Here is a 115,343-nt window from a genome sequence, read left to right as displayed (position 1 = left end):
GCTGAGCGTGCTGTCCTTCATCCGCGTGCAGACGCTCTGAAAGCCACCGCGGGCGAAGTTGACCTGCACCGCCTTTCGCATTTCCAGTAACACGCTCTGCACGTTGACCGAATGACCGGGCTGCAGCTGCGTCTGGGTCAGCTCGACCACCATCGCCGGATCACCGTTCTGATCGTTTTTAACCGCACGCTGTCGTATTTGCACGGCGGGCTGACCTTCGCTCGCCGGCGGCTGGGGCAGCGCTTCAACTTCCCAGCCTTCGGGCCAAATGATCATGGCGTCTGCCGAAAAGGCGACACCCGGAATCATCAGCACGAAACAGAAAGCAACGCGGGCGCATGAGCGCAATGAAAAATGCATGGGCGGTACCTGAATGTCGAGCCGCGAAGTGTGAGCCGGTCATCCCCTGCCCACAAGCCGAAAGCCAGGCTTTATGCGCCACCGGTTTGGCGCGTCGGCCATGAGCCCGTATCATTACGCAACATTTTAGCGTTAACCCGGAGACAACCATGAGTCTGCACGATCTGAACACCTTCCCCGGCGTCACGGCCACCCCGGACGCCTCGACCGCACAATTCGTGTTCAACCACACCATGTTGCGGGTCAAGGACGCCACCGCTTCCCTGGACTTCTATACCCGCGTGCTGGGCTTCAGCCTGGTGGAAAAGCGCCACTTCGCGGAAGCGGAATTCAGCCTTTACTTCCTGGCGCTGGTGGATAAAGCGCAGATCCCGCAGGACGACGCGGCGCGCAACGTCTGGATGAAAGGCATCCCCGGCGTGCTCGAACTGACCCACAACCACGGCACCGAAAACGACCCTGAGTTTTCCTACCACAGCGGCAACGCCGACCCGCGCGGCTTCGGTCACATCTGCATCTCGGTGCCGGACGTGCATGCCGCCTGTGCGCGCTTCGAAGAACTGGGCGTGGACTTCCAGAAACGCCTGACCGACGGCCGCATGAAAAGCCTGGCCTTCATCAAGGATCCCGATGGCTACTGGGTCGAAATCATCCAGCCGACGCCGGTAAAGGGCGAGTAATAGCGCTTGATCGGTAGGACCAGCCTTGATCGGGGCACGGCGGTGGCCTCGACTGTGGGACGGTCCTTACCTCAACTGCGGGACTGGCCTCGACTGTGGGAGGTCCCTACCTCAACTGCGGGACTGGCCTCGACTGTGGGACCGGCTTTAGCCGGGAAAGCGTCAGGCGTCACACCGCAAGATTGGGGGTGGTCACACCAGCCTCTTCCCGGCTAAAGCCGGTCCCACTAAAAGCAGCGCATGCATCCAGAGGGACTGGCTGCGACCTCGACTGTAGGACGGTCCTTACCTCAACTGCGGGACTGGCCTCGACTGTGGGACCGGCTTTAGCCGGGAAAGCGTCAGCGTCACGCTGCTTCTATTACCGGATTCATATCAATCTCACCCACCAGATCATCCTCCAGACGCCCGCTGACAACCTCGGCAATGAACGTCAACGCGATGTTCTGGCACTGCTGCTTGAGCTGTTGCAGCTTCAGCGGCCGGCTAAGGAAATAGCCCTGGGCTTCTTCGCAGCCGAACTCACGCACCAGGCTCATGCAGCGAAAGGTTTCGACGCCTTCCGCGACGGTGCGATAACCCAGCTCGCTGGCCAGGTGCAGCACGGAGCGGGCGATGATGCGGTTGCGCGGGTTGCTCTCAAGGTCGGTGACCAGGGATTTGTCCAGCTTGAGGATGTTGGCCGGGATCTCGTGCAGGTAGGCAAAGTTGCTGTAGCCCGCGCCGAAGTCGTCAATCGCCACGTCAACGCCCAGCTCGCGGATGCAGGTGAGCTGGGCGATGACCCGCTTGTCCGCTCGAATCCACTCGCCTTCGGTGATCTCGACCTCGATCCGTGCGGGTTGAACACCGTGTCTGTCGCAGGCGCTCTGCAGCGTCAGCGCAATGTCCAGATCGGCAAAGTCCAGCGGTGACAGGTTGAGCGACAGCCGCACGTCTTCGTCGATCCAGCCGCTGAGGTCGGTCAGCGCGCGGTCGATGACCCAGCGGGTCACGGTACTGATTCTGCCGGCGCTCTCGATCAACGGAATGAATTCGCTAGGCCAGATCTTGCCGAGCATCGGGTGGGTCCAGCGAATCAGCGCTTCGACGCTGAGCAGCCGCCCATCCTGGAGACTGAAACGCGGCTGGTACTCCAGATAGATGTCGCCACTGGTCAATGACTCGGCGAGTTCGTTGAGCAGGGTCAGCGCGCGACGCTGGGCGCAATCCTCTGCTTCGTCGTAGGCCGCCCAGGGCACTTGCCGATAAACGGCCCTCCCCGCCGCGTGGGTCGCTTTGCCCATGAGCGCAGCGGCGGAGTTCAGACCGTCGTCACAGCACGCCAGCCCCACCACGACCTGCTGATGGGTGAAAGGCTCGGTGATCAGCGCCAAGACCATGCGGACCAGGTCGTCCCGTTGAGACCGGTCGCAGGTCATCTGCAGACAGAAATCCTGATCGCTCACGTGATACAGCTCAGCGATGCCATCCAGACGGCGGCTCAGGCAGTGGGCCATGTCACGACGCGTCTGCTGCTCATCCAGGTTGCTGCTCACGCTGACATTCGCAGCGCTCGCCATCGGCTGGGTGCGGATCACCACCATCAGCCGCACCTGGCTCCCGCTCACTGCAACGCCCTCGGTGTCCAGCAAAAACTGCTGCAAATTGGGCAAGCGGCTGACCGGGTGGCGGTAGCGCATAACCTGGCATTGTTCGACCTGGCCCATGACCAGTTGCGCGAAATCTTCGAGGACAGTGACTTCGTCGGGTTGCAGCGTGCGGGGGACTGTGTCGATCAGGCAAAAACTGCCGAGCACATCGCCGTGCTGATTACACAAAGGGGCCCCGGCATAGAACCGGATGCCATTAGGTCGGGTCACCAGCGCGTTATCGGCAAAACGCGGATCCAGATGGGCGTCGTTGACGACCATAACCCCGGAATTCTGGATGGTGTAGCGGCAGAATGACTGTTCGATGGGCGTCTGGCTCGCCTCGAAGCCCACCCGCCCGGGAAACCACTGGCGGTCTTTTTCCACCAGCGAGACCAGCACCGTCGGCACACGAAAGTGCGCAGCGGCAAGCCGACACAGGCGGTCGAAATCCTCGCTGTGTGCGGTTTCGAGCCATTGCAAAGCGTGAACCGCGGACAGGCGCTTCTGCTCAATTTCCAGCGAACAGTTCATGGCGTGCGCCCTCCATTATAAAAATGCGGATTAGATGATATCTCATGGCCACTACTGTCCGCTCGGGATCATGACGGATGGTCGACAGGCTTCGACCACAGGCAAAAGTAGAGTTCGGCCGAGCTGAGAAAAGTGATATCAGAAAGACATCAACTAAACGTTTCAGTTCCGAAACTGTACAAATATATTCTGTTGTACAACTTTTTATAAAGTTAATACGATTCCGGCCGACAGATGGATCAGAGCGACACGCAATTAACCCTAGCGTCTCCTCCCTGAGACGCCGTCACCGCACTCTAACCCGAGAAAAAGGACCGTTCTCACCGACAACAATCCAAGCGCCCCACTTAAGGGGCTGTGAGAACTGCATGAATATTCTTGCCCCTGCCGTGTACCTGACCAACCGCCTGCGCTTTCCCGCCAAGTTCGCGCTGCTCGCCATTATTGTTTTGCTTCCTTTGACCCTGCTGGGCGCGCGCTTGCTGAATCAGCTCAACGCCAGCATCGATAACATCCATTCCGAACAAGTCGGCCAGCGCTATCTGATGGACGTTACCCCCGTACTTCGCCTGTCGATGCTGCAACGGGCATTGACCAACCGCCTGCTCAGCGGCGATCAAACAGCCCAGCCTGACCTCGCGGCCAACCAGTCCAAATTGCAGGACGCCTTGACCAAACTGGAAGCCACTGACCGACAGTTTACCGTCGCACTGGAAACAGGCGATCGCGTGCAGCGCTTGCGCTCTGGCGCAGAAGGGTTGATCAGCCAGACCAAAGCCGGGGCCGATCAGACGAACATGTTTGATCAATGGAGCGACCAGCTCACCCAGACCCTGAATTTCATCTACTTCGTGTCCGCCACTTCCGGGATGGTCCTCGACGAAGACTACGCCTCACTGTTCCTCATCGATCAAAGCACCCTGCGACTGCCGCGCCAGATCAACGTGGTCGGGCAATTGCGCGGTCTGTCCAGCGGTCTGCACGAAGGCCAGCCGCTGACCGACGCCGCGCGTAGCACGTTCAAGTCGCTGCTCAAGCAAGAAACCCAGATTCGTCAGGAATTGCTGCAGAGCCTCAACCTGCTGCGCCGTCAAGAACCGGCCCTCGCCGATCGCATCCAGTCCCCCGTCACCAGCGGGTTGGCGAGCCTGGACAGCTTTCGCAGTGACCTGGACACCTTAATCGCCTCACCGCAAACCACCATCACCGCCACCCAGGGCCTGCCGGCAAAAGGCAATGCCGTGGTCGCCGAGCTGTATAAGGCCCAGGACGCCTTGCAGGCAGCACTGTCCGCAGAACTTGAGCGACGCGTTCAGGACAAGTCGGTTGACCGCGCCGCCATGCTGGCCATGTTCGCCATCGCCGGCCTGCTGCTGATTTACGCCTTCAGCGGGATTTACAGCGCCATGCGCCAGGCCATGGAAGCGATGTTGAGCGCCACCCGCCGCATCGCCCAGGGCGACCTCACCGCACGCGTCAACGTGGCGGGCAAGGACGAAATGGCCGACATCGGCACCGGCTTGAACCACATGGTCCAGGCCTTCGGTGAATCCCTGGCTCAGGTCGAGCGCAGTTCGAGCTCGGTGTCCGACGCCGCCACCCGCCTGAGTGCCTCCATCGACCGCGCCAAAGTGTCGATGAACGCCCAGCAAGGCGAAACCGAGCAGGTCGCCACCGCCATCAACGAAATGACCGCCAGTGTCGCCGACGTCGCCCAGAACACCGAAGGTGCGGCGCGTGCAGCGGAACAGGCCAGCCAGGCATCGGGCAAAGGACTCGGCGTGATGCAGCAGACCCGCCAGACCATCGAAGCGCTGGCTGGCGAAGTCGACATCAGCGCGCAAAAGGTCGCTGCTCTCGCGCTGCACAGTCAGGAAATCGGTGGCGTCATTGAAGTGATCCGCAACATCGCCGACCAGACCAACCTGCTCGCCCTTAACGCCGCCATCGAAGCCGCCCGCGCGGGTGAGCAAGGTCGTGGCTTTGCCGTGGTCGCGGACGAAGTGAGAACCCTGGCTTCCCGTACGCAGAACTCCACCGCAGAAATCCAGCGGATCATCCAGCAATTGCAACTGGCGACCAACGCCGCCGTGGACCAGATGAAAGCGGGCAAAGACCGGGCGCAGGATTGCCTGACCTCGGCCGATCAGACGTCCTCAAGCCTGAGCGCAATCAACGAAGGCGTAGAGTCGATCGTCGGCATGAACACCCAGATCGCCAGCGCTGCCGTGCAGCAGCACGCCGTGTCCGAGGACATCAACCGCAACGTCACCGAGATCCGCAACAGCACTTTCGTGTTGATGGAAGGCATCGAGGACAACGCGGTAACAGCGGACGAGCTGTCGCTGCTGGCCGGCGAACTGCGCACCGTGGTCGGTCGCTTCAAACTCTGAAGAACCGGCGCGCGGCGCAACACGCCGCGCGCCATAGAGCCATCCCTCAAGGCACCTGGGCCCCCGCCACCGCCACGTACACCGAATACAGCGATGTGTTGGCGGTGATGAACAGGCGGTTGCGGCGGGGGCCGCCGAAGGTCAGATTGGCGACCTTCTCCGGCAGGCGAATCTTGCCCAGCAAGGTACCGTCGGCGGCGAAGCACTGAACGCCGTCGCCGGCGCTGGTCCAGACATTGCCCTGCACATCCACGCGCATGCCGTCCGGCACGCCCGGCTCAATCACCGCAAAGACCCGCGACTGCCCCAGCTCCCGCCCATTGATCACCTCGAACGCGCGGATGTGGTGGGGACCGTCCGGATCGTGGGAGCGACCGGAATCGGCGATGTACAAGGTCTGCCCGTCAGGGGAGAACGCCAGGCCGTTGGGTTGCACGAAATCATTGGCCATGCAGGCAACCTCACCGCTGTCCGGGTCGATCCGGTAAACATGGCGTCCCGGCTGCTCTTCCTCGGCCTGATAGCCCTCGTAATCGGTGAGGATGCCGTAGCTGGGATCGGTGAACCACACCGCGCCATCACGGTGCACCACCACGTCATTTGGCGAGTTCAGGCGTTTACCTTCGAATCGCTCGGCCAGTACGGTGATCGACCCGTCCGGTTCGGTGCGTGTGACGCTGCGGGTGCCGTGCTCGCAGGTGATCAGCCTGCCCAGCAGGTCGCGGGTGTTGCCGTTGGAAAAATTCGACGGGGTGCGAAACGTCGACACGCCCTGCTCCGGGGTCCAGCGCAACATGCGCTGGTTGGGAATGTCGCTCCACAGCAGATACCCGCCGTCGTTGAACCACACCGGCCCTTCGGCCCAGCGGCACTGATCGTACAAGTGCTCGAGCTGGGTGTTGGGCAGGATCAGGCGGTGGAAACGCTTGTCATGGCATTCGTAGAGGTCGTCGGACACAGGTTCGATCCTTGCTTCAGGCGCGGGCATTTTTGCGTCCGCTGACAGCGGTAATCACCGCGATGATGATCAGGCCGGTGAGGATCAGCCGCACCCCGGCACTGGCGCCGAAGGTGTTGAGCATGCTCACCAGCAGGTAGAGAAACAGCGACGCGCCCCAGATGCCCGGCACGTTGGAAAATCCGCCGGCCACCGAGGTGCCGCCGATCACCACGACGGCGATGGACGCCAGCAGGTATTCCTCGCCCATGCCCAGGGACGCACCGCCGGAAAACCCGGCCAGGGTCAGGCCGCACAGGCTGCCGAACACCGCGCAGAGCACGTAGGTGGCGAAGCGCATGCGGCCGACCCTGATGCCGGCCAGTTCGGCGGCGCGGGCGTTCTGCCCGATGGCCAGAACCGAACGGCCGTAGCGGGTGCGGGTCAGCACATAACCCATGAGCACTGCCACGGCGATGACCACGATCGCGAGGTACGGCACGCCGAATACGCGACCGGTGGCGAAGGTGTAGAACGCCTCCGGCGGCGGCACCCGCACGCTGCGACCGTAGGCGATCGCCAGGGATTGCAGAATGAAGCTCGCCGACAGGGTCGCGATGATCGGTGGAATGCGCAGCAGGCGGATCAGCGCGAAATTGCCGCAACCCACCAGCACGCCGATGCCCAGCACGCCGATCACGCCCAGCCAGATGTTCGCGTCCTGGCCGTCCATGAGCTTCATACCCAGCGCGCCGCTGAGGGCAATGTTGGCCGGGATCGACAGGTCGATGTTGCCAGGCCCGGTGCTGATGACGAACATCTGGCCGATGCCGACAATCGCGAAGAACGTCGAGAACGCCAGCGCGCCAGACAGCAACGCGCCTGCACCCTGCCCGCCGGTGAACACCAGGGTCGCCACCCAGATCAATAAGGCGGCGAGGAATGACCACAGCCACGGCTTGCCGCGCAGCGCTGCAACAGGTGAAGTGCTCATAGCGGACGTACCTCCAGACGATTGACCGCCGCACGCAGCGCCAGCACGAAAATCAGAATCGCGCCCTGGGCGCCGATCTGCCAGTCAGGCGAGATGCGGATGAACGACAGCAGCGAACCGGCCAGCACCAGGGTCAGCGCGCCGAGCACCGCACCCATGGGCGACACGCGGCCGCCGACGAATTCGCCGCCGCCGAGAATCACCCCGGCGATGGACAACAGGGTGTAACGCAGTGCGACGTTGGCGTCGGCCGACGTGGTCAGCCCCACCAGAAACAGCCCGGACAACACGCCGAAGCCCCCGGCCATGGCGTACATCGCCACTTTGATGCGCAGCAGCGACCAGCCGGCCTTGGCGATCGCCAATGGATTGCCGCCAGCACCGCGCAACACCACGCCGACGGTGGAGCGCATCAGGAAAAAGTGCATCGCCAGCCCGAGCACGACGCAGACGATGATCGCCAGCGGAATCAGCGGCGGCTTGATCCGCACCAAGGCTTGCAGCCACTGCGGCGCCGTGCCGCCGGGCGACGGCAACAGCAGAATCGCGCCGCCGACCCAGATGAACGACATGCCTAGGGTGACGACAATCGATGGCAGGTTGCGGCTGTGAATCAGCGCGCCGAGCAGCGCATACACGCCCACGCAACCGGCCAGCGCCAGCCAGCCGAGGAACGGGTGTTGATCCAGCAGCGTCACGGCGACGCAGGCGACGAAACTGATGAAGCTGCCCATGGACAGATCGAGGTCGTTGACGCTGATGATCAGCATCTGCGCGATGGTCGCCAGGGCAATCGGCACTGCCAGGTTGAGCATCAGGTTCAGGCCCATGTAGCTCATGGCCCGGGGTTGCATGATGAAGATGGTCGCCAGCAACACCACCAGCGACACCGCCGGCAAGGCCGCGCGGAGCATGCGGGCACGGCGCGCGGCGTTGTTGCGCGTGGCGACGGGTGCGCGGGCAACGGAGTTCAACGGGGCATTCATGGGGTTTCCTCGGCGAAGGAGCTGCGCAGGATGCGCTCCTCGCTCAATTCGCTGCGCGGCATGTCGAGCACGGCTTGGCCGTCGCGGAAGACATACACGTGATCGCAATAGGTCAGCTCTTCAAGCTCGGTGGTGTACCAGATGAACGTGCGGCCGCGCGCCGCCTCTTCCATCAGAATCGAATAGACCTCGCGCTTGGTGCCGACGTCGACGCCACGCATGGGGTCGTCCATCAGGATGATCTGGCTGTCGGACGCCAGTGCCCGGGCAAACAGGGCTTTTTGCTGGTTGCCGCCGGACAGCGACAGGATCGGATTGCGCATGTCCGGGGTGCGGATACTCATGCGCTTCATCCAGTCATCGGCCATGCGCTGCTCGGCGACGGGGTCCAGCAGCACGCCGCGCTTGAGCTGGTTGAGGGAGCCGATGGTGATGTTTTCGCCGATGGACCACAGCGAAAATACCCCGTCGGTCTGGCGGTCGCCGGCGACGAAACTGGCGCCGGTGCCGTGCTTGACGCAATCGCGCAGCACTTGGGTCAGTAACTGGCTCTGGCCATGCCCGGCAAGCCCGGACAGCCCGACGATCTCGCCGGCAAACGCCTGCACCGAACGGCCATCCGTCTGACGCGCCGGGCGCTGTTGCACGCGCGCGCTGCCATGCTCACGGCGGGAGGCGAAAGCCTGTGTCCCCTGCTGCTGTTCACGTGCAGTGCCGCCCATGACTTCCACCAGCGAATCGTGGGTGAATTCCCGCGCGGCGCGAGTCTCGACGATTCTGCCGTCACGCATCACCGCGATGCGGTCACAGGTGCCGAGCATTTCGCCGAGGATGTGGCTGATCAGCACGATGCTGCCGCCGCCCTCGACGAAACGCCGTACGTGGCGCAACAGTTGCTCGGCGACACGGGCGTCAAGGGATGAGGTCGGTTCGTCGAGGATGATCAGATCGAGGCGCTCGTCGACGTTGATGAACGCCCGGGCGATTTCCACCATCTGCCGCTTGCCGATGGACAGGTCAGCGACAATGTCATCGGCTTCGATGCCGTGGCCGGGAAAAATCTGCTCCAGCATCGTTTCGATCAGCTCGCCGGCCCGACGCCGCCAGCCGAAACCGCGCAGGGCCGGTGACATCAGCCGGGTGTTCTCGGCCACGTTGAGGTTCGGGCACAGCGACAGCTCCTGAAACACACAGCGAATGCCGTGCTGCCGCGCCACTTGCACCGAATAGCCGTCGCGCAGGTCGCGGCCTTCGATCAGCAGCTGGCCGCAGTCGGCAGCCAGGGTGCCGGCGAGCACTTGCATCAGCGTCGATTTGCCCGCGCCGTTGTGGCCGATCAGGCCCAGGCACTCGCCGGCGCGCACGCTCAGGTCGACGTCACTCAATGCGCGGACGGCGCCGAACGATTTGCCGGCACCCGCGAAGGCCACCCGCACAGGTCCATTTGCGTTCATGGTCAGAATTCCTTGGCGGGCCGCAGGCTGCGCGGCCTGCTTTGCTTACATGGACAGGCTCACAGGGAGAAGCTCACAGGGAAGCGGCGGGCTTGAGCCTGGCGACGTCGTCGACGCTGTAGGTTTCGCTGACGATCCCGCCTTTGGGCAGGTCCTTCAGGCTGGCGTCGAGGGTCTGCTGGGTGACGGTGACCGCAGGTGACAGCAGGTCATGGGGCATTTTTTTGCCGTCGAGCAACTGCTGCGCGACATAGAACGCCAGGCTGGAAATGCTCGGTCCGCTGCTGATCGAGAAGCTCTGATAGCCCTGGGTGTCGCTTTGCTTCTTCCACCAGCTCAGCTCTTCTTCGCGGTTGCCGAAGATGATCGACGGCAGTGGACGGCCGGCCGCCACAAAGGCCTGGGCAATGCCCACGCCTTCGCCGCCCTGGGTCACCACGGCGTCTACTTTAGGCAGGCTGGGCAGCACGCCGGACACGGCTTTCTGCGCCACGGTCGGTGACCAGTTGCCGTTCACTTCGCCGACCACTTTCAGGTTCGGGTGTTTCAGCGCACCGGCAGTGATGCCCGAGTGAATGCGCTCGTCCACCGACACGCCGGCCAGCCCGCGCACTTCCAGCACATTGGCACCCTGGGGGAAGCGCCCGGCCAGGTAGTCCATCTGCTCGATGCCGGTCTGCTTGAAGTCCATGGAGATGCGGTACGCGCAGGGTTCGGAGACGGTGCCGTCGAAGGACACGACGATGATGCCGGCGTCGCAGGCCTGTTTCACCGCGCCGTTGAGCGCTGTCGGCGACGAGGCATTGATGACAATGGCGTCATAGCCTTGAAGGATCAGGTTCTGGATTTGCGCGGCCTGCTCGGTGGCCTGGTTTTCCGCGGTGGTGAAGCTGTCGGCCGACGCGATCAGGCCATCCTTGACGGCTTTGTCGGTGGTCTGCTGCCAGCTGGCGAGCATCAGTTGGCGCCAGGAGTTGCCGGCGTAATTGTTGGAGAGCGCGATCTTCTTGTCGGCTGTATCGGCGTGGGAAGCGACGGGCAGAGCCATCAGGGGCGCCACGGCCAGTGCGGCACAGAGCAACGAACGGCGTAGCGGATGACGACGACTTTTCATAGTTGAACCCTTGTTATTTTTATGGGGGCTGCAGGGTGGCCGACGGCGTCGGTCGCACCTTATTACGAACAGTACGCGGCGAGTCTGCACTGGCCGGTGCAGAGCGTCAGTGGTCAATCGTGCAGACCTGATGCGGGATCCCGCAAGCGACCTGCAGGAACGTGCGTTCTTTTTACCGCGCAGAGGCCATAATGACCGGGCTGCATCCCGTGCAGTTTCAAAAACTGTTCAGTTCCTGAAAGTGTTCCATTCCAAAAATAAAAAACAGGTTGGAGCCCATGGCACAGCGACCGCACACCCTTGCCGAAGACGTGCTGCATCATTTTCTCGGTATCTCCCGCGCCCTCGCCGGCCAGCTGGATTTCCAGTCAATGATCGATGCCGTCTCCCGGGAAATCAGCCCGATCCTGCCCCACGACCACCTTGACGTGTGCCTGTTTGTCCTCGACGGCCGCGAGCACATCACCTATGAAAGCGGCGTGCACACGCTATGGGGCGACGTGGCCCAGCCGATGCCGGTGCACACCAGCCCCATCCGCACCGTGCTGCTTGGCGAGCAGGCGTTTCTGCTGACCCACGACGCCATGAACGACGCACGCTTCGCCTTCCCTGGCGCCATCAACCACCCGATTTTCGACGCCCGCTTGCGCAGCCGCCTGCACGTGCCCTTGCGCGCGCGGGGCGAAATCATCGGCGCGCTGAGCTGCTCGAAACACACTGAACATTTCTACACGCTGGACGATGTGCGTCACACCCAGCACGTCGCCGACCTGCTGGCTTCCTATGTGTACGCCCTGCGGCAGACCGAGCAGGCCAAACAACTGGCCATCGCCGAAGCGCAAGTGCGTGCGCGGGAGGAAGGCTTGCGCCAGGGCGCGTTGCGCCTGACCGAGGAACTGGAGCGCGAGCGACAGCGGGTGGGCATGGACTTGCATGACCAGACCCTTGCCGACATGACCCGCCTGCACCGGCGCATCGCTCGGCTGCAAACCCTGCCCAGCGTACCGGGCGAGGATTTGCGCGAGATCGCCCGCTCCCTCAAGGACAGCATGCAGGAGCTGCGGCAGCTCATTGATGCGGTCAAGCCGACGGTGCTGCAGTTGTTCGGCTTCGAAGAAGGCGTTGAAGACCTGTTGCGCCGCAGCGTACGCGACAGCGGCCTGAGCATTGAAACGCGTCTGCAGGACAACACCGACGGCATGGGTGATCGCTTGCCGGAGTCGGTCAAGGTCGCGGTGTTCCGCATCGTCCAGGAAGCGGTGAACAACGCGATCAAGCACGCGATGCCGGACAGCATCGTCATCCACATCAGCCACACGGGCGGCCTGCTGCAACTGACGATTGACGACGACGGCGTTGGGCTGGACGTCGGCCACGGGTTCAACAGCGGCGGCATTCAGAACATGCAAGTGCGCGCGCAACTGATGGCGGCGCAGTTGTATATCGAGCGCGGTCCCCACGCGCGAGGCACGCGGGTAAGGGTGTGCCTGCCGCTGGCTGCTCTCGCCCTGGTTGATGAGGCGGCAGCTGTTTTTGAGCCTGCGCTTTTAACGGAGACGCCATGCAAGTCCTGCTGATTGAAGACGACCCGGTGCATCGGGCGTTCCTGCGCGAAGTCATCGAAGTGGCGCTCCCGGAATGCACGCGCTTGCTGGAGGCCGAAGACGGCCAGATTGGCGAGCAGATGTTCAGCCAGAGCCCGGTGGATGCGGTGGTGATGGACCTGCAGATGCCCTGCCGCACTGGTGTCGAAGCGGCCAAGACGATTTGGCGGCAGCAGCCGGACACGTCGATTCTGTTCTGGTCGAATTACTCGGACGAGGCCTACGTGCGCGGCATCGCGCGTATCGTGCCCCAGGGTGCCGCCTACGGTTACATCCTCAAGACCGCCTCGGAGGAGCGTTTGCGTCTGGCGTTGCGGGGCTTGTTCATCGAGCAGCAGTGCGTGATCGACCGCGAGATTCGCGGCGTGCAGCTCAAAGCCCACGATCAGTTGTCCGGACTGAGTGATGGCGAATACGAAGTGCTGCAAGACATCGCCCTCGGCCTCACCGACCGCACCATCGCTACCCGCCGCAACCTGTCGCTGCGCAGCGTGCAAAACCGGCTGCAGCAGCTGTACGAAAAGCTCGGCGTCTATCAACCGGACGCGGCCGGCGAGCGCAGCACCGCCTTCAACCTCCGCGCCCGCGCCGTCAACGTCGCCCTGCTCCGCCGCCTGCTCAACCGCACCGCGCTGGAACAGGCCGAAGCCGAACTGCAACTGTGGCTGAAAAATCCGGCTCGGCATCGGGTTGGGGGGGACTGAAGGGAGATCAAGAGCGTCTGCCTGGGGGCAGACTGTTTCGCCTTCGGCGACTTACTTTTGAAAAGCACCAAAAGTAAGCAAAAGTGCCTGCTCTCGGTTGGGCCCGACTTCGTCGGGTTCCCTCACTCCGACGACGCTCCGTGGGCCCGCGCCGAACGGACATCCATGTCCTGACGGCGCTCTCGCCGCATCCATGCGGCTCGGCCCACTCCGCGTCGTCTGCGTTCGGCCTGCACCCAAGTCGCGTTTTGCGGTGACTGGACTTTTTGTGTACGAAGATCAAAAGCAGATCAAAGGCTTCCCGGCTAAAGCCGGTCCCACTAAAAGCACCGCGTACACTGTGGGACCGGCTTCAGCCGGGAAGCTTTTGATCCACCTAAACGCGCTTTTGATCTTGATTTTGATCGTTCCCACGATCCGCGTGGGAATGCATCCTGTGACGCTCCGCGTCACCTCCCCAGATCTGAATGCGCGTCGTCTTCGGGACGCGGAGCGTCCGGGGCTGGGTTACCACGCGGAGCGTGGGAACGATCATGTCGGCGCATGAGCTGGCCTCTTCCCGGCTGAAGCCGGTCCCACTAAAAAGCCGCGTGCAGTCTGTAAAATGCGTGTTGATCAAACCGGCCTCTTCCCGGCTAAAGCCAGTCCTACAGTGGCCGCGATAGGTCTGTAGAACCGGCTTCAGCCGGGAAGCTTTTGATCTTGATTTTCATACGCAGAAAGCTCAGACACCGCCAATCGCGACTTGGGTGCAGGCTGAACGCAGGTCTCGCTCCGTGGGCCGAGCGGCATGGATGCCGCGAGAGCCGCCCCCCGCCATGGATGGCGGATGGCGGCGGGCCCACGGAGCGGGACCGGAGTGAAGGAACCCTGACGAAGGAAGGGCCAAACCGGGAGCAGGCACTTTTGCTTACTTTTGGTGCTTTTCAAAAGTAAGTCGCCGAAGGCGAAACAGTCTGCCCCCAGGCAGACGCTCTTGACCTTCATACGCCACCGGGGAACGCCGCACCATCCGCGCTTGTCGATTAAAACGAGACCGCGACGCGTCGCTCAACTGAACGATGTCACTCAGGAGCATTGCCCATGTGCAGGAACCACACGCGTAACCCCATTCATTGCCTCATCCCGCCCTACCTGCTGGACCAGATTGCGCGCAACGGCAACAAAGCCCAGCGCGAAGCGGCCCTGCGCACCCGCGCCAAGGACAACACCTTTCGCTCCCTGCGCCTCAGCGCGCAACCCGACCGTCGTCTCGTGCACCTGGCGGCCGCGCCACTCACCGGCAAACGCCGTTCGATCTACAGCGCCGACGGCGGCGAAACCCTGCCCGGCACCCTCGTCCGCGGCGAAGGCCAGCCCGCCAGCGGCGACATCGCCGTCGACGAAGCCTACGACGGCCTCGGCGCCACCTTCGATTTCTTCTTCGACGTCTTCGACCGCAACTCCATCGACGATGCCGGCATGGCCCTCGACGCCACCGTGCACTTCGGCAAGGGCTACAACAACGCCTTCTGGAACTCCGCGCAGATGGTCTTCGGCGACGGCGATCAATCGCTCTTCAACCGCTTCACCATCGCCCTCGACGTCATCGGCCACGAACTCGCCCACGGCGTCACCGAAGACGAAGCAGGCCTCGTCTACTTCAACCAGGCCGGCGCGCTCAACGAATCGATGTCTGACGTGTTCGGCTCGCTGATCAAACAGTACGCCCTGAAAGAAACCGCCGAGCAGGCCAGCTGGCTGATCGGTGAAGGGCTGTTCACCGACAAGATCAGCGGCAGCGCCTTGCGCTCGATGAAAGCCCCCGGCACCGCCTTCGACGACAAAGTGCTGGGCAAGGACCCACAACCCGGTCATATGGACGACTTCGTCCACACCTACGACGACAACGGCGGCGTGCACATCAACTCGGGCATCCCCAACCATGCGTTTTACCAAGTGGCGACGCGGATCGGCGGTCATGCCTGGGAAAAGGCCGGGCGCATCTGGTACGACGCGCTGCGCGATTCGCGCCTGCGCCCCAATGCCGGGTTCGTAAGGTTTGCGCGGATCACCCATGACGTGGCCGGCCGGCTGTACGGTGTAGGCGAGCAAGCCCAAATCGCGGTACAAGAAGGCTGGGCGGCCGTGGGCATCAACGCGCAATGATCCCCCATGACCATCCGCTATGACCAGGCGCCACTGCGAGGAGCCACGAACATGCGAATCTCATTCAGCGAAAGCGGCGGGCTCGCCTATTTCCCCGGGTTGAACAAGCCCAACACCATTGAAGTGGACGCCCTGCCGGAGGGCGACCAGAAGGAACTGCGGCAACTGGTTGACGCGTCCGAGTTCTTTGCATTGCCGGAAGGTCGGCGCCCGGCCCGCGCAGTGCGCGGCATGCAGCATTACACGCTGACCATCAGCGAAGGCGATCGGGAGCGCACCGTCTGCGTCCCCGCGCCGGTTGAATCCGGCCCGCTGCAGGGCCTGATGCAGTGCGTCAGGCGCCACGTGTCCGGCTAGCCCCACGATCGTGCGCCGGGCAAATCACCTGCTCGGCGCCTCACTCCCTGCCTTTCAGGAATCCCGTGCCCAACCTTTTCTCGCGCTTGCTCTGTCGATCCACATGCAAGACCGTCACACCCTCGCCGTCACAGGATAGGGATCAATGATGCCCGTCCGCCGTCTGTGCCTGGTCCTCGGCGATCAGTTGTCCTTCGACCTGGCCTCCCTCGCCGAACTCGATCCCGGGCGCGACGCCGTGCTGATGGTCGAGGTCATGGAGGAAGCCACCCACGTCCCCCATCACCCGCAGAAAATCGCCCTGATCTTCAGCGCCATGCGCCATTTCGCCCAAGCGCTGCAGGAGCGCGGCATCATCGTCCAGTACGTGACGCTGGACGACCCGCTGAACACCGGCTCGGTGCCCACCGAGTTGCAGCGATGGGACGCGTTGTTACAGGCCGACGAAGTCCACGCCACCGAGTGCGGTGACTGGCGTCTGGAGCACTCGATCAGGGAATGCGGCCTGCCACTGGTCTGGCACAGCGACACGCGTTTTCTCTGCTCCCGCGAAGGGTTCGCCACGTGGGCCAGCGGCAAGGTTCAGCTGCGCATGGAGTTTTTCTACCGCGAAATGCGCCGCAAGCAACGGCTGCTGCTCAATAGCGACGGCACGCCGGTGGGCGGTGCCTGGAACTTCGACGCGGAAAACCGCAAGGCGCTGCCCAAGAAGGTCTCCGCACCCTACCCCGCGCGCTTCGCCCCGGACGCCATCACCCGCGACGTGCTGGACCTGGTGCGTGAGCGTTTCTCCGGCCATTACGGCTCGCTGGACGGTTTCGACTACCCGGTGACCCACGCCGACGCCCAGGCCCTGTGGCAGTACTTCCTCGATTACGGACTGGCGGCCTTCGGCGACTACCAGGACGCCATGGCCATCGACGAGCCCTACCTCTTCCACGCGCGCATCAGCGCCGCGTTGAACATCGGCTTGCTCGACCTGCGCCAATTGTGCAGCGACGTAGAGTCGGCGTACTGGTCGGGCGGCGTCGCACTGAACGCCGCCGAGGGCTTCATCCGCCAACTGATCGGCTGGCGGGAATATGTGCGCGGCGTCTACTGGCTGAAGATGCCTGAATACGCCGAAGGCAACGCATTCGGCAACACCCGCGCGCTGCCGGCGTTCTACTGGAACGGGCAGACCAAAATGAACTGCATGAGCCAGGCCATTGGCCAGAGCCTTGAGCACGCCTACGCCCATCACATTCAGCGGCTGATGGTCACCGGCAATTTCGCCCTGCTGGCCGGCATCGCGCCCAAGGAGATTTGCGAGTGGTACCTGGCGATCTACATGGACGCCTTCGAATGGGTCGAGTTGCCCAACACTCTGGGTATGGTCATGCACGCCGACGGCGGTTACCTCGGTTCCAAGCCTTACTGCGCCAGCGGTCAGTACATCAAGCGCATGTCAGACTACTGCGGCAGCTGCGCCTACAAGGTCAAGGAAAGCACGACGGAGGACGCCTGCCCGTTTAACGCGCTGTACTGGCATTTCGTGATGCGCCACAGCAACCTGCTGCGGGCCAATCAACGGATGGGCATGGTCTACAAGAACCTCGACCGGATGACCGAGGCCAAACAGGACGCGCTGTTGCAAAGGGGCGAGTCGCTGCTGGGCAAACTCGACGCCGGGGAGGCGATTTGAAAAAGAGCGAGCTGCCGGTGAAAACCTGCGTGGTGTGCGGCCTGCCGTTTACCTGGCGGAAAAAATGGGCGCGCTGCTGGGATGAGGTGCGTTACTGCTCGGAGCGTTGCCGAAGGGGCAAGCGCTCCGAGCCGTAACAGGCCCCGCCGTCAGATATGGGGCCCTGCCGTCAAATTATCGCAGAGGCGCAGGTCGCCTGACCGGTCAGGGTCAATAAACCTGGGCGCGACTGGCTCTGCCGATCAGCCTGATCAATAACTGCAGCTTGGGGCCTGCGGTGGTCTCGCGTGCCACCTTGATCAAAAATTCCTGGGGAATGAGCCCGCCCGCTTCAGCCAGCGCTTCATAGATGGCAAACAGCCGCGACTCAATCTTCGTCTCCTGGGCGCATTCGATCAGATAGGCGATTCCTGGATTGGCACGTTCGTTCATAGTGGATCCTCCTTGTATGGCAGTTACTTCAAGGGAGAGACAAGCACGGCGGGAGTTCCCACTTTCTGGACAGGGCTCATCCGAACGGTGGCCCCGCCTGCCGGCAGTCCTGAATATCAGTTTTTGCTTGCCAAAACCCCGTTGCGCCCTTAAACAGGGCGTGCCGTTTCAGCACCCGCGACGAGTTGCCGCCCCAGCACTTCCGTTGCGTCTTCGCAATGCGGCCCTGCGCCAGGCCGGCCGAAACGCCCAGACACCTGCAAATCATGGAGACGCCAGGTAAACCCGATGACAGGAAATACGTCAGACACACTCCCCCGCACCCGTCGTGCACCCAAGGGTGAGAAGCGCCGCGAGGAACTGCTCGACGCCGCGCTGCAATTGTTTTCGCTGGAGGGCTACAGCGGTTCCTCCATTGCCCGCATCGCCGACCTCGTCGGCATCTCGGTGGCGGGCGTGCTGCACCACTTTCCGAACAAGGTCGCCCTGCTGATGGGTGTGCTCGCGCGCCGCGACGAGGTCAATCACAAGGTGATCAGCAGCTTGCACAGCGAGCCGACACTACAGGGCTTCGTCAGCGGCCTGCGGCAGATCAATCGTTCCAACGCGACGGCGCCCGGCGTGATTCGCGCGTTCAGCATGCTGAACGCCGAAAGCCTGGTGGACAGTCATCCGGGATGGGAGTGGTTTCAGTCCCGCTACCTGACGATTCACGGGCGCATGCGGGCACGGCTCGACCATCTGGTGGCCACCGGCGAAGTGCGTGGGGATCTGGATCTGGACGCGCTCATTCACCAGATACTGGCGATGATGGACGGGCTGCAGCTGCAGTGGCTGCGGTTCCCGGAGACAGTGGATCTGGTGGAGCGGTTCGACAGTTACATGGCGCAGGTCGAGCGCGATATCCGCGCATAAAAAATGAGGCGATCCGGGCTGGCCGGATCGCCTCATTCTCTGTCACTCAAGCTCAGAGTGTCACTCGGGTTCCGGGCTTGGCCAGCGCCGGGATCAGCTCCCGACGCCAGCCTGCTGCTCAGCCCTCTCCCGTTGCGATCAATCAGTACTCGGTGTTGCCGTCGTAGTCCGTGTTGCCATTGGCTGCGTCGGTGTCTTCGCTCTGATCAAGCACACCGCCGGTCTTCACCGCTGGCAGGGTCACTTTGACCGAGTTCAGCGCCGAACGTGGCAGCGGGTTGCTGGTGGTGGTCGACAGTTCCTGACGGAACGAGTTGACCAGCTTGGCATTCAGACGGATGTCGTCCGAGGCCGCGCCCAGGCTGATGTTGAAGGTGTCGGCATCAATCACCCACTGCTTGCTCGCCTCGTCGAAGTACGCCAGCGAACGGTCGTTGAGTTCGATGGTGACGTGACGGGTTTCGCCCGGCTGCAGGAAGACCTTCTTGTAGCCTTTCAGCTCTTTGACGGCGCGCTCGACGGTCGGGTTCTGCTGACCGACGTACAGCTCGGCGACTTCGGAACCGGCACGCTTGCCGCTGTTGGTCAGGTCGAACGAGACCTTGATCGGCGTGTTGCCCACTGCAACGCCCGGAGTGACCGTGATGTTGTTGTAGGTGAACTGGGTGTACGACAGGCCGTGACCGAACGCGAACAGCGGTTTGGTGTTGGTCTTGTCGTAGCCACGGTAGCCGAGCATGGTCAGGTCGTTGGCGTAGCTGATTTCCTTGACCTTGGTGCGGGTGTTATCGAAGTTCGGGAAATCCTTGTACAGCGGATTGTCTTCGATGTTGCGCTCGATACTGATCGGCAGCTTGCCCGACGGGTTGACCTTGCCGAACAGGATCTCGGCCAGGGCCTGACCACCGTTCTGACCCGGGTAGAACGCGTGCAGCGCAGCCGGAACCTGGTCGATCCAGTCGCTCATTTTCAGCGCGGTACCGCCGTGCATGGTCACCACGGTGTTCGGGTTGGCCTTGGCGATGTTCTGGATCAGCTCGTTCTGGTACTCAGGCAGATCGAAGCTGTGGTCGAAACCTTCACCTTCGTATTCAGCGCTGTTACCCACGGCAACCACGACCGCGTCGTATTGCGACAGGTCAGAAGGTGCGGTCAGCGAAGCGGTCGACATCTGCACGCCCACCAGGCCGCCCATGGTCGACAGGTAACCGTCACGGCGCGAGTACTCAAGCTTCACGTCGTAAGCCTTGCCGGCTTCCAGCTTGATCTTGCCGGAAACAGGGATGGTCGGCGGAATGCTCTTGTTGGTGATGTTCTCACCGTCGCCGTTGTCGATGACCTTCTCGCCGTTGACCCACAGACGCACAGCGCCGTCGGCACGGACTTTGAAGACCTGGTCGCCGCTGATGGTCGGGGTGACCTGACCGCTCCAGCGAATCGAGGTGTTGGCGGTGTCGCCATTGCTCGGCACGGTGTCGGTGGACCAGTCCAGATTGACATAGGTGTCGATCTGGGTGGCCGATGGATCGCCGGACCAGGTGGCGTTGTTGAAGTACTCGGTCTTCATGCCAGCGACGCTGTTGCCTTTGCTGTCGGTGGTGGTCCAGTGCATCGCTGTCGGGTCGAGGGACAGGGTGTCGAGGAACTCGACCTTGGCGCCCGGGGCGATCTGGCGCAGGCCGCTCAGTTCGCTGATGTAACGGGTAGCGTCAACGTGAGCACTGCCGAAACCGGTCGGCGGCGCGTACTTGGCCAGGTCGCCAACGACGGCGATGCGCTTGACCTTGTTCTTGTCCAGTGGCAGCACGTCGCCCTGGTTTTTCAGCAGCACGATGCCTTCGCGAGCGATGTTCAGAGCGACCTTGTTGCTGGTGGCGCTGTTCATGTTGTGCGTGGTCAGCGGTGCAAACTTGTCGAACTGGTACAGGTAGATGTTCTTCAGGATGCGGCGGACCTTGTCGTCGATGGTCGCCATGTCCAGCTCGCCGCTGTCCAAGTAAGGCTTGAGCACGCGGCTGTTCATCTGGCCGCCCATCATGTCCAGGTCGGTGCCGGCTTGTGCCGCTGGCAGACCGTGGACGACGGCGTTGTAGTCGCTCTGCACCAGACCCTTGAAGCCCCACTCCTTCTTCAGGATGTCGGCGATCAGGTGCTTGTTCTCGCAAGCGTATTCACCGTTCACTTTCTGGAACGAGCACATCATCATCGCTACGGCGCTGTTCTTGGTAGCAGATTCGAACGGCGGCAGAGTCATCTCGCGCAGGACGCGCTCAGGCATCACCTGATTGAGGATGAAGCGGTTGGTTTCCTGGTCGTTACCGGCGTAGTGCTTGGCTTCGGCCCAGACGCGACGCTGCTGGATACCGTTGATGACCGCAGGGCCAAGGCTGGCGCCCAGGAACGGATCTTCACCGGAGAGGTATTCGAACGCACGGCCGCTCCACGGCATGCGGTACAGGTTCATGCCTGGGCCGGTGACGAACTGGTAGCCGCCGCTGGCGGTGTCGTAACCGAGGGCGCGACCGAAATCGATGGCGCGGCGCGGGTTGAAGGTGGCTGCCAGGTTCGGGCCGGACGGATAGACCACGCCCGGATCGTTGCCTTCGCTGGTGTAACGGATGCCTGCGCCGCCGTCAGCGCCGTGGATCTGTGGCACGCCGTACTGGCTGAGCGGTTTGACGTCCCAGCCGCCGATGCCGCCGATGTAGGCCAGCTTTTCTTCCTGAGTCATCTTAGCCAGGGTTTTTTCTGCTGCTTTGTCAGCGCGCAGTTCCTTGGCCGCCAGTTGCTCTTGGGTCGTGGTGTCTGCTGCGTTGGCGTGGCAGATGGCCAGGCTCAACAGAGCCAGTGCCGAGTGGGCACCGAAAGATTTACGTTTTTGCATAGGTGACGCTCTCCAAGTATCGCCCGCGCTCTTTTGTCGCAGTTGACACGCCGCAGGCCTTTATTTCAGGCACTACTCAGCTTTTACCGAAGTTTCTCGAAAGAACATCGGCAAGCGGAAAGGGGCGTAACAACAACACGAAAAGTGTGGGCGATATAATCTTCTGTAACTAACGTTAATGGCGATGGGCCACCGAACTGCACGAGCATTGCCCGAGACCTTTAAATTAAGGCAATTGTTTTCAAGTGATGTCAAACAAAAAAATCAATCTTTAACGAACTCGACATTTTTTGATACATCCCCTGAACTCTTGCTAAACCTACAGGTCTGTAGGTTTAGCAATTTTCACGGATCGCCGCCAGAACCCCCGAAAATACTGGGGCTTAGCTCTAAGAAAGACGGCGAACCTGCGCTGAAGCCCAGCGTTGCGATCATTTCAAACATATGACAAACATTGGAGAAACATCACATGAAATTGCCAGTACTGGGCGCTATCGCCGCACTGACCCTGTCGTTTGCAACTGCAACAATGGCCGCTGATTCCGATACTCAGGAAACTGTTTCCGGCGCAGCAGATTCTACCGTCATGACCCAGACCCAAGATGCAAAAGCGGTGAAGAAAGCCACTAAGCAGAATCAGGCTGATGAAAACAAGCGTGGCCGTCCGACTGCTAAAACTTCATCTGCGACAAACTAACGCACTGTCGTTCAGTCGCGGTTAAGCAGCATACTGTTATATGCAATATTTTTTCACACCCCAGAGGTCTCGTCAGAGGCCTCTCTTATTTGAACCGGTGCTGTGTCCATTCATCCGTCTCCTATAGATAGCCAACAGCTCACCGCCCACTCGGCCGAAGCGCTGTGTGCCTGGCTGTTGGCCAATGCCGGGCTCAAGACAGGTGATCTGGAACGGGCGCAGCGACTGGCTCAGGAATCCGAAGGCAGTTCGCTGACTGAATTGCTGACTCGCCTGGGGCTGGTCTCGGAACTGGATCTGGCCCGGGCGTGGGCCTCGACACTGCAGGCGCCGCTGCTGCTGGCGGAAAACGTGACGCTGTCGGGCGAGCCTTTGCCGGAGTTGAGCGAACGCTTCCTGCGCCACTATCGCCTGCTGCCCATCGGCGCCCACGCCGATGGCGTGCACGTGCTGGCCGCCAACCCGGGCAATGCCTATGGGCTGGACGCCGTGGCCTACGCCTGCCAGGCGCCGGTGTACGTGTCGGTCGGCGCTGGCAGCGAGGTCGACGGGCTGATCGAGCGTTATTACGGCCAGGGCCGCTCAGCGATGGGCTCGCTGATCGAAACCCTTGACGACACCAGCGGCTCGCCGGAAGACATCGAGCATTTGAAAGACCTCGCCTCGGAAGCGCCGGTGATCCGGCTGGTCAACCTGATCCTGCAGCGGGCTGTCGAGCAACGCGCCTCGGACATTCATATAGAGCCCTTTGAAAGCCAGCTTAAAGTGCGCTATCGCATCGACGGCGTGCTCCACGAAGCCGAAGCACCGCCCTCCAGCTCTTCAGCCGCCATTATTTCGCGACTGAAGATCATGGCGCGGCTGGACATCGCCGAGCGTCGTCTGCCCCAGGACGGCCGCATCATGTTGCGCATCCAGGGTAAAGAGCTGGACCTGCGGGTGAGCACGGTGCCTACCAGCTTTGGTGAGTCGGTGGTGATGCGACTGCTGGATCGGCAGACCGTCAGCTTCGACTTCCCCAGCCTGGGCATGGACGGCGAACGCCTGCAGAACTTCCTCGACGTGCTGGAAAACCCCCACGGCATTCTGCTGGTCACCGGCCCCACCGGTTCCGGCAAAACCACCACGCTGTACACCGCGCTGTCACGGCTCAACACCGCCGAGCGCAAGATCATCACCGTGGAAGACCCGGTCGAGTATCAGCTTGAGGGCATCAACCAGATTCAGGTCAAGCCGTCCATTGGCCTGGATTTCGCCGGCGCCCTGCGCTCCATCGTCCGGCAAGACCCGGACGTCATCATGATCGGCGAGATGCGTGACCTGGAAACCTGCCGCATCGCCATTCAATCGTCCCTGACCGGTCACCTGGTGCTTTCGACCCTGCACACCAACAGTGCCGCCGCAAGTATCACCCGGCTGCTGGACATGGGCGTCGAAAGCTATCTCATCGCCTCTACCGTCAAAGGCATTCTGGCCCAGCGGCTGGTGCGCAGGCTCGATCCGCTCACGCGCATCGCCTTCGAAGCACCGCCGGAACTGGTCGCCGAGCACGGCCTGGACCGCTTCACCGATCAGCGTCCCATCATGCTTTATCGTCCGGCCAGCGAATTGCCCGGCGGCGGTTACCACGGCCGCAGCGCGATCACCGAACTGCTGGTGATGAACGAAGAACTGCGCGGCCTGCTGATGCGTCAGGCCGATGCCTCGACGCTGGAACAGGCCGCCCGCCGTGGTGGCCTGCGCACCTTATATGAAGAGGGTCTGCGCCAGGCCGTGGCCGGTGTGACGTCCCTTGAAGAGGTGCTGCGCGTTACGCGTGGCGACTGACCATGGCCCATTTCAAATACCGCGCACTGGATGCCGACGGCGTTGCCCAACAGGGCACCCTCGAAGCCGCCGATCAGAACGCGGCGACAGCCGTGCTGCACAAGCGCGGTCTGCTGCTGCTCAGTCTTGAGGCCAGCGCCAACAGCGGCCTGCGCGCAGCCATGCGCCGGGGTGCAATGAACGGCGCGGCGCTGGTGAGTTTCACCCAGCAACTGGCGACCCTGCTCGGTGCCGGCCAGCCGCTGGAACGCGCTTTGACCATCCTGCTCAAGCAGACCCACGAGCCCAAGCGCCAGGCGCTCCTAGAACGCATTCGCGAACAGGTCAAGGCCGGTAAACCCTTGAGCCAGGCGCTGGAAGAAGAACACGGCCAGTTTTCCAGCCTGTACATCAGCATGGTCCGCGCGGGTGAAGCCGGCGGCTCCCTGGAAAACACCCTGCGTCAACTCAGCGAGTACCTGGAACGCAGCCAGATGCTGCGCGGCGAAGTCATCAATGCGCTGATCTACCCGATCTTTCTGGTGGTCGGCGTGCTCGGCTCGCTGGCCCTGCTGCTGGCCTACGTGGTGCCACAGTTCGTGCCGATCTTTCGTGATCTTGGCGTGCCGATTCCCTTCATTACCCAGGCGATTCTGTGGCTGGGGGAATTCCTCAGCGCTTACGGATTGCTATTGCTCGGAGCGATCGTCGGCCTGATCTGGACCGTTGCCGTGTTGCGCCGCGATCCTCAGCGCCGCCAGCGGCATGACCGACGCCTGCTGTTTATCAAAGTCATCGGCCCGCTGTTGCAGCGGATCGAAGCCGCGCGTCTGGCGCGAACCCTCGGCACGCTGCTGAGCAACGGCGTCGCGCTGTTACAGGCGATGACCATCGTCCGTCAGGTCTGCGGCAACTACGCCCTGCGCGCCCAGGTCGAGCAAGCCACCGAGTGGGTCAAGGGTGGCGGCACGCTGGCCCAGGCCTTCGGCGAACAACCGCTGCTGCCGGAACTGGCCCTGCAGATGATTGAAGTCGGCGAGCAGGCCGGCAATCTCGACGGCATGCTGCTCAAAGTCGCCGACGTGTTCGACGTCGAGGCCAAGCGCGGCATCGACCGTCTGCTCGCCGCGCTGGTGCCGAGCCTGACCGTTGTCATGGCAGTGATGGTGGCGGTGATCATGCTCGCCATCATGCTGCCGCTGATGAGCCTTACCAGTAACATTTGAGGAAATACACATGTCCCGATTCAACGCTGCCCAAGGCCGTCGCCAGGGCGGTTTCACCCTGCTGGAAATGCTCGCGGTCATCGTGCTGCTGGGCATCGTCGCCACCATCGTCGTGCGTCAGGTCGGCGGCAACGTCGACAAGGGCAAATACGGCGCAGGCAAGGCGCAACTCGCCAGCCTCGGCATGAAAGTCGAAAGCTACGGCCTGGACGTCGGCACGCCGCCGGCCAATCTGCAGCAACTGGTGACCAAGCCGGCCAACGCCACCGGCTGGGCCGGCCCGTACGCCAAGCCTTCGGACCTGAAAGACCCGTTCGGCCATGCGTTCGGCTACCGCTACCCGGGCGAGCACGGCAGCTTCGACCTGATCTTCTTCGGTCAGGACGGTCAGCCTGGCGGTGACGGCTACAAGGCCGACATCGGCAACTGGGAATAATATGCACGCCCTGCCCCGCGCCCGCGGCTTCACCCTGTTCGAATTGCTGGTGGTGATCGTTCTGATCGGCATCAGTGTCGGCCTGGTGAGCTTTGGCGTGGGTCGGGGTTTGCACGCGGCCAGTGAACGTCGCGCGTTGAGCGAAGTGGTGCAGTCCCTGCGCGCGGCGCGGGTGCAGGCGATCGTCAGCGGGCAACCGGCGCAGACGCGCTTTGACCTGCGCAACGGGCGCCTTCAGGGCCCCCACCTCAAGCCGGTGCAACTGCCCACCGATATGCGCGTGCAATTGCAGACCGCCGACGGCCTGGGCCCGGCGTTCGAGTTCTACCCGGACGGCGGTTCCAGCGGCGGCCATCTGCTGCTGGCCCGGGGCGACAAACACTGGCGCGTGGATATCAACTGGCTGACCGGCAACGTTCAGTTGCGCACGCTCAATTGACGCGTCAGCGCGGTTTTACATTGCTGGAAATGCTCGCTGCCCTGGCGGTGCTGGCGGTGTGCAGCAGCGTGCTGGTGGTGGCGTTCGGGCAGAGCGCGCGGGCCTTGCAGCAGGCCCAGCGCAGTGATCGGCTGAGCCTGGCCGCGCGTTCGTTGATGGATGAAGCCAGCGCCGGTCGCTTGCAGCCGGGTCGGACCGAAGGCAAGTGGAGCGGCGTGACCTGGCAGATGGAGGTCAGCGCGCTGCCCCGCGGCAACGCGCCGGCGACCGCCTGGCGGTTGGACCTTGAGGTCAGCGACGGCGCCCGCCGCGCCCGTTACAGCACCCTGCAAGTGCGCAGCGTCGGTTCTGGAGCCGGGCAATGAAGCGCAGTGCTCGGGGTTTTACCCTGCTCGAAGTGTTGGTCGTATTGAGCCTGCTCGGCGTGCTGCTGACCATGGTTGGCGCGGCCATCACCGGGGCCAACCGCGCCATGGCCAAGGCCGAGCGTTACAGCACGCGGCTCGATGAAATACGTTCGACACAGAATTTCTTGCGCAACGCCATCGGCCAGTCGCTGCCACTGGCGGCCGGAGGATCCGAGCCCGGCCAGGCACCGGTGTTCGAGGGCGACGCCCAGGCCATGAGCTTTTATGCGCCGCTGCCCGCCACATTGGGCGGCGGTTTGTACCGGCACAGCGTGACGCTGGCAGCCGGTCAGCGTTTACAGGTCAGCCTGGAGCGCCTGCGCGGTCAGACGTTGTTGCCGGCCGAAGAGCCCCAGGTGCTGTTGCATGACGTGCGCTCGCTGCAACTGAGTTATCGCGGCGTGACGCCCACCGGTGAATCCACGGCGTGGCTCGACCACTGGCCCTGGCCAGGACGCCTGCCGATCAGCGTGCGCATCGACGCGCAACTGGCCGGTCCTGTGCCCTGGCCGTTACAGAGCATCAATCTGCGCCTGGACCTGTCCGGCGAGGCGCACACGTTATGAACGGCCGTCGGCAAACAGGCGTGGCATTGCTGCTGGTGTTGTGGGTGCTGGCGCTGCTGAGTACCCTGCTGGCCGGTTTGCTCGGCTGGGTGCATTTGCAGAACCGCCAGGCGCTGTGGCAACGCCAGCACACCCAAGGTGTACTCGCAGCGGAAGCCGGGATCGGCATGGCGGTGCTGGCGCAGCTGGACCGCGACCCGGTACGCCACTGGAAAGCCGACGGTCAGCCCCACGGGTTGCGCTTCGATCAGGCCGCCCTGGCGGTGAGTCTGGGCAGCGAGACCGGCAAGCTCGACCTTAACGCAGCGCCAGCCGAATCCTTCACCCGCCTGCTGGTGGCGTGCGGTGCGAATCCGGACATGGCCCGGCAAGTGGCCCAAGGCCTGGAGCAGCGTCGCGGCGGTGGTCGGGCACCGCTGCGGATGGTCGAGGAAGTGCGCGAGCTGCCGGGCATCGGCCAGCCGCTGTATCAGTGCGCCAGCCCGCACGTGACGTTATGGAGCGGCCTGGCCGCGCCCGATCCGCGCATGGCGTCGCCCTGGCTGCGGCAAGCGCTGGGTCTGCCGCAAGCGGGCCCCGCGACAGAAGACGCAGGACCGGTCATCAATATTCGAAGCCAGGCGACATTGCCCGGCGGTTACACCACGACGCTCAACGTCACGTTGTTATTGAACCCATCGAAGGAGGGAGCGCGACCGTATCGCGTTCTGCGTTGGCAAGAATGAAGCAATCACTTTTACAGCAGCTGGCGCCCTTGCAGGCCCGGGTTCGCAGCCAGTGGCGCGACAGCCCGGCGCAGCATCTGTGGCAGGCCTGGCTGGACGAGTTGCAGGCGCTGCTGCCCGCCGGCGTCCGCGCACGGCTGATGCCCCAGGTGCGCGAGCGGCTGATCGACTGGCCGCTGCCCGAGCACATTGCACACGAGACCGGCGAGCGGCTGATCCTGATGCTCCCCGCCGGCATGGTGCTGGCCCAGCCGCTGCAACTGCCGCTGGCAGCGCTGCGCGATCTGCACAGCGTGGTCGGTTTCGAACTGGACAAGTACACGCCTTACCCCCGCGAGCAGATGCATTACGTCGCGCGCGTCACCGCCAAGGGTAAAACCCTCGCGCAGGTGCTGCTGGTGGCGGTGCTGCGCGAGCGTTTGCAGCCGATCATCGACACTTGCAAAGAACGCGGCCTGTCGTTGTATGCCGTGGATGCGCGCAACGGGAAAGGCGACCGGCTGAATGTCGATCTGCTGCCCGCCGAGCTGAAGCCGGCCGTTGCAGGTTCCGCAAGCTTGCCGCGTTTCCTCGCCGTGGTCTGCGGCGCCTTGCTGCTGACCTGCATGGTGCTCTGGCTGGACGCACGCACGGCCCAGGTCGAAGCGATGCAACAGCACGTCGACGAGCAACGCAGCCAGGTGCAAGCCGTGCAGAACCTGCGCCGCGAATTGATCAATACCCAAGGCGCCGCGCGCTATCTGGCCCAGCAAAAGGCCGCGCAGCCGACCACTGCCAGTGTGCTCGCCGACCTCACCGGCTGCCTGGGCGCCGACACCTGGGTCGAGCAGCTGGAAATCGCTGACGGCGGCAGTGTCTCGATCACCGGCCAGAGCGCCAAGGCCAGCGCCCTCATCAGCCGCATGAAAGACTGCCGCAGCCTCACCGACGCGCAGTTCCAGGGGATCATTCAGCCCGATGCGCAGACCGGCAAGGAGCGCTTTTCCCTGCGCGCCCAGTTGCGCAAGGAGACTGCCGATGCGCCGTGAACTGACCCCACGTGAACGTCGCGGCGCCGCGCTCATCGCTCTGGCCCTGGTGCTGTGGGCGGCGTGGTGGCTGCTGGTGCAAAGCTGGTTTCTCGACCCGTTGAGCGACCTGCAGGAACAGGCAGACACCTTACGCCAACAGGAACAACGCTATGCCGGTGCGCTCGCTCAGCGCGACAGCCTTGAGCAGCAGTTGCAGGCCGCCCGCCGCGACCCATCGAGCCGCAGCAGCCTGTTGCCCGGCGAAGACCCGAGCGCCGTGGCGGCCGATCTGATGCAACGCAGTCTCGATCTGGTCAAGGCCCACGCCGATCAGGGCCCCGGTTGCCAGGTCACCCAGCGCATGCCGATCACCCCCGAGCGCGACAGTGCCGAGCCGTACCGGCAGGTCAAGGTCAGCCTGACTCTGGACTGCGCCATGGAGCCGCTGGTGGGTTTGCTGCACGAGCTGGAATACGGCCAGCCGTTTCTGTTTGTCGACAACCTGAGCATTCGCCGCGCCACCTCGGCGCCTGCCAGCGGTGGCGCCGGACGCCTGCAAGTGCATCTGCTGTTACGCGGTTATTTGCAACAGGCCACGCCGCACAAGGCGCAGCCGTCCAAAGCCCCCGCCGCCGGGCCCGAGACCGAATCCCGGCAGCAGCCTGATCCCGCTGAGCAAGCCGATCTCGATGATCAACCCCAACCACTGACACCGTCCGAGGAGCCTGACGCATGAAGTTCGACTCCCTTACCCTCGCGCTCGGCGCTGTCACGGTCGCCCTCGCCGCCGTTGCCGTCAGCCTGAGCATGGGCGCCGGTCAGGAGATCGACTGGTTGCCGGCCGGCGAAGCCCGTGAAACCGCACCTACCGCAGGGCCTGCGGCATTGCCCTCCCTACCGGCTCAAGCGCTCACGCTGACCTGGCAGCAGTCGATGTTCAGCCCCGACCGCAAGCCTGATCTGGTCACCGGCAAATCCCAGGCCTCGTCCCTGGATGGCATCAGCCTGAGCGCCGTGATCATCGACGGCGCTTCGCGCTGGGTGCTCCTGCAACTGCCACAGAAGCGCCGTCTCAAGCTGGCCGTCGGCAGCACGCTGGACAATGGCTGGACCCTGGATTCGGTCACGCCGCAAAACGCCACTTTCAGCCATCAGGGCCAGACCCGCGAACTGCGCCTGCCCCTGCTGCGCCTTCCGCCGCCGTCGAAAGTCCCCCCTATTACTCTTCCAAACGTACCCACACCATGAACAGTCGCACCCCTGAGTTTTCTCGTCTGCGCAGCCCCTTGTTGTGCCTAGCCACCGCCGTGGCCCTGGCCGGATGCGCGTCCACCCCGGAACGTTTCGAAAACGATCCGGCCCTGATGCAGGAAGCACTCAATGGCACCGGCTCGCAGCGAGGCCCGGTCAGCGATCCGGTCGAAACGCCGAGCCCGAACAACCCCGGCGCCCGGCCTGCTCCGGCGCGCCAGCAGATCATTCGTGGCAACCAGACGTTTGTGCGCGGTGCGGGCCCGGCCCAGACCGGCGCGGGGGGGAAAGGCGCGTCGGCAGCGGCGGGTGACATCACGTTCAACTTCGCCAACCAGCCCATCGAAGCGGTGATCAACACCGTTCTCGGCGATTTTCTGCACGAGAACTACAGCATCAATCAGGGTGTGAAAGGCGACGTCAGCTTCTCCACCTCGCAACCGGTGAACAAGCAGCAGGCGCTGTCGATTCTCGAGACGCTGCTGTCGTGGACCGACAACGCGATGATCCGCCAGGGCGACCGCTACGTGATCCTCCCGGCCAACCAGGCCGTCGCGGGCAAACTGGTGCCGGAAATGCCGGTTGCGCGACCGTCCACCGGGTTGTCGGCGCGACTGTTCCCGCTGCACTTTATCTCGGCCACCGAGATGCAGAAGCTGCTCAAGCCTTTTGCCCGTGACAACGCATTCTTGCTGGTCGATCCGGCGCGCAACGTGTTGAGCCTCGCCGGTACGCCGGATGAACTGGCCAACTACCAGGACACCATCGACACCTTCGACGTCGACTGGCTCAAGGGCATGTCTATCGCCGTGTATGGCCTGCAGCGCGCCAGCGTCAGCGAGCTGATGCCCGAGCTGCAGAAGATGTTCGGCCCGGACAGCGGCATGCCGTTGGCCGGCATGGTCAAGTTTCTGCCCATCGAGCGGACCAATTCGGTGGTGGCGATTTCCTCGCAGCCCCGTTACCTGAGCGAAGTCGGTGACTGGATTCACACCATCGACGAAGGCGGCGGCAACGAACCGCAGATGTACGTCTACGACGTGCGCAACATGAAAGCCTCGGACCTGGCCAAATACCTGCGGCAGATCTACGGCAACGGCCAGATCAAGGATGACAGCGCGGCCAAGGTCGCGCCGGGCCTGCGCACCCGCTCGCTGTCATCGCTGAACGGCAGTGGCACCGGCAGCAGCGGCGGCTTGAGCGGCAGTGGTCAGGGCCTGAGCGGCAGCTCCGGGATGGGCGGCGGCCTGGGCTCGGGCATGGGTGGCGCCAATGGCGGTTTGCAGAACGGCACTCAGCAAGGTGAGGAAGAGCAGGACGGTGAAACCTCCGAAGACAGCGCCGACAGCAGCGGACAGAGCGACAGTTCGGACGCCGCATCGAGTGGCTCGGGGGCCAGCAAGCGTCTGGACGACAGCACGCGCATCACCGCGCAGCAGAGCAGTAACCAACTGCTGATCCGCACGCGGCCGGCCCAGTGGGCGGAGATCGAGTCGGCCATAAAGCGACTGGATAACGCGCCGATGCAGGTGCAGATCGAGACGCGAATTCTGGAAGTGAATCTGACCGGCGAGCTGGACCTCGGCGTGCAATGGTACCTCGGCCGGCTGGCCGGCAATTCCACCAGCACTACCGTGGCGAACACCCCTGGCAGTCAGGGCGCTCTGGGCGGTGGCGGCGCAAGCCTTGGTGCCGAGTCGCTGTTTTATTCGTTTGTCAGCAACAACCTGCAGGTCGCCCTTCACGCCCTGGAAACCAGCGGCCGCACGCAGGTGCTGTCGGCGCCGTCGCTGGTGGTGATGAACAACCAGCAGGCGCAGATTCAGGTCGGCGACAACATCCCGATCAGCCAGACCACGGTCAACACTTCGGCCACCACCGCCACCCTGAGCAGCGTTGAATACGTGCAGACCGGGGTCATCCTCGACGTCACGCCGCGCATCAATCCGGGCGGTCTGGTGTACATGGACATTCAGCAGCAGGTCAGTGACGCCAACGACAACGCCACAGACGCCAACGGCAACCCGCGGATCTCGACGCGTTCCGTCTCAACCCAAGTGGCGGTGCAAAGTGGCCAGACGGTGTTGCTGGGCGGCCTGATCAAACAGGACAACGCCGACACCGTGTCCGCCGTGCCGTATCTGGGCAGCATCCCGGGTTTGCGCTGGCTGTTCGGCAACACCGTCAAGAGCAAGAAACGCACCGAACTGGTCGTGCTGATCACCCCACGGGTCATCACCAGCAACAGCCAGGCGCGGCAAGTGACCGATGACTATCGCCAGCAGTTGCAGTTGATCAAGCCGACGCCGCCGATGAGCAACCGTTAAGTCGGCTGTTTGATCGTTCCCGCGCCCCGCGTGGGAATGCCGCCCCGGACGCTCCGCGTCCCCAGATCTCACTCGGTAACGGGATTGCGGGCAAGAAGACGCGGAGCGTCTCGGGATGCATACCCACGCAGAGCGTGGGCACGATCAGATCGTGTGTGTTACCGGGGTCATTGCAGGAGCGCGCTGGCCCGCGAAAGCATCGTGCCTGCGACGACTCGATTGCCTGACACACCGCCTTCGCGGGCAAGCGCGCTCCTACAGGTGCGTGGCGGGCGTCAACCTGTTGTGGTCACGGGATTGAAACTCTCGGCCTTGGGCGAAGACCAAGTCAGTACCCATGACTGGCGGGTATGAGCCCGAGAGAGCGCACGCAATTGGACAGCAACCACGGTTTGCATTTTGACGAGGACGAACTGGCGCAGGCGCGACGGTTCAACAAGAAACTGGCCTGGCTGCCGCGGTTTCGTATCCGCAACCGCTTCACGCCCCTTTTGATTCAGTCGCTGCTGCGCGTTGGCCAGCTTAATGGCGCGGCCAAGTTGGCACGGTATGGCCTGCACGCTGAAAGCACCACGGCGAGTGTCGACGGTCATCGCGTGCCGGTGCGGATCATCCGGCCCAGGGGCAAGGCCAATGGTGTGGTGCTGGACATTCATGGCGGCGGCTGGGTGATCGGCAACGCGCAGATGAACGACGACCTCAACATGGCCATGGTGCGGGCGTGCGATGTGGCGGTGGTCTCGGTTGACTACCGGCTCGCCGGTTCTACGCCGGTGGAAGGGCTGATGGAGGATTGCCTGATCGCGGCGCGCTGGTTGCTGGGTGACGGTTGCCCGGAATTCGCCGGGCTGCCGGTGATCGTCGTCGGCGAATCCGCCGGCGCGCATCTTGCCGGGGCGACGCTGTTGCAGCTCAAGGCCTGGCCCGAGCTGTTCAAGCGGGTGTGCGGCGCCCTGCTCTATTACGGCGTTTACGACCTGACCGGCACGCCGAGCGTGCGCACGGCAGGCCCCGACACCCTGGTGCTGGACGGCCCTGGGATGGTCGACGCCCTGCGCATGCTGACGCCCGACATCAGCGAAGCGCAGCGTCAGGCGCCGCCGCTGTCGCCGCTGTATGGCGATTTCACAGGCTTCCCGCCCGCGTTGATGTGGGTCGGTGAACTGGACCCGCTGCGGGACGACACCCTGCAACTGGCCGATCGCTGGGCGAAAAACGCCGGTGTCGAAGTGCATCTGTTGCCGGAAGCGCCCCATGGCTTCATCCATTTCCCCACCATGATGGCGGACCGCGTGCTGGAGCACAGCCGCGCCTGGGTTCGTCAGCGCATTCAATCTGCGGCGGATTGACCGCGTGGGTTTTAGTGGGACCGGCTTTAGCCGGGAAGGCGCTGGCAGCCATACCGCATAATGATCGTCCCCACGCTCCGCGTGGGGATGCCGCCCGGGACGCTCCGCGTCCATCGCTTCGACGCGGAGCGTCGGCGGATGCATTACCACGCGGAGCGTGGGAACGATCACGGTGTATGCACCGGCCTCTTCCCGGCTGAAGCCGGTCCCACTGAAAGCATCGCGTGCATTCAGTGGAATCTGGCCGTGACGCGGACCTGTGGGACCGGGTTCAGCCGGGAAGGCTTCAGCAGCCACACCGCATAATGATCGTCCCCACGCTCCGCGTGGGGATGCCGCCCCGGACGCTCCGCGTCCATCGCCTTGACGCGGAGCGTCGGCGGATGCATTACCACGCGGAGCGTGGGAACGATCACGGTGTATGCACCGGCCTGTTCCCGGCTGAAGCCGGTCCCACTAAAAGCATCGCGTGCATTCAGTTAAATCTGGCCGTAGCGCGGACCTGTGGGACCGGCTTTAGCCGGGAAAGCGTCATCAGCCATACCGCCTAATGATCGTCCCCACGCTCCGCGTGGGGATGCCGCCCCGGACGCTCCGCGTCCATCGCTTTGACGCCGAGCGTCGGCGGATGCATTACCACGCGGAGCGTGGGAACGATCACGGTGTATGCACCGGCCTCTTCCCGGCTGAAGCCGGTCCCACTAAAAGCATCGCGTGCATTCAGTTAAATCTGGCCGTAGCTCGGACCTGTGGGACCGGCTTTAGCCGGGAAAGCGTCAGCAGCCATACCGCCTAATGATCGTCCCCACGCTCCGCGTGGGGATGCCGCCCCGGACGCTCCGCGTCCATCGCTTTGACGCCGAGCGTCGGCGAATGCATTACCACGCGGAGCGTGGGAACGATCACGGTGTATGCACCGGCCTCTTCCCGGCTGAAGCCGGTCCCACTGAAAAGCGTCGCGTGCAGCGGTTGGGATTCCCGGTGGTGCCGGTCCTGCAAAAAGCAACCCGATCGAACCCCTCGCGCGCTCCCGGGTCTGCTGATCTATTGCTTAACCGGAGAACCTTCGATGTCGCCGCACCACACCCTTGTCCTGCTCGCCCGATCGGGTTACGCCGCCCGCGGCGTTCTGTACCTGATCATCGGCATTTTTGCCCTGCTCGCCGCCCGCGATTCATCCCGCCCCAAAGACAGTCACAGCAGCCTCGAGGCCCTGTTCAGCCAGCCGTTCGGCCACTTTCTGGTCGGGCTGGTGGTCGCCGGTCTGCTGGCGTTCGCCGCCTGGCGGGTGTTGCAAGCCACCCGCGATGTTGACCATCACGGCACCGAACTCAAGGGGCTGGTCATTCGCGGCGGGTTGCTCGCGGGCGGGCTGGTCAACGGTGCGCTGGCGTTCTTTGCCCTGGGCCTGCTGATCGACGGCCTGCGCAGTTCCGGCGGTGGCGGCGGTCAGACCCAAGACCTGCTCGCCACCCTGCTGTCGTGGAAATACTCCAATCTGGTGGTCTACCTGGTCGCACTGGTGCCACTGGGCGTCGGCATCGCGCATTTCTTCAAAGGCTGGAAAGCCTCGTTCGAGAAGTATTTCGAGGCCGACGAGGACGTCATGAGATACGTGACCCCCGTGTCCCGCTTCGGCTTGATCGCGCGCGGGGTGGCGTTCGTTGAAATAAGCGTGCTGCTGGCCATCAGTGGTTCGAGCTATCAGGCAATGCATCCGCCCGGGTTGAAAGATGCGCTCAACGCGCTGCAAAACCTGCCGGCCGGTGGCGTGGTGTTGATGGTCATGGCGCTGGGTCTGATCGCGTTTTCGGTGTACAGCTTTGCCGAAGCCGCCTGGCGACGGATCAACATGGACGTGCCCGGCATGTCCCACGCCTAGGTCTCAATTCACAGCGCCCGTTCAGGGCGCTGCTGGCGAACCGGCAGTTCGATGCGAAAGGTGGTGCCAACCCCTTCCAGGCTACGCACGCTGATCGTGCCGCCATGCTTTTGCACAATCCCGTAGGACAACGACAGCCCCAGCCCCGTCCCCTGGCCCACCGGTTTGGTGGTGAAGAACGGGTCGAAAATCTTCGGCAGCACCTCCGGCGCAATGCCTGTCCCGGTGTCGCTGATCTCCAGCCACACGCTGTCCCCCTGCACGCCGTTGCGCAGCGTAATGGTGCCGCGGTCCGGGCCGATGGCCTGGGCGGCATTCACCACCAGATTCATGATCACCTGATTAAGCTGCGCCGGCAGGCATTCGATGTCCGGCAATGGCACATAGTGCTTGACGATGTCGGCCTTGTACTTGACCGCGTTGGCGGCGATGTTCAGCGTCGAATCAATACCGCGTTGCAGGCTCGCCCACTGCCACTGAGGGTTGGTGTCGGCCCGGGAGAACTCTCTGAGGTCCTTGATGATTTGCGCAGCGCGGGCCACGCCGTCCCGGGATTCCTGAATCAGCAACGGGACTTCCGCCTCGATGAAGGCCAGGTCCAGACGCGTTTTCACGCCTTCCAGCACCTCAAGACATTCAGGCGACCCCAACTGATGCTCGGCGGCTTTGTAGGCCTCGAGCACTTCCTGGATCTTGCCGAAATAGACCGCCAGCGTGCCCAGGTTCGACGAGATGAAACCAATGGGGTTGTTGATCTCGTGGGCGATGCCTGCGGCCATCTGCCCCAGCGAGGCCAGCTTTTCAGCGCCGATCAACTGGCTTTCCAGCTGCTTGCGCTCGTCGATCTCGACCTGTAACGCGTGACTGGCCTGTTTGAACGCCCGGGTGCGCTCCTCGACGCGGCGCTCCAGGCTTTCGTTGGCGGCCTGCAGGTCCTCGTTGACCCGGTTGATCACCTGATAGCTGTGCAGCAGCCAGCGACCCAGCAGCATCAGCAGGCAGACGGAAATGATCGAGAATATCTGCAGGAGCAACATGATCGACCGAGTGCCTCACTCCATGGACTTATGCCTTTGTGTCGGCGCGCCGAAGGTGAAGTTGAGGGGGCGATTTATATTGCTCGAACCACGCGAGTTCTTGCCAAACCTCAACTAATCTTGCGGCATCCAGCCGTCCGTGTCGGTCCACAAGACGGGACACGGGCACGATGTCGGTACGAGTGAGGGTCAATCATGGAAGCCTCAGCCAGTGTTTCGGTGCAGTCACGCCCCACCCTCCTCTTGGTGGACGACGAAGAATCGATTCTGAACAGCCTGCGCCGCCTGCTTCGCGAGCAACCCTACGACGTGTTGCTGGCCACCAGTGGCGAACAGGCCCTGAAGATCATGGCCGAACAACCGGTCGACCTGATCGTCAGCGACGCGCGCATGCCGGGCATGGACGGCGCGGCGCTGCTGGCGCGCGTCTACAACCTGTACCCGGACACCACGCGCATCCTGCTGACCGGTTACGTCGACCTCGAAACCATCGTCAAAGCCATCAACCAGGGCCATGTGCATCGCTACATCGCCAAACCCTGGACCGACGAAGAACTGGTGCTGACCCTGCGCCAGTCCCTGGCGTTCCAGTTTTCCGAGCGTGAAAGACAGCGCCTCGAGCAGCTCACCCAGCGGCAGAACGACGAGCTGAAAAGCCTCAACGCCACCCTCGAAAAACGCGTGCTGGCGCGCACCGCCGAGTTGCAGCAGACCGCCGACATGCTCGACCTGGCCTACGAAGAGCTCAAGCACAGCTACGCCACCGGTACCGAAGTGTTTTCGATGCTGGTCAATCAGCGCCTGCCCGCGGACAAGCAGACCAACCGCGAAGTCATCGACCTGATCAATGCATGCAGCAACCACCTCAATCTGGACGAGTCCACGCGCCGCGACCTGTGCATGGCCGCCGCGCTGTACAACATCGGCAAACTGGGCTGGAGCGACGCGTTGATCAACATCCCGTCGGACATGGTCAGCCATGCCGACCGCGACACCTGGCGCAGTTACCCACAGCAGAGCGAATCGTTGCTGATGACCCTCGAACCGATTCAGGACGCAGCCAGCCTGATCCTGCACCATCAGGAACGCTGGGACGGCAGCGGCTTTCCCGCGCATCTCAAGGGTGAAGCAATCCCCTACGGCGCACGGCTGCTCAAGCTGGCCGTGGACTTCATCGAACTGCAGCGCGGGCTGATTCTGGAACGGCACCTGAGCAGCGGCGAGGCCTTGCTGTTCATCCGCCGCTACGCCGGCAAGCTTTACGACCCCGGCTTGATCGAGGACTTCGCCAAGGCCTGCGCCGCGTACCTGGACGACGCGGTGCTCAACGACCCTACCGTCAAGGCCGTCACCACCCGAGAGCTGGTGCCGGGCATGACGCTGGTGCGCAACTTGAATGCGGACAACGGCATGCTGCTGCTCAATGCGGGCAAAGTGGTCAACGCCGCGCTGATCGAAAAACTGGCGGCCTTCGAAGCCATCGACAACAAGGCCCACTACAGCATTTTCGTGCGCCTGCCCGAACACGTCCCCGGTTCAGAGCCGCCGAAGAACCACTGGACTCAGGTCGGGTGACGCCCCGGTACGGATCACCGCGTCAAAGCCCTCGGCGGGTCTGAAACGAAGATGTCGGCTGACACCACGCATTCGCGGGCAAGCGCGCTCCCACAATGGACCGCGGCAACGCACGTAATCGTCGGCGCACACAATATCTGTAGCAACCAGCTTGCTGCGGGCTCCGGCGAAGAGCAGCGTGTTCATCCAGTCCGTTCCACCACAGATTCCATGCAGCGAGGGACTGGCGGTGGAACACCATTGTAGGACCGGCTTTAGCCGGGAAGGCGTTGGTTGTTACGCCACAACACTGATGGCGAGCGGAAGTCTGTGGGAGCCGGCTTGCTGGCGAACCCGGGGGGGTTGAAACGAAGATGTCGGCTGACACAACGCATTCGCGGGCAAGCGCGCTCCTACAGTGGATCTCGACAACGCACGTAATCGCGCTGCGAAATTTTGGGTGAATGCACTGGCCTCTTCCCGGCTGAAGCCGGTCCTAGCCTGCTTCATGTTCAGCTGCGATTAAGTATGCGGGCGCTAACGTTAAGGGAGCGGCCATGAAAGAGCGCGGACCCGCCCTTTGTAAACGCAGGCCTTTGCGAACACATTCGCGAAATCCCGATAGGTAGACGACCTTGAAAAATACACATCCATTGGAAGCAGAGGGTAATTGCTGCGTGCGTCACTACATATTAATGGAGGACTTAGTGTTGTTCCCGGCATGGACGGTGTTGAATCCGCTCAAACTTGAATAAACAGCTTATTGAACAGATGCTGTCTGCCATCGAAATAACAGCGGCCCCACTGTTGATAAACAGGCTTAAATATGAACCGCACGAACAATTGTCACAACAAGCTGGTACGCCCGAGATCATTGACCCTGACAGCAAAATTCCAAGACAGAATACCTACACTCCACACACATTATTTTCATATTTGAGCGACTAACCTGCGATTCAATGATCCGCCAGAACATGTTTAAGCGACGCTCTTGACCGGCGTTATCCGGCGAAGCTCACATTGCTGATACACCTTGAGCGCTTATAAAAACTGACGATCCGCGCACACCTGTGTCTGCGGCTTCGCATCGCTACATATCGGACTTCACTGGGACGTTCTAATTATGAATGAGGCTTTTCTTCCTTTTTCCCGCCCCAGTATCGGCGATGAAGAAGTGGCAGCGGTTACCCGCGTGCTGCGGTCCGGCTGGATCACCACGGGCCCGGAGTGTCAGCAGCTCGAAGCGCAGTTTGCCGAGCGGGTCGGTGCACGGTACGCGGTGGCGGTTTCGTCCGCGACAGGCGCCATGCACATCGCCCTGCTCGCGCTGGGCGTCGGCCCCGGCGATGAAGTGATCACGCCCTCGCAAACCTGGGTCTCGACCGCCAACATGATCTGCCTGCTGGGCGCCACCCCGGTGTTTGTCGACGTCGACCGGGACACCTTGATGACCGACGCCGAGCTGATCGAACAGGCCATTACCCCGCGTACAAAAGCCATTGTTCCGGTGCATTACGCCGGCGCCGCCTGCGACCTCGACCCGATTTACGCGCTGGCCGACCGCCACGGCATCGCGGTCATCGAAGACGCCGCCCACGCGGCAGGCACGGGCTACAAGGGCCAGCCGGTGGGCAGCCGCGGCACGGCGATCTTTTCCTTCCATGCCATTAAAAACATGACCTGCGCAGAAGGCGCGATGTTCGTCACCGATCACGCCGTGCTGGCCGACCGGGTGCGCCAGCTGAAATTCCACGGCCTCGGCGTCGATGCCTACGATCGCCTGACCCTGGGCCGCAAACCCCAGGCTGAAGTCATCGAGCCCGGCTTCAAATACAACCTGGCGGACATCAACGCCAGCATCGCCCTCGTGCAATTGCACCGGCTGGATCACATCAACGAGAAGCGCCGTCGGCTGGCCAGCCACTACCTGGACCGACTGGCCGGCAGCCCGGTGATACCGCTCTCTCAGCCCGTGTACCCGCAGCACCACGCCTGGCACCTCTTCATTTTGCGCATCGACCCCGAGCGCTGCGGGCTCGACCGCGACGGTTTCATGAAAGCGCTGCAAGAGCAGCGCATCGGCACCGGCATTCACTTCATCGCCACGCACCTGCACCGCTATTACCGACAGCGTTTCCCGGGCGTGCATTTGCCGAACACCGAGTGGAATTCGTCGCGGCTGTGTTCGATTCCGCTGTTCCCCGACATGACCCGCGACGATGTCGAGCGGGTGGTCGGGGCCATTGAATCCATTGTGGGAGCGCCGCGTTGAAAGCCTTTGCCGTCAATTGCGTGTCCATCGTCATCCCGGTCTACAACGAGCAAGAGAGCCTGCCCGAATTGCTGCGCCGTACGGAAGCCGCCTGCGCCCTGCTCGGCCACGCCTTTGAAATCGTGCTGGTGGACGATGGCAGCCGGGATGACTCGGCCGAACTGCTTCAGCAGGCGGCGGAGCGTGAGGGCAGCCATGTGGTGGCGGTCATTCTCAACCGCAATTACGGCCAGCACGCCGCGATCATGGCCGGCTTCGAGCAGTGCAAGGGCGACGTGGTGATCACCCTGGACGCCGACCTGCAGAACCCGCCCGAAGAAATCCCGCGTCTGGTGCGCCTCGCCGAACAGGGTTACGACGTGGTCGGCACGGTGCGCAATCATCGGCAGGACTCCGCCTGGCGGCGCTGGCCGTCAAAACTCATCAACCTGGCCGTGCAGCGCTCCACCGGCGTGGCGATGAATGACTACGGCTGCATGCTCCGCGCGTACCGGCGCAACATCGTCGACGCCATGCTCGCCTGCAGGGAACGCAGCACCTTCATCCCGATCCTGGCCAACAGCTTCGCCCGGCACACCACGGAAATCCTGGTCGAGCACGCCGAGCGCGAGCATGGCGACTCCAAGTACAGCCCCATGCGCCTGATCAACCTGATGTTCGACCTGATCACCTGCATGACCACTACGCCCCTGCGTCTGCTGAGCATCGTCGGTGTCGGCATGGCCATCCTGGGCGTGCTGTTCGCCCTCGCGCTGGTTGTCCTGCGTCTGATCTTCGGCGCGCCGTGGGCCGGGCACGGCACCTTCGTCCTGTTTGCGGTGCTGTTCGTGTTCACCGGCGGCCAGTTCATCGGCATGGGCCTGCTCGGCGAATACCTCGGCCGCATGTACAGCGACGTGCGCGCACGGCCGCGTTTTTTCATTGAAAAGGTCGTGCGCGGCTCCCCCTTAACAACGCTCGATACCGCCCAGTCTGCTGCCCCCTCTTCTGCCGCCGCTTACGCCCACAAGGTCGCACCATGAACAAGAAAGCTGTCGTTTTTGCTTACCACGATATTGGCTGCGTTGGCTTGCAGGCACTGCTCGACGCCGGTTATGAGATCGTCGCGGTGTTCACCCACGCCGACGACCCGAAGGAGAAAACCTTTTTCGGCTCGGTGGCGCAGCTGTGCGCCCAGCACGGGATTCCCGTCCACGCGCCGGAAGACCCCAATCACCCGCTGTGGCTTGAGCGCATCGCCCGGCTCGAACCCGATTTCATCTTCTCGTTCTACTACCGCCAACTGCTCGGTGAACCGCTGCTGGCCTGCGCGAAAGACGGCGCGTTCAACCTGCATGGCTCGCTGCTGCCCAAATACCGTGGCCGGGCACCGGCCAACTGGGTGCTGGTGAACGGCGAAAGCGAAACCGGCGTGACCTTGCACCAGATGGTCAAGCGCGCCGACGCAGGGCCGATCGTGGCGCAACAGCGGATCTCGATCAGTCCGTCTGAAACGGCCCTGACCCTGCACGGCAAGTTACGTGAAACCGCCGCGGAACTGCTCTCGGAAACCCTGCCGTTGCTCGCTCAAGGCCGGTTGTCGGGCACACCCCAGGATGAATCTGCCGCCACCTGTTACGGCCGGCGCACCGCCGCCGACGGCTTGATCGACTGGTCACTGCCGGCAACCCGGCTGGGCAATCTGGTTCGGGCAGTGACCCAGCCCTATCCCGGCGCATTCTGCCCGGTGGGTGAGCACAAACTGATTGTCTGGGCCGCCCGCCCAGAGACCGGCTACACCGGCGAAGCGCCTGGCACGGTGCTCGGTTGCGAGCCGTTGCGCATTGCCTGCGGCGAAGGCTCGCTGGTAATCCATGCCGGCCAGCGTGGCGACGACGGTCTTTACCTGAGCGGCGCGCAACTGGCCCGAGAGTTCGGTCTGGTGGAGGGCTCGCGCTTGCAGGGCATGGACCCGCGCCGCTCGGTCCGACGCACCCGCGTACTGATCCTCGGGGTCAACGGCTTCATCGGCAATCACTTGTCCGAACGTTTGCTGCAAGACGACCGCTATGAAATCTATGGCATGGACATCGGCTCGGACGCTATCGAACGCCTGCGCGCCAGGCCGAACTTCCACTTCATCGAAGGCGACATCAGCATCCACTCCGAATGGATCGAGTACCACATCAAGAAGTGCGACGTGGTGCTGCCGCTGGTGGCGATCGCGACGCCCATCGAATACACGCGCAACCCGCTGCGGGTGTTCGAGCTGGACTTCGAAGAAAACCTGAAAATCGTCCGCTACTGCGTCAAGTACAACAAGCGCGTGATCTTCCCGTCGACCTCTGAGGTGTATGGCATGTGCCAGGACGCCAGCTTCGACGAAGACACCTCGAATCTGGTGGTCGGGCCGATCAACAAACAACGCTGGATCTATTCGGTGTCCAAGCAGTTGCTGGACCGGGTGATCTGGGCCTACGGGCAGAAGGGTTTGCAGTTCACCCTGTTTCGCCCGTTCAACTGGATGGGGCCACGGCTGGACCGCCTGGACTCCGCGCGCATCGGCAGCTCCCGGGCCATCACTCAGCTGATTCTGCACCTGGTCGAGGGCACGCCGATTCGACTGGTGGACGGCGGCGCGCAGAAGCGCTGCTTCACCGACGTCGTCGACGGCATCGAAGCCCTGGCGCGGATCATCGAAAACAAGGGCGGGCTCTGCAACGGCCAGATCATCAACATCGGCAACCCCGACAACGAAGCCAGCATTCGCCAACTGGGTACCGAGTTGCTGCGTCAGTTCGAAGCCCACCCGCTGCGCCACAACTTCCCGCCCTTCGCCGGTTTCCGTGAAGTCGAGAGCCAGTCGTTTTACGGCAAGGGCTATCAGGACGTCAGCCATCGCAAGCCGAGCATCGACAACGCAAAACGGCTGATCGGCTGGACGCCGACCATCGAACTGAGTGAAACCATCTGCAAGACCCTGGACTTTTTCCTCCGCGAAGCCATGGCCGAGAAGGCGGAACTGAGCGTGACTACCGGCGCACGCAACTGATGAAGGCCGGACTGCGCATCGACGTCGACACCTGGCGCGGCACCCGCGACGGCGTGCCGCGCTTGCTGGACCTGCTCGACGAAGCGCAGGTCAAGGCGACGTTTTTCTTCAGCGTCGGCCCGGACAACATGGGTCGCCATCTGTGGCGTCTCGCACGGCCGCAGTTCCTCTGGAAAATGCTGCGCTCGCGAGCGGCGAGCCTGTACGGCTGGGACATTCTCCTGGCGGGCACCGCATGGCCCGGCAAACCCATCGGTCGCGATCTCGGGCCGCTGATGCGCCGGGCCCGGGACGCCGGTCATGAAGTGGGCTTGCACGCCTGGGATCACCACGGCTGGCAGGCCAATGCCGGGCGCTGGAGCGAGGCGGAGCTGACCGGTCAGATCCGGCGCGGCGTTGACGTGTTGAACGACATCCTCGGCCACCCGGTAACCTGCTCCGCCGCCGCCGGCTGGCGCGCCGATGAGCGCGTGGTGCAGGCGAAAGAGGCATTCAGTTTTCGCTACAACAGCGACTGCCGGGGCACGTCGATATTCCGGCCGGTGCTGGCCGATGGCGCGCTGGGCACGCCGCAGATTCCGGTGGACCTGCCGACTTACGACGAACTGGTTTCGCCACAGCTTGACGCCAAAGCCTTCAACGACGACATCCTCGGGCGGTTCGCGGCCTGGAAGCTGAACGTCTACACCGTTCATGCCGAGGTCGAAGGCATTGTCATGGCCCCTGGGTTCCGCGCGCTGTTGAGCGAGGCGAAAAACCAGGGCATCCAGTTTCAGCCCCTCGGCGCGCTGCTGCCGAACAGGCTGGATCAACTGCCTGCAGGCCACTTGATGCGTGGCGCGCTGCGCGGTCGCGAAGGCTGGCTGGGGGTGCAGCGATGATCAAAGCAGAACATCGCCACATCGTTCTGTTGGTGCTGGCCTTCGCCGCGTTCTATCTGCTGCCGTTGGGGTCCCACGGATTGTGGATTCCCGATGAAACCCGCTACGCGCAGATCAGTCAGGAAATGCTGCAAAGCGGTCACTGGGCGGCGCCGCATTTCATGGGCCTGCGTTATTTCGAGAAACCCGCTGCGGGCTATTGGCTGATTGCCGTGGGGCAAGCCATCTTTGGTGAAAACCTGTTTGGCGTGCGCATCGTCTCAGCGCTGAGCACCGGTCTGAGTGTGATGCTCGCTTACTGGCTGGCTGCGCGGATGTGGAACGACCCGCGCAAGAGTTTCGCCAGTGCGCTGCTGTTCATGAGCTTCGCGTTTATTGCCGGGCAAGCCGGTTACGCCAACCTCGATCCTCAGTTCACCTTGTGGGCGAACCTGACGCTGGTGGGGTTCTGGTGCGCCATTCACAGCAGCGGGCGTGCGCGACTGGGTGCCTGGGCGCTGATCGGTCTGGCCTGCGGCATGGGCTTCATGACCAAGGGATTTCTGGCCTGGGCGCTGCCGGTGATGGTCGCCCTGCCCTACATGCTCTGGCAGCGGCGTCTGGGTGAACTGCTTCGCTACGGCCCGCTGGCGGTGTTGATTGCCATCCTGGTGAGCCTGCCGTGGGTGCTCGCGGTGCATGGGCAGGAACCCGACTTCTGGCGGTTCTTCTTCTGGCACGAGCACATCCGGCGCTTTGCAGGCAACGATGCCCAACACGCCGAACCCTGGTGGTTTTACCTGCCACTGCTGGTGGTGTCCTGCCTGCCATGGGCCGCCTTGCTGCCGGCCACGTTCCGCCAGGCCTGGCAGCGCAAGCGTCGCCCTGAAACCGGCTTTCTGCTCATCTGGCTGCTGGTGCCGCTGGCGTTTCTCAGCCTCAGCAACGGCAAGCTGCCGACCTACATCCTGCCGTGTCTGCTGCCGGTGGCGCTGTTGATGGCCGACGCGCTTATCGAGCGCCTGAATAAGGCCCAGCTCACCGCCTTGCGCGTCAATGGCTGGCTGAACGCTACGGCCGGGTTGATCGGGCTGCTGGTGCTGGTGTACCTGCAACTCAAGCATCCGGTGTATGACCACGAGCCGGTGAGCCTGCTGCTGGCGATCATCGTGCTGGGCGGCTGGTGTGCGAGCAATGCCCTGCAAGGCATTCGCCCGATGAAGTATTGGGCCGCACCGGCACTGGGCAGCTGGCTGCTGGTGGCGTTGTTGCCAGCTGCCCTGCCCTATGACGTGGTGCATAACAAGACGCCTGACCAGTTTGTGCTTGCCCATCAAGCGCAACTGGCGGCCAGCACGCACTTGCTGAGCAATGATCTGGGCGCGGCGTCGGCACTGGCGTGGCGCCTGAACAGAACCGACGTGTCGTTTTTCAACACCTGGAACGAACTGGATTACGGCCTGGCGTATCCCGACGCGACAGGCCGCGAAGTGACCCTGAAAAGGATCAACACCTGGATGACCAAAGCCCGCAGCGAGGGTCAGGTCGGGGTGGTCATGCGCGGCAGAACCGACGAGGAACTGCGCGAACTCGAGTTGCTGCCCAAGGACGCCGAGCGCTACGACGAGGGCAACCTGATCATCCTCATTTACGGGAAGTCAGCGCCATGACCTGGCTGCTGCTGTTGGCCACCTGCGGGCTGACGTGCCTGGGCCAGGTCGCGCAGAAGTGCGCGGTGGAGCGCTGGCGCGGCACGTTTCCCGGCGTGTTCGTTGCGGCGCGCTCGTTCTGGTTGTGGCTGGCCGTGGGTTGTCTGGGATTGGGCCTCATCGGATGGCTGCTGGTGTTGCAGCGTCTGGACGTCGGCATCGCTTACCCGATGCTGGGCCTGAACGTGGTGCTGATCACCCTGGCCAGCCGCTTTGTTTTCAAGGAGTCCACCGACGCCGTCCATTGGTTGGGCGTCGCGTTGATTCTGGCGGGCGTCGTGCTGCTGGGGCGTCAGGCATGAGCCGCTCAGACATGAGGCGCGGGGCAACGGCGTGGGCGATGTGCAGCGTGGCGCTGGTCAGCGCAGCGCAGTTGGGTATGCGCTGGGGCATGAGCCGTCTGCCCTCGCCAGCGTTGTGGCTGGACCCGGCAGTGCCGGTGCAGATAGCGCTTGGCGCGGTGCTGGTGATTGCTGCCGCGATCATTGCGTATGGCCTGTCGATGCTCGCCTGGCTGCTGGCACTGCGCGATCTGCCCCTCAGTCGCGCCTACTCCCTGCTCAGCGTCAGCTACGGGCTGGTGTATGCCCTCGCCGCGGCGCTGCCATTTTTCCATGAGACGTTCACGGTATCGAAAACTTTGGGCGTCATCCTGATCGTGATGGGCGTGCTGACCATCAACCTTCGGCGCATCTCCAGCACACCTTCACAGGGCTTTCCTCAATGAAAATCAGCGTTTTCGGTAGCGGGTATGTCGGTCTGGTGCAAGCAACCGTGCTTGCTGAAGTGGGTCACGACGTGGTCTGCATGGACATCGATCAGGCCAAGGTCGAGCAGTTGCGGCAGGGTCAGGTGCATATTTTCGAACCGGGGCTGGCCGGCCTGGTGCGCGAGAACCTGGAGAACAAGCGCCTGCAGTTCACCACTGACACACAACGCGCGGTCGAGCACGCCGAGGTGCTGTTCATCGCCGTCGGCACGCCGTCCCGCGATGACGGCTCGGCAGACCTGACGGGGTTTTTCGCCGTCGGTGATGCCATCGCGACGTACCGTTCGGAGCCTCTGATCATCGTCGAGAAGTCAACGGTGCCGGTGGGCAGTGGCGACGCGTTGCGCGGTCATATCGACAAGGCGCTGCGCCAGGCCGGTCGCTTGCTGCAGTTCGATATCGTCTCCAATCCCGAGTTTCTCAAAGAGGGTTCAGCGGTCAACGACTGCCGGCGCCCGGACCGGATCGTCATCGGCTGCGACAGCGATGCCGTGCGCAAAGTGATGCGCGAGTTGTACGCGCCGTTCAACCGCAACCATGACCGGATCATGTTCATGGACCTGCGCAGCGCCGAGCTGACCAAGTACGCGGCCAACTGCATGCTGGCCACCAAGATCAGCTTCATCAACCAGATCGCCGAACTGGCCGAGCATCTGGGCGCCGACGTGGAGTCGGTCCGGCTGGGCATCGGCGCAGATTCACGGATCGGTTACGACTTCATCTATCCCGGCTGCGGTTATGGCGGCTCGTGTTTCGGCAAGGACATTCGCGCCTTGATCCACAGCGCCCGGGAAGCCCATTGCTCCAACGACCTGCTGGCGGTGGTCGAGGCGATCAACGAGCGGCAGAAGAACAAACTGTTCGAGCGGGTCAAGGCGTTCTACGAGGGTGATCTGCGCGGCAAGACATTCGCGCTGTGGGGCCTGGCGTTCAAGCCGAACACCGACGACATGCGCGACGCGCCGAGCCGGGTGCTGATGGAAGCATTGTGGGACGCCGGCGCCACGGTGCGAGCGTTTGACCCCGAGGCCATGCAGGAGACGCAGCGTCTTTACGGCAACCGCAGGGATTTGATTTTGATGGGTACGCCGGAGTCGACGTTGAACGACGCGGACGCGCTGATCATCTGCACCGAATGGCAACAGTTCAAGGCCCCGGATTTCGAGCTGATCCAGCAACGCCTCGCCGCGCCGGTGATCTTCGACGGCCGCAACCTGTACGACACAGAACGCCTGGCCCAGAACGGATTTCACTACTTCCCGATCGGGCGCGGGGAATCCTGTGAGTTGCCGATCCCCCAGAAGCAGTGGTTGCCGTACAAAAGCGTGGCGGGTGGGGTGATGGTGTAGCGGCCGACGCCTTCCCGGCTAAAGCCGGTCCCACAGTAGGGCCCGGCGGCGGACCCACTGAACGCACGCGATGCTTTTGGTGGGACCGGCTTCAGCCGGGAAGAGGCCGGTTTGGACACCCCAAAATTTGCAGTGTGACGCCTGACGCCTTCCCGGCTAAAGCCGGTCCCACAAGGGTCCAGTGCCAGTCCCATTGGATGCACGCGATGCTCTTGGTAGGAGCGGCTTCAGCCGGGAAGAGGCCGGTTTGGACACCCCAAAATTTGCAGTGTGACGCCTGACGCCTTCCCGGCTAAAGCCGGTCCCACAAGGGTCCAGTGCCAGTCCCACAATTGGGTCCGGCGCCGGTCACACTATTGAGTCCGGCGCGAAACCCACGAGTTCTTCACACCCCCCAAACCAATTTTTGACAATCGCGGCCCTACTATCCCGCCACTGTCGCGAGGGTGGAATCACTAATATGCTGGTTGTTGAAGATCTGGTGCTGGATACCGGGAAATACCGGGCATTCCGCGCGGACACACACCTCAAACTCAACCCGACCAACATCGACATCCTGGCGCTGCTGATGCTAAGAAGTCCGGCGATTGTCAGCAAGGAAGAGATCGCCAAAATGCTCTGGGGCGAACAAGGCACTCACAAGAGCACCGGCCTCGGCACTCGCGTGCATCAAATCAGAAAAGTGGTCGATGACGGTTTTGCGTATCCGCTGGTTCATACGGTGTACGGCGTCGGCTATCAACTTTGTAAATAGCCGCACACCTCGGCTTAATTACTACCCTTTATCGCCAACTGCTTCCAGTCCTCGGGATTAAGCACGCCTCGGATAACAGGCCGACTGCGCTTATCCAGCGATATAAACACCGCACTGTCGTATTCGCTTATTTCGGCGTGGGGATACCCCTGCTGGCTTTCTATCTGGCCGATACAACCGCTGTGGGTCACCACCACCAGATTACGGTCGTCTGCCTTGTGCGCCATGACTTGACCCAGGTTCATCTTCTCGCAATCAAACAACCAGTCCTGAGACGCGACGGGATGGCCAAACAGGGCCGCGGCGGTCTGCGCCGTGCGTGTGGACGGGCTGGTGAGGATATCGGTCTGCGCCAACCCCAACTGACTGAGCGAACGCCCCACTTCTGCCGACACCTGGCTGCCATTGCGGGTGATGCCGTCCTTCGGGCCAAGACACTCATTGTCTGAACGGTCGCAGCGCTCGCCATGGCGGACCAGCACCACCACCTCGCCTTTCTTCCAGCTGTCATAAAGCCCCGCTCTGTTCATGTTCTCACCGCTGGCGAGAGCAATGGGCGAACGCGGCCAGTAGGTGTAACCCGTCAACAACAGCAGCGACACGACAATCGCACCAGCGGTTAATAGAACACGGTATTTTTTGGCGTTTTTGAATAAATTACCCGCCCTGTGTACGGGCGGGACATTGACGTGTTCGCGCATAGTGTTGCTCCGACTGTTCAGTCCATCGGCAGATGGAAGTCTGCGTCATTGAATGGCAACAAGCGTAAACAGCGATGCATGACTGTTTGGTTAACGGCACGTGAAAAAAACAGTGATTATTAAACGTCGTGGATTGTCCACAAGCGGCCAGGAAACGCGGATAAAAAGTATGCGGTTAAACGCATGACACACACCGCGCCATCTCATGATTGAAAGTCCCGAAAAAGCTGTATGCAATGAATGCAGTTTTCACATTGTCTTCACTGCCGATTGACCTGCCAGCGCGTAAGTTCAGTCAGCGCCGGGCAATACCCCGGGGAAGTTTATGAACCACACTCATCGGGACAGTAAGCGTGCCAAACGAACGATCAAAGTTTTACGCGTGGAACCTGGGTTTGCCGATCGCCATCGCCCTGGCGATATTCGTGGTCTTCGACCTCACCTCCCTGGACGAGGTCATCAGCAACTGGCTGTATTACCCCAACCACGAATTCCCGTTTGGCCATAATCGCCTGTTCGAAAACCTGACCCACCGTTGGCCGCGGATCATTCCCGACCTCACGGGTGAAGCGGCCATCATCGGGTCGATCCTGTCGTTCATCTGGCCGCTATTAAAACCGGGACGGGACGACCGGCTACTGACTGCGCTTGAGAGGTTGCGTATCGCCCCGCTGCTGCGTTTCACCGCTCGCCACCGCCGGGACTTCCTGTTCATCGTCGTGTCGTTCGCCGTCATCACCGGCATGATCCATTTCTTCAAAAGCCACACCAGCATCTATTGCCCGGTCGAAACCACGCTGTACGGCGGGGCCATGGAGAAAAAGGAATGGTTCGAGAATTTCCGCCTGTTCCATGAAGCCGGCCCCGGTCGCTGCTGGCCGGGCGGACACGCGTCGGGCGGCTTCACCATGGTCGCCCTGTACTTCGTCGCGCGCCGTTACCAATGGCGCCATGCGAGGGCGATCCTCTACGCTTCGATGGTCCTGGGTGCCATTTACGGTACGACGCGCGTCCTGCAGGGCTGGCATTTCATGTCGCATACCTTCTGGGCTGGCGTCATTGTGTGGATCAGCGCGCTGCTCACCGCCCTCGCCTTTTATGGCTGGCGGCAACTTGCACCCTCTACCGAAGCAACCCCTTCCGCATTCGCGGCCGTCGCTCGATAGGCCACACAGCCCCCCGCATTACTGTCACACTGGCGACCGCCGACCAAGATGATGGCTCAGGGCTATACTTGCGTTGAGCTCAAGCGGTCCCAGTGACGAACGTGCCATCTGCTGCCGACGCGGCAGCGCTGGCTGCGTACTCTCTGCCGTACATCCAGTCGCAGAAATCCATTTTATCGTCCCAAGTCCATCCTTTTTCGAATGACAGCGTCGAGAAGTCGCCCATGATGTCGGACAACGTACAAATTGGCCCCCAGGACTTTCTCCTTGGTGGCGGCGAAATGGGACAGCTGATCCGGGACTTCGATTGGGCGTCGACGTCACTGGGCGATCCGGCGGGCTGGCCGCAGTCGTTGCGCTCGGCCATCAGCATCTGCCTGCACTCCAGCTTCCCGACCGCCATCTACTGGGGCGAGGATTTCCTCCTTCTGTACAACGACGCCTGGGCGCCGATTCCGGCAGACCGGCACCCGGCGGTACTGGGACGCCCGGGGCGGGAAGTCTGGTCCGCGATCTGGGACGTCGTCGGGCCGCAACTCGAAGCGGCGGTCAGGGATGCTGAAGGCTTTTCCGCGTTCGACCAACTGTTGATGATGGAGCGTGGCGGGCGCCTGCATGAGACGTGGTGGAACTATAGCTTCACGCCGATCCGTGGCGAAAACGGGCGAATTGCAGGGATCCTCAATCAGGGCCACGAAGTCACCGAGCGGGTCTTCGCCGAGCGGCGCAAGGCGCAGGAACTGGTCCGCCAACGCAAGATGTTCGAGCAGGCGCCCGGTTTCATCACCATCCTCAACGGCCCGGAGCACCGCTTCGAGTTCGTCAACCAGTCCTACACCCGGCTGTTCGGCGAGCGTGATTACATTGGCAAAACCATTTACCAGGCGTTCCCGGAGCTGGACGGCCAAGGGTTTTACGAGTGGCTGAATGCGGTCTACACCACCGGCGAGCGCCTGGTGCATCAGGGCACGCCGATCCGGCTCAGTCACCCCGACGCACCGCGGGACGTACGTTATCTGGACTTCATCTATGAGCCGCTGCTCGATGAGGCAGGCCAGGTCACCGGCATTTTCTGTGAAGGCCACGACGTCACCCAGGCGCATATTGCCCGTACCGCGCTGGAGGCCAGTGAAGCGGCGTTGCGCGAGGAAACCCGCACGCTGGAAACGCTCAACCGGGTCAATGCCGAGCTCGCCCTCGAGCTGGACCTCAAGCGCCTTGTACAGACGGTGACCGATGCCGGCCGCGAGATGACCGGCGCCGAGATCGGCGGGTATTTTCACAACGCCGCCGGCGATCATTTTGACCTCTTCACGCTGTCTGGCGTCCAGTCGCCGGAACTGGCCGGGCTGCCGGGCCCACGTGCCAGTCCGGTGTTCGCGCCCGCGTTCCTTACGGCGGGCGCGATGCGCTCCGACGACATACTGATGGACCCGCGTTATGGGCGGATTTCCCCGCATTTCGGTTTGCCGGCAGGCCATGTGCCGATGCGCAGTTATCTGGCCGTGTCGGTGGTGTCGCGCTCCGGCGAAGTGTTGGGCGGGCTGTTCTATGGCCACCCCGAGCCCGGCCAGTTCACCCCGCGCGATGAAAATCTGATCTCGGCCCTGGCCGCTCAGGCGGCAATCGCCATCGATAACGCCACCCTGTTTCAACAGGTCCAGAGCGCCAACGAAACCCTTGAGCAACGCGTGCTCGCCCGCTCCCAGGAATTGTCCGCAGTCCATTCGGCCCTGCGCCAGGCGCACAAAATGGAAGCCGTAGGGCAACTCACCGGCGGCATCGCCCACGACTTCAACAACTTGCTCGCCGGCATTATCGGCAGCCTGGAAATGATTGACCGCCGCATCGCCAACGGCCGGGTCGACGGGCTGGACAGGTACGTCGGCGCGGCCCAGGACTCGGCCAATCGCGCGGCCACCCTCACCCAGCGGCTTTTGGCGTTCTCCCGTCGTCAAACCCTCGACCCCAAGCCCACCGACGTCAACCGGCTCATCGCGGGAATGGGTCAGCTCATTTCGTCCACCAGCGGCCCGTCCATCAGCCTGCGAACGATGGCCAGCGGCGACCTGTGGCTGAGCAAGATCGACGCCGCGCAGCTGGAAAGCGCGCTGGTCAATCTGACCCTCAACGCCCGCGACGCCATGCCGAACGGCGGCGAACTCACGCTGCACAGCCGCAACGTCTCCGCTGACAGCGCTGCAGGCGTCACGATCTCGCTGCCCGCCGGCGACTTCGTTGAAATCAGCGTGAGCGACACCGGCACGGGCATTGCCCCGGAGATCCTCGACCGGATCTTCGACCCGTTCTTTACCACCAAACCCATCGGTCAGGGCACAGGCCTGGGACTGTCGATGATCCACGGTTTCGTTCACCAGTCCGGTGGCACGGTTCAGGTGCGCTCCACCCTCGGCGCGGGCACGACAGTTACGCTCTACTTGCCACGCTACCTGGGTGAGGGGGAGCAGGCACCGACCCGCTGCCCCTTGCAGCCCGGCGCGAGCGGCGAAACCGTGCTGGTGATCGACGACGAACCCCACGTGCGCATGCTGATGTGCGACACCCTGCGCGAACGCGGCTATCAGGTCAGCGAAGCCATGGACGGGCCGTCGGGCTTGCAAATGCTGCAGTCGATGCCCTCGATCGATCTGCTGGTGACCGACGTCGGCCTGCCCGGCGGCATGAATGGCCGACAGGTCGCCGACGCCGCGCGCGCCCTGCTGCCTTCCCTCGACGTATTGTTCGTCACCGGTTACGCGGAAAACTCGGCCGTGGGTGGCGATCAACTGGCGACCGGCATGGCGGTGTTGCTCAAGCCGTTCGGGATGGACAGCTTCGCGCAGAAAGTGGGCGAAATGCTCGCGATGGGGGCGCACCGTAGCAACACCCAAGCCACCGGCTGCGCCGTGGATGGATGCTGAGTCCGGCCCGGACTGCAACTGTCACCCTGTCCGTGCCGGTGGCCCCGAGAATCCGGGGCTCTGGCCGGGCACATCGCCCCTCGACCGACCAGTCAGTTTTTTTCGCCCTCCCACGGAACTCACAGAGCCCGCATGCCCCTAACCACGACGTCAGCGAACCGGCATAACGCCAGTTCCACGAGAGGTTTAGGTTTCCATGTCTTCCAGCACCCCATCCGCCGCCATAGGCCAACCAGACGAGCAGCGTACTTCGCCGCGTCGCCTGATTTTCATCTCGGTCCTTGTCGCCACCATGGGCGCACTCGCATTCGGTTACGACACGGGCATCATCGCGGGCGCCCTGCCCTTCATGACCTTGCCGCTCGATCAGGGCGGTCTTGGCCTGAACCCGGTCAGCGAAGGGCTGATCACCGCATCGCTGATCGTCGGCGCCGCCTTTGGCTCACTGGCCAGCGGCTACCTCTCCGACCGTTTTGGCCGACGCGTGACCCTGCGCATTCTGTCGCTGTTGTTCATCGTCGGTGCACTCGGCACGGCCACGGCGCCCTCGGTGCCGTTCATGGTCGCCGCGCGTTTTCTGCTGGGCATCGCCGTTGGCGGTGGCTCGGCCACGGTGCCGGTGTTCATCGCCGAGATCGCCGGGCCGTCACGCCGCGCCCGACTGGTCAGCCGCAACGAGCTGATGATCGTCAGCGGCCAGCTGCTGGCCTACGTGCTCAGCGCCGTGCTCGCCGCGTTACTGCACACCCCCGGCATCTGGCGCTACATGCTGGCCATCGCCATGGTCCCGGGCGTTTTGCTGCTGATCGGTACGTTCTTCGTGCCGCCCTCGCCGCGCTGGCTGGCCTCAAAAGGCCGCTTCGATGAAGCGCAAGACGTGCTCGAACAACTGCGTGACACCAAAGACGCCGCCAAGCGCGAAGTCGAGGAAATGAAAGCCCAGGAGAAAGAAGCCCACAAGCGCGTCGCCGCTCGCGATCTGCTGCGTCAGCCGTGGGTGTTGAAGTTGTTGCTGATCGGTGTCGGGCTGGGCTTTACCGCGCAGTTCACCGGCGTCAACGCGTTCATGTACTACACGCCGATCATCCTCAAACACACCGGCATGGGCACCAACGCTGCGCTGACCGCAACCATCGGCAACGGCATCGTGTCGGTGATCGCCACGCTGCTGGGGATCTGGGCCATCGGCCGTTACGGGCGTCGGCACTTGCTGATGACCGGCCTGGTTATCGTGATCATGATGCAGGCGGCGTTGGGCTGCGTACTGATGTTCATGCCGCAGAATCTGACCCAGAGCTATGCCGCGCTGGCGTGCATTCTGGTGTTCCTGCTGTTCATGCAGATGTGCATCTCGCCGGTGTACTGGCTGCTCATGTCCGAGCTGTTCCCGATGCAGGTGCGGGGCCTGCTGACCGGCACGGCGGTGTCGATGCAGTGGCTGTTCAACGCGACCGTCGCGTTCCTCTTCCCGATCGCGGTGGACACCCTGGGCAACCCGACCTTCTTCGTGTTTGCGGCGATCAACATCGGTTCGCTGATCTTCGTGTTCCTGTGCCTGCCGGAAACCAAGGGCAAGTCTCTGGAGCAGATCGAAAAGCACATGAAGAAGGAGCTTTAAGACAAGGATTCAGGGCCCGGGCCTTACGTCCGGGACTTTGAAACCGAGGGGGCTGAGACCGCGCACGTTCAGCCGAGCAATTCGGTGATCCAGCGAACTTGCTGTGCGGTGTCGTGCAGCGTGTGTTCCGAGACGCCCTGCCGCGCCCGCTGCAAGCCGGCCAGGGTGCGTTGCTTGTTACGCAGCCGCCGCTGCCATTTGTCGAGGAACGCCGGGCTGCGTTCGAGCATCAACAGTGGGCCGAAGTACAGCGCTTCAGGGCTGTACACCACTGGCCCGCTGCGTTCGGCGACGATGATTTCGTAGTCGAAGCGGTTCTCCAGCAGTACGTCCTCATGGACGATGCGATACGCGTTATCCATCAACCACTGGCGCAGTTCAGGCTCGCCGCCGTTGGGTTGCAGAATCAATAGCTCCCTTCCGCTGAGCCGCCCATCGCCCGCCTCAAAGATGTCGCGAATCGTCTCGCCGCCCATGCCGCAGAGGCTGATCGTGTCGATACCGTCTTCCACCTCAATCGCAGCAAGGCCATCGGCCAGACGCACATGGATGTGCTGCTCGAAACCGTTCTCGCGCACCGTACGTTGTGCGGCGCTGAACGGCGTCGTTGCCACCTCCCCTGCCACGGCCATGGTAATGAGGCCACGGCGCATCAACGCCACCGGCAAGTAGGCGTGATCGGAGCCGATGTCGGCCAGTCGCGCGCCGGCAGGCACCAGCGCCGCCACGCGCTCCAGACGCCTGGACAATGTGTGTTCGTTCAACCTTGCCGCCCCTTCTCGCTGCGCCCCGGCACGACCTGCCGAAACGGGGCGTGAGTCTGTCGGGCTGTGATGCGGATTTCAACTGCGTTGAGGCGTGGCCGGCGGATTGAGCATCGGGTACTAAGGCAGCTTGGCGATGACCTTGATCTCGAAATCGAAGCCATACAGCCAGGTCACACCGACGGCCGTGATGGTCGGATGCGGCGCTTCGCCCCAGAACTCCGGCACCACTTCCCAGGCTTTTTCGAGGGTCGACTGCGGATCGACCATGAACACCGTGACGTCAATCACGTCATCGAAGGTGCAGCCGGCGGCGTTGAGAATGGTATTGAGATTGGTGAATGCCAGGCGGACCTGGGCGCGCAGATCGGGTTCGGGCGAGCCATCTTCACGGCTGCCGACCTGCCCCGAGACAAACAGCAAGCCGGCGGATTTGATCGCCGGCGAGTAGCGATTGCGCTCATACAAAGCGTGGCGGCCGGGCGGGAATACAACGTCACGGACAGTCATGGGTTTTCTCCTTCAGCGGAGCGGGATGCTCCGTGGTTTCGATGGGCAGACTGTAGGGCGGAGGATTCGCTGGATAAACCAGCAGCCTTGATAAAGACTGTTTGCATTCCCCAAACAATCAGGTGACTCGATGGACCGTTTCGACGCGATGCAGGCGTTCGTCCGAGTCGTGGAAACCGGCAGCTTCACCAAGGCCGCCGGTACCTTGCACATGAGCAAGACCACAGTGACGCAACTGGTGCAGCAGCTCGAAGCGCGGTTGCGGGTCAAGCTGCTCAACCGCACCACGCGCAAGGTCAATGTCACGGCCGACGGCGCGGTGTTCTACGAACGTGCGCTGCGCGTGCTGGCGGATCTGGACGACGCCGAAACCGGGCTGTCCAGCGCCTCCGCTGCGCCACGAGGGCGGTTGCGTGTGGACGTGCCCAGTCCGTTCGCGCGCATGGTGCTCATCCCGGCGCTGCCGGACTTCAATGCCCGCTACCCCGACATCCAGATCGACCTGGGCGTGAGCGACCGGATGATCGACCTCATCGGCGAGAACGTCGACTGCGTGGTGCGCGGCGGCGAGCTCACTGACCAATCGCTGATGGCCCGGCACATCACCGACTTGCAGCTGGGCGTCTACGCGTCGCCTGCTTATCTGCAGCGCGCGGGCACGCCGACTCATCCCCGTGACCTCGAAGCACTTCAGCACCGCATCGTCGGTTTCCGCTGGGCGCGCACCGGGCAGCTGTTCCCGATGGTGCTGCAACGGGACGGCGAACGGGTTCAGGTGCAAAGCCGCTACCTGCTCACGGTGGACGACGGCAACGCCTATCTCGCGGCAGGCCTCGCCGGCATGGGCGCCCTCTGGCTGCCGCAGTACATGGCTCAGCCTTCGGTGAAGAGCGGTGAGCTGATCGCGTTGTACGAAGGCTGGCAGCTGGAATCGATGCCGATGTACGTGGCCTTCCCGCCCAACCGGCATATCAGCCTCAAGCTGCGGGTGTTCATCGACTGGGTTGTGGAGTTGATGGGCGACGGGTACAAGAGCCCATCTCCCGTGACGATCAAACAAGGATGAAGACACGATGGACCAAGTGATCAGCTACCGAGAAGCCACGACCGAAGATGTGGCAACGATCTGCGAACTGGGGCAGCTACTCAACGCCATTCACCATGCAGAACGTCCTGATATTTATGCGGCTGAAACCCGGGATTACCTGCGCGATACCCCTCACTGGAGCGGGTTTCTGAACAATCCGGAGCAGGTTATTTTCCTGGCGTTTGTCGGGGATCGAGCGGCGGGTTTTGTCAGCGCAGGGATGTTTTCAGCGGGCGGGCCATTGCTGCAGCCGATGGCATTCGCGCGGATCGGTTCGGTGTGCGTGGCCGAGGTTTTCTGGGGTAAAGGCTTGGGCCGTGGGCTGATTGAGCGAGTGCAAGGGTGGGCGCAGGAGCGCGGCGCGCGGGACATTCGCCTGTCGGTGTGGGGCTTCAATACCCATGCGCGGCGGCTGTATGAGGAGCTCGGGTTCGAGACGCGGGCCTTTGAGATGGGCATGCGCCTGACATGAGTGCCGTTCATCGCGGGCACTTGTCACTTTGTAGACGACCGGTCAGTTTTGTTTTAAGGTGCTGCGCATTATGAAGAAACCCAACCTGGAAATGCGCCAACACATCATCGACGTCGCCAAGTCGCTGATGACCCACAAGGGCTACACCGCCGTGGGCCTGGCAGAAGTGGTGAGCGCGGCGGGCGTGCCCAAGGGCTCGTTTTACTATTACTTCAAATCGAAGGAAGAGTTCGGCGCCGCGTTGCTCGATGAGTACTTCTCCGAGTACCTGGGCCGCGTCGACACCGTCATGACGCGCTCGGGCAGCGGTGTCGAAAAGCTGCTGGCCTACTTCGACTACTGGATCGAAACCCAGGGCACCGATCACCCGGAAGGCAAATGCCTGGTGGTCAAGCTGGGCCCGGAAGTCTGCGACCTGTCCGAGGACATGCGCAGGGTGCTGGAGGCCGGCACGGCGAAGATCATCAAGCGCATCACCGCCTGTGTCGACATGGCCGTGGCAGACGGCAGCCTGCACATCGAAGAAGGCAGCGAAGCCTTCGCCGAAACCCTGTATCAGCTGTGGCTGGGCGCTTCCCTTCTGGTGAAAGTCAACAAGTCCACCACGTCCTTCGACACGGCCATGAGCCTGACCCAACGCCTGCTCCGGTAGCAGGAGTTTTTTTTTCAAAGATTGGTAGACGACCGGTCAAATATGCGAGGAGTTCTCAATGAGCGATACCAGTAACAGCACCGATTTGTTTTCCCCCGTGCAGATGGGCGCCATCGAAATGGCCAACCGCATCGTCATGGCCCCCGTCACCCGCAGCCGCTATGAAGAAGACGGCGTGCCCGGTGAACTGCACGCCACCTACTACGCCCAGCGCGCCACCGCCGGGATGATCGTGGCCGAAGCCACCAACATCTCGGCCCAGGGACGCGGCTATGCAGCGACGCCCGGGATCTGGAGCGAAGCGCAGGTCGCCGGCTGGCGCACAGTCACCGACGCCGTGCACGCGGCTGGCGGCAAGATCGTAAGCCAGCTCTGGCACGTGGGCCGGTTCTCCAGCGTCGACCTGCAGCCCAACGGCGAAGCCCCGGTCGCGCCGTCCGCCATTCAGGCCGAAGGCAGCACCTACACGGTCGACGGCTTCGTGCCGGTGTCGATGCCCCGCGCGCTGGAAACCGACGAAATCCCCGGCATCATCGAGCAGTACAAGCACGCGGCCGAGAACGCCAAGCGCGCAGAATTCGACGGTGTCGAAGTCCACTCGGCGAACAGCTACCTGCTCGACCAGTTCCTGCGCGACTCCACCAATCAGCGCACCGACAGATACGGCGGCTCCATCGAAAACCGCGCGCGATTGACGCTGGAAGTCACCCAGGCGATCGTTGATATCTGGGGCAACGACCGCGTCGGGATTCGCTTGTCGCCGGTCACGCCGGATGCAGGCAACACGCCGCCGGACAGCAACGTCATGGCGTTGCACGGTTACCTGATTCAGCAGTTGAACCGCTTCAACCTGGCGTATCTGCACTTTGTCGAAGGCGCGACCGCCACCTCCCGTGAAGTGCCGGCAGGCGTCGACATGGATGCGCTGAGTGCGCAGTTCAACGGCCCGTTCATAGGCAACAACAACTACGACCTGGACATGGCCGTCGAGCGCCGCGCCCAGGGCAAGATCGACGCCGTCGCGTTCGGCCGCCTGTTCATCTCCAACCCGGACCTGGTCGCGCGTCTGCGCCACGGTGCCGAACTCACCATCGCCCTGCGCGAAAGCTATTACGGCGGCGGTGCCAAGGGCTACACCGACTGGCCGCTGGGCACTTACTAGACAGCGCTGGTAAACCGCACCGCTTTCAGACACCGCATTCACTAACGGCTGAACGGCAAGGCTTTCCCAGGAAAGCCGACGCTGCCCGCACGCCTTGAATTTGAGGAAACATGAAGATGAATTATCTGGACAAAAAAACCGCCATCGTCACGGGCGCGTCATCAGGGATCGGTGCTGCAACCGCCAAGGCATTGGCGGCTCAAGGAGTGAACGTCGTTGCCGCTGCGCTGGATGAGAAAGGCCTCGCAACCCTTGTCAGCGAACTCCGCACGGCGGGCTTTGAGGCGTCCAGCTTTGTCACCGACGTGACCGACGCTGAACAGACCCGCGCACTGGCGCAGTTCGCCAAAGACACCTACGGCGCCGTCGACATCCTCGTCAACAACGCCGGTCTGATGTTGTTCTCCCACTGGGTCGATCTCGTGACCCAGGACTGGAACGCCATGATCGACGTCAACATCAAGGGCTACCTGAACACCATCGCCGCCACCCTGCCCTTCATGCTCGAACAGAAATCCGGGCAGATCCTCAATATGGATTCGGTGGCAGGCCACCAGGTTGGTCCCGGCGCCGGCGTCTACAGCGCGACCAAGTTCTTCGTGCAGGCCATGACCGAATCCATGCGCAAGGAACTGGGCGTGCACCACGGCATCCGCGTCAACACCGTCAGCCCGGGCGTCATCAACACCGGCTGGGCAGACAAAGTCACCGACCCCGCCGGCCGCAAAGCCGCACAAGCGCTGAACGAAATTGCCATCGCGCCAGAAGACATCAGCCGCGCCGTCATCTACGCGCTGAATCAGCCGGCCAACGTCACCGTCAACGACCTGATCATTTCACCTACCCGACAGGCCTGGTGATGGCGGGTCTTTTGGTAATTGAAGCTATCCCCTATCCAACTCAAACCCTGGAGTCATCAACATGAGCAAGAACATCAAAGCCGTTGCCACCCACGACTACAACGCCGTCATCGAGACCGCCAGCCGCTACGTTGAAGGCCTGCGTGAAGGCAGTGTTGCGACAATCAAGCAGGCCTTTCATGAAGAGGCGGTGATGTACGGCTTCACCAACGGCGAACTGCTGGGTGGGCCGATCAGCAACCTGTATGACTTTGTCGAGAGCAACGGCAAGGCGGCGGACATCACGACGCGTCTGGATGTGCTGGCGATTACACCGACTACGGCTGTTGTGCGGGTGGATATGGAGAAGGATGCGATCGGCGCGGATTACAACGACTACCTGACGTTGATCAAGATCGATGGGGACTGGAAGGTGATTGCGAAGGTTTATCACCAGTTTGAGGGGTAGGTTTTACTGCGGTGAATTTTATGGACGCAGGTCTTGGGGTTTTGGCTTCGGGGCTTGCGGGCCGGGTTAGTGCAGCTTGTTAGTTCGCGTTTGGTTTTAAGCGCTGCAGTGTTAATTATTTGGGAGACAGTAGGGATGGTTTTAGTTGAGTACAACGCAGGTTTGCCGTGCAGTGCGGATCAGGCGTGGAAGGTGCTGCGGGAGTTTGGCGGGATTGCGGACTGGCATCCGGCGATTTTGAAGAGTCTTCTTGAGGGTGAGGCTGGGGGTTTGCGGGTGGGTGCGGTCAGGCGGCTGGCGCTTGCGGATGGTGCGGTGTTGCGGGAGCGGTTGATCGAGTTTGATGATGGGCTTAGGGCGTTGGCTTATGTGTTTGAAGAGTCGCCGTTGCCGGTGGATGGGTATCGGGCACAGGTTCGGGTGGATGAGGTTGCGGAGTTGGTCGAACGGTGTGTGGTGCGATGGAGTGCTGGGTTTGAGGTGCGGGAGGCTGGGACGGAGGAGGAATTTGAGGAGTTGGTCAGGGGGTTGATTGTGCAGGGGCATGAGGGTTTGGAGGGGGTTGTTCGGGGTTGATGGTGGGCGTCTGAGATTGAATTGGGCGATGGGCACGCCAGCGCCCGACCTAGGCACGGCGCTTTCAACGCCCATCAGCAGGAACTGGCGATCGTCGGCCGAGCGTTGATCGTGGTCGTAGTGCTGCACCAGCTCGAAGGTGTAGCCAGGCTTCATCGCGCGGCAGTTGCTCGCCCCTTCGAACTTCTTGCCGCGGATTTCCAAAGCTTCCATGCGCAGACGCAAGAGCGTTTCGCCCTCGTCGTAGGTGCCGTGAGTGTACTGGCCGGGGAAGTCGTAGATCTCGAACGTCTCGACGTCGCGCTGCTTGTTCAGGCTGTTCATGCCGACGGGCAGACGGTTGTTGGGCTGACGGTAGTCGAAGGTCTGCACGGCCACCTTGCCCGCCTGCAACTGGCGTTTGCCGCTCCACTTGGTAATGGAGTCTGCGGTCTCGGTGACGGACGCGGTGTGGAAGCGGATCTGCGGTTGTTCCGGCAACGGCTGAAGCATGCTGGAGTCGTCGCAGATGATCATGGTGTGGCCTTCGGCGGTGTGCTCGAAGTAGTAAAACATCCCTTCTTCTTCAAGCAGACGCTGGACGAAGTTGAAGTCGGTTTCACGGTACTGGGTGATGTAGGTGTAGCGCTTTTGCAATATGTCAGTTTAAGTGGATCGATGCCAAAATTCCGCCAGCGCCCTCGCTTGAAAATAAGTAAAGGACATCTAAACCAACTTCGGAGATCAAGCATTCAGCATATTTGAATAAAAGCATTAACATTCCGACTGGACGATCAGGCGACAGCAGCCGAGCTAAATATTCGACCCATACAAACAGCATCGGAACGCATAAATTCGCACCCAACGCTTACTACCAGATATGAGCAACTTTATTTATAAGGATGTTTGGCCGCTTAGACTCAGCAAAACGACCAAATGTTCACAATTTTATCTAATCCCAACGAACGGGACATCATAGATGCCCATTAGCAAGAGACACAATTGAACACATGAGATCAATCAAACTTCACTGGTAGCCTTTGAGCATCCAAGGTATTGATCTCCTGCTCGGAAAGCAAGTCATCAAACGCATCACCACCAAATTTTTCGATGAATACTCTTTCAACCTCATAAATTGCGATGCACTGTAACCAATTAATCTTTAAATTTTTAAAGCTTAACTCTGGAAAGTGAGCATCATTCCAAATATAGGGCACAGTTAAATAGATGTGAGGCATAATAGGATCGGGCAAATAGTCCTGAAATATGTTCGGAACTACATCTCCAGGCATCACAGCTTCTTTGCGCTTTTGAATGAAGAAAGCGGCTGAAGCGACAGCGTTCTCCCAATATATTTCGGGAGTTAGCGCCGCAGCACATAATTCCACACGAGTCCCAAACTCGTCGCCGTCTGCATCAAGCAACGAAATTTCAGAAAGACCTATGGACCCAATTGACTTGACACCCTTATGCACTGAATCAAGCGTCGTGAGCAACTCGACTGACAACACTCTATTGTCGTCGTAGTAGACTTGAACCTTTAGCTCACCTTTGAAAACTTGAAGAGTATGTTTAGCTACTGCGCGACGCTGTTCACTTGGAGTAGACATCTTGAGGCCCTACGTATGCGATTACTAACGAATTAAGAAAATTGCCTGGTGAAAGGTAAACCGTGTAGCCATGCAGTGCAGTCCTAACGTCTGGCTTAAAAAGCTCAATAGGGCTCATTAACCCTTTTGCACTAACAACCAGATAATATATAAAGCTCTGGCATTCTGGAAAGTGGCAGCAAGAACCTAGCTCGATCAGTTTAAGTCGAATAGTAACTCACCGCATGCCTGATGATCTGCTCTCTAACGGAGCAGTCGATCACGAATGCATACACGCGTCTTTAATATATCAAATCTTACTCTAATCCCCCAATTCACTCCAAGGGTCATACTTGAAATGCTCGTCAATAGGTATAAAGTTAAGACCCTTTAACCCTTGCTTTGTAGATTCATCAACGAATCTTTGGCTACACGCATGCTCCATTAATTCTGAGCACCAGAAGAAATCCTTATCCAGGCCACTTCGAACCGAAAACTTTTTGATCCAGTTATAACAATGCGCTCCAGGATAGAATTTGTTGACAGCAACCTCTCCAGTGGAGAGATTTCTCTCTAGTGAAAACTCTGACTTCTCCTCATCCAGCAACGCGGCCCACTCTGCTGCCAAATAGAAAAAATAATCTTTACTTGGTTTTCCACCATTAGCCAGACGCACTTCAACAGGGACTGTTCTATATTTAACACCTAGAAGATCACACACCTCGATAAACTTATGAGAAACAAACTGTCTTGGCGATCCGATATAGTCAAAATCCAAACCCACATCATCTAAATCAGCGCACTGAAAAATATGCTTATTCTTAATCACATACTTGTCCGGCTCCGGATCGTACGTCTCCCATTCCCAGTCACAGTTCTCTTCCCCGGGTAAATAGATAGGGCAACCACTAGAACCGCCTGCATATTCTACTATGTAAAATTCCTGAACCATCTACTTTAACCCCCCTGTGATTGCATTGACCGCATACTTTCCATTCTCTAAGCCCTCTCGAGCTATTCTTTGGATGTTACCAATACCCAACGCAAGCTGGGTATCACTTAGTGCGCCCCGTCCAAACAGCTGGTTTAGTTTATCTAATTCCGGGCGAATGGCTGCGGTGTATTCTTTATGACTTGTCCAGTGGCTCGGTAGATCGAGAATCTTTGCAAGCGACGGATTGTCAGGTAGGTACATGCCATTCGACGGCCCGTCGTTTTTGAAACCGACGCTTCTCAATTTGGAGAACATACCGGCGAATTCTTTGTCCTTCATTAACTGCTCGGGTATCAAATGGTGATTCGACATATCGTCACCAGCTTTATGCCCCATCGCTTGACCGAGCTTTCTAGAGCACAGCCCCAACACGTCTACCTCTCCCAGCGGGCTTATTACGTACTGGTAAAGATTGATGCCCCCTTGTAACCCAATCGGATCCTGCGTAATAAATCGCCCCACCTCGGGATCGTAATATCTGAATGTATTGTAGTGCAGGCCCGTCTCATCGTCGAAATACTGACCCTGAAACCGCAGATTTTGCACAACTTCACTCACGGCCAACGATTCAACTTCACCCCAAGCCTTGTAAGTCGCCTGCCACACGATCTGGCCATCGACATCCGTCATCTCCAGCGGCGTGCCAATCTGGTCGCTATGAAAGTAGTAAAGCGTCCGCTCTGCCTCACCTTCGCTCTGGTCAACCCGGGCAAGTGGCGCGTAGCTTCCTGGCTCGTAAATATAGAGGCTGCTCTGCCACGGTGTTTCTTCGCGCAGCATCTGCAGTCCTTGCCAGAGAAAATGCTTATGCTCGGTCTGGCCATCAATCTCGGACGTCTTCCCGGCCCGGCGACCCAGGCTGTCATACCGGTACGTGCCAACGCTGTGCACCTGGCTGTTGACCATCGTCTCCGCACGCACAAGCCGGTTTTCACAGTCGTAGCTGAACGTATGCAGCTTGCGCAGCCCTACCCGCTTTTCAATCAGGTTGCCCCAGGCGTCGTAGGTATATTCCTGATCGCGCCATTGCTTGATGCGGTTGTCTTTCACCTGATCAAACTGGCTGGTGTTGAAGTTCAGGCGGTTGGCGGCAGCGTCGTAGCGGAACTCTTCGCTATCAACCAAGCGACCGGTGTCGCGACTGTGCAGCTGCCCGTTGGCTTCATACTCGTACTTAATCTCGCCACGCAGTTTGTCGAGCGTGCGGGTCAGTTCTCCCGCTGGATCGTACTCATACCGTCGATGAATCGGGTTGTACGCATGATCGACCAGCAACGAGGTGTTGATGCCTGGATTCTGGATCTGCGACAGCTTTTCAGCCGGAATAGTCGACGCAAACTGCCAACTCTTCCGGCCCATTGCGTCATAGCCAAAACAACTGGTGAGCTTGCCTTGAGACCGATAGACCTCTCGATGCAGGTCGTCTCGCTCCATGTCGCTGATGAGCAAACCGTCAAGGTTCAGTTGGTGCAGGTGACCACTGCCGTAGTACAGATGATTGAGGTGTTGGCCCGTCGGCAAGGTCAGCGTGGTCAGGTTGCTGAGAGGATCGTATTCGTAGGCCAGCGCCCCTTGCGGCGTGGTCTCTTTGATCAGGCGGCCAAGTACGTCGTACTCAAACTCCAGCGTTTCCTCGCCGATGCCGAGCTTTTTACCAATCGCTGTAGGTAATCGCGCTATCGACAGCAGCCGATCGCTCTCGTCATACCCGTAATCCTGACGCGCATCCTGATTGACCTTTGCCAGCAACCGACCAATCACATCACGCTCAAATTCCGTGCTGCGTTGCGGTCGCTCTGCCCTGTCCCCGTAGCCGATTTCATCAACCCGCGTCAGATGCCCGCCCAGGTTGTAGTTGAATCTGCGTGTCAAATTGTCGATGCGCTTTTCTTCGATCAGTCGATCCGACGCATCGTAAGCAAACTCATAAGCCGCGTTGTTTTCGTTGACCAGCGCTGTCAGCCGAATCGCTTTGTCGTACTCGTAACGAATGCGCTGGCCCTTCGCATCCTGTCGGCTAGAAGGGAGCCCGCGTGCCGTACGCAACAGCCTTGTCGTCTGGCCTTTGCCATCGGTGTGCGTAAGGACTTGGCCGAGGGCGTTGTAGGTAAACGCTTCAACCGTGCCATCCGGGTGCTCGATACGCACCACTTCGCCGTCAGGTTTGCGGTCCAGTCGTGTGGTCTGGTTCAACGCATCGGTGACGGCGATCAGGTGGGCGCGATCATCGTAGGTGTAGAACGTGCTTTTTCCAGAGCAATCCTGAAACCGCTCGACCTGCGCCAAGCCATTCCACCACAGATATTTCGACTTGTAGGTCGCATCAATAATGGTGTGCGGCAGACCATCTTCGCTATTGAGGTACTCGGTCTTGTGCCCCAGCGGGTCAGTTTCAGCAATGAGGTTGCCCTTGTCGTCGTAACGGGCTTTCCAGACGCTGCCGTCCGGGAAGGCAGTTTCGGTGATCAAGGTGGTACTGAGGTGATAGCTGTAGATGATGCTTCGACCGAGCGGGTCGGTCTCTTCGATCAGGCGCGAAAAATCATCGTACTTGAATGTCAGACGATTCCCGTCCGGCAGACTGATGCCGGTCGTGTTGCCCGCTTCATCCAGATCGATGCCGTAGCGCCCGCCGCCGAAGTCCCGGCTGGCGATAACCCGTTTGTCCTCGTTGTACTGCACTTCCAGTTCGCGCCCGAGGACGTCAACCGCCCACGAAATTCTGTTCTTGAAGTCGTAGCGGAAATGAAAGTGTTCGCCATCGCTGGTCCAGTGCTCGACGACCCGCGGCTGGCCATCAATGGTTTCCCAGCGGTAGTTGCAGCTCAAACCCAATGCGTTGCTGTGACTGGCCATCACGCCGTCGGCGTAGCTGAACCGACGCATGCAATCGCCATTGCGATTGATCACTTCGATGAGTTGGCCGTTGTCGTCGTAGCGGTACTGGACGAGGGTTTCCACGGCCAGGTTGTCGACGATGCGTTTGACGTCGCTCAGGCGACCCAGTGGGTTGTCGTAATGCAGGTGAATCCGCACGCCGCCGGGCGCGCTGATGTCGGTGAGCGTGCCTTCGACCGTGCGGGTGAAATGCAGGTAATGGCCGAGGGCATTTTCCAGACGCTGCAACGGCACCGAGGTGTTGTCGTCCGGCACTTCGCCGAAGTAGAAAAACACGTTGTCGAGCGTTTGCAGCAGGTAATGCCCACCCAGGGTACGGACCAGATGAATCTGCTCGTAGGGGTTGTAAATGCGCTCCCCGGGCTCGATGTCGACAAAGGGCACGCTGCGGCCCTGGTTGTCGGTAAGGTAAACGAAGCTTCCGCTGCGGCGCAGGCTCTGCTCCCAGGGCAAGACCCAGCCCTGACCCAACACGCTGTTGACGGTCAGGTCGCTGGCATAGAAGCGGGGCCATTCAATCGGCATCAGGCCGGGCAGCACGAAATCGGTCTCGCCTGAATCCAGCAACAGTTTGCGGCCAGTTGTGAGGTCGACGGGATTGCCAATCATCCCGCCCAGGATTTTCCCGACTGCCGGGCCAATGATGTAGGTGCCCGTGAGGTAGCTGGCGGCAACAGTCGCGCCGAAGCGCAGTGCGCGCGGCCCTGCGGCCTTCAACCCTTGCGTCAGCCCCAGCTTGGCGACTGATACCAGCGCTTTACCCATCGATGCGACGATCATCAGCACGTCGACAACGACGCGAACCCAACCCGGAATTTCGTCGTCGATGTGGAGGTATTGAACCGTACCGCCCCCGATGAACACATCCTCCGAGCCGGATGAAATCCCGGCACCGCGGCCCAGCATGCCATCGTGGTATGACGAGTATTTATTCTTGCCTAATAACCTCGGTAAAACCCGAGCTTTACGTACCTTACTTTATAATCAGCCTCTCGACCCTTCGACTACTAGTACTGATTAAAATATCTCTCAACCAAGACATACCCAGAAATAGCCATAGACAAGTAATCTTTATACTCATCAATCGCCAGCACTCTCACCGGCTCACCACAAAGATACAGATCCCCTGCCATATTGAACTCAAAATTCACCATTTTCTCATCTTTTATCGGGCCTCTTCCAATCACAGGCCACTCCCCAGAAAGAAGTTTATCTACGGCAGTAAAAATCACCTCAAACGTACCCCTGTGGTTTTGAAAGCTTAAGTAACTTACTTCATCAGGAATATCTTTTTCGTCGCCTACGGACAAAACGCAAAACGCAAATACTTTTTTAAACGTTTGCCCTGAACTATCTTTTCCTATCCATATCGCCTGGCAGACGGCTTGTCGCCCGTCAGTCATTGGTATGGTGAAATAATCACCACTATTCACTTTCTGTTTAGAACTCACAATCCCAGCCCCTTCATTTTTATCAATGCATCGGATAGCACGTTACTGCCCCAGCCGGAGCTATGCCCTGAGACATCATACGTTCCTGAATATGGGTTAGTCGGGCTATAGGACCTAATTTTATTAAGTAAATTTGTTACTGCGTTAGTAGACTTAGCCCCGCCGTTGAGGTCCATGATTTTTTGCTCAAGAAATTTAGCCTCTGCCTTTGTCAAATTATTATTAAAAATAACATATTGTTCCAAATGAGCCTTACCATCTGTCACCGCATGTACACCCAAACGAGATGCGGCATCACCGCGACCAACGTATTTTATTACATCATTATCAGCAAGCACATAAAGCCCTTGCCCTTTGACAGGATCTTACTTCGCACCAGTTCCGCCAGCACTGCGCTGTGCACCGGGCTGTTGACCATCGTCTTAGCACGCACCAACCGGCTTTCGCAGTCGTAGGTAAAACTCTACAGCTTGGATAAGCCCGACCGCTTTTCAATCAGGTTGCCCCACGCGTCGTAGCTATGTTATTGATCGCGCCAACGCTTGATGCGGTTATATTTCACTTGATCAACTGGCTGGTGTTGAAGTCTAGCCGGTTGGCCGTAGCATCGTAGCGGAACTCTCCGCCAGAAGACTAGGCAAAATGTTATTTTTAGAGGTCGAAAATTAGATCTGATAATAATTTATTTATACTTAATTATACATCGTCAAGACCCGCCCACGGATCGTACCTGTAAGCCTCATCCACTTCTAAAAACGAAATACCCTTTAGCCCAGTTGCCGCCAATCTGAATCGCTCACTGCAAAATAATTCCAGCGTTTCTTGGCAACGAAAAATATCACTTTCAACATCTTCAGAAACCACAAAAGAATCAATACTGTCAATACTGACTGCATCAGGATACAGCGGGCTATCTACAATACGTCCAGTCTCGATATCTTTTGAGACTTCATAGACAGAGCGGACGTTGTCGAGAGCGGATAAGCTTTCACCCGGAAGAAATATAAAAAACTCATTCTTTCGGGTGTTCCCGCCAAGCGAAATCTCGAGAGGAATAGCCCTGAAGCTAGCGTTCAATGCGTCACAGACATCTAAGAATTTTCGCGAAACATAAGAGGTACTAACTTGATAAAAGTCAAAATTTAACGCCTCAAGCTTCATATCCAAGGCAGAAAGCTCAAGCCTATACTCCTTATTAATGCCTAATTCCACAGGGTGCAGCTCATAGGGAGTCCATTCAAATTTATCATGATTAAAAAAGCCCGCCAGGCTCGCAGGACAACCTTCATCTGCCGAGCTGTACTGCATGACATAATATTTCTTTTCATTCAGCTTCATAGCAAACGTCCCGTAATCGCATCTACAACAAATTTATTAGATTCAAGCCCTGATCTTGCGAAATTGTGGATCTTTCCGACCCCCAAAACTAACTGAGTGTCAGATAGCTTTCCAGCCTCAAACAAGTCATTTATCTTAGTAACCTTTGATTCTATGACATTCGTATATTGACCGTGATTAGACCAATGCCCTGGAAGGTCGATACGTTGCGTCAGATTTTTGCTGCCTGGCAAGAAGATTCCGTTCGATGCTCCATCGCCGTCGAAGCCCATAGTTTTTAGCTTGTCGAACATTCTTGCGTACTGTGGATTTTTCAGAACTTCTTCAGGGATTAGATGATGGTTGGCCATACCATCTCCCTTTCTTGCGCCAATATTTTCGCCCAATTTGGTGGAGCACCATCCTAGCGGGTCAACCCTTTGAATGGGATTCACAGCGTACAGGTAAACATTAACTCCACCCGCTAACCCAATCGGACCTTGCGTTGTAAATCGTCCCACCTCCGGATCGTAATACCGAAACGTGTTGTAGTGCAGGCCCGTCTCATCGTCAAAGTACTGACCTTGGAACCGCAGGTTCTGCTCAATCTCACTTACCGGAAGCGACTCGATCTCTCCCCACGCTTTATACGTCGCCTGCCACACGATCTGGCCATCGACATCCGTCATCTCAAGCGGCGTGCCGATCTGGTCGGTGTGGAAGTAATAAAGCTTTTGCTGATCCTCACCTTCGTTTTGGTCGACCCGGGCTAGCGGCGCATAGCTTCCGGGCTCGTAGATGTAGAGGCTGCTTTGTCCCGGCGCCTCCTCGCGCAACATTCGCAAGCCTTGTCAAAGGAAATGCTTGTGCTCGGTCTGGCCATCAATCTCAGACGTCTTCCCGACCCGCCGCCCCAAGCTGTCGTACCGATACGTGCCGACGCTGTGCGTCTGGCTGTTGACCATTGTCTACGAGCGAACAAGACGGTTTTCGCAATCGTAGGTGAACGTCTGCAGCTTGATTAACCCTGACCGTTTCTCAATCAGATTGCCCCACGCGTCGTAGGTATATTCCTGATCGCGCCATTTCTTGATTCGATTGTCTTTGACCTGATCAAACTGGCTGGTGTTGAAGTTCAGCCGGTTGGCGGCAGCGTCGTATCGGAACTCTTCGCTATCGACGAGTTTGCGCGTGTTACGGCTATGCAATTGGCCGTTCGCTTCATATTCGTACTTAATCTCACCGCGCAGCTTGTCCGGCGTCTGAACTAGTTCACCCGCCGGGTCGTATTCATGACGCCGATAAATCGGGTTGTGCGCATGATTCACCAGCAGCCAAGTGCTGATGCCTGTGTTCTAGATCTGCGAAAGTTTGTCCGCAGGCAACGTCGAAGCAAACTACCAGCTCTTACGCCCCATCGCGTCATAGCCAAAGCAACTGGTAAGCTTACCTTGGGACCGATAAATCTCGCGATGCAGGTCATCTCGCTCAATATCGCTGATTATCAGATCTTCGGAATTGAACTGATATACGCAGCCGCTGACGCAGTACAGATCGATCAGTTGCTGAGCAGTGAACCCCTAGACCGCTCTCGGTGGATACTGCTCAAACGGACAAGCGTTGTTTACTTCACCAAGAGCCCATGGAGGCCGATTGACAAAGCCGACTTGATAAGAAATATATATAAGTTCGCCCCCACTTATCTGATGCGGATAAAAGCTCTCGCCTAGCAATTTTACATACAACACCATCCAAGCCGAATGCGAGCCGATAAGTAGCTCGCAAACCCGTTTTCTTTTGAATAGTTATTTTTGCCCTACGTCCATCCCATTCGATCTCGCCAATCTGATCATGCACCGGATCATATTCAGGATTGCGACCACAACCGAGATTTTCCAGCCGATGATAGTTTCTACCATTCTCAACTACATGCTCAGAGAATATGTTCAAAAGGCCCGATCTCATCCGCCTCTCTAAAGAACCATCTGACGCAGTGTCGTCAAAATCCGCAGCACTTTGCTTGTAGCACTCAACCTCCCAGCGGTTCATCTTATCCATGAAAACACGCACTGCATTAGTTATTTTTTCACGCAATTCGCCATTGAGGTCAGTTGGGAAAGACGCTGTCATCGAGTAACTCCCCATTTCTACATACGTTATAAAGTATCTTTGTCGGCCGGGTGCCGCCATTGCCGTATTTGAACAGCAATTCTACACCTACACGCCCGTTGTCGAAGCGGTAATGGGCGGGGGTTTCACCGGAAATGTTATCGACTGCATAATTGAGTTCGGTCAGGCCAAACTTGGTCAGTAGCTGCGCTGATTACGCGGCCTCTCAAAAAACCACTATTAATGATAAAGATCTAACCATTAACATTCAGATTATGGAAACCACGTTTACATGCCACCCTATCAGCTAAAGTCCTGTCTACTGCCCAAGGCGGCCTAGTACCCCCTCTATAAGCTCTAGGTCAAATGATTTGTTTCTAATAATCTTTTTGTTGGCTTTTATCTTTTCAATAACTTCTTCGCTTATGATTTCTGGATTACAAGTGACGGCACAATGAATAAACACTGCCGGATATGCATAGTCGGTAGGTGAGTGCAAAACATCCTCGATGGTCCTAGGACCTGGCACTATACACCCCGTAATCATAGGGATATAGTAACTCTCAAGAGAGTTTCTAATTCGCTTGCACACAGACCCAACCTCTTCCGGAGGTGGAAGATAGATGCTGCCATATACATTATCGCTAAATTTTTTATCCTGTCTTCCAGACGTCGTAAACGCAAAGCATGCATCGCTAAACAAATGACTTTCGTAAGGAGGGTCAATTTTAGAGGAGCACTCAAATATAGGGCCGCCGAAAACGCGGCCATTAAGGACATAGGCATTAGACTTTACCAAGTATTGAAAATCGAGCTCTGCAACAACTTTTTTTTCGTAGATAAATCTAATGCCACTTTTCAAAACCGTAATCGATATTTCAGAGCCCGCTATACCTTTAAGCTCCTGCAAAAGCTCACTTTCAAAATAAATTCGATTTTCTTTACTCATAAATCACCGATACTTTAAAACATTGAAAGTGGCATCATGTATCGCACCCTTGCCACCTAGATCTTTACCTGGCTTGCCCTTAGTATCAACTTTGAAGGTTCCCGCCGTACCTCGAGATGTTTTTATAGTACCACCACCCAAATGCTGCGCAGTATTAGCCGGACTAGACATATCGTAAACCCCGGAGGCTTTCTGGTTTTTTGTGAGCCCTCCAGAACCATGCTTTACCTCGAAAACATGAAGGTTCTCATGCCCATCTTTTGCGACAATATCAGCGCGAACTCTGCTGCCATTAACCTTCATTGTCACCTCTTGAGCGACAACCTCATACCCATTCTGTTCGAGGTCATGCACGGCCTTAGCCGTACCTTTGTCCCCACTTACGGAGCTTTTGCATAAGCCAAAAGCATCTATCCAGCCAGTGGTGTTGGGACCATATTGATATAGGTTAAATCCACCTAATAAACCAATCGGATCCTGCGTTAGGAACCGACCTACCTCTGGATCGTAATACCTGAACGTGTTGCAGTGCAGTCCTGTTTCGTCGTCGGAGTACTGACCCTGGAACCGAAGATTCTGCTCAACCTCATTCACGGCCAGCGTTTCAATTTCACCCCATGCCTTGTACGTCGCCTGCCAAACGATCTGGCCATCGACATCCGTCATCTCAAGCGGCGTGCCGATCTGGTCGGTGTGGAAGTAATAAAGCCGCTGCTCCGCCTCACCTTCGTTTTGGTCGACCCGGGCTAGCGGCGCATAGCTTCCGGGCTCGTAGATATAGAGGCTGCTTTGCCAAGGCGTTTGCTCACGCAACATGCGCAAGCCTTGCCAAAGGAAATGCTTGTGCTCGGTCTGACCTTCAATCTCAGACGTCTTCCCAACCCGGCGCCCCAAGCTGTCATACCGGTACGTGCCAACGCTATGCGTCTGGCTGTTGACCATTGTCTCCGCACGCACGAGCCGATTTTCGCAGTCGTAGGTGAACGTCTGCAGCTTGGAAAAGCCCGACCGTTTCTCAATCAGGTTGCCCCAGGCGTCGTAGGTATATTCCTGATCGCGCCATTGCTTGATGCGGTTGTCTTTCACCTGATCAAACTGGCTGGTGTTGAAGTTCAGGCGGTTGGCGGCAGCGTCGTATCTGAACTCTTCGCTATCGACGAGTTTGCCAGTGTTACGGCTGTGCAATTGGCCGTTCGGTTCGTATTCGTACTTGATCTCACCGCGGAGTTTGTCCAGCGTGCGGACTAGTTCACCCGCCGGGTCGTATTCATAACGCCGATGAATGGGGTTGTACGCATGATCGACCAGCAACGAGGTGTTGATGCCTGGGTTTTGGATTTGCGAAAGCTTTTCAGCCGGAATAGTCGACGCAAACTGCCAACTCTTCCGGCCCATGGCGTCATAACCAAAACAGCTGGTCAGCTTGCCCTGTGATCGATAGACCTCGCGATGCAGATCGTCGCGCTCCATGTCGCTGATCAACAATCCATCGAGGTTGAGTTGGTGCAGATGACCGCTGCCGTAGTAAAGGTGGTTGAGGTGCTGACCAGTAGGCAATGTCAGCGTGGTCAGATTGCTGAGCGGATCGTATTCGTAGGCCAGCGCACCTTGCGGTGTGGTTTCTTTGATCAAGCGACCCAACAGGTCATAACTGAAGTCGAGGGTCTCTTCCTCAACGCCCAGCTTCTTGCCAATGCTTGAAGGCAGCCGGTGAATGCTGAGCAACCGGTCCGCTTCGTCGTAACCGTAATCCTGCCGCGCATCCTCGTTCACTTTGGCCAGCAAGCGGCCAATCACATCACGCTCAAACTCGGTGCTGCGTTGCGGCCGCTCTGCCCTGTCGCCGTAGCCGATTTCATCCAATTGCGTCAGATGCCCACCAACGTTGTAGGTGAATCGACGTGTCAGGTTGTCGATGCGCTTTTCTTCGATCAGACGATCCGATGCATCGTAGGCAAATCGGTACGCAGCATTGTTTTCGTTGACCAGTGCGGTCAGACGGATCGCCTTGTCGTACTCGTAGCTGATGCGCTGGCCCTTGGCGTCCTGGCGGCTGGCAGGCAATCCGCGTGCAGTGCGCAGCAGACGCGTAATCTGGCCTTTGCCGTCGGTGTGCGTCAGGACCTGTCCTAAGGCGTTGTAGGTAAACGACTCGGCTGTGCCATCGGGGTGCTCGATGCGCACCACTTCACCGTCGGGTTTGCGCTCAAGTCTTGTCGTCTGATTCAGGGCATCGGTGACGGCAACCAGATGAGACCGATCATCGTAGGTGTAGAAGGTGTTTTTGCCCGAGCAATCCTGAAACCGCTCCACCTGTGCCAGTTCGTTCCACCACAGGTATTTGGATTTGTGTGTGGCATCGATGATGGTGTGCGGCAGGCCATCGTCGCTGTTGAGGTACTCGGTTTTGTGGCCGAGTGCATCGACTTCAGCTATCACGTTGCCTTTATCGTCGTAGCGGGCTTTCCAGACACTGCCGTCGGGGAACGCGGTTTCGGTCACCAGCGTCGTACCCAGGTGATGTTTGTAGCGGATCTTGCGGCCCAGTGGATCGGTCTCTTCGATCAGGCGGGAGAAGTCGTCGTACTTGAAGGCCAGCTTATTGCCATCGGGTAGCGTGATGCCGGTTAGGTTGCCGGCTTCGTCCAGGTCCATGGCGTAGCGTTCACCGCCATAATCACGGCTGGCGATGACAAAGCGATCCTCGTTGTAATGCACTTCCAGCTCACGGCCAAGGACGTCTACCGCCCAAGAAGTTCTGTTCTTGAAGTCGTAGCGGAAATGAAAGTGCTCGCCATCGCTGGTCCAGTGCTCGACCACACGCGGCTGACCGTCGATGGTTTCCCGACGGTAATTGCAGCTCAAGCCCAAGGCATTGCTGTGGCTGATCATCACGCCTTCGGCATAACTGAAGCGGCGCATCGTATCGCCGTTGCGGTTGATCACTTCGCTCAACTGGCCGTCGTCGCTGTAACGATACTGGACGAGGGTTTCAACGGCTTCATTGCCCACTATGCGCTTGACGTCGGTGAGGCGGCCAAGTGGATTGTCGTAATGTAGGTGCACGCGCACGCCGCCGGGGGCACTGATGTCGGTAAGTGTACCGTTGGCCGTTCGGCTGAAATGCAGGTAATGCCCGAGCGCATTTTCCAGACGTTGCAAGGGCGCCGGCGCATTGTCGTCAGGGACCTCGCCGAAATAGAAGAAAGTGTTATCGAGCGTTTGCAGGAGGTAGTGGCCGCCGGGCGATCGGACCAGATAAATCTGTTCGTAGGGGTTGTAGATGCTTTCGCCAGGCTCGATGTCGACAAAGGGCACGCTGCGGCCCTGGTTGTCGGTGAGGTAAACGAAGCTTCCGCTGCGGCGCAGGCTCTGCTCCCAGGGCAAGACCCAGCCTTGGCCAAGCACGCTGTCGACGGTCAGGTCGCTTGCGTAGAAGCCATCAGAGCCCGGCAAGACAAAATCGGGCTCACCCGAGTCCAGCGATATTTTGCGGCCTGTTGTGAGGTCCACGGGATTGCCGATAATCCCCCCAAGACTTTCCCGACAACGGGGCTAAAGACGTGAGGCCCGCGAGGTAGCTGGCGGCAACGATGGCGCCGAACCGCAATGTGCAAGGGCCCTGCAGTCTCCAAGCCTTGCGTCAACCCCAGCTTGGCTACTGATACCACCGCTTTGACCATTGATGCGACGATCATCAGCGCGTCTACAACGACGAGAAGCCAGCCGGGAATCTGATCGTCAATATCGAGGTATTGAACCGTCCAGCCCCCGATGAACACATCGTCCGAGCCGGATGAAATCCTGACACCGGGGGTAAGCGTGTCATAGCGGCATGGGGAGTATTGATTCCTGCCCAACAACCGCGCTGTAAACTTAGCTCCCCTCTCTAATTAGCCTGTTGGTATGTCGACTACTAGTGCTGTTTTAAATATCGATCAACCAAGACGAACCCAGCAACGGCCATTTCTAAGTAGTCTTTATACTTCTCACCAGGCAGCACTTTCACAAACTCGCCACAAACATATAGATCCCCTGCCATATGGAATTCCAAATTTACCATTTTTTGATCTACTATCGGACCACTTCCAATCACAGGCCATTCCCCGGAAAAAAGTTTATCCACAGCGGTAAAAATTACCTTGAAAGGCCCATCATATTCTTGGAAACTTAAGTAGCTTACTTCTTCAGGAATATTTTTTCCGTTTCCTACGGACAAAACACAAAACGCAAATACTCTCTTAAATGTTTGGCCTGAGCTACTTTTTCCGATCCACACTGCCTGACAGATGGCCTGCCTCCCGTCAGACATCGGTATGATGAAATAGTCACCGCTATTTACCACCTGTTTTAAACTCATAATCCTATATCCTTCATTTTTTTCAGTGCATCCGACAATATTTTCTTCCCCCAATCGGGACTATGTCCTGCTATATCATAGATTGGTGAGTTAGGGTTAGCTGGACTGTAGGACCAGATCTTATTAAGAAGATTAGTTTCTGGGCGAGTAGATTTAGCCCCACCATTAAGGTTCATGATTTGCTGCTCAAGATACTTAGCCTCAGCCTTTGTTAAATTATTATTAAAAATTACACGCTGCCTTAAATGTGACTTACCCTCAGTAGCCGCATGTATAGCCAAACGCGACTTAGCATCACCACGACCAACATATTTTATTGACTTACCTTCAGTAAGCACATAAAGCCCCTGGCCGTTGACAGGATCGTACTTAGCACCGGTACCGCCTGCGCTACGTTGTGATGGCTTCCCCATGCACGGGGTAAGCCCTAACGGATCGACCCATGCAATCGTATTGTTTACATACTGGTAAAGATTCCACCCACCAGCAACGCCCACCGGATCTTGGGTTATGAACCGCCCAACCTCCGGATCGTAATACCTGAACGTGTTGTAGTGCAGGCCCGTCTCATCGTCGAAATACTGACCCTGAAACCGCAGATTTTGCTCAACTTCACTCACGGCCAACGATTCAACTTCACCCCAAGCCTTGTAAGTCGCCTGCCAAACGATCCGGCCGTCGACATCCGTCATCTCAAGCGGCGTGCCAATCTGGTCGGTATGGAAGTAGTAAAGCGTCTGCTCTGCCTCACCTTCGCTCTGGTCAACCCGGGCAAGTGGCGCGTAGCTTCCTGGCTCGTAAATATAGAGGCTGCTCTGCCAAGGCGTTTCCTCACGCAGCATCCGCAGGCCTTGCCACAGAAAGTGCTAGTGCTCAGTCTGGCCATCAATCTCGGACGTCTTGCCAACCCGACGACCCAGGCTGTCGTACCGGTACGTGCCAACGCTGTGCATCTGGCTGTTGACCATCGTCTCCGCGCGCACGAGGCGATTTTCGCAGTCGTAGCTGAAGGTCTGCAGCTTGCTCAGCCCTGAGCGCTTTTCAATGAGGTTGCCCCAAGGGTCGTAGGTATATTCCTGATCGCGCCACTGCTTGATTCGGTTGTCTTTCACCTGATCGAATTGGCTGGTGTTGAACTTCAGTCGGTTGGCCGCAGCGTCGTATCGGAACTCTTCGCTATCCACCAAGCACCCGGTGTCTCGACTATGCAGCTGACCATTGGCTTCATATTCGTACTTAATCTCGCCACGCAGTTTGTCGAGCGCTCGGGTCAGCTCTCCCGCCGGATCGTATTCATATCGCCGATGAATCGAGTTGTACGCATGATCGACCAGCAACGAGGTGTTGATGTCTGGGTGCTGAACCTGCGACAGCTTTTCAGCAGGCAACGTTGAAGCAAACTGCCAGCTCTTGCGCCCCATCGCGTCATAACCAAAGCAACTGGTGAGTTTGCCTTGGGACCGATAGACCTCCCGATGCAGATCATCACGTTCCATGTCGCTGATAAGCAGACCATCGAGGTTAACTTGGTGTAGATGACCGCTGCCGTAGTAAAGGTGATTGAGATGTTGGCCAGTCGGCAATGTCAGCGTGGTCAGGTTGCTGGGCGGATCGTATGCATTGACGTAAAGGCGAGACGATTCAACAGGCATAATTTCGGGAAAACAAAGTCGGTTTCGCCTTAATTAGGCAGAAGCTTGCGTCCGGTCGTGGCGTCGACCGGATAGCCGATAATATTGACGAAGAATCATCCGACTGTCGGTCCTCTGCTTAGATGCCCGCGACGCTGCTGGTGGCGAAGGTGGCGCCGAAGGGCCCTGCAGTCTCCAACCCTTGCGTCAACTCCAGCTTGGCCACTGATACTAACTCTTTGCCCATTGAGGCGATGATCATCAGCACCTCTCCAGCAACGCGAAGCCAGCCGGGAATCTCGTCATCAATATCAAAGGGACCGAACCATGCGCCCCCGATAAACACATCTTCCGAGGCGCATAAAATCATGACACCGCGGGTCAACATGTCATATTGATTACTGCCCAATATTCACGCTGTAACTGAGCTTTATTTAATAATCAGCCTGCCGGCATTTCGAGTATTAATGCTGACTTAAAAGCCTGTCGACCAAGACGTACCCAGAAATGCCCATTGTCAGATAATTTTTATATTCCTCGCTAGGAAGGACCTTCACAAACTCACCACGAAGATAAAGGTTCCCTGCCATATTGAACTCAAAATTCACCATTTTCTGATCTACTATTGGACCACTACCAATCACAGGCCAATCGCCAGAAAAAAGTTTATCCACAGCAGTAAAAATCACCTCGTAAGTCCCCATATGATCCTGAAAACTCAAGTAACTTACTTTCTCGGGAATATCTTTTTCGTCTCCGACGGACAAAACACAAAACGCAAATACTCGCTTGAATTTCTGACCTGAGCTATTTTTTCCGATCCATATTACCTGACATACTGCCTGCCTCCCGTCAGACATCGGTATTGTGAAATAGTCACCACTATTTACCACCTGCTTTAAACTCATAACCCTATATCCTTCATCTTTTTCAATGCGTCGGCTAACACCTTATCCCCCCAATCGGAGCTATGTCCTGCTATATCATACGTTACTGAGTTAGTATTAGCCGGACTGTAGGACCTGATTTCATTGAGTAGATTAGTTCCCCGGTTCGTAGATTTAGCCCCACCATTAAGGACCATGATTTTTTGCTCAAGAAATTTAGCCTCGGCCTTTGTCAAGTTATTATCAAAAATCACAAACTGCCTTAAGTGAGACTTACCATCAGTTACCGCATGTCTACCCAAACGTGCCGTGGCATCACCACGACCAACATATTTTATTTTGCCATTATCAGTTAGTACATAAAGCCCCTGGCCCTCTAATTTATCGTACTTAGCACCGGTACCGCCTGCGCTGCGCTCTGATGGCTTCCCCTTACAAGGAGTAAGCCCTAGCGGATCAATCCATGCGATCGTATTGCTTGCATACTGATAAAGATTCCGCCCACCAGCCAATCCAATCGGATCCTGCGTAATGAACCGCCCAACCTCCGGATCGTAATACCTGAACGTGTTGTAGTGCAGCCCCGTTTCATCGTCAAAGTACTGACCCTGAAACCGCAGATTCTGCTCAATTTCACTCACGGCCAACGATTCGACTTCACCCCATGCCTTGTAAGTCGCCTGCCACACGATCTGGCCATCGACATCCGTCATCTCAAGCGGCGTGCCAATCTGGTCGGTATGAAAGTAGTAAAGCGTCCGCTCTGCCTCACCTTCGCTCTGGTCAACCCGGGCAAGTGGCGCGTAGCTTCCTGGCTCGTAAATATAGAGGCTGCTCTGCCACGGTGTTTCTTCGCGCAGCATCTGCAGTCCTTGCCAGAGAAAATGCTTATGCTCGGTCTGGCCATCAATCTCGGACGTCTTTCCAACCCGGCGACCCAGGCTGTCGTACCGGTACGTGCCAACGCTGTGCACCTGGCTGTTAACCAAGGTTTCAGCACGCACCAGCCGGTTTTCGCAATCGTAGGTGAACGTCTGCAGCTTGGATAAGCCCAACCGTTTTTCAATCAGATTGCCCCAAGCGTCGTAGGTGTATTCCTGATCGCGCCATTGCTTGATGCGGTTGTCTTTGACCTGATCAAACTGGCTGGTGTTGAAGTTCAGGCGGTTGGCGGCAGCGTCGTAGCGGAACTCTTCGCTATCAACCAAGCGACCGGTGTCACGGCTGTGCAGTTGGCCGTTGGCTTCGTATCCGTATTCGTACTTGATCTCGCCACGCAGCTTGTCGAGCGTGCGGGTCAGCTCTCCCGCCGGGTCGTATTCATAGCGCCGATGAATCGGGTTGTACGCATGATTGACCAGCAACGAAGTGTTGATGCCTGGGTTCTGGATCTGCGACAGCTTTTCAGCCGGAATGGTGGATGCAAACTGCCAGCTCTTGCGGCCCATCGCGTCGTAGCCAAAGCAACTGGTGAGCTTGCCCTGGGACCGATAGACCTCGCGATGCAGGTCATCGCGCTCCATGTCGCTGATCAACAATCCATCGAGGTTGAGTTGGTGCAGGTGACCAATGCCGTAATACAGGTGATTGAGGTGTTGGCCTGTCGGCAAGGTCAGCGTGGTCAGGTTGCTGAGCGGATCGTATTCGTAAGCCAGCGCACCTTGAGATGTAGTTTCTCTTACCAAACGACCTAGCAGGTCATAGCTGAAGTCTAGCGTCTCTTCCGCAACGCCCAGTTTCTTGCCAATGCCTGAAGGCAGCCGGTGAATGCTGCGCAACCGGTCTGCTTCGTCGTAACTGTAATCCTGACGCGCATCCTGGTTGACCTTCGCCAGCAGGCGACCAATCACATCACGCTCAAATTCCGTACTGCGCTGTAGCCGCTCTGCCCTGTCCCCGTATCCGATTTAATCCAACCGCGTCAGATGCCCACCCACGTTGTAGGTGAATCGGCGTGTCAGGTTGTCGATGCGCTTTTCTTTGATCAGGCGATCCGAGGCATCGTAGGAAAATCGGTACGCAGCATTGTTTTCGTTAACCAGCGCTGTGAGACGAATCGCCTTGTCGTACTCGTAACGGATGCGCTGGCCTTTGGCGTCTTGCCACGAGCTCGGCAGGCCGCGATCGTTGCGTTGCAACCTGATGATTTGGCCCTTGCCGTCGGCATGAGTGAGTACTTGTCCAAAAGCGTTGTACGTAAACGCTTCTTGTGTGCCATCAGGATGTTTGATGCGCAGCACTTCACCCGCGGGTTTAAGCCCAAGCTCGGTGGTCTGGCCAAGCGCATCGGTGACGGCAACCGACTGCAGGCGCTCGTTTTATCGGCAAGTGGTGCTTTCCAGTGGAGTCCTTACACTTCTCAACCTGTGCGTTACTGTTATCCCGGGAGCTTTTTTTTCGTTTCAGCTTTTTTTGGCTTCCAAGCCAACAATGTTCCCGCTTTACCACATATCTCATTTACCGAATCGATATATTCACGCCCCACCTCCCAGCACCATCCATTTAAAACTTTTGTAATTACGCCGTGGCTTGGACTTTCTGAAATCCATTCCAAAAGGGACGTACTACCGATCTTGATAGACAAGTGCTGATCGTTTAAAAAGTTAACAGGGTAGATCATTCTAAGACGTGCATGCTCATACTGACGCCCTCCTAGATATAGCGGAGACGCATCGTCGATAAAAGCAACCGGGTCTTCATACTGATATATCGTTTTGAAATTTTGGCCTCTAGCATAAGACATCGCACCCGAAACACTAGCCAGCTCGTAAACTATTGCATAGATATACTTGAGCTTTACGGAAGCAGAAATCAAAAAACTTTTAATTTTAATATTTAACTCTTCGAGTCCCACGTCCGACTGCATATCTATACAAAAGAAACTTCCAAATTCTTCGGTAGTGTAGCCAAACGAACTAAACCAAGGTTGGACATTTTTAATCTCGCTGAAGACTCTAAAATTAAAAACCTTACCTTCAGAGATTAGGACTTTGAGCTCCTTAGGCGAAACTTCGACGAACTCAATATCATCCACGCCATCCACTAGTCCTCTTCTATCATAGCCTGCCCCAGTAATCGGATAGCCTAGCTCATTAAAAAACCTCAAAGCCTCATCAAAAACGTCCAAAACAGAAATCCGATCCACCCCGTAAATTGCAATCCCTGTAGCCATAATTAACCTATAAAGTTGATATAAAGGAATCAAGTATGCTTTTCATTTCAGCAGCATTGTAAGGATGCTCTAGCCTAAGAACCCTCCCTCGACTCTGAGCAGGCAAGCCACTCATTGCGTCTGTATTCCTAGTTATCAGCGTGGGAAGCTTTCTGCCCATATCAGATTTAGATGCTAACTCGATTGCATGCACCTTACCATTCAAGTCGACAGCCATTACATCAGGACGGCGCGCTGACACACCGGGGCCTTTTGCAAAGTTATAGCTACGATTTAAATACACATCTTTAAATTTTCCGCTCATTGCTAACTTATTCGCAATAGCTTCAGAAAACTGATCATGACCTGGAGTACCGTCAACTTGGCCTCGCCCATGTATTTTTGTACCATTTACGGTTCGCACCTGACATGGTGCCAATCCGAGAGGATCAATCCAAATGATAGGATTCTGGTTGTACCTGAATGAATTCATCCCGCCCAACAGACCAATCGGATCCTGCGTTATAAACCGTCCCACTTGCGGGTCGTAATACCTGAACGTGTTGTAGTGCAGACCCGTTTCGTCGTCGAAGTATTGACCCTGAAACCGCAGATTTTGCTCAACTTCACTCACGGCCAACGATTCAACTTCACCCCAAGCCTTGTAAGTCGCCTGCCACACGATCTGGCCATCGACATCCGTCATCTCGAGCGGCGTGCCAATCTGGTCGGTATGGAAGTAGTAAAGCGCCTGCTCTGCCTCACCTTCGCTCTGGTCAACCCGGGCAAGTGGCGCGTAGCTTCCTGGCTCGTAAATATAGAGGCTGCTCTGCCAAGGCGTTTCCTCACGCAGCATCTGCAGTCCTTGCCAGAGAAAGTGCTTGTGCTCAGTCTGGCCATCAATCTCGGACGTCTTACCAACCCGGCGACCCAAACTGTCATACCGATACGTGCCAACGCTGTGCACCTGGCTGTTGACCATCGTTTCAGCACGTACGAGCCTGTTTTCGCAGTCGTATGTGAACGTCTGCAGCTTGGTTAACCCTGACCGTTTCTCAATCAGGTTGCCCCAAGCGTCATAGGTATATTCCTGATCGCGCCATTGCTTGATGCGGTTGTCTTTGACCTGATCGAACTGGCTGGTGTTGAAGTTCAGCCGGTTGGCCGCAGCGTCATATCTGAACTCTTCGCTATCGACCAAACGACCGGTATCACGACTGTGCAACTGGCCGTTGGCTTCATACTCGTACTTGATCTCGCCACGCAGTTTGTCGAGCGTGCGGGTCAGTTCTCCCGCTGGATTGTACTCATACCGTCGGTGAATCGGGTTGTACGCATGATCGACCAGCAACGAGGTGTTGATGCCTGGGTTCTGGATTTGCGACAGCTTTTCAGCCGGAATGGTGGATGCGAACTGCCAGCTCTTACGCCCCATCGCGTCATAACCAAAACAGCTAGTGAGCTTGCCTTGGGACCGATAGACCTCGCGATGCAGGTCGTCGCGCTCCATGTCGCTGATGAGCAGACCGTCGAGGTTCAGTTGGTGCAGGTGGCCGCTGCCGTAGTACAGATGATTTAGGTGTTGGCCAGTCGGCAACGTCAGCGTGGTCAGGTTACTGAGCGGATCGTATTCGTAGGCCAACGCCCCCTGCGGCGTGGTCTCTTTGATCAAACGACCTAACGGGTCATAGCTGAATTCGAGCGTCTCTTCAGCAACACCGAGCTTATTGCCAATGCTTGAAGGCCGTCGGTGAATGCTGAGCAACCGGTCTGCTTCGTCGTAACTGTAATCCTGACGCGCATCCTGGTTGACCTTCGCCAGCAAGCGGCCAATCACATCACGCTCAAACTCGGTGCTGCGCTGCGGCCGCTCTGCCCTGTCCCCGTATCCGATTTCATCCAACCGCGTCAGATGCCCACCCACGTTGTAGGTGAATCGACGTGTCAGGTTGTCTATGCGTTTTTCTTCGATCAGGCGATCCGAAGCGTCATAAGCAAATTCATAAGTCGCATTATTTTCGTTGATCAGCGCGGTGAGTCGAATCGCCTTGTCGTACTCGTAACGGATGCGCTGGCCTTTGGCGTCTTGCCGCGAGCTTGGCAGGCCGCGCTCGTTGCGTTGCAACCTGATGATCTCGCCCTTGCCGTCGGTATGAGTGAGTACTTGTCCAAAAGCGTTGTACGTAAACGCTTCTTGTGTGCCATCAGGATGTTTGATGCGCAGCACTTCACCCGCAGGTTTAAGCTCCAGCTCGGTGGTCTGACCCAGTGCATCAGTGACCGAAACCAGCTGCAGGCGCTCGTTGTATTGGTACGTGGTGCACTTTCCAGAGCAGTCCTGAAACTTCTCGACCTGTGCGTGGTTGTTCCACCAGAGGAATTTCGACTTGTGGTTGGCATCGATGATGGTGTGTACCAAACCATCATCACTTTGGAAATACTCGGTGCGCTGGTCCAGCGCGTCGTATTCCTCTATCAGGTTGCCCTTATTGTCGTAATGGCCTTTCCAGGTACTCCCGTCGGGATAGCTGACCTGTTTGACCAGCGTGGTCAGATGATGATGTTGATAGCGCGTGCTGCGACCCAGCGGGTCGACTTCCTCGGTCAGGCGCGAGTACTCGTCGTATTTGAGCGTCAGCTGGTTGCCGTCGGGCAGCGTCAAGCCGACGATGTTGCCGAAGTCATCCAGCGTAATTGCGTACTGTTCTCCGCCGAAGTCGCGGCTAGCGGTGACCCGGCGATCGGCGTTGTAGTGAACCCGCGCCTCGCGACCCAGTACGTCTGTGACGCGGGTGGTGCGCGCCTTGAAGTCATAGTCAAAATTTAAATGTTCGCCGTCGCTGGTCCAGTGCTCCACCACACGCGGCTGGCCGTCAATAGTTTCCCAGCGGTATTCGCAGGCGAGGCCGAGCGCGGTGCTGTGCCGCGTCATAACGCCATCGGTGTAGCTGAAATAACGCAGAGTGTCGCCGTTGCGATTACTGACCTGGCTCAACTGGCCGTTGTCGTCATAGCGATAAGTGACCAAGGTTTCGAACGCTTGGTCACCGACGATGCGTTTGACCTCGGTAAGGCGACCGAGTGGGTGGTTGTAGTGCAAATGCACGCGCAGGCCCCCGGTCGCGCTGGTGTCAGTTAGCTTGCCATCGGCTGTGCGCGAACAGTACAGGTGCCGAGAGCCACGCCGGCACCAGCTGATCTCAGGCTCGCATGATTCGCCAGTTTTGCTCCGATCAGGAACGTAAAGCACCGAGGGAGATCACACCTCTTGCCTTTGAACCGTTCTTTTGGTGACGTCCTCTATGGAACACGTACTCTCAGAAGCCTCGTTAAACGCGCTGCAGTCGTCTAATGCGGCCCAGCGCTCATGAATAAATATAAAATAGGGACTTTCACACCGTTAACGGGCTGCTCTAATCGGGCTCGACAACTTGTAAAGACATGCATCCGTCAATTTCGTAAGCCCTCACATTGACGATAAAAATCAGTATATTTTCGTGGACTTTCATCGCTACCCAAATCCGTTTATGAGAATTATCTTTGTCCCTTAGAGATTGTAGACACTTTGTCGCACCGTTAAGCACACTCCCCTGAAATTTTAGATTATTAGCGCGAAACTCTATTATGGAACGGAGTGTCGGAAACTCCTCTTCGTTGTAGCTATTCAGATCTAAAGGAATAGGGAGTCGGCCATGTAAAACTTTCGCTTTAGCTAGCACCTCAGCAGTTCGGCGATCAAAGTGGCCAGATTTAATGAACCCTTCAAAGTCTGCGTTTTCTAATAACTCTTTAGAGTTCATTTGGATCAAACACCTTTAGGCCAGATCGACTCCCTTGCAGTAGCACTTCTGACTCACCATAAGCATCTGGAGAAAACTTCCATGCCCACGCATCACCTGGCTTGGGAGCTCCCGTAGGAGTACCTAGCACAACGCCTCCCGCCCCGTCCTTTTCTTCCCACCATTTAGCAACTTTCGGATCACGCGTCCAAGATGTAAATGGGCTATCCCCGGAGACGCCGCCGAGGTTATGTGTCTCTTCGGACATAGTGCTATTAACATTCCCGGGCTCCACGACACCATTTCTCGCATTAGCAATCTCAGGATGATTAGCGCTTACGCCCCGTCCAACTCACACTGCCACCCTAGCGGGACGGTCCAACTACTTGGTTTTGGGACATAGAAGTATAGGTTATTGCTCCCCAGCAACCCAGTCGGGCCCTGCCTTATAAATCTGCAGCATCAAAAATCCCTTCGCAAGAAAAATATGCATTCGCTATTTTTTGTGGACTAAAAGCGCAACGCTTAATCATAGGTGTGTCGAACCCCGATCAAGTAACGTGATGAGATCGGCGGTCGGACATCGGGAAAGATTATCTCTTTAGTCTCATCCCATCTCATAGACGACGCAGCTTTGAACAAGCAAGTTTAAAGAATTATGCTAAAACTGCACCGACGTTATGAGCCAGCGACGAACGGTGGGCCGATGGTTATACATCGATCTCCGATTCATCTTTCAGCCCTTCAATGAAAGAGCCAAACGTTTTAGCGATCCACCTATATGCGTTGGCATGATTGGTCGCTGGACTGCACTCGGAGTCGAAGGAATCCGTTGCGAAAAAGCATACATTACCTTTTTTTAAATCAAGACAGAAAAAATTACCTCCATCATCGTTTGCGAATGGCAACAGCGTGCTTGGAATAACATCCTTTGCGGTCATCAGAGCATAGCAACCTCCCAAAAAATTCGTATCTTGCGCGGCAGGATCGTCTTTAGACGCAACAGCTTTGAATTTTTTTATCCGAATAGGATCGTACTCATCTTCGCTGTCCCACCAATCTTTATCCGGTACGCCCCCATTGTTTCTTAAGTAAAATTCCTTGAAATCCTTAGGTAATTGGATATTAACTATGGCCTCTAAGCTCTCTATATCAGTTAGTCCAACAGGGGGTTTAGCTTTAGATACCTTAAGTAGCGACATTTGCTGCACCTTCCTTAACAAACCGTTGAGGCGCCCCTAGGCGCCCGACCTTTAAGCCATCCCTTCGATTGAGCAATCCCTACCGCGTCGGCTTTACCATATGCTTTTGACGGCAGTCCAAAATGCTTTTCAAACTGCGAAACTGAGCCTCCATGAGGAAAGGTGGCTTCGTGAGCTGAAGTTTTGACAAGCTGCATTGTGGTTTTGCCAGTTTTCGGATCAAAATCATCAACATGATGCCATGTGTAATCGTCCGCTGCAGAAACTTTGATGCCGGCCTCTTTATAAGCTTGAGTAAAATCACGAGTCCGGGATCCCTGCATGGTGATCGTGACGATATTTTTTTGATTACCAGTTACCGGAAATAGGTCAGGCGACCCTGTAAAATCGACGCCCTTAAAAGCCCAGCCCCATGGATCGATCCATATATTCGGATTCGGCGCATATCGATAAAGATTATACCCACCGGCCAAGCCGATCGGGTCTTGAGTAATGAACTGACCTACCTCCGGATCGTAATACCGAAATGTATTGTAGTGCAGCCCCGTCTCGTCATCAAAGTACTGGCCTTGGAAACGCAGGTTTTGCTCAACCTCGCTGACCGCCAACGATTCAACTTCGCCCCACGCCTTGTAAGTCGCCTGCCAAACGATCTGGCCATCGACATCCGTCATCTCCAGCGGCGTGCCAATCTGGTCGGTATGAAAGTAGTAAAGCGTCCGCTCTGCCTCACCTTCGCTCTGGTCAACCCGGGCAAGTGGCGCATAGCTTCCTGGCTCGTAAATATAGAGGCTGCTCTGCCAAGGCGTTTCCTCACGCAGCATCCGCAGGCCTTGCCAGAGAAAGTGCTTGTGCTCAGTCTGGCCATCAATCTCGGACGTCTTGCCAACCCTACGACCCAAGCTGTCATACCGGTACGTACCGACGCTGTGCATCTGGCTGTTAACCATCGTTTCCGCACGCACGAGCCGGTTTTCGCAATCGTAGGTGAACGCCTGCAGCTTGGTTAACCCCGACCGTTTTTCAATCAGGTTGCCCCAAGCGTCGTAGGTATATTCCTGATCGCGCCATTGCTTGATGCGGTTGTCTTTGACCTGATCGAACTGGCTGGTGTTGAAGTTCAGCCGGTTGGCTGCTGCGTCGTATCGGAACTCTTCGCTGTCGACGAGTTTACCGGTGTCACGACTGTGCAGTTGGCCGTTGGCTTCGTATTCGTATTTGATCTCGCCACGCAGTTTGTCCAGCGTGCGGGTCAGTTCGCCCGCTGGATCGTACTCATAACGCCGATGAATCGGGTTGTATGCGTGATCCACCAGCAGCGAGGTGTTGATGCCTGGATTCTGGATCTGCGACAGCTTGTCAGCTGGCAATGTCGATGCGAACTGCCAGCTCTTGCGGCCCATCGCGTCGTAACCAAAACAACTGGTTAGCTTGCCCTGGGACCGATAGACCTCGCGATGCAGATCATCGCGCTCCATGTCGCTGATGAGCAAACCGTCAAGGTTCAGTTGGTGCAGGTGACCACTGCCGTAGTACAGATGATTGAGGTGTTGGCCCGTCGGTAAGGTGAGCGTGGTCAGGTTGCTGAGAGGATCGTATTCGTAGGCCAGCGCCCCTTGCGGCGTGGTCTCTTTGATCAGGCGGCCAAGTAAGTCGTACTCAAACTCCAGCGTTTCCTCGCCGATGCCGAGCTTTTTACCAATCCCCGTGGGCAGTCGCGCAATCGACAGCAGCCGATCGCCTTCGTCATACCCGTAATCCTGCCGCGCATCCTGATTGACCTTCGCCAACAATCGGCCAATCACATCACGCTCAAACTCGGTGCTGCGCTGCGGTCGCTCTGCCCTGTCCCCGTAGCCGATTTCATCAACCCGCGTCAGATGCCCACCCAAGTTGTAGGTGAATCTGCGCGTCAGGTTGTCGATGCGTTTCTCTTCAATCAGTCGATCAGACGCATCGTAAGCAAACTCATAAGCCGCGTTGTTTTCGTTGACCAGTGCCGTCAGCCGAATCGCTTTATCGTACTCATAGCGAATGCGCTGACCTTTTGCGTCCTGACGGCTGCTTGGCAGACCTCGTGCCGTACGCAACAGCCTTGTGGTCTGACCCTTGCCATCGGTGTGCGTTAGAACTTGGCCGAGAGCGTTGTAGGTAAACGACTCGGCAGTCCCATCCGGGTGCTCGATACGCACCACTTCGCCGTCGGGTTTGCGCTCTAGCCGTGTCGTCTGATTCAACGCGTCGGTGACGGCGATCAGATGAGTCCGATCGTCATAGCTATAAAACGTGCTTTTGCCCGAACAATCCTGAAACCGCTCGACCTGCGCCAAGCCATTCCACCACAGATATTTCGACTTGTAGGTCGCATCAATAATGGTGTGCGGCAGACCATCTTCGCTATTGAGGTACTCGGTCTTGTGCCCCAGCGGATCGGTTTCGGCAATGAGATTGCCCTTGTCGTCGTAACGGGCTTTCCAGACGCTGCCGTCCGGGAAGGCGGTTTCGGTGATCAAGGTGGTACTGAGGTGGTAGCTGTAGGTAATGCTTCGACCGAGCGGGTCGGTCTCTTCGATCAGGCGCGAAAATTCGTCGTACTTGAACGTCAGACGATTCCCGTCCGGCAGGCTGATGCCGGTCGTGTTGCCCGCTTCATCCAGATCGATGCCGTAACGCTCACCGCCAAAGTCCCGACTGGCGATAACCCGTTTGTCCTCGTTGTACTGCACTTCCAGTTCGCGCCCGAGGACGTCAACCGCCCACGAAATTCTGTTTTTGAAGTCGTAGCGGAAATGAAAGTGTTCGCCGTCACTGGTCCAATGCTCAACCACGCGCGGTTGGCCATCAATGGTCTCCCAGCGGTAGTTGCAGCTCAAACCCAATGCGTTGCTATGACTGGCCATCATGCCTTCGGCATAACTGAACCGGCGCATGCAATCGCCATTGCGATTGATGACTTCGATGAGCTGACCGTTGTCGTCGTAGCGGTACTGGACCAGGGTTTCCACAGCCAGGTTGTCGACGATGCGTTTGACGTCGGTCAGGCGACCAAGCGGGTTGTCGTAATGCAGGTGAATCCGCACGCCGCCCGGCGCGCTGATGTCGGTGAGCGTGCCGTCGACCGTGCGCGTGAAATGCAGGTAATGACCGAGCGCATTTTCCAGACGCTGCAACGGCACCGAAGTGTTGTCGTCCGGCACTTCGCCGAAGTAGAAAAACACGTTGTCGAGCGTTTGCAGCAGGTAATGCCCACCCAGGGTACGGACCAGATGAATCTGCTCGTAGGGGTTGTAAATGCGCTCCCCGGGCTCGATGTCGACAAAGGGCACGCTGCGGCCCTGGTTGTCGGTAAGGTAAACGAAGCTTCCGCTGCGGCGCAGGCTCTGCTCCCAGGGCAAGACCCAGCCCTGACCCAACACGCTGTCGACGGTCAGGTCGCTGGCGTAGAAGCGGGACCATTCAATCGGCATCAGGCCGGGCAGTACGAAGTCGGATTCGCCTGAGTCCAGCAACAGCTTGCGCCCAGTTGTGAGGTCGACGGGATTGCCAATCATCCCGCCCAGGACTTTCCCGACTGCCGGGCCAATGATGTAGGTGCCCGTGAGGTAGCTCGCGGCAACGGTAGCGCCGAAGCGCAGTGCGCACGGCCCCGCAGCTTTCAACCCTTGCGTCAGGCCCAGCTTGGCGACTGATACCAGCGCTTTACCCATCGATGCCACGATCATCAGCACGTCGACAACGACGCGAAGCCAACCCGGGATTTCGTCGTCGATGTGAAGGTATTGAACCGTGCCGCCCCCGATGAACACATCGTTCGAGCCGCCTGAAATCCGTGCACCACAGGTCAGCCTGTCATCCTTGCGCGCTGCAGCCACGCTATTGATGAAGACGTTGGATGAACCCTCGGCGACCTGAACAGGCGCAGGATGCTTTTCGCACCGGCCGAGGCTGAGTTCCACGTGCGCGGCATTGCGGTTGTTGATGTACACATCGGTCGAGCAGCCGGGGAGCTGGATCTCCCCGGCCGGCGAGCTGAACATCTTGCCGAAATATTCCCCCAAAGCCGGCAGCGCGCTGGCGAGAAGCCCCAGAGCGATGGGCATCAGGAAAGCAGCGGTGCCTCCCGAGCACACCATGGTGGCGGCATAAGCGGCAATCGCCAAACCGACGACTGCGCCTGCCAGAAACCCGGCCAGTGCGCCGGTGTGTTCAATTTCGTCGTTCCATCGAGCGGCTTCGAACATGGTTATTCCTGCTCGGCGTTTTCAGCAGGGGAATCCTGGGTCTGGCGGGGTTGGAAACTGGCGAGCAGTTGCAGCCAGCTTTCAGTTTGTGCGGCGCTGAAGTCTGTCTGGCTCGTGGTGGAAAACACCAGAATGCGACCTGGCTGAATTTCAAATCCGGCCTGACGCTGGTAATAAGGTCGACCGGCATCCATGTAGTAGCCATCGATCTGGATACCGGCCAACGGCTGTTGTGCAGACAACGTGGCGGGCTTCTTTCCCAGAGAGGTGTAGCCGCGCAGTTTTGAAGCAATCAGTTTTATCTGACGATCGATGTAGGTATTCAGGTCTTCCGCAGGGAGCATGTTGTCACGGGAGACGGTGACGTTCAGCGGCGCGGGAATCGTAGTGCCAAGCACGAACATGTTGACCGTGCGGTCCTGAAAGCCTTCCGGCAGTACGATCGATCCTTCCTGAAGCTGATAGTCCATTGGAGGCGTGTTCCATAAGTAATAAGAAAAAGATTTCAGCAGGCGGCGATGCGGCCCAGCATTTCGTCGAACTCGATCAGCCAGTTGGCAAATGCGGGCTGGTCGGGATTGATCACCGTCGACACGCTGAACCACTGACGCTCGTTACCATTGGCCGGCGCAATGACTGCGCTGGTTGCTCGACCGTGCCGACGTTCCTGGCCTACCTTGAACGCGTAATCCAGTGACACTGCGGGGCTACCCGCCAACAGGCAATCATTCTGGCGGACTACAGTGACGTCGCTGTGGTGCTTACGGAGATTGTCGACGTAGAGCTCGGTGGATCGCTCCAGCGTCAACCCTTCCGGCGCAGGTCGACGTTTCGCGCTGAACGTGACCGGGTGGCCTTCTCGCTCTAGCGTCATGTCGAGATCCCGAAATGCCAGGAGGTGGGGCATCACCAAGGCCAGCCCGGCAATCTTCAGCTCATTGCGCGAGGGTTGCAGCGGCAACACGGGCGCGGGCTCATGTGTGATCGCAATCGCCGCCACAGCGGCAGCCTGCTCGGCTTCCTCGCGAGCAAGCGCCTCGGCTGCCAGGCGCTTCTCCGAGATGCGGTCGTACATGCTGGTGCGGGTGCCGGGAATCGACGAGTTTCTCATTTGTTGATATCGACCCGTTTGCCGTGAACGAAGGTGTCGTTCTTTCCGAAGATATCGACCGAATCGCTGGTGATCTCGATACGGCCATCTGTGATCTTGATGCTGCTGGATCCCACCTGAAGGATGATGTGTGTCTGCGCACTGATCTGGACGAACTGCTTGTCGACCTGAATCGTCAACGAGCCGTCCTGAACATTCATCACCGTGTCTTTCTTGATTACTTCTGTGTGAGTGCCGTTGACGGCGATCTCGCGATTGCCGCCCACCTTATGGGTTTCATCCAGCTCAATCTCGGTGTCCATGTTGCGTTCGGCGTGCATTATGATCTGCTCGGCGCCGGACTTGTCCTCGAAACGGAAGAAGTTCGCCGTACCGCCGTGCCCCTTGGTCGAGCGCGTCAGGAAGCCGCTCTGGGTCTTGTTCGCCGGCAACGACCACGGCGGGGTGTTCTTGCTGTTGTAGACGCTGCCCATGATCAGCGGGCGATCCGGATTGCCATCCAGGAAAACCACCACCACTTCATCGCCCACACGCGGGATCTGAATGCTGCCGAAACCGCCACTTGCACCCGACTGGGCGACGCGGACCCAGCAGGAGCTGTGGTCGTTGTACTTGCCGTTGCGGTCCCAGTGGAACTGGACTTTCACGCGACCGAGTTCGTCGGTGAAGATTTCTTCGCCCGGCGGGCCGACGATGATGGCGGTCTGTGGCCCAGAGATGGTCGGCCGCGGCGTGGACAGTTGCGGGCGGAAGGGAATCTTTTTGCGCACGCAGGAGAAGGTGTTGTAGTAGCTCGCCTGATGGCCGTTCAAATAGTTGTTGTGGCCTTCGCTTTCGACGCCCATCAGCAGAAACTGACGATCGTCGGCCGAGCCTTGATCGTGGTCGTAGTGCTGCACCAGCTCGAAGGTGTAGCCAGGCTTCATCGCACGGCAGTTGCTTGCGCCTTCGAACTTCTTGCCACGGATTTCCAGGGCTTCCATGCGCAGGCGCAACAGCGTTTCGCCCTCGTCGTAGGTGCCGTGGGTGTACTGGCCGGGGAAGTCGTAGATCTCGAACGTCTCGACGTCGCCCTGCTTGTTCAGGCTGTTCATGCCGACGGGCAGACGGTTGTTGGGCTGACGGTAGTCGAAGGTCTGCACGGCCATCTTGCCCGCCTGCAACTGGCGGTTGCCGCTCCACTTGGTGATGGAGTCTGCGGTCTCGGTGACGGACGCGGTGTGGAAGCGGATCTGCGGTTGTTCCGGCAACGGCTGCAGCATGCTGGAGTCGTCGCAGATGATCATGGTGTGGCCTTCGGCGGTGTGCTCGAAGTAGTAAAACATCCCTTCTTCTTCGAGCAGACGCTGGACGAAGTTGAAGTCGGTTTCACGGTATTGGGTGATGTAGGTGTAGCGCTTTTGCGGCTTGGTCAGGCGGAATTCATGGCGGGAGAATGCCGGGCACAGGGCGAACACCTGGGTCACCACTTCCTCGACGGTATTGCCCTGAAAAACCCGCGTGTCGAAGCGGTTTTTCAGCATCGAGAACCAGGGGTTGAGCGTCGCGGTGTAGCGGGCCATGCCGCCGTCGCTGCCGGTGCTGGCAAAGCGCGTGAGGTAGCCGGCGATATAGCGCGGCGTGCTGTCGGCCAGTTCGATTTCGATGGTGACCAGTTGCCCCATCATCGACTTGAGCTCGACGCCGGAGTCTTCGCAGATCAGCAGCAGCTCGAAGCTATACGCCTGGGACAGCGCTTCCCGACCTTTGAAGGTTTCGAGCAGCAGTTGCTGTTCCGGGTTGGCGAGGTTATTGAACTTGAACAGGCGCCGGTTCTGGGGCGAGAGCAACGCGGCAAGGTCCATCATCATATAAATCTCCTGGATGGCACGGGGTAGAACGCTACCGCCATGCTCAGCAACAACAGGTTACGAGCCGACAAGGGGGCCGGAGCCCTTGTTGCATCGTCGCTAACGGGTTGATGACGCGCCACCGGGCGGGTTCGCCATCGGCCGTGGGGGCATTCCTACAATCACGTAAGACCCGAGCTACAGACGCTTCTTTAAAACAACAGTCTCGGAATCGACGGTTGGGTCCGCGCGCATGTGCGCAATCGGCAGCAACGCCACCTGGTTCCGGGTAAACATTCAATTGCTGGACACTGCGACCGCGCTGCAATGCGAAAGTGCCACCAGGCAACGGAATTCGCGAACGACATCACGTTCTCAGAATCGTTACAGATGTTTCACAGCGGCAAAGGAGACACTTATGCGCCTCCCGCTGTCAACCCGGTGAATCGATTTTGCGGAGCGTCGCGCAACATGGTGGATCCCCTTTGAAATTTCTTAACCGGCGGGTGAATGTGTCGAAGTGCCCGTAATCACAGGCGCTGGCCGAGGGCTATAGCGATCAGTTGGTTGAGTGACGGTGTTCTGCCATCATTGCCGAGTGTAAAAAACCTGAGAAAAATGCGCATCGCCGGAAATTAAATCGTACGTTAGCGGTCGATAGCGGACTTGACGTCTACTGCTGGCGACTTGCTAGCCATAACGGTCAGCCGCAACAGACACGCCCATCGGGACGCTGTCCAGCGCTTCCCCCTCAAGGACTGTGATGTGTAAATGGACCTATTAACCAACGTGCCAAGCTGGGACGACATCGAGCGAAACCTCGACGAACAATTTAACGCCCTCAACCAAGGCGTCAGCAGCGGCTTGCAGAGCGCGAACGACAGTTGGGACGGTATGAGCCGCCGGCTCAGTAACGGCGTCAGCCAGGCGTACGGCTACATGGGCGGAGCCCGTATCGATCACGTCCGGCAGGCGATGGCCCTCTCCTACCCGATCATGCAGTCCGATCTCACCCGCAAATGGGCGTCGATCAACATCAAGGAAATTCTGCCGGTACTGATCAAGCTGGTGCAGCAAGTGGTGATGATCCTTGGGGGCAGCGTCGCAGTGGGTGGCGCTCTTGGCGGCGCTGCAGGCGCGTGGGCTTTTGGTATTGGTGCAGCACCCGGGGCCGTGGCTGGCGCGGGGATCGGCCTGCAAGTGGGCAACGTGATTCTCATGGCACTGGGTCTGTCGGCCATTGCGGAGTATTTCTACAAGGGCCTGCCTGCATGCTTGTCGACATTGCAGGAAGGACTCGCCACCGCCTGGCACGCCGAAGATGGCTTGAAACCCACAGGCCTTGACCCGACTGGCGGCTCCGCTGCGCAGGTCCAGGAACGCACCGAACGCGCCGCTCGGCAATTGGCTCGCGGGCAAGAGCAACTGGTGATGCTGCTGCTAACGGCCATCGTGACTTATCTGACGCGCGGGCAGATGAAGGCCGGCGTGATGAACAGTCTGGAGAGCATCGCTACCCGCAGCGCCAGGCTACAGGCCGACATTTCGAACAAGGAATTCGCGGCGTGGTTAGCGCGCAATGAACAGAAGATTCTGGCTCAGCCGGAATTGCAGGCGAAAGATGTGACGCCATTGAAAAAGGCTGAGCCTGAACCACCGCTGCCCAACGAGAGCTCCAAATCTACCAAACCACCCAAAACACGCCCAACCTTCGAAGAAATCTATGCAAAGGCCGGTGCAGCCAAGGCCGAGATAGACGCCGTGGCTGATGAGATCGCTGCCAAGTACGGCGGCACGGTTGCAAAAGCACCGATCAAATCAAGGGCGCGAGCATTGGAAAAGATCGCCAATGACTACGGCGGTGACCCTACAAAGATCAAGGACCTGGCACGTAACACGATCATTGTGCCCGCAGACAAAATTGCGTCAGTTACTCAGGAGTTGGCGGAACGCGGTGCCAAGGTGAAAATCATCGATGGTGCTGCAGACCCACTTGGCTACAGTGGGGTCAATTCATCGTTCATGACCAAAGCCGGCATACCCGGTGAAATTCAAGTGAACTCTCCCCAAATGATTTTTGCTAAAGAGCCTGAGGCGTTGGCCAGAAACCTGTTGGGTAGCGACACCTATGACGCCGTGGCCTCCAAGGCCGGTGTGCCGGGCGGTCTTGGACATGCTTACTATGAGGATTGGCGAACAATGAATCCAACTTCCAGCGGTGCCGAGGCTATTGTCACGAAAAGCAAGGCTTACTACGACACAGTGAGGGGATTGTAATGGGCATCAACAAGGGGGAGCGCTTTGCTAAAGAAGATGTTTACGTCGATTACCCATTCGAGGACGTCACTTACCGATGGGACCACGCTTCCCAGCTGGTATTTGTGCGGTTCTATGGAGAGCAGGAAAGCCGCGAGCCCGTTCCGCACGAGAACCGTCTTTTCAATGACGCTCTTCGCTACGGTGAGGAGATGACTAAAGCTGAGTACGATCGAGGTAAGTAAGTCAACGGCACGCGGAATGGTTCACAGAAATCGCCGTTGTGAGCCACGAGTCATCCTGTGCCTGATTCACAATACAGACCTCCATGCAGAAAGATTTACGCCTGAATCACCAATCGTGTAAACGACAACAAGGAACGTTATTTTGACCCGCTTAATCCGATGCTTGATTGCCTCAGCGATAGCCTTCTGCGGCATAACACCGACCTACGCTCAGGACAGTGAGCAAGCGCTTGAAGCCGTGATTGCCGAGCAACAGAAACAGCTTCCCATCATGCTCGACCCTATGACCCGCATCGACAATATCAGCTATGCCGATCACACCGTGCTCTACAAGATCACGCTTTCTGTTTATGCAAATCGCCCAGGTGAACGGGTGTACTACGAGAGTTACCTGACTCAACAGATCCAGAAGGCGCTGTGCAGCCAGACTGCTTATTTGCTCATGCTAGCGCTGGGAAACAAGATCACTTACAGCTACTCCAGCAGCCAGGCCGAGCCTATTACTGAAATCACCTTCGGACCAGGGACTTGCCGGGAAACGTAGCCTGTAATCCCTGGTAGTTGAGTTGAGCTGGCGTAATCGGATCAGGGCCTCTGGGATGACAAACAGCATTTCGATAAGTGCGACGATGACCCGCATGTCCGCGTTGCTACGTGCCGGGAACAAAGACGGATGGGCTGAGCACCTTGATGATTATCGAGCAAATCTGCCTCACGACTATGATTTCGCACTCTCGCAAATAATCGGACTGTATGGAGGAATGGGGTCCCTGACCGACATCGTTTTGTACTGTAACGGACAGCCCTTGATCGACGAAAACAATGAGTTCGCCGAATTGCGCACCCGGTTATATGAGCTCTGCATGCAACATTAGCTGTCTCTGTCCCCCATCGCTGTCGCATCCGCCGCCGACCAGCAAGGTTGGGGAGCAGCTCAACAAAACAGCATGGGCACAGGAAGCGTTGATAGTCATCACGCCGGGCATGCCATGAATCCAGCTACACCGCTCCACTCTCTAGGAAAAGCACCACCTGCCCTGCCCCGCGCCTAAGGCCGCGCATCCATTCAAAGACAAGGACGCAAACACTCATGCAACCAAACAACTCCCACACTTCTCCCGACACCGGTGAGCTGATCGCAACGTTCCGCCAGGGCAAGGCCTTTTTGATTTTCGGCCTGATATTGGCCGTTGTATTTTTGGGCCTCGCCGCGTTCGTCTTCTATCTGTCCACGATTGTGCCGATGGGCGATCACGGCCCGGTGACTCTCCAGACGTCCCGCGGCATGACCCTCAATTTCTCAGGCGAACACAAACTGTTTAGTTTCACCATAGGCTTGTTGGCCACTATCGGGCTATGCCTATTGGGTACCACCGTTTGGCAAAAAAAGCTGCGTAGTACCCACTACGAAGTTTATGGAAACGGCATCGTGCGCATCACTAAAGACCAGCGCGACTACACGGCGTTTACCGAGATAGAGGACTTGTACCTGTTCAGCTCCGGGCAAACTGTATTGACCGGCCTGATCACAAACCTGGCCTATCGTCGTAATGCCTCAGAACCCTTTCATCGAGTGGTCGATACATTGAAAGGCTTCCAGGCATTTCAGGAACTGGTCCGTGATTTACACGTACGGGCGCGGCTGCCGGCCGTGGCCGAAGCGCTGGAGTCGGGCCGCTCGGTCACCTTCAACTGCATCAGTTCAAAGCAGGTCTGGGGCAAGCGAGTGACCGGCAACTTCCTCAAAGTCACTACGGCGCCGATTGTTGTGCACCGCGACTTCCTCGAGTACCAAGGCAACAAAGTGCCGATGTCGTCGTTGCGCACAGTGAATCTGGGCACTTGGACCGAAAACGTGGTGATCAAGGACGAGAACGGCAAGCCCGTTTTGTCGACCATCGCCACCGGCATTCTGAGCCATGACCTGTTCCTCAATACGCTCGATATCGTATTGGCGGTTGAAGAGCAGGCACGCGAGCCAGCCGCTAATGTCTTCGACTTGAACATCCAACGATGATCTATTGCGGCGCAGGCTGGATGACGTTGTTCACAACATTAGCGATGGTGCTGTCAATGATGTGGTTATGGCCGGATCCGAGCGTTAAGCCCGGCAATACATCGCTCATGCAATTCTTGCTAGCAGTGGGTATTGGGTCAGCCATCAACGTTGTCCTGGGCTTTGTGTTGAAAATGCTAGTTCGCGGCGTGCCGGGCAAAGATATCAAGTTTCTACTGAGTGGTCTGAGGCGCAAGTACTGTACAGGCCTGGAACATCTTTAAGACTTTAAACCGGATTGAAACAGGCTCAATTACTCATTTACTACTAGTAAGAGATCCCATGATCGACCTTCATAGCCCAACGCTGATCGTAACCGAGCACGCTCATCGATACGATCACTTGCAGCCGCCTTCCTACCCTTGTGATACAGGCAGCAGAGATTATGTCGAGGCTGAATGGGAGATGTCTAGACCCTCCACTCTGACCCACAGCCAATCCATTGACAGAGCGAAAGGAGCTCTGTTGGGGCTGGCTGTAGGAGATGCTGTAGGCACCACTCTTGAGTTTTTGCCACGCGATGCAAAGCAGGTAAAAGATATGGTAGGCGGCGGACCCTTTAACTTAAAGCCTGGGGACTGGACCGATGATACAAGCATGGCGTTGTGCTTAGCGGACACTTATCTGGCAAACGGCAGATTTGATTATATAGATTATCTAGATAGGCTCTGCCAGTGGTACAAACAGGGAAGGAACAGCGTAAATGGAGTTTGCTTTGACATCGGGAATGCAACTCGCAATGCACTCGAGGGTTGGCTAAGTCTGAGGCTGAAATGGATTGGGAATACCGAACCTAACACCGCAGGGAATGGCTCTATAATCAGACTGGCACCCGTTGCCATCTTTCGGCGGCATATGCTGTCATCCACTTGGCGAGAAGCCCAGACTCAAAGTCGCACCACCCACAGAGCTTTGGAAGCAGTGAACTGCTGTGAGTTCTTGAGCGCACTATTGCACTTGGCACTCAATGGCGCAGATAGGATAGAGATGTGCCAGCCTATGGTTCGTCCCCTTCTAGCGCGAGCAACCATCATCAATGCAGGTGAATACAAACAAAAAACCCGTGATCAGATCCGTTCTAGTGGCTACGCCATTGATACTTTGGAGGCAGCACTGTGGGCAGTGTGGAACACTGACAACTTTAAAGACGCAGTGTTGTTAGCTGCTAATCTTGCAGATGACGCTGACAGTGTAGCTGCAGTAGCCGGACAACTGGCTGGTGCCCTTTATGGCGCGTCCGGGATACCGGAAGAATGGGTATCAAAAGTCGCTTGGTCAGAGCATATCCAAAACCTAGCATTTCAGCTGCACGAGCAAGCACCTTATAAAGATCCATTTTATGAACTAGGTTAGTTAGTAACCCCTGCCTTGAGTCGCAACTGCTCCGTAAGCAGTGCGCAATAGCAGTTCTCTGATACGGAGATAAAGGACGAGAACGGCAAGCCCGTATTGTCGACCATCGCCACCGGTATCCTGAGCCATGACCTGTTGCTCAATGCGCTCGATGTCGTGTTGGCAGTTGAAAAGCAGGCACGCGAGCCAGCGTCTAATGTCTTCGAGATGAGCATCCAACGATGATCTATCGCGGCGCAGGCTGGGTGACTCTGTTAACACCATTGGCCATGGTGCTGTTACTGACGTGGTTATGGCCGGATCCCAGCGTTAAGCCCGGAAATACATCGCTCATGCAACTCTTGATGGGCTTGGGTATTGGTTCAGCCATCAACGTTGTGCTGGGCTTTGTGTTGAATCGCGAGCTTCACCCCGATGGCGTTCGCCACCACTTCTTTTTCATACCAATGCAGTGGCCGGCGCTGTTGATCATGCTGGCCTGCACAGTGATCGCTTTACTGAAATAGGCTCACCGGCCGCTCGGCAAGGGCGGTCGGGTTTCGACTTGTTCAAGGCTTACACGGTAAGTCGTGTAAGTGTCCCCGTCTTTCAGGTAAAGGTCGCTGCGGTAATCCGAGATAGCACCTTTCAGCTTGATATGCAGGCCGTTGGGGACACGCTGGATTTCCACGTCTTTCAAGTCAGTATCCGAGACCAGGAAGGGCGGGGTCTTGCCCAAATACACCTTCATGGTTTCGTCAGTCGATTCACGATGATCCATGTAGAACTTTAACCACTTGGGGTCTGAACGGTCCCTCGCCTCCTCCACGATATAAAGCCACTCCCCCGGTATGAAGTTTTGCTTCAGGACTATTTGCGGAGGAAGTTCAGGTTTGTGCACGTAGCCATAGGTGAGCGCCCCTGCAAGGCAGATCAGGAAGAAAATCGCGACGTACTTTTTAAGCCTGAGCTTGAGGGCTTGCCATTCGGTGTTATTCATAGACTTTAACGTTGGGCGTCAATGGTTGTCTTGATAAGCGCCTAGCGTGGCGCAGTGGCGACATTTGAAGAGGTAAGCCGTAGGGCCATGATCTTTATCCAACGCGGTGAGGAACGCTTGCCACTGAGGTCCCTCCTCCAACCCTGTTGAGTCCTGAACGGCGGCGATGGCTGCCGGCCCCATTTCAAGCAATTCTGTGTGGCCGGCCTTGCCAATGAATTCGGCCGCGTCGTTGCAGTGAGTGAACCAGCATTCTTGCTGCCAGCCATTAAAACCAGGCGTGCGCTGACAGACTTCGGCGATCTGCGCCTCGTTCAGCGTGTCGTCGCCATCCAGGCCGATACTTTCGTCATCCACAAACGTCGCGCCCAGACGCTGGTGCGCACTCCCGTCGGCAATGCACCAAGGGCAGATGCAGTTTTCGTACTCATCAACGGCGTATACCGGCCCCACGTAGATGTAGCCGCGCGCCTGGTTGCAGCTCACGCAAGTGTCGGAAGAGGATTGAACCGAACCGGTACCGACGGGATCGGGATGGTAGATAAAGCGGGGCAGTGTCATAAACGCATCCTTGGTGATTGCTTAATCGCATTCTTACACGCTAATTGAATCGAGCAAAAAAATGGCGGATTGCTCATCCAGGTGACCATAAATCGGCACATCTCCATGGCGATCAGCGAACACGCGCTTGGCTTGGAAACACAGCTGCGTGAGGAGCAAATTCACCATAGCTAATATCTAGCTTCAAGCTGAGGAGCTCATCCTACCCGGCCGGTACGCATCACCGGTATGCTAGCGGGAGTATGGTCACGTGCCCCGGGTAGGCCTTGGGCCCTGGAAACGAAAGGATTAACCATGCCAGATGCCACCCCCGCTATGAACCGCAGGGAAACCGCCAACAAAAAAGAGGTGGCCATCCGTGCAATTGACTGCGCAAGGACGTGAACCCAATGACAGATAACCTGGACAATGTGTTGCTGATCGCGCTAGCGGACGGCGCACTCGACAAATTTATCGTCGGCGAGCCTTTCTATTTTCAAGAAGCCAAGGTAGACACCCAAGAACCACAAAACGTGATGGCTGCCTTCAACTTGGTACTCGACTATTGGATGAGGACTAAAGATGAAACGTTTCCCGGCGAATTTGCAGCAGCAATGTTCAAAGCGCTGGAATCCTATCCAGACAAAAATCGAGCGATTTATGCTGTATCCGACTGGATCCAGCATTACTACTATTGCACAACCCAAAAAAAGGCAAATCCAAATGGCAAGTATGGTGAGCTTTTTGAAATGGATACAGCCGGCGTCGCCGGTGCGCTCAAGCACGAACTTGAGGTCAATAAAGCTGACTTGATTACCGATACGAGGTGGGCAGGCGAGTCCTGGAACAGTAGGCAAGGTCTGTGGGAGCCGTTGATGCGCGAGGCGCTAGGCGTGCGGGATAAGTTTGAAGGTCCAGACTTCGTGCCTGATAATCTTTAGCGGGACCTTCGCTCGTGGTACTTTCGCTAAAAGCTTTCACGAAAGCACGCAGGTTTCGTGGAAGCTGATTTTAACTTCACGAGTTTTAAGCTTAGTTGAAATCTTTCACGCCATTATTGATGCCGGCAAATTATCCGCGGATCAATTTATGACCACTCTACTACCGAAAAGAATCTTATGAAATTTATAGACACTTACTTTAATCGCGAGGAGCGCTTTTCCCTAGGTGTTGAGGAGTCCTCGGGGAAGTTTTATGCTTCAATTCCGGTAACTAACGGCATGACTGACTATGAAGAATATTACGAGATTAGCCATGCACAGCTGGAACTATTTAAAAAGGACCTTAACGCTGCATTAGCGTTTGTCACGAAATGTCGAAACCGACAACTAGACGAGTTGCTTATCCAAAAGCCTGGAGATGTGAGAGGTTCGCCTGAATGACACTCCCAAGCCAAACATAGTGATGGCAGCAGCTGCTGGAAATGGATAACATCCGGTACCCAGCAGCACGGCGCGGCGTGGTACTTTATTCCAAATCGCGGAGATTGGTCATCCGTCAAACCTATAGGCTCAATCGGGAATTAACCATGAACATTCCAAGACTCAAAGAGCTAGCCATTGCCCTTGAATACCAGCTGTTGATACATTCCAAGATAGATCCTGAAGCCGTGGCTCTTCATGCTGACTTGAAGCCATTATTGATACAAGCAAAAGCTGGCACCCTCACGAACCCGCTTGAAGTGCGAGACGTGCCGGGACGTTATCGCTTTACAGAGAGAAACCTCCAGCAATATCGCGACCTGGAAAATGCATTCGCGGATTTTTCGATTGAGGCAAGAGGAGGAGAGACGCCAGCTTTGAAGTGGCTTCGAGAACAGATGAAGTGACAACCTGCATTCAACCGATACGTGCTAGCTTCAGCTGCACCCTTCGCTTGTCTCCCTTAAAACTACGCGCATGAACGTAAACGTGCTCTGCCCCCGGGCGGGCACCAGAGATCGCAGGAAATTAGCGATGAATATCACCAAACTAAGAAGCACTGCCTTAAAGCTACAACATCAGCTCGATGAATACTCAGAGATAGATCCCGAAGCTGCTGCCCTCTGTTCCGATTTAAAGCCGTTATTAGAGCTGGCAAAAGCGGGCAACCTATCCGAACCCATTCAGATAGGAGCAGTACCTGGCCACTATCGGTTTACCGAGAAAAATCTTCAGCGGTACGGCGAGCTTGAAGACACGTACGCGGATTTTTCGATCGAGGTGACGGGCGGCGAACCACTGTCGCTGAGCCTATGGATCGAATCCAGGAATAATGGGCAGAACGGTGAGTAAATGCTATCTCGACTGTTCTCGCCACTATGCGCGCGCGCGTGGCAACCACGTCGATCAGCGCCACTAGGTCAATACATAGCCATAATCGAAGCCAGGGCCTTAAATGCCCTACCCGGTATCAACGGCTGCAGAGGGACAGTAAGGAAAGCAGGTTTGCTTCTGTTTCGCTTGGGCCAATGCGTGTACGCCTCAGCGGCGCCCCTTTCTGCCTCCACGTTGTGCTGGGCTTTGTCTTGAGTCGAGAGCCTCACCCCGACGGCGTTCGCCGTATTCATGGATTCAGCTGTAATCGAAAGTAAACAAAACCAAGCGCTCAATTGGCTCGTAGAACATGACGATCAGGTCTGCGCCGGCCGTTCGGTAATGCCAGCCCGGAACGCTCGCCACGTGGAAAAACCGTTTGCCCGCAGGACTCAGCGGATAGACATTCGTGTCGCCGCGGTCTGCATCGATCTCAACGATCTGCATCGGAAACTCGACCGTTTCCACCCAGTTCGCGACCCCATCGACTTCACCGCCCAACTGCGAGACGAACTCGACCGGATAAAGCGGGTCGCCCTGCTCGCGCGCCAGCACCCCGCTGGTGTTAAAGCGCTCGACGGTACTGATAAACGCACTGTGCTGTTCAGCGTAGTGCTGCTCCAAATCTGCTCTCGCGCCTGGATGAGGGTCCGCCAGGTGCGCGTTACCCTCATGCAGAAAAAAATAGCGCGGGTCGCCGCACAAGCGGTAACGCCCGTGCTCGACCGCGAAGCCGATCCAGTTGGTTTTCAGCAAATCACCGTGGTACCCGTCCCACTCGGTCAGCTCGCCAACAAGGCTCTCGTAGGGCTCCAGCGGGCTGAGCATGTGCAGCACGCCCGACCACTCGGGATTTACGGTGCTGATATCAACGCTGAACAAAGGGTGCAGATGGTTGGCCAGCTCCAGTTGATCGGCGACAAACACGTTTTCAATCGGAGGGAACGGCGTCAGGCCGGCGGGGACTTTGGTGAAGTCGAAGGTGTGATCGTTGGTCATCAGAAGTTCTTCCTTGTGGGTCACATGGGTCGAGGGCTTTGACTTAGCGAACACGCGGCTGGCTTTTGCACCATAGCTACGTGCGCAGCAATTCCATACGAACAATAACGGGCTTCACGCTGTGGCGCTCATCCTACACGGCCGGTACGCATCACCGGTATGCTAGCGGGAGTATGGTCACGTGCCCCGGGTAGGCCTTGGGCCCTGGAAACGAAAGGATTAATCATGCCAGATGCCACCCCCGCTATGAACCGCAGGGAAACCGCCAACAAAAAAAGAGGTGGCCATCCGTGCAATTGACTGCGCAAGGACGTGAACCCAATGACAGATAACCTGGACAATGTGCTACTTGTCGCGCTAGCAGACGACGCACTCGACAAATTTATAGTCGGTGAGCCTTTCTACTTTGTAGAGGCTAAGACAGATACAAAAGAACCACAAAATGTGAGAGATGCCTTCGACTTATTAGTGCTCGACTATTGGACAAAAACCAAGAATGAAACCTTTGCGGTCAAATTTGCAACAGCAATGTTGAAGGCTCTGGACACCTACCCAGACAAAAATCGAGCGATTTATGCTGTATCTTACTGGATCCAGTATTACCAATATTGCCTCATCCAAAAGAAGTCAAATCCAAACGGCAAGTATGGTGCCCTTTTTGAAATGGATACAGCTGGCATCGCAAGAGCGTTCAAGCATGAACTTGAGGCCAACAAAGCTGAATTGATTAATGATACGCGGTGGGCAGGCGAGTCGTGGAACAGTAAGCAAGGTCTCTGGGAACCATTGATGCGCATGGCGTTAGGCGTTCGGGATAAGTTTGAAGGTCCCGACTTCGTGCCTGATAATTTCTAGCGGGACGTTCGTCTATTGGCATTTGCGCCGATTCGAAGCGTGTTTCCATGAATCCGCATCACCCTCAGATCACAGCCTGCGGACTGCGGCCCGAACGCCACGAAGTTTCGGTTACCCAAACATCAGCAGAGCCGTGGCAGTCTCAGCTTCAACACCACTTGAGCAGCGACGCCTGGCGCATGACTAAAATCCCGTTTAGACCGGCAACTTGCCACAGAGCGCTGACCAGCAGGGTCAGGTTTTGTAATGCGCAGGAAGGCAGTTTGGAAGAGAGCCGCGATGAATAAAAACAAACTCCAGGCATCGGCGCGTGAGCTGCAGCGCACGCTAGATAAATACGCAGTCGTTGACCCTGCCGCAGCGTTACTATCGGGTTCGCTTCAGGACCTTATCGAGAGGGCCGAGCGATGCAGCATTCTTCAGGCGGTGGAAATCGGAGATATCCCAGGCTACAGGCTGCTCTCGGAGACCCATCTCCAAGGCTACAGTGATTTGTCCGAAGCATACGCTGCGTTCTACATTGAGCTTACCGGCGGCGAGTCCGCCGCTCTCAAAGCCTTCAAAGCGAGACGCGGCAAGTAACACGCTCGAACGCACTATCTACAAAGGATTTGCACGCACAGCTGCATGCGAAGGAACTCGCCATGAGTAACAACAAACTTCACGCGGCAGCACTCAACCTAGAAACCGAGCTCAAGGCGTATGCCGAGCTCGATGCTGAGGCAGCGGAGCTATACGCTGACCTGAAGCCCCTGCTAAACCTCGTGATGGAAGGTTTGATTACCACGCCTTGGGAGTGGGGCCAGATTCCGGGGCGATACAGGTTCAGCGAACGAGGCCTCCAGGCGTACGAAGCGCTTGAGCAGGCGTTTGCAACTTTCTGCATTGAGCTCACGGGAGGAGAAACGCCGGCCCTGAAATGGATGCGTGAATTCATGTCTCAAAACAACTAGGCGCTGATGGCGTTCGGTTGGCTTGAGCAACGCCCGCTCTCCTCAACCGGCGCCCGTCACCGGCATGCTGCCGGCAGTTTTGGTCACGTGGGCCGGGGAGCTTCTGAATCTTGAAAACGGAAGAAAAGTCATGCAGGACGCCACCAAGATGAACCGCAGAGAAACTGCCAAACAAAAAATAGAAGCGGCCCTTCGTGCAATTGACTGCGTACTGACTGAGCGGCCGCAGGCGATTTTTGAGATCACCACCGAGGATCAACTCATTCGCTTCAAAGCAGTACTACTGAAGGCTTTACACCTGATTTCCCGAGGCGAGATTCCGGAACTGATCAGCCATCGTAAGCTCGGGATGGCTAGAGTCATTACGGATCAGTGGCCTTAGAACCTGTCACTGGGTCTTATCATAATCGAAGCCGAACACGCCTTCGAAGCGACCTAACTGATGTAGTCTCCATCCAATTAAGCAGCCCGCGCAGACCACGCCGTGAATCACCCTCGTTCACGCGCCACACGCTCACGATGGAGAACTGAATGGACAAGGAACCTGCCAACGACTTGAGCTTGCATTGCATCACGATGAATTCGACAGATTCCTCGCAGGCGAGCCCTTTTATTTTCTCGAGACCAAAGACGACAACGCCGACCCTCAGAATGTTGTCGTAGCTTTCGATCGGCTGTTCATGCCGCAATTTAACGCCCGTAACGCTTCATTCTCAGGGAGTTTTGTTCAGGCTTTGCTGAAACTGCTCAACCATTATCCAGATCAAAATCGGGCGATCTATATGGCTCAAAGCTGGATCTGGTGCTACTGCTACTGCCTCGCGAATAAAGAAGCGCAGCCAGACGGGCCATATGCAGCGCTGCCCAAGATTGATTTGAGTGCCGTCTCAGATATCCTCAAACGACGCTTGGTCGAACGCAGGGCTGAGTTGACCGCCGACCAACGTTGGGCAGGCGCTGCCTGGAACAGCGAGTCAGGCTTGTGGGATCCCTTGGTGCGCACAGCACACCACGTCCGGGACAAGCTTAACGGCCCTGACTCCGTTCCTGATGGAGCATAATCATTTGAAGGATTGGCACTGGGTCATCGGGTCAGGAGCGGCAACATGAGAGCAATCAGCAAAAGAATGTCTGAGGTACTCGGTGCTCATTGCGCAAACCCAACCTCTCGCCAGATTGACGAACCCCTGCGGGAGGGATGTGTCATTGAGATTGAGGATCTATTGCTGGATCTCACCACCGATCTAGGCGGAGCAGTCGTCTTCGCCCGAGGTGCCCAGTGCGTGAGCCAGACCGGGACCTACGACCTGGACATCATCTATGGCCTATCAGCCGACGGATACAACATCTTCCACAGGAACAACATGTATTCCGGACGAATCCCCGACAAGACCTATACATTCGGGGAGTCGCCGACGGGCGACCAGTTTTGCATCGATAAATCAACTGGAGCCGTTCACTACTGGGTACATGACGCAGCGAATGAAGACCGGGGATATGTTTTGATTTCGTCCAGCCTTGAAGATTTCCTCAACCGGTTAGCGCCAGACGGGGCAAGCGATAGCGAAGCGTTGGAAAAGAGCAAAAAGATCATCAGCATCGATTTGTCCTTCTGAGATATCACTCTTTAGGGCGGTTCTCCCAGGTGGCATGGCGAGCGCGAACGAACTGATTTTTCGCGGACCGGGAAAGTGACATCGGTGATCTGTCCATCGCGATGCCTGCCGCGCTTCTGCACAACGTGATGGAGGACACCTGCCGGCATAAATAAGAGGTATCCGCGCCTCGAATTTTAAAGACTGATCTATCGCAGAGGATCTTATGAAATTTACAGATATTTACTTCAATCGCGAAAAGCGCTTCTCACTAGGAATAGAGGAATCTTCAGGAAAGTTCTATGCTTCATTTCCGGTGAGAAATGACATGATTGAGTATGAAGAATATTACGAAATTGATCGCGCGCAGCTTGATCTATTCCAAAGTGATCTGAATGCCGCACTGACGTTCGTTACCAAATGCCGCAACAGACAGCTGGACGAGTTGCTCATACAGAAGCCCGGAACTAGACGAGGGGTAGCTAATTAACTCGCCGAATCAATTCACGAATATGGCAGCGTCTTGAGGACTGGAAATTCTCAGCACTGAGGCTACTTTGTCCCAAGTTTTTTACGATGCCAACGACAAAGGTGGTCGAGGCTCATGTGTAAATCATCCCTAAAGGTGACATAGCCATGGCCACTCGTGAACTTGGCCCCACATCAGATACACATTTAGTGATCTACCCTACCGCGGCGGCGCCGCAGGTTCAGGGTCAAGGTCTTCATGAGGATTCACCAGATCCAGAGGGCACTACAGAGCCAGACGGCCTACTAGCTACGTCAAGTGGGGAACAAAATCACCTATAGTTACTCCAGCATTCTGGTAGAGCCGATTGCCGGAATCCCGTTTGTACCGGATACCTGCCGAAGGTATTGGGAAATACGGGCTACCATACCCCGAATGGCTTAGGCGTCCGTCGAGGCGCACCTAGAGGCAACCCAGGTGAAAAATCTACTGATCCACCACCGACCGCGCGCTTCGCGGATGCCGTCGATTTCCATAAACGTGTAGCGCACTGATGTGGTTTTTTCTTTTATGCTCAACGTGCGCAGCGCTCTAACTGAATGACGCAGGTGGTAAAGAATCACTAAAGCGCAGGTCGTCAGGACGACCGCACCAACAACTCCCGCTGCGGGTACCCCAAAGATTTTGACGAAGATACTCGCGACTAATGTGGAAGCACCAGCCAACAATGCAGCCGGATACCTTGCTGACTTACTCTGACTAATTCTCGGCACTACCTTTACCTTGTTTCCACTGTATTCAAACGGATGAAACGACGGTTTTGTGCGCGCGATTATAAAATAAGTCAAAAATACTAAAGCCACGGGTAACAATCCTGCAATGAATGCCTCGGCACTTGCCAAGCCCCATACGTCGGCGGCGGAAGAAAACGCAACACTGCTTGCCAGCACGATCAGAAAACTCTGCACACTTGCTAAGACCGACCACAAATAAAATGTAAACCTCTCGCAAAAATAGATCAGGTAAAGAAACCAGCTAAGCTTCAAGATAAAAACAAATAAGTAGACACACCAGAAGAACGGTACAACAGAGAGCCCTAAAACCATAGCGAACACGAGCACACTGAAACAGACCCAAGCACCACGCTTAAGATAATCGGAGCCCAAAATCATCAGCCATCACCCTTTTCAACGCTTCAACGCATTCTTTATCTGTTTGCTTCAACCCTATGGATCAACAAATGTTCCAACCCAATCCATACCTCCCAAGCAACGACTGATTTGTTAGAGGTCCTGCGTCCGTCGCCAGCGCGCCATTGGGCAGTTTCGGATTGGCAGAGCCTAGACTCGATCAGCCGTACGCTCTGCGGCACGAGAAACGCTGCGAGGTTCATGATCATGTAAATCTCCTTTACCCCTTAAGCGAGCACGCGAAGAGACAATTCAGCGTGCGCAGAATCACCTAAAGTCACGCACCTGGTCACTGGTGCCTGGAACTAACCCACTTGAACAACCTACTGATCCACCAGCGGCTGCGCGCTTCACGGATCTCGTCGATTCGCTTGAAGGTGAATGGAGCTGCCATGGACTTCTCCCGAGAACGGAGGGTGCGCAGGCCGCTAATCGCATCCCGCTCATAAAGCATAAGGGCAACACAGCCAAAAAAGACGCCCAACACCGCGACGGCGCTAGACGTGAGCGATGACACAGAGTTAATCAAAAGAGCTGATACCACGGTGCCGATACCTGCAATAAGACCGGGACCGTAATCACTGCTTCGGATAGCGACACGTGAAACCTTGTTTCCATCGGTTTGAAAAGGAAAACTCTTTCGAGGAAAAAAATAGACAAATGCGTAAATCAAGGCCATCAATGCCACGAGCCCTATATTTGCAATGGCGGCTTGGGATCTCGAAGCGTGCAAATCTACGACAAGCGCGACATGGGCTAGACCCGCCGCAGCGACGCCAAATGAGAATACAAATGAGGAAAACATGCCGAGTGTGAAAGAGGTGAAACCTTCACACCAGTAAATCATATAGAGCGTATATAAAAACAATAAGGCCACGAAACCGAAATATAGCCAAGTACATTCAGGAAAGTTAGCAGGCCCAAACGCACCTGCGCCCACGACAAACAGAAAGGTCAATAGGGGACCTCGTTTGATTGTACGCGGGTCTGGATCATACATCGTATTCATTGAACCAGATAACTCCAATCCGCACATTAATGATGAATTCCCGGTCGCTCTATCAACGCTTGTAGCGAACGATCGCTTTTCGAATAAAAAAATTGCAATCGGCGGCAACTGTCCCCGTAGTTGAATTCCAAGCCTTGCAACAGGCTGCGAAAAGTATTCAGGAAGTCGGACCTCTCATATCTTCGCAGCGCCTAAACTGCGAAGGAGGTCACAGTCTCAGAATCGTTACAGGCGTCACCGCGAGAAAGGAGACACTTTTGAGCATCTCCCTGTCAACCCGGTGAGTCGATTTTGCGCAGCGTTGAGTATCGTGCTTGGGAGTTCCAGCAGTCCGCCTCGTCGCAGGAAGACTGCGCAGCCAAACGGTCTCTGGTTTGTCGAAATGTGTTAGACGCGCACCCATCGGCAAATGGGCAGTGGCTTCTGCCCTGCAACTGCCTTCCGGTTCCATCCCGCCGGACTATCGGATGACGTCAACCGACACCGCGCCGTTTCCGTCGCTATAACCGTTCACAAATCAGCGACGCGAGATACCCACCAAACCAAGTCGAGACGAATCATCGAGCAATCAGTCATCCTGCGACGCCCTCCAAGACGCGATCAACGCAAACAATCTGCCCAAATACCAACGCCTCCGCGCTTCGCGGATTTGGTCAATTTGCATGAACGTGTAGGGCGTAGGCATTGATTGTTCTTGAAGGCGGAGCGCGCGTAGCCCCCTGATGATGTGCCGAGCGTGAAACAACGCGGCGATGCAAAACGCCTGCAGTCCAACCATAGCGACCATTGCACCAGTTAAATGGCCGAGTGAATTTATAGTAATACTTGCCGCCAAGGTTGTAGCTCCGGCAACTAACACGGGATTATACGAGGCAGGTGATCGCTGCCTATCCTGATACCTCGGCTGGACTTTTAGCCCGTTATATTCGAACGGATGAAAGGATGGTCTACCTCTGGCCAGTACATAGTAGGTCAGCAGCGTGATACCGACCGGGGCGCACCCTAGCAATAAGGGCAAAAGACCCTCTTTGCCCCAGATGCTTCCTGCAGCGACATACGCGACCGAGCAGACTGGTAAACAAAACGCGCCTAAAAACGCCACCACCAGCGAGAGCATATAAACGGTAAATCTCTCACAGAAATAAACCAGGTAGAGAGTCCACAGAATCGCCAGCAGCGCCACCACGAGGTACAGATGCCAGAAATATTCAAGATTTGATGGACCTAGGGCCATCATGGATAAAAGGAATGTTAGCAATGTGCAACTGACCTTCTTGAGATTATGCGCATCAATCATTACCGTTCCCTAGCCCATAAGCACATACATTCATCGTCGATCACTGACGGTTGACCAGACAAAAACTCGACCTCATTCGCACCGCCTTGCTCAACGACAACCAACCTGTGTAAAGCTTTGCGCAGCGAGCTTTACCAGATATTGCATAATGCGGCAGCGCTAAAGCTGCTTTAGCAAGCAAACTGGAGCCCTACGAACGATGACATTCAGCAACACTTACGTAAACTGCGAAGAAATGTTCTCCCTGGGAGTCGAAGAAACCTCAGGCCAGTTCTACGTATCCTTCCCCGTAAGCAGCGGCTTTGTGGACTACGCAGAATATTACGCAATAGACCAACAAATGTTCGAACGCTTCCAGCACGATCTCGCCTCAGCGGTTCAATTCGTCAACCGCTGCCGCCGGCGAGAGCTGGACGAATTATTAATGCAGAAGCCAGGTTCGAACCGAGGCAGCGCGATCTAGCAAACGCGGCCGCATGACAGGGAACGACGAATTGAAAAAAGCCATCGACTACATCGGCGAAGCTATTGCGATCACCCGCCTGACGGAGGCATCGTGCCCAGCGTTCCCCCTTTATTCGAGCTCACTGATCCAACTCGACTTCATCAGAAACATTCTGCTTGGCACCGAAAAAGACAAGAGCCGCCTGCACAAATTGACCATTGGCGCGTGGGGCGGGAAGGAGTTCGAGGAGACGGATCCGGAGCTCGCCCATGCACTCGGCATCGCCTACTACATCGGCATCCAGATCGGTCGCGGTTTAAAAATCAAGCTACCCGACGGCCAGCCTTTGGAAAGCCTTCACCGCCCATCTCCCCCATCTCAGGAGTGAATTGATTGACGTGCACCGACCTGCAGCATCTCTACAACAAAGCCTGGCTGTTCGCTTCTCACGCCCACGTCGGGCAGATGATGAAGGGGTCAGATCTGCCGTATACCACCCATGTCGCGATGGTCGCCAACGAGCTGATTTTCGCGGACCGGGAAAGTGACATCGGTGATCTCTCCATCGCGATGCCTGCCGCGCTTCTGCACGACGTGATCGAGGACACCGCGATCTCGGAGGAGGCATTGGCTGAAGTGTTCGGCGCCGCTGTCGCATCGACCGTCGCCTGCCTGAGCAAGAACCTGATCGTGCCCTTCTCGGATGAGCGCTATTTCCAGGCAATCGCCGCGCATTCCCGGGAAGCGGCGGCCATCAAATTGTGCGACCGGATCACCAATCTCCAGTCCGCGCCATCGACGTGGTCTCTGGAAAAGCGCGCGTCCTATCACGAGGAATCTGCGCAGATCCTGGCGGCGCTTGGGCATACCAATGAGTATCTGAATCGCCGGCTCACGGATGCCATGGCGCGGTACAAGTCTTTATACGTTGATGGGCAGTGAGGGAGTCCGAGGTCCTCATCGCGAGCAACCTCTCACAGTTCTTGCGTCCAATGCGCCTCTTAGGTGTCACCTGATCCCCTGTAGGAGCGGGGGGGGGGGGGGGGGGGGGCGGGGGGGGTCTGGGGGGGGGGGAAAGGCACCCAGAGAGAGAGGGGGGGCCGGCGCGCACGAGGCACGGAGGGTGA

97 protein-coding genes and 11 pseudogenes (1 of these 108 running past the window's edge) are annotated in these 115,343 nt (G+C 58.0%); 64 read left to right on the top strand and 44 right to left on the bottom strand.

Features of this window, described 5'->3' with window-relative positions; all coding sequences use genetic code 11:
- Positions 1-309: the 5' portion of a DUF4946 domain-containing protein gene (locus tag ACYAR8_RS17965; RefSeq protein ID WP_245760055.1), read on the bottom strand. Its footprint begins 195 nt before the window's first position; only the first 309 of its 504 coding nucleotides appear in the window; it begins with the start codon at positions 307-309; its stop codon lies beyond the left edge, outside the window.
- A 200-nt stretch (positions 310-509) separates the two neighbouring features.
- Between ACYAR8_RS17965 and gloA the strand changes: the two genes are divergently transcribed.
- A complete protein-coding gene (gene gloA / locus ACYAR8_RS17960; protein WP_074889496.1) occupies positions 510-1,040 on the top strand; it encodes a lactoylglutathione lyase in 531 nt (176 codons plus the stop codon).
- A gap of 347 nt (positions 1,041-1,387) precedes the next feature.
- On the opposite strand, the gene ACYAR8_RS17955 is transcribed toward gloA, so the two are convergent.
- Positions 1,388-3,205, bottom strand: a complete 1,818-nt coding sequence (locus tag ACYAR8_RS17955; protein WP_463580592.1) for a sensor domain-containing diguanylate cyclase — start codon at positions 3,203-3,205, stop codon at positions 1,388-1,390.
- 368 nt (positions 3,206-3,573) lie between these two features.
- Between ACYAR8_RS17955 and ACYAR8_RS17950 the strand changes: the two genes are divergently transcribed.
- A complete protein-coding gene (locus ACYAR8_RS17950) occupies positions 3,574-5,598 on the top strand; it encodes a methyl-accepting chemotaxis protein (protein WP_463580591.1) in 2,025 nt (674 codons plus the stop codon).
- Positions 5,599-5,644: 46 nt separating this feature from the next.
- Here the strand turns inward: ACYAR8_RS17950 and ACYAR8_RS17945 are convergent, their stop codons facing one another.
- The 5 genes from ACYAR8_RS17945 to ACYAR8_RS17925 all read right to left on the bottom strand — a co-directional run bounded on the left by ACYAR8_RS17945 (position 5,645) and on the right by ACYAR8_RS17925 (position 11,083).
- Positions 5,645-6,556 (bottom strand): SMP-30/gluconolactonase/LRE family protein, encoded by a 912-nt coding sequence (locus ACYAR8_RS17945; protein WP_074889505.1) that lies wholly within the window; start codon positions 6,554-6,556, stop codon positions 5,645-5,647.
- Positions 6,557-6,572: 16 nt separating this feature from the next.
- On the bottom strand, positions 6,573-7,529 hold the full coding sequence (locus ACYAR8_RS17940) for an ABC transporter permease (protein ID WP_463580590.1): 957 nt from the start codon (positions 7,527-7,529) through the stop codon (positions 6,573-6,575).
- Positions 7,526-8,515 carry an ABC transporter permease gene (locus tag ACYAR8_RS17935; RefSeq protein ID WP_463580589.1) on the bottom strand — a complete coding sequence of 330 codons (990 nt, stop codon included), beginning with the start codon at positions 8,513-8,515 and terminating at the stop codon, positions 7,526-7,528. The genes ACYAR8_RS17940 and ACYAR8_RS17935 overlap by 4 nt, the downstream gene beginning before the upstream one ends.
- Complete coding sequence (locus tag ACYAR8_RS17930) at positions 8,512-9,969, bottom strand: sugar ABC transporter ATP-binding protein (RefSeq protein ID WP_463580588.1); 1,458 nt, start codon at positions 9,967-9,969, stop codon at positions 8,512-8,514. The genes ACYAR8_RS17935 and ACYAR8_RS17930 overlap by 4 nt, the downstream gene beginning before the upstream one ends.
- 73 nt (positions 9,970-10,042) lie before the next feature.
- Positions 10,043-11,083 (bottom strand): ABC transporter substrate-binding protein, encoded by a 1,041-nt coding sequence (locus ACYAR8_RS17925; RefSeq protein ID WP_074889514.1) that lies wholly within the window; start codon positions 11,081-11,083, stop codon positions 10,043-10,045.
- A gap of 278 nt (positions 11,084-11,361) precedes the next feature.
- Here ACYAR8_RS17925 and ACYAR8_RS17920 point away from each other — a divergent pair, with 278 nt between their 5' ends.
- The 6 genes from ACYAR8_RS17920 (at position 11,362) to ACYAR8_RS17895 (ending at position 17,717) form a co-directional block, all read left to right on the top strand.
- Positions 11,362-12,660 carry a GAF domain-containing sensor histidine kinase gene (locus ACYAR8_RS17920; protein WP_463580587.1) on the top strand — a complete coding sequence of 433 codons (1,299 nt, stop codon included), beginning with the start codon at positions 11,362-11,364 and terminating at the stop codon, positions 12,658-12,660.
- A complete protein-coding gene (locus ACYAR8_RS17915; protein WP_463580586.1) occupies positions 12,645-13,391 on the top strand; it encodes a response regulator in 747 nt (248 codons plus the stop codon). The genes ACYAR8_RS17920 and ACYAR8_RS17915 overlap by 16 nt, the downstream gene beginning before the upstream one ends.
- 1,083 nt (positions 13,392-14,474) lie before the next feature.
- Positions 14,475-15,539, top strand: a complete 1,065-nt coding sequence (locus ACYAR8_RS17910; protein WP_463580585.1) for a M4 family metallopeptidase — start codon at positions 14,475-14,477, stop codon at positions 15,537-15,539.
- 51 nt (positions 15,540-15,590) lie between these two features.
- Positions 15,591-15,896, top strand: coding sequence for a protealysin inhibitor emfourin (locus tag ACYAR8_RS17905; RefSeq protein ID WP_463580584.1), 306 nt, complete (start codon positions 15,591-15,593; stop codon positions 15,894-15,896).
- A 145-nt stretch (positions 15,897-16,041) separates the two neighbouring features.
- Positions 16,042-17,580: a cryptochrome/photolyase family protein gene (locus tag ACYAR8_RS17900; protein WP_463580583.1), complete on the top strand. Its 1,539-nt coding sequence runs from the start codon at positions 16,042-16,044 to the stop codon at positions 17,578-17,580.
- A complete protein-coding gene (locus ACYAR8_RS17895; RefSeq protein WP_074889538.1) occupies positions 17,577-17,717 on the top strand; it encodes a DUF2256 domain-containing protein in 141 nt (46 codons plus the stop codon). The genes ACYAR8_RS17900 and ACYAR8_RS17895 overlap by 4 nt, the downstream gene beginning before the upstream one ends.
- Before the next feature lie 73 nt (positions 17,718-17,790).
- Here the strand turns inward: ACYAR8_RS17895 and ACYAR8_RS17890 are convergent, their stop codons facing one another.
- A complete protein-coding gene (locus ACYAR8_RS17890) occupies positions 17,791-18,012 on the bottom strand; it encodes a hypothetical protein (protein ID WP_463580582.1) in 222 nt (73 codons plus the stop codon).
- A gap of 288 nt (positions 18,013-18,300) precedes the next feature.
- On the opposite strand from ACYAR8_RS17890, the gene ACYAR8_RS17885 reads away from it, so the two are divergent.
- Positions 18,301-18,927, top strand: coding sequence for a TetR/AcrR family transcriptional regulator (locus tag ACYAR8_RS17885; protein WP_074889543.1), 627 nt, complete (start codon positions 18,301-18,303; stop codon positions 18,925-18,927).
- A gap of 142 nt (positions 18,928-19,069) precedes the next feature.
- Here ACYAR8_RS17885 and ACYAR8_RS17880 read toward each other — a convergent pair whose 3' ends face one another.
- Positions 19,070-21,811, bottom strand: coding sequence for a beta-glucosidase (locus tag ACYAR8_RS17880; RefSeq protein WP_463580581.1), 2,742 nt, complete (start codon positions 21,809-21,811; stop codon positions 19,070-19,072).
- Positions 21,812-22,280: 469 nt separating this feature from the next.
- Between ACYAR8_RS17880 and ACYAR8_RS17875 the strand changes: the two genes are divergently transcribed.
- The 14 genes and pseudogenes from ACYAR8_RS17875 (at position 22,281) to ACYAR8_RS17810 (ending at position 35,932) form a co-directional block, all read left to right on the top strand.
- Positions 22,281-22,508, top strand: coding sequence for a hypothetical protein (locus ACYAR8_RS17875; RefSeq protein ID WP_074889548.1), 228 nt, complete (start codon positions 22,281-22,283; stop codon positions 22,506-22,508).
- Positions 22,509-22,616: 108 nt separating this feature from the next.
- A complete protein-coding gene (gene gspE / locus ACYAR8_RS17870; protein WP_463580695.1) occupies positions 22,617-24,335 on the top strand; it encodes a type II secretion system ATPase GspE in 1,719 nt (572 codons plus the stop codon).
- Positions 24,336-24,337: 2 nt separating this feature from the next.
- On the top strand, positions 24,338-25,540 hold the full coding sequence (gene gspF / locus ACYAR8_RS17865) for a type II secretion system inner membrane protein GspF (protein ID WP_108119439.1): 1,203 nt from the start codon (positions 24,338-24,340) through the stop codon (positions 25,538-25,540).
- Between the two features lie 10 nt (positions 25,541-25,550).
- Complete coding sequence (gene gspG / locus ACYAR8_RS17860; protein ID WP_065989019.1) at positions 25,551-25,976, top strand: type II secretion system major pseudopilin GspG; 426 nt, start codon at positions 25,551-25,553, stop codon at positions 25,974-25,976.
- 1 nt (position 25,977) lies between these two features.
- Positions 25,978-26,415: a GspH/FimT family pseudopilin gene (locus ACYAR8_RS17855; protein ID WP_074889555.1), complete on the top strand. Its 438-nt coding sequence runs from the start codon at positions 25,978-25,980 to the stop codon at positions 26,413-26,415.
- The gene (locus ACYAR8_RS17850) at positions 26,412-26,780 is read left to right on the top strand and encodes a type II secretion system protein (RefSeq protein ID WP_463580580.1); all 369 of its coding nucleotides are present in this window, start codon (positions 26,412-26,414) and stop codon (positions 26,778-26,780) included. The genes ACYAR8_RS17855 and ACYAR8_RS17850 overlap by 4 nt, the downstream gene beginning before the upstream one ends.
- A complete protein-coding gene (locus tag ACYAR8_RS17845; protein ID WP_463580579.1) occupies positions 26,777-27,388 on the top strand; it encodes a prepilin-type N-terminal cleavage/methylation domain-containing protein in 612 nt (203 codons plus the stop codon). Before ACYAR8_RS17850 ends, ACYAR8_RS17845 begins: the two co-directional genes overlap by 4 nt.
- On the top strand, positions 27,385-28,113 hold the full coding sequence (locus tag ACYAR8_RS17840) for a type II secretion system minor pseudopilin GspK (RefSeq protein WP_463580578.1): 729 nt from the start codon (positions 27,385-27,387) through the stop codon (positions 28,111-28,113). The genes ACYAR8_RS17845 and ACYAR8_RS17840 overlap by 4 nt, the downstream gene beginning before the upstream one ends.
- On the top strand, positions 28,110-29,141 hold the full coding sequence (locus ACYAR8_RS17835) for a PilN domain-containing protein (protein WP_463580577.1): 1,032 nt from the start codon (positions 28,110-28,112) through the stop codon (positions 29,139-29,141). The genes ACYAR8_RS17840 and ACYAR8_RS17835 overlap by 4 nt, the downstream gene beginning before the upstream one ends.
- A pseudogene (gene gspM, locus ACYAR8_RS17830) lies at positions 29,131-29,721 on the top strand (type II secretion system protein GspM); the annotation flags it as partial. The gene ACYAR8_RS17835 and the pseudogene gspM, both read left to right, overlap by 11 nt.
- Before the next feature lie 134 nt (positions 29,722-29,855).
- The gene (locus ACYAR8_RS17825; protein ID WP_463580576.1) at positions 29,856-30,371 is read left to right on the top strand and encodes a hypothetical protein; all 516 of its coding nucleotides are present in this window, start codon (positions 29,856-29,858) and stop codon (positions 30,369-30,371) included.
- Complete coding sequence (gene gspD, locus ACYAR8_RS17820) at positions 30,368-32,701, top strand: type II secretion system secretin GspD (protein WP_463580575.1); 2,334 nt, start codon at positions 30,368-30,370, stop codon at positions 32,699-32,701. Before ACYAR8_RS17825 ends, gspD begins: the two co-directional genes overlap by 4 nt.
- Positions 32,702-33,051: 350 nt before the next feature.
- Positions 33,052-34,050 carry an alpha/beta hydrolase gene (locus ACYAR8_RS17815; protein ID WP_463580574.1) on the top strand — a complete coding sequence of 333 codons (999 nt, stop codon included), beginning with the start codon at positions 33,052-33,054 and terminating at the stop codon, positions 34,048-34,050.
- Between the two features lie 1,069 nt (positions 34,051-35,119).
- Positions 35,120-35,932, top strand: coding sequence for a DUF1206 domain-containing protein (locus ACYAR8_RS17810; RefSeq protein WP_074889574.1), 813 nt, complete (start codon positions 35,120-35,122; stop codon positions 35,930-35,932).
- An 8-nt stretch (positions 35,933-35,940) separates the two neighbouring features.
- Here ACYAR8_RS17810 and ACYAR8_RS17805 read toward each other — a convergent pair.
- Positions 35,941-36,843, bottom strand: a pseudogene (locus tag ACYAR8_RS17805) (ATP-binding protein); the annotation flags it as partial.
- Between the two features lie 321 nt (positions 36,844-37,164).
- Here ACYAR8_RS17805 and nosR point away from each other — a divergent pair.
- From nosR to ACYAR8_RS17755, 10 genes and pseudogenes are all read left to right on the top strand, one after another.
- Positions 37,165-38,544 (top strand): response regulator c-di-GMP phosphodiesterase, NosR family, encoded by a 1,380-nt coding sequence (nosR, locus tag ACYAR8_RS17800; protein WP_463580573.1) that lies wholly within the window; start codon positions 37,165-37,167, stop codon positions 38,542-38,544.
- 1,102 nt (positions 38,545-39,646) lie between these two features.
- Entirely contained in the window at positions 39,647-40,795 is a 1,149-nt protein-coding gene (gene arnB, locus ACYAR8_RS17795) for a UDP-4-amino-4-deoxy-L-arabinose aminotransferase (RefSeq protein ID WP_463580572.1), read from the top strand.
- The gene (gene arnC, locus ACYAR8_RS17790) at positions 40,792-41,817 is read left to right on the top strand and encodes an undecaprenyl-phosphate 4-deoxy-4-formamido-L-arabinose transferase (RefSeq protein WP_463580571.1); all 1,026 of its coding nucleotides are present in this window, start codon (positions 40,792-40,794) and stop codon (positions 41,815-41,817) included. Before arnB ends, arnC begins: the two co-directional genes overlap by 4 nt.
- Entirely contained in the window at positions 41,814-43,826 is a 2,013-nt protein-coding gene (gene arnA / locus ACYAR8_RS17785; RefSeq protein WP_463580570.1) for a bifunctional UDP-4-amino-4-deoxy-L-arabinose formyltransferase/UDP-glucuronic acid oxidase ArnA, read from the top strand. The genes arnC and arnA overlap by 4 nt, the downstream gene beginning before the upstream one ends.
- Positions 43,826-44,707: a 4-deoxy-4-formamido-L-arabinose-phosphoundecaprenol deformylase gene (gene arnD, locus ACYAR8_RS17780; protein WP_463580569.1), complete on the top strand. Its 882-nt coding sequence runs from the start codon at positions 43,826-43,828 to the stop codon at positions 44,705-44,707. Before arnA ends, arnD begins: the two co-directional genes overlap by 1 nt.
- A complete protein-coding gene (gene arnT, locus ACYAR8_RS17775; protein ID WP_463580568.1) occupies positions 44,704-46,356 on the top strand; it encodes a lipid IV(A) 4-amino-4-deoxy-L-arabinosyltransferase in 1,653 nt (550 codons plus the stop codon). Before arnD ends, arnT begins: the two co-directional genes overlap by 4 nt.
- Positions 46,353-46,697, top strand: a complete 345-nt coding sequence (locus tag ACYAR8_RS17770) for a DMT family transporter (protein WP_074889599.1) — start codon at positions 46,353-46,355, stop codon at positions 46,695-46,697. The genes arnT and ACYAR8_RS17770 overlap by 4 nt, the downstream gene beginning before the upstream one ends.
- 38 nt (positions 46,698-46,735) lie before the next feature.
- Positions 46,736-47,141: pseudogene (gene arnF / locus ACYAR8_RS17765) on the top strand (4-amino-4-deoxy-L-arabinose-phosphoundecaprenol flippase subunit ArnF).
- Entirely contained in the window at positions 47,119-48,513 is a 1,395-nt protein-coding gene (locus ACYAR8_RS17760; RefSeq protein WP_108119456.1) for a UDP-glucose dehydrogenase family protein, read from the top strand. Before arnF ends, ACYAR8_RS17760 begins: the two are co-directional and overlap by 23 nt.
- Positions 48,514-48,973: 460 nt before the next feature.
- Positions 48,974-49,267, top strand: a complete 294-nt coding sequence (locus tag ACYAR8_RS17755; RefSeq protein WP_463580567.1) for a winged helix-turn-helix domain-containing protein — start codon at positions 48,974-48,976, stop codon at positions 49,265-49,267.
- 14 nt (positions 49,268-49,281) lie between these two features.
- Here ACYAR8_RS17755 and pmrG read toward each other — a convergent pair whose 3' ends face one another.
- Positions 49,282-49,968: a lipopolysaccharide core heptose(II)-phosphate phosphatase PmrG gene (gene pmrG, locus ACYAR8_RS17750; RefSeq protein ID WP_463580566.1), complete on the bottom strand. Its 687-nt coding sequence runs from the start codon at positions 49,966-49,968 to the stop codon at positions 49,282-49,284.
- A 353-nt stretch (positions 49,969-50,321) separates the two neighbouring features.
- Here pmrG and ACYAR8_RS17745 point away from each other — a divergent pair, with 353 nt between their 5' ends.
- The 3 genes from ACYAR8_RS17745 (at position 50,322) to ACYAR8_RS17735 (ending at position 55,673) form a co-directional block, all read left to right on the top strand.
- On the top strand, positions 50,322-51,134 hold the full coding sequence (locus tag ACYAR8_RS17745; RefSeq protein ID WP_463580565.1) for a phosphatase PAP2 family protein: 813 nt from the start codon (positions 50,322-50,324) through the stop codon (positions 51,132-51,134).
- Positions 51,135-51,415: 281 nt separating this feature from the next.
- Positions 51,416-54,055, top strand: coding sequence for an ATP-binding protein (locus ACYAR8_RS17740; RefSeq protein ID WP_463580564.1), 2,640 nt, complete (start codon positions 51,416-51,418; stop codon positions 54,053-54,055).
- 196 nt (positions 54,056-54,251) lie between these two features.
- A complete protein-coding gene (locus tag ACYAR8_RS17735; RefSeq protein WP_074889612.1) occupies positions 54,252-55,673 on the top strand; it encodes a sugar porter family MFS transporter in 1,422 nt (473 codons plus the stop codon).
- A gap of 68 nt (positions 55,674-55,741) precedes the next feature.
- On the opposite strand, the gene ACYAR8_RS17730 is transcribed toward ACYAR8_RS17735, so the two are convergent.
- Entirely contained in the window at positions 55,742-56,437 is a 696-nt protein-coding gene (locus ACYAR8_RS17730) for a tRNA (adenine(22)-N(1))-methyltransferase (protein WP_074889616.1), read from the bottom strand.
- Between the two features lie 120 nt (positions 56,438-56,557).
- Positions 56,558-56,947, bottom strand: a complete 390-nt coding sequence (locus ACYAR8_RS17725; RefSeq protein WP_074889619.1) for a RidA family protein — start codon at positions 56,945-56,947, stop codon at positions 56,558-56,560.
- Between the two features lie 130 nt (positions 56,948-57,077).
- Here ACYAR8_RS17725 and ACYAR8_RS17720 point away from each other — a divergent pair, with 130 nt between their 5' ends.
- From ACYAR8_RS17720 to ACYAR8_RS17690, 7 genes are all read left to right on the top strand, one after another.
- The gene (locus ACYAR8_RS17720; protein ID WP_463580563.1) at positions 57,078-58,013 is read left to right on the top strand and encodes a LysR family transcriptional regulator; all 936 of its coding nucleotides are present in this window, start codon (positions 57,078-57,080) and stop codon (positions 58,011-58,013) included.
- A gap of 7 nt (positions 58,014-58,020) precedes the next feature.
- Positions 58,021-58,506, top strand: a complete 486-nt coding sequence (locus tag ACYAR8_RS17715; RefSeq protein WP_463580562.1) for a GNAT family N-acetyltransferase — start codon at positions 58,021-58,023, stop codon at positions 58,504-58,506.
- 70 nt (positions 58,507-58,576) lie between these two features.
- Positions 58,577-59,158 carry a TetR/AcrR family transcriptional regulator gene (locus ACYAR8_RS17710; RefSeq protein ID WP_108119464.1) on the top strand — a complete coding sequence of 194 codons (582 nt, stop codon included), beginning with the start codon at positions 58,577-58,579 and terminating at the stop codon, positions 59,156-59,158.
- A 58-nt stretch (positions 59,159-59,216) separates the two neighbouring features.
- Positions 59,217-60,320, top strand: a complete 1,104-nt coding sequence (locus tag ACYAR8_RS17705) for an alkene reductase (protein ID WP_463580561.1) — start codon at positions 59,217-59,219, stop codon at positions 60,318-60,320.
- Positions 60,321-60,436: 116 nt separating this feature from the next.
- Positions 60,437-61,180: an SDR family oxidoreductase gene (locus tag ACYAR8_RS17700; RefSeq protein WP_463580560.1), complete on the top strand. Its 744-nt coding sequence runs from the start codon at positions 60,437-60,439 to the stop codon at positions 61,178-61,180.
- A 61-nt stretch (positions 61,181-61,241) separates the two neighbouring features.
- Positions 61,242-61,628, top strand: coding sequence for a nuclear transport factor 2 family protein (locus ACYAR8_RS17695; RefSeq protein WP_463580559.1), 387 nt, complete (start codon positions 61,242-61,244; stop codon positions 61,626-61,628).
- A 135-nt stretch (positions 61,629-61,763) separates the two neighbouring features.
- Positions 61,764-62,204: an SRPBCC family protein gene (locus ACYAR8_RS17690; RefSeq protein ID WP_463580694.1), complete on the top strand. Its 441-nt coding sequence runs from the start codon at positions 61,764-61,766 to the stop codon at positions 62,202-62,204.
- A 60-nt stretch (positions 62,205-62,264) separates the two neighbouring features.
- Here ACYAR8_RS17690 and ACYAR8_RS17685 read toward each other — a convergent pair.
- The 25 genes and pseudogenes from ACYAR8_RS17685 to ACYAR8_RS17565 all read right to left on the bottom strand — a co-directional run.
- Positions 62,265-62,834 (bottom strand): annotated as a pseudogene (locus ACYAR8_RS17685) (phage late control D family protein); the annotation flags it as partial.
- A gap of 365 nt (positions 62,835-63,199) precedes the next feature.
- Positions 63,200-63,793, bottom strand: a complete 594-nt coding sequence (locus tag ACYAR8_RS17680) for a suppressor of fused domain protein (RefSeq protein WP_463580558.1) — start codon at positions 63,791-63,793, stop codon at positions 63,200-63,202.
- Positions 63,794-64,094: 301 nt separating this feature from the next.
- A complete protein-coding gene (locus ACYAR8_RS17675; protein WP_463580557.1) occupies positions 64,095-64,724 on the bottom strand; it encodes a hypothetical protein in 630 nt (209 codons plus the stop codon).
- A pseudogene (locus ACYAR8_RS17670) lies at positions 64,725-68,558 on the bottom strand (RHS repeat-associated core domain-containing protein); the annotation flags it as partial.
- A 113-nt stretch (positions 68,559-68,671) separates the two neighbouring features.
- Positions 68,672-69,115: an Imm26 family immunity protein gene (locus tag ACYAR8_RS17665; RefSeq protein WP_463580556.1), complete on the bottom strand. Its 444-nt coding sequence runs from the start codon at positions 69,113-69,115 to the stop codon at positions 68,672-68,674.
- The gene (locus tag ACYAR8_RS17660) at positions 69,112-69,453 is read right to left on the bottom strand and encodes a hypothetical protein (protein ID WP_463580555.1); all 342 of its coding nucleotides are present in this window, start codon (positions 69,451-69,453) and stop codon (positions 69,112-69,114) included. The genes ACYAR8_RS17665 and ACYAR8_RS17660 overlap by 4 nt, the downstream gene beginning before the upstream one ends.
- Before the next feature lie 56 nt (positions 69,454-69,509).
- A pseudogene (locus tag ACYAR8_RS17655) lies at positions 69,510-69,736 on the bottom strand (RHS repeat domain-containing protein); the annotation flags it as partial.
- 75 nt (positions 69,737-69,811) lie between these two features.
- On the bottom strand, positions 69,812-70,453 hold the full coding sequence (locus ACYAR8_RS17650; RefSeq protein ID WP_463580554.1) for an imm11 family protein: 642 nt from the start codon (positions 70,451-70,453) through the stop codon (positions 69,812-69,814).
- Positions 70,450-71,985, bottom strand: a pseudogene (locus ACYAR8_RS17645) (RHS repeat-associated core domain-containing protein); the annotation flags it as partial. The pseudogene ACYAR8_RS17645 and the gene ACYAR8_RS17650, both read right to left, overlap by 4 nt.
- Before the next feature lie 76 nt (positions 71,986-72,061).
- Positions 72,062-72,562 (bottom strand): NTF2 fold immunity protein, encoded by a 501-nt coding sequence (locus tag ACYAR8_RS17640; RefSeq protein ID WP_158273351.1) that lies wholly within the window; start codon positions 72,560-72,562, stop codon positions 72,062-72,064.
- Between the two features lie 298 nt (positions 72,563-72,860).
- On the bottom strand, positions 72,861-73,490 hold the full coding sequence (locus tag ACYAR8_RS17635; protein WP_463580553.1) for a hypothetical protein: 630 nt from the start codon (positions 73,488-73,490) through the stop codon (positions 72,861-72,863).
- Between the two features lie 387 nt (positions 73,491-73,877).
- Positions 73,878-77,317: pseudogene (locus tag ACYAR8_RS17630) on the bottom strand (RHS repeat-associated core domain-containing protein); the annotation flags it as partial.
- 89 nt (positions 77,318-77,406) lie between these two features.
- On the bottom strand, positions 77,407-77,850 hold the full coding sequence (locus ACYAR8_RS17625; protein ID WP_463580552.1) for a hypothetical protein: 444 nt from the start codon (positions 77,848-77,850) through the stop codon (positions 77,407-77,409).
- A gap of 419 nt (positions 77,851-78,269) precedes the next feature.
- Positions 78,270-79,346 (bottom strand): annotated as a pseudogene (locus ACYAR8_RS17620) (RHS repeat domain-containing protein); the annotation flags it as partial.
- A 274-nt stretch (positions 79,347-79,620) separates the two neighbouring features.
- Positions 79,621-79,869, bottom strand: coding sequence for a hypothetical protein (locus ACYAR8_RS17615; protein ID WP_463580551.1), 249 nt, complete (start codon positions 79,867-79,869; stop codon positions 79,621-79,623).
- Between the two features lie 76 nt (positions 79,870-79,945).
- Positions 79,946-80,389 (bottom strand): Imm26 family immunity protein, encoded by a 444-nt coding sequence (locus tag ACYAR8_RS17610; RefSeq protein ID WP_463580550.1) that lies wholly within the window; start codon positions 80,387-80,389, stop codon positions 79,946-79,948.
- Between the two features lie 419 nt (positions 80,390-80,808).
- Positions 80,809-82,747 (bottom strand): annotated as a pseudogene (locus ACYAR8_RS17605) (RHS repeat-associated core domain-containing protein); the annotation flags it as partial.
- A complete protein-coding gene (locus ACYAR8_RS17600; protein ID WP_463580549.1) occupies positions 82,746-83,540 on the bottom strand; it encodes a hypothetical protein in 795 nt (264 codons plus the stop codon). The gene ACYAR8_RS17600 and the pseudogene ACYAR8_RS17605, both read right to left, overlap by 2 nt.
- Positions 83,541-83,547: 7 nt before the next feature.
- Positions 83,548-86,688, bottom strand: a pseudogene (locus ACYAR8_RS17595) (RHS repeat-associated core domain-containing protein); the annotation flags it as partial.
- Between the two features lie 244 nt (positions 86,689-86,932).
- Positions 86,933-87,319, bottom strand: coding sequence for a hypothetical protein (locus tag ACYAR8_RS17590; RefSeq protein ID WP_463580548.1), 387 nt, complete (start codon positions 87,317-87,319; stop codon positions 86,933-86,935).
- A 689-nt stretch (positions 87,320-88,008) separates the two neighbouring features.
- The gene (locus tag ACYAR8_RS17585; RefSeq protein ID WP_463580547.1) at positions 88,009-88,500 is read right to left on the bottom strand and encodes an SMI1/KNR4 family protein; all 492 of its coding nucleotides are present in this window, start codon (positions 88,498-88,500) and stop codon (positions 88,009-88,011) included.
- A gap of 14 nt (positions 88,501-88,514) precedes the next feature.
- Positions 88,515-92,741: an RHS repeat-associated core domain-containing protein gene (locus ACYAR8_RS17580; RefSeq protein WP_463580546.1), complete on the bottom strand. Its 4,227-nt coding sequence runs from the start codon at positions 92,739-92,741 to the stop codon at positions 88,515-88,517.
- A 2-nt stretch (positions 92,742-92,743) separates the two neighbouring features.
- A complete protein-coding gene (locus ACYAR8_RS17575) occupies positions 92,744-93,211 on the bottom strand; it encodes a DcrB-related protein (RefSeq protein ID WP_074887915.1) in 468 nt (155 codons plus the stop codon).
- 35 nt (positions 93,212-93,246) lie between these two features.
- Positions 93,247-93,852, bottom strand: a complete 606-nt coding sequence (locus tag ACYAR8_RS17570) for a hypothetical protein (RefSeq protein ID WP_463580545.1) — start codon at positions 93,850-93,852, stop codon at positions 93,247-93,249.
- Complete coding sequence (locus ACYAR8_RS17565; protein WP_463580544.1) at positions 93,849-95,702, bottom strand: type VI secretion system Vgr family protein; 1,854 nt, start codon at positions 95,700-95,702, stop codon at positions 93,849-93,851. The genes ACYAR8_RS17570 and ACYAR8_RS17565 overlap by 4 nt, the downstream gene beginning before the upstream one ends.
- A gap of 750 nt (positions 95,703-96,452) precedes the next feature.
- Between ACYAR8_RS17565 and ACYAR8_RS17560 the strand changes: the two genes are divergently transcribed.
- From ACYAR8_RS17560 to ACYAR8_RS17530, 7 genes are all read left to right on the top strand, one after another.
- Entirely contained in the window at positions 96,453-97,958 is a 1,506-nt protein-coding gene (locus ACYAR8_RS17560; RefSeq protein ID WP_463580543.1) for a DUF6861 domain-containing protein, read from the top strand.
- The gene (locus tag ACYAR8_RS17555; RefSeq protein ID WP_463580542.1) at positions 97,958-98,182 is read left to right on the top strand and encodes a hypothetical protein; all 225 of its coding nucleotides are present in this window, start codon (positions 97,958-97,960) and stop codon (positions 98,180-98,182) included. Before ACYAR8_RS17560 ends, ACYAR8_RS17555 begins: the two co-directional genes overlap by 1 nt.
- A gap of 142 nt (positions 98,183-98,324) precedes the next feature.
- Positions 98,325-98,726 (top strand): hypothetical protein, encoded by a 402-nt coding sequence (locus ACYAR8_RS17550; RefSeq protein ID WP_463580541.1) that lies wholly within the window; start codon positions 98,325-98,327, stop codon positions 98,724-98,726.
- Positions 98,727-98,781: 55 nt separating this feature from the next.
- Positions 98,782-99,057: a DUF6966 domain-containing protein gene (locus ACYAR8_RS17545; protein WP_410928980.1), complete on the top strand. Its 276-nt coding sequence runs from the start codon at positions 98,782-98,784 to the stop codon at positions 99,055-99,057.
- A 215-nt stretch (positions 99,058-99,272) separates the two neighbouring features.
- Positions 99,273-100,199 carry a hypothetical protein gene (locus ACYAR8_RS17540; protein ID WP_463580540.1) on the top strand — a complete coding sequence of 309 codons (927 nt, stop codon included), beginning with the start codon at positions 99,273-99,275 and terminating at the stop codon, positions 100,197-100,199.
- Between the two features lie 321 nt (positions 100,200-100,520).
- The gene (gene tri1 / locus ACYAR8_RS17535; RefSeq protein WP_463580539.1) at positions 100,521-101,591 is read left to right on the top strand and encodes an ADP-ribosylarginine hydrolase Tri1; all 1,071 of its coding nucleotides are present in this window, start codon (positions 100,521-100,523) and stop codon (positions 101,589-101,591) included.
- A gap of 221 nt (positions 101,592-101,812) precedes the next feature.
- A complete protein-coding gene (locus ACYAR8_RS17530) occupies positions 101,813-102,097 on the top strand; it encodes a hypothetical protein (protein WP_463580538.1) in 285 nt (94 codons plus the stop codon).
- A gap of 2 nt (positions 102,098-102,099) precedes the next feature.
- On the opposite strand, the gene ACYAR8_RS17525 is transcribed toward ACYAR8_RS17530, so the two are convergent.
- On the bottom strand, positions 102,100-102,570 hold the full coding sequence (locus ACYAR8_RS17525; protein ID WP_463580537.1) for a hypothetical protein: 471 nt from the start codon (positions 102,568-102,570) through the stop codon (positions 102,100-102,102).
- Between the two features lie 18 nt (positions 102,571-102,588).
- Positions 102,589-103,131, bottom strand: a complete 543-nt coding sequence (locus ACYAR8_RS17520; protein ID WP_463580536.1) for a CbrC family protein — start codon at positions 103,129-103,131, stop codon at positions 102,589-102,591.
- 389 nt (positions 103,132-103,520) lie between these two features.
- Here ACYAR8_RS17520 and ACYAR8_RS17515 point away from each other — a divergent pair, with 389 nt between their 5' ends.
- The 4 genes from ACYAR8_RS17515 (at position 103,521) to ACYAR8_RS17500 (ending at position 105,383) form a co-directional block, all read left to right on the top strand.
- On the top strand, positions 103,521-104,051 hold the full coding sequence (locus ACYAR8_RS17515; RefSeq protein WP_463580535.1) for a hypothetical protein: 531 nt from the start codon (positions 103,521-103,523) through the stop codon (positions 104,049-104,051).
- A gap of 177 nt (positions 104,052-104,228) precedes the next feature.
- Positions 104,229-104,492 carry a hypothetical protein gene (locus tag ACYAR8_RS17510; protein WP_463580534.1) on the top strand — a complete coding sequence of 88 codons (264 nt, stop codon included), beginning with the start codon at positions 104,229-104,231 and terminating at the stop codon, positions 104,490-104,492.
- A gap of 146 nt (positions 104,493-104,638) precedes the next feature.
- The gene (locus tag ACYAR8_RS17505) at positions 104,639-104,938 is read left to right on the top strand and encodes a hypothetical protein (RefSeq protein WP_074887883.1); all 300 of its coding nucleotides are present in this window, start codon (positions 104,639-104,641) and stop codon (positions 104,936-104,938) included.
- A gap of 127 nt (positions 104,939-105,065) precedes the next feature.
- A complete protein-coding gene (locus ACYAR8_RS17500; protein WP_108122345.1) occupies positions 105,066-105,383 on the top strand; it encodes a hypothetical protein in 318 nt (105 codons plus the stop codon).
- 279 nt (positions 105,384-105,662) lie between these two features.
- Here ACYAR8_RS17500 and ACYAR8_RS17495 read toward each other — a convergent pair whose 3' ends face one another.
- The gene (locus ACYAR8_RS17495; RefSeq protein ID WP_463580533.1) at positions 105,663-106,403 is read right to left on the bottom strand and encodes a hypothetical protein; all 741 of its coding nucleotides are present in this window, start codon (positions 106,401-106,403) and stop codon (positions 105,663-105,665) included.
- Positions 106,404-106,724: 321 nt separating this feature from the next.
- Here ACYAR8_RS17495 and ACYAR8_RS17490 point away from each other — a divergent pair, with 321 nt between their 5' ends.
- The 7 genes from ACYAR8_RS17490 to ACYAR8_RS17460 all read left to right on the top strand — a co-directional run bounded on the left by ACYAR8_RS17490 (position 106,725) and on the right by ACYAR8_RS17460 (position 110,296).
- Entirely contained in the window at positions 106,725-107,258 is a 534-nt protein-coding gene (locus ACYAR8_RS17490) for a hypothetical protein (protein WP_463580532.1), read from the top strand.
- A gap of 279 nt (positions 107,259-107,537) precedes the next feature.
- On the top strand, positions 107,538-107,840 hold the full coding sequence (locus ACYAR8_RS17485) for a hypothetical protein (protein ID WP_108122351.1): 303 nt from the start codon (positions 107,538-107,540) through the stop codon (positions 107,838-107,840).
- 62 nt (positions 107,841-107,902) lie between these two features.
- On the top strand, positions 107,903-108,211 hold the full coding sequence (locus tag ACYAR8_RS17480; RefSeq protein ID WP_463580531.1) for a hypothetical protein: 309 nt from the start codon (positions 107,903-107,905) through the stop codon (positions 108,209-108,211).
- Between the two features lie 22 nt (positions 108,212-108,233).
- The gene (locus ACYAR8_RS17475; RefSeq protein WP_463580530.1) at positions 108,234-108,593 is read left to right on the top strand and encodes a hypothetical protein; all 360 of its coding nucleotides are present in this window, start codon (positions 108,234-108,236) and stop codon (positions 108,591-108,593) included.
- Between the two features lie 184 nt (positions 108,594-108,777).
- The gene (locus ACYAR8_RS17470) at positions 108,778-109,272 is read left to right on the top strand and encodes a hypothetical protein (RefSeq protein ID WP_463580529.1); all 495 of its coding nucleotides are present in this window, start codon (positions 108,778-108,780) and stop codon (positions 109,270-109,272) included.
- 45 nt (positions 109,273-109,317) lie between these two features.
- Positions 109,318-109,827 (top strand): SMI1/KNR4 family protein, encoded by a 510-nt coding sequence (locus tag ACYAR8_RS17465; RefSeq protein ID WP_463580528.1) that lies wholly within the window; start codon positions 109,318-109,320, stop codon positions 109,825-109,827.
- A 205-nt stretch (positions 109,828-110,032) separates the two neighbouring features.
- The gene (locus ACYAR8_RS17460) at positions 110,033-110,296 is read left to right on the top strand and encodes a hypothetical protein (protein WP_074887859.1); all 264 of its coding nucleotides are present in this window, start codon (positions 110,033-110,035) and stop codon (positions 110,294-110,296) included.
- A 419-nt stretch (positions 110,297-110,715) separates the two neighbouring features.
- On the opposite strand, the gene ACYAR8_RS17455 is transcribed toward ACYAR8_RS17460, so the two are convergent.
- From ACYAR8_RS17455 to ACYAR8_RS17445, 3 genes are all read right to left on the bottom strand, one after another.
- Positions 110,716-111,447 carry a hypothetical protein gene (locus ACYAR8_RS17455; protein WP_463580527.1) on the bottom strand — a complete coding sequence of 244 codons (732 nt, stop codon included), beginning with the start codon at positions 111,445-111,447 and terminating at the stop codon, positions 110,716-110,718.
- A gap of 307 nt (positions 111,448-111,754) precedes the next feature.
- Positions 111,755-112,423, bottom strand: coding sequence for a hypothetical protein (locus ACYAR8_RS17450; protein WP_463580526.1), 669 nt, complete (start codon positions 112,421-112,423; stop codon positions 111,755-111,757).
- Between the two features lie 619 nt (positions 112,424-113,042).
- A complete protein-coding gene (locus ACYAR8_RS17445) occupies positions 113,043-113,771 on the bottom strand; it encodes a hypothetical protein (protein ID WP_463580525.1) in 729 nt (242 codons plus the stop codon).
- 199 nt (positions 113,772-113,970) lie between these two features.
- Here ACYAR8_RS17445 and ACYAR8_RS17440 point away from each other — a divergent pair, with 199 nt between their 5' ends.
- From ACYAR8_RS17440 to ACYAR8_RS17430, 3 genes are read left to right on the top strand one after another with little or no spacing between them, the layout of a single operon-like run.
- Positions 113,971-114,234 (top strand): hypothetical protein, encoded by a 264-nt coding sequence (locus tag ACYAR8_RS17440; protein WP_463580524.1) that lies wholly within the window; start codon positions 113,971-113,973, stop codon positions 114,232-114,234.
- Positions 114,235-114,265: 31 nt separating this feature from the next.
- Positions 114,266-114,604 carry an immunity protein Tsi6 family protein gene (locus ACYAR8_RS17435; RefSeq protein WP_463580523.1) on the top strand — a complete coding sequence of 113 codons (339 nt, stop codon included), beginning with the start codon at positions 114,266-114,268 and terminating at the stop codon, positions 114,602-114,604.
- A gap of 5 nt (positions 114,605-114,609) precedes the next feature.
- Positions 114,610-115,158, top strand: coding sequence for an HD domain-containing protein (locus tag ACYAR8_RS17430; RefSeq protein WP_463580522.1), 549 nt, complete (start codon positions 114,610-114,612; stop codon positions 115,156-115,158).
- Positions 115,159-115,343: the final 185 nt, after the last annotated feature.

The organism is Pseudomonas sp. HP_01, assembly GCF_055284355.1.
The sequence above is the reverse complement of the archived record's forward strand: the minus strand, read 5'-3'. Positions and strand labels throughout refer to the sequence as shown.

Excerpts from the sequence above, each read along its gene's own strand:
- ACYAR8_RS17555 (WP_463580542.1), top strand. The coding sequence starts at position 97,958 with ATGGGCATCAACAAGGGGGAGCGCTTTGCTAAAGAAGATGTTTACGTC.
- ACYAR8_RS17890 (WP_463580582.1), bottom strand. The coding sequence starts at position 18,012 with ATGAACGAACGTGCCAATCCAGGAATCGCCTATCTGATCGAATGCGCC.
- pmrG (WP_463580566.1), bottom strand. The coding sequence starts at position 49,968 with ATGCGCGAACACGTCAATGTCCCGCCCGTACACAGGGCGGGTAATTTA.
- ACYAR8_RS17625 (WP_463580552.1), bottom strand. The coding sequence starts at position 77,850 with ATGAGTTTAAAACAGGTGGTAAATAGCGGTGACTATTTCATCATACCG.
- arnT (WP_463580568.1), top strand. The coding sequence starts at position 44,704 with ATGATCAAAGCAGAACATCGCCACATCGTTCTGTTGGTGCTGGCCTTC.
- ACYAR8_RS17915 (WP_463580586.1), top strand. The coding sequence starts at position 12,645 with ATGCAAGTCCTGCTGATTGAAGACGACCCGGTGCATCGGGCGTTCCTG.
- ACYAR8_RS17440 (WP_463580524.1), top strand. The coding sequence starts at position 113,971 with ATGACATTCAGCAACACTTACGTAAACTGCGAAGAAATGTTCTCCCTG.
- ACYAR8_RS17530 (WP_463580538.1), top strand. The coding sequence starts at position 101,813 with ATGATCTATCGCGGCGCAGGCTGGGTGACTCTGTTAACACCATTGGCC.
- arnB (WP_463580572.1), top strand. The coding sequence starts at position 39,647 with ATGAATGAGGCTTTTCTTCCTTTTTCCCGCCCCAGTATCGGCGATGAA.
- ACYAR8_RS17815 (WP_463580574.1), top strand. The coding sequence starts at position 33,052 with ATGAGCCCGAGAGAGCGCACGCAATTGGACAGCAACCACGGTTTGCAT.
- ACYAR8_RS17720 (WP_463580563.1), top strand. The coding sequence starts at position 57,078 with ATGGACCGTTTCGACGCGATGCAGGCGTTCGTCCGAGTCGTGGAAACC.
- gspG (WP_065989019.1), top strand. The coding sequence starts at position 25,551 with ATGTCCCGATTCAACGCTGCCCAAGGCCGTCGCCAGGGCGGTTTCACC.
- ACYAR8_RS17925 (WP_074889514.1), bottom strand. The coding sequence starts at position 11,083 with ATGAAAAGTCGTCGTCATCCGCTACGCCGTTCGTTGCTCTGTGCCGCA.
- ACYAR8_RS17760 (WP_108119456.1), top strand. The coding sequence starts at position 47,119 with ATGAAAATCAGCGTTTTCGGTAGCGGGTATGTCGGTCTGGTGCAAGCA.
- ACYAR8_RS17880 (WP_463580581.1), bottom strand. The coding sequence starts at position 21,811 with ATGCAAAAACGTAAATCTTTCGGTGCCCACTCGGCACTGGCTCTGTTG.
- ACYAR8_RS17835 (WP_463580577.1), top strand. The coding sequence starts at position 28,110 with ATGAAGCAATCACTTTTACAGCAGCTGGCGCCCTTGCAGGCCCGGGTT.
- ACYAR8_RS17845 (WP_463580579.1), top strand. The coding sequence starts at position 26,777 with ATGAAGCGCAGTGCTCGGGGTTTTACCCTGCTCGAAGTGTTGGTCGTA.
- ACYAR8_RS17570 (WP_463580545.1), bottom strand. The coding sequence starts at position 93,852 with ATGAGAAACTCGTCGATTCCCGGCACCCGCACCAGCATGTACGACCGC.
- ACYAR8_RS17950 (WP_463580591.1), top strand. The coding sequence starts at position 3,574 with ATGAATATTCTTGCCCCTGCCGTGTACCTGACCAACCGCCTGCGCTTT.
- ACYAR8_RS17695 (WP_463580559.1), top strand. The coding sequence starts at position 61,242 with ATGAGCAAGAACATCAAAGCCGTTGCCACCCACGACTACAACGCCGTC.
- gloA (WP_074889496.1), top strand. The coding sequence starts at position 510 with ATGAGTCTGCACGATCTGAACACCTTCCCCGGCGTCACGGCCACCCCG.
- ACYAR8_RS17705 (WP_463580561.1), top strand. The coding sequence starts at position 59,217 with ATGAGCGATACCAGTAACAGCACCGATTTGTTTTCCCCCGTGCAGATG.
- ACYAR8_RS17610 (WP_463580550.1), bottom strand. The coding sequence starts at position 80,389 with ATGAGTTTAAAGCAGGTGGTAAATAGTGGTGACTATTTCACAATACCG.
- ACYAR8_RS17680 (WP_463580558.1), bottom strand. The coding sequence starts at position 63,793 with ATGTCTACTCCAAGTGAACAGCGTCGCGCAGTAGCTAAACATACTCTT.
- ACYAR8_RS17515 (WP_463580535.1), top strand. The coding sequence starts at position 103,521 with ATGACAGATAACCTGGACAATGTGTTGCTGATCGCGCTAGCGGACGGC.
- ACYAR8_RS17560 (WP_463580543.1), top strand. The coding sequence starts at position 96,453 with ATGGACCTATTAACCAACGTGCCAAGCTGGGACGACATCGAGCGAAAC.
- ACYAR8_RS17565 (WP_463580544.1), bottom strand. The coding sequence starts at position 95,702 with ATGATGATGGACCTTGCCGCGTTGCTCTCGCCCCAGAACCGGCGCCTG.
- ACYAR8_RS17510 (WP_463580534.1), top strand. The coding sequence starts at position 104,229 with ATGAAATTTATAGACACTTACTTTAATCGCGAGGAGCGCTTTTCCCTA.
- gspD (WP_463580575.1), top strand. The coding sequence starts at position 30,368 with ATGAACAGTCGCACCCCTGAGTTTTCTCGTCTGCGCAGCCCCTTGTTG.
- ACYAR8_RS17635 (WP_463580553.1), bottom strand. The coding sequence starts at position 73,490 with ATGAGTAAAGAAAATCGAATTTATTTTGAAAGTGAGCTTTTGCAGGAG.
- ACYAR8_RS17940 (WP_463580590.1), bottom strand. The coding sequence starts at position 7,529 with ATGAGCACTTCACCTGTTGCAGCGCTGCGCGGCAAGCCGTGGCTGTGG.
- ACYAR8_RS17490 (WP_463580532.1), top strand. The coding sequence starts at position 106,725 with ATGACAGATAACCTGGACAATGTGCTACTTGTCGCGCTAGCAGACGAC.
- ACYAR8_RS17455 (WP_463580527.1), bottom strand. The coding sequence starts at position 111,447 with ATGATTTTGGGCTCCGATTATCTTAAGCGTGGTGCTTGGGTCTGTTTC.
- ACYAR8_RS17715 (WP_463580562.1), top strand. The coding sequence starts at position 58,021 with ATGGACCAAGTGATCAGCTACCGAGAAGCCACGACCGAAGATGTGGCA.
- ACYAR8_RS17920 (WP_463580587.1), top strand. The coding sequence starts at position 11,362 with ATGGCACAGCGACCGCACACCCTTGCCGAAGACGTGCTGCATCATTTT.
- ACYAR8_RS17840 (WP_463580578.1), top strand. The coding sequence starts at position 27,385 with ATGAACGGCCGTCGGCAAACAGGCGTGGCATTGCTGCTGGTGTTGTGG.
- ACYAR8_RS17825 (WP_463580576.1), top strand. The coding sequence starts at position 29,856 with ATGAAGTTCGACTCCCTTACCCTCGCGCTCGGCGCTGTCACGGTCGCC.
- tri1 (WP_463580539.1), top strand. The coding sequence starts at position 100,521 with ATGATCGACCTTCATAGCCCAACGCTGATCGTAACCGAGCACGCTCAT.
- ACYAR8_RS17545 (WP_410928980.1), top strand. The coding sequence starts at position 98,782 with ATGACAAACAGCATTTCGATAAGTGCGACGATGACCCGCATGTCCGCG.
- ACYAR8_RS17770 (WP_074889599.1), top strand. The coding sequence starts at position 46,353 with ATGACCTGGCTGCTGCTGTTGGCCACCTGCGGGCTGACGTGCCTGGGC.
- ACYAR8_RS17700 (WP_463580560.1), top strand. The coding sequence starts at position 60,437 with ATGAATTATCTGGACAAAAAAACCGCCATCGTCACGGGCGCGTCATCA.
- ACYAR8_RS17755 (WP_463580567.1), top strand. The coding sequence starts at position 48,974 with ATGCTGGTTGTTGAAGATCTGGTGCTGGATACCGGGAAATACCGGGCA.
- ACYAR8_RS17675 (WP_463580557.1), bottom strand. The coding sequence starts at position 64,724 with ATGGTTCAGGAATTTTACATAGTAGAATATGCAGGCGGTTCTAGTGGT.
- ACYAR8_RS17600 (WP_463580549.1), bottom strand. The coding sequence starts at position 83,540 with ATGGCTACAGGGATTGCAATTTACGGGGTGGATCGGATTTCTGTTTTG.
- ACYAR8_RS17485 (WP_108122351.1), top strand. The coding sequence starts at position 107,538 with ATGAATAAAAACAAACTCCAGGCATCGGCGCGTGAGCTGCAGCGCACG.
- ACYAR8_RS17525 (WP_463580537.1), bottom strand. The coding sequence starts at position 102,570 with ATGAATAACACCGAATGGCAAGCCCTCAAGCTCAGGCTTAAAAAGTAC.
- ACYAR8_RS17585 (WP_463580547.1), bottom strand. The coding sequence starts at position 88,500 with ATGTCGCTACTTAAGGTATCTAAAGCTAAACCCCCTGTTGGACTAACT.
- ACYAR8_RS17735 (WP_074889612.1), top strand. The coding sequence starts at position 54,252 with ATGTCTTCCAGCACCCCATCCGCCGCCATAGGCCAACCAGACGAGCAG.
- ACYAR8_RS17520 (WP_463580536.1), bottom strand. The coding sequence starts at position 103,131 with ATGACACTGCCCCGCTTTATCTACCATCCCGATCCCGTCGGTACCGGT.
- ACYAR8_RS17480 (WP_463580531.1), top strand. The coding sequence starts at position 107,903 with ATGAGTAACAACAAACTTCACGCGGCAGCACTCAACCTAGAAACCGAG.
- ACYAR8_RS17725 (WP_074889619.1), bottom strand. The coding sequence starts at position 56,947 with ATGACTGTCCGTGACGTTGTATTCCCGCCCGGCCGCCACGCTTTGTAT.
- ACYAR8_RS17650 (WP_463580554.1), bottom strand. The coding sequence starts at position 70,453 with ATGAAGCTGAATGAAAAGAAATATTATGTCATGCAGTACAGCTCGGCA.
- ACYAR8_RS17495 (WP_463580533.1), bottom strand. The coding sequence starts at position 106,403 with ATGACCAACGATCACACCTTCGACTTCACCAAAGTCCCCGCCGGCCTG.
- ACYAR8_RS17855 (WP_074889555.1), top strand. The coding sequence starts at position 25,978 with ATGCACGCCCTGCCCCGCGCCCGCGGCTTCACCCTGTTCGAATTGCTG.
- ACYAR8_RS17885 (WP_074889543.1), top strand. The coding sequence starts at position 18,301 with ATGACAGGAAATACGTCAGACACACTCCCCCGCACCCGTCGTGCACCC.
- ACYAR8_RS17640 (WP_158273351.1), bottom strand. The coding sequence starts at position 72,562 with ATGACAGCGTCTTTCCCAACTGACCTCAATGGCGAATTGCGTGAAAAA.
- ACYAR8_RS17590 (WP_463580548.1), bottom strand. The coding sequence starts at position 87,319 with ATGAACTCTAAAGAGTTATTAGAAAACGCAGACTTTGAAGGGTTCATT.
- arnA (WP_463580570.1), top strand. The coding sequence starts at position 41,814 with ATGAACAAGAAAGCTGTCGTTTTTGCTTACCACGATATTGGCTGCGTT.
- ACYAR8_RS17575 (WP_074887915.1), bottom strand. The coding sequence starts at position 93,211 with ATGGACTATCAGCTTCAGGAAGGATCGATCGTACTGCCGGAAGGCTTT.
- ACYAR8_RS17955 (WP_463580592.1), bottom strand. The coding sequence starts at position 3,205 with ATGAACTGTTCGCTGGAAATTGAGCAGAAGCGCCTGTCCGCGGTTCAC.
- ACYAR8_RS17505 (WP_074887883.1), top strand. The coding sequence starts at position 104,639 with ATGAACATTCCAAGACTCAAAGAGCTAGCCATTGCCCTTGAATACCAG.
- ACYAR8_RS17740 (WP_463580564.1), top strand. The coding sequence starts at position 51,416 with ATGGGACAGCTGATCCGGGACTTCGATTGGGCGTCGACGTCACTGGGC.
- ACYAR8_RS17500 (WP_108122345.1), top strand. The coding sequence starts at position 105,066 with ATGAATATCACCAAACTAAGAAGCACTGCCTTAAAGCTACAACATCAG.
- ACYAR8_RS17910 (WP_463580585.1), top strand. The coding sequence starts at position 14,475 with ATGTGCAGGAACCACACGCGTAACCCCATTCATTGCCTCATCCCGCCC.
- ACYAR8_RS17445 (WP_463580525.1), bottom strand. The coding sequence starts at position 113,771 with ATGATTGATGCGCATAATCTCAAGAAGGTCAGTTGCACATTGCTAACA.
- ACYAR8_RS17465 (WP_463580528.1), top strand. The coding sequence starts at position 109,318 with ATGAGAGCAATCAGCAAAAGAATGTCTGAGGTACTCGGTGCTCATTGC.
- ACYAR8_RS17690 (WP_463580694.1), top strand. The coding sequence starts at position 61,764 with ATGGTTTTAGTTGAGTACAACGCAGGTTTGCCGTGCAGTGCGGATCAG.
- ACYAR8_RS17900 (WP_463580583.1), top strand. The coding sequence starts at position 16,042 with ATGATGCCCGTCCGCCGTCTGTGCCTGGTCCTCGGCGATCAGTTGTCC.
- ACYAR8_RS17540 (WP_463580540.1), top strand. The coding sequence starts at position 99,273 with ATGCAACCAAACAACTCCCACACTTCTCCCGACACCGGTGAGCTGATC.
- ACYAR8_RS17580 (WP_463580546.1), bottom strand. The coding sequence starts at position 92,741 with ATGTTCGAAGCCGCTCGATGGAACGACGAAATTGAACACACCGGCGCA.
- ACYAR8_RS17930 (WP_463580588.1), bottom strand. The coding sequence starts at position 9,969 with ATGAACGCAAATGGACCTGTGCGGGTGGCCTTCGCGGGTGCCGGCAAA.
- gspF (WP_108119439.1), top strand. The coding sequence starts at position 24,338 with ATGGCCCATTTCAAATACCGCGCACTGGATGCCGACGGCGTTGCCCAA.
- ACYAR8_RS17935 (WP_463580589.1), bottom strand. The coding sequence starts at position 8,515 with ATGAATGCCCCGTTGAACTCCGTTGCCCGCGCACCCGTCGCCACGCGC.
- ACYAR8_RS17810 (WP_074889574.1), top strand. The coding sequence starts at position 35,120 with ATGTCGCCGCACCACACCCTTGTCCTGCTCGCCCGATCGGGTTACGCC.
- arnD (WP_463580569.1), top strand. The coding sequence starts at position 43,826 with ATGAAGGCCGGACTGCGCATCGACGTCGACACCTGGCGCGGCACCCGC.
- ACYAR8_RS17615 (WP_463580551.1), bottom strand. The coding sequence starts at position 79,869 with ATGTTGACCCGCGGTGTCATGATTTTATGCGCCTCGGAAGATGTGTTT.
- nosR (WP_463580573.1), top strand. The coding sequence starts at position 37,165 with ATGGAAGCCTCAGCCAGTGTTTCGGTGCAGTCACGCCCCACCCTCCTC.
- ACYAR8_RS17905 (WP_463580584.1), top strand. The coding sequence starts at position 15,591 with ATGCGAATCTCATTCAGCGAAAGCGGCGGGCTCGCCTATTTCCCCGGG.
- ACYAR8_RS17710 (WP_108119464.1), top strand. The coding sequence starts at position 58,577 with ATGAAGAAACCCAACCTGGAAATGCGCCAACACATCATCGACGTCGCC.
- ACYAR8_RS17875 (WP_074889548.1), top strand. The coding sequence starts at position 22,281 with ATGAAATTGCCAGTACTGGGCGCTATCGCCGCACTGACCCTGTCGTTT.
- ACYAR8_RS17460 (WP_074887859.1), top strand. The coding sequence starts at position 110,033 with ATGAAATTTACAGATATTTACTTCAATCGCGAAAAGCGCTTCTCACTA.